Below are 97,826 nucleotides of genomic sequence, written 5' to 3'. Positions count from 1 at the left end.
TAGAAGAAAATATAGAAGAAAATATAGAAGAAAATATAGAAGAAAATATAGAAGAAAATATAGAAGAAAATATAGAAGAAAATATAGAAGAAAATATAGAAGAAAATATAGAAGAAAATATAGAAGAGCAAGATGAATTTGCGAATTTAAGCGAAAGTGATATTATGCTTGCTTTGGGCGAAGAGTTAGCTGTAGCTAGCTTAGCTGCTAAAGAAGAAAAGACAAGCAATGTAGAAAAATCACAAGAGCCACAAGATGATGAAATGGTAAATGAGTTAAGCAAAAGCATAGCGCAAACTATCACTTCAAGTATCACTGATGATACCTTAAAAGCAGCTTTGAAAGGTATGAAGATGAATATAAATATCAATATAAGCTTTGATGAGGATAAACATTGAGCGGGCAGATTTTGATCATTTCAGGGCCAAGTGGAGCGGGTAAAAGTACCTTGCTTCAAAGGCTTTTTAAAGAAAAAGATAATATTTATTTTTCTATTTCAAGCACAACAAGAGCTCCTAGAGAAAACGAAAAACACGGAGTGGATTATTATTTTATCACCCAAGAAGAATTTAAACAGGGTATTGAAAAAGGCGAGTTTTTAGAGTGGGCTTTAGTGCATAAAAACTACTATGGCACCTCATTGATACCTGTAAAACAGGCTTTAAAAGAAGGCAAAAGTGTTGTTTTTGATATCGATGTGCAAGGGTATTGCATTGCTAGAGAAAAAATGGCAGATTGCATCACTTCAGTATTTATTACCACAAAAAATAAAAAAGAGCTTGAAAAAAGATTGCTTAAGCGAAATACTGATAAAATAGAAGATATTAGCAAAAGATTAGAAAATGCTAGTGATGAAATGGCTTATTTAGATCAGTATGATTTTTTAATTATTAATGATGATCTTGAAAAAAGCTACAAGCAACTAGAAGCAATTTTTGAAGCTTCAAAGTTAAAAAGTAAAAAACATGATTTAAAACAAATTCAAATTCAATGGAATAAAGGAGAATAAAATGCATATGCCAAGTGGAACCCAATGGTTGATTATCTTACTGATAGTAGTGTTACTTTTTGGTGCTAAAAAAATTCCAGAACTTGCTAAGGGTTTGGGAAAAGGTATTAAAACCTTTAAAGATGAGATGAATACCGATGATGATAAAAAAATCGTTCAAGATGATGCACAAAAAATTGAAAAAATCAACGAAAAAGATGTGCTTGTAAAAGAAAATAATGAAGAAGTAAAAAAAGCTTAAGGTATAAAATTGAAAACTTTAGTTTATAAGGAAATCAAAGAAAAACTAGGAAGAGATTTTATCCTAGAGAATCCTAAAAATAAAAATTTAGCCCATTTTGCAACACCTTTAGCTTTTTCTTTAGCTAAAGAGTTGAAGCAAAATCCTATGATGATTGCTAATAATATTGTTGCTAAACTAAAAGACTGTGAGTGTTTTGAGAGTGTAGAAGCTTTAAATGGTTATGTTAATTTTAAACTTTCTAAGTCTTTTTTAAATTCTTTAGCAACACAAGCTTTGAGCGATGGAGAAAATTTTGCCAAAGATGAGACAAAAAACGAAAGTTTTTTACTAGAGTATGTTAGCGCTAATCCAACAGGACCTTTGCACATAGGACATGCTAGAGGTGCTATTTTTGGTGATACCTTAACTAGAGTTGCTAGACATTTAGGATATAAATTTGATACAGAGTATTATGTTAATGATGCGGGAAATCAAATTTATCTTTTAGGGCTTTCTATATTGCTTGCGGTGAAAGAGCATTGTTTAAATGAGCAGGTGATATACCCAGAAGAATATTACAAAGGTGAATATATCATAGATACTGCAAAAGAAGCTTTTGCTGAATTTGAAAAAGATTTTTTCACCGAAGACAATATCGCATCACTAGCTCTTTGGGCTAAAGATAAAATGCTAAAAATCATTAAGCAAAATTTAGCAGATGCGAAAATAACAATCGATACTTATGTGAGTGAGACAAGTTATTATAGTGAGTTAGAAAACACTTTAAAAGCTTTAAAAGAAAACGGCGGTACCTATGAGCAAGATGGCAAAATTTGGCTTGCTTCGAGTGCTAAAGGTGATGAAAAAGATCGTGTGATTATTAAAGATGATGGAAAGGGAACTTATTTAGCAGCTGATATAGTTTATCATAAAGATAAAATGAGTCGTTCTTATGATAAATGTATCAATATCTGGGGAGCTGATCATCATGGCTATATAGCTAGAATGAAAGCTGCTATGGAGTTTTTAGGACACGATAGTCAAAAACTCGAGATTGTTTTGGCACAAATGGTTTCATTATTGAAAAATGGCGAGCCTTATAAGATGAGTAAAAGAGCGGGAAATTTCATCTTAATGGGTGATGTTTTAGAAGAGCTAGGAAGTGATGTATTAAGGTATATTTTTATTAGTAAAAAATGCGATACGCATCTAGAATTTGATGTTGATGAGTTTAAAAAAGAAGACAGTTCCAACCCTGTGTATTATATTAATTATGCTCATGCAAGAATTCATCAAGTATTTGCAAAGGCTGGTAAAAGTGTTGATGATGTAATGCATGCTAAATTTGAAAATCTTAACGAAGATGGTATGAATCTTTTGTTTGAAAGTTTAAATTTAAAAGCAGTGCTTAATGATGCATTTGAGTCAAGAGCGTTGCAAAAAATTCCTGATTATTTAAAAAACTTAGCTGCTTTATTTCATAAATTCTACAATGAAAACAAAGTTGTGGGATCAAGCAACGAAGATGAGCTTTTGAAACTTTTTGCTGTGTGTGCTTTAAGCATAAAAACCGCTTTTGCGCTTATGGGTATAGAAGCAAAGAATAAAATGAATCACGACTGATTTTAGTCGTGATTTTTACCTTTTTTTGCATTTCTTGTCATCATAAAGCTTTGCTCAAAAAATAATAATAAAGTCACGCTTACACCTACTGCTAGCGCTAGTGTTACTGATAGAGTTGTTAAAAAATAATCAAAAAATTGAATTAAGAAATTAGTTTTTTCGTTGATATCTTCTGAACGTATAAATGAAATTAGATATAAAATTGCTTTATAAGCATAAATTCCAGGTATCATGGGTATAAGTGCAGGGAAAGCTATGATTTCAGCGGGTGTTTTGAAAATTTTTGCTAAAAATAAGCCAAGACATCCAATGCTAAATGAAGCTATAAAAGTAGCAATAGCTAAAGTTTGAAAACCAAAATAAGCCATCAGGGTAAAACGTAGCCCATGTGCAATAGCAGCTAAAAAAGCTGAAAGTATGAGAGTTTTAAAAGGAGGGTTGCATACAAAAGCAAAACCAAATCCTGTCAAAGCTGCAAAAAACATATCCCAAAAAATAGAACTATAATCAATCATCTTAAAATCCCAAAATCATTAATACTCAAAGTAGTATAAATTCCAATCGCTATACAGCAAACAAGTATAGCCACGCTAATAATGCGACTAAAGCCCATGAGTATGTGGTCTTTTAAAATATCAATAATGGAGTTTATAAAATAAACCCCAGGAATTAAATATAAAATACTAGAGCCCAAGGCAATATTAGCTTCTTGTATGAGCTTTAAGTCAACTCCTAAAAAGACAATAGAAGAGGACAAAAACGAACAAAGAATGTATTGAATTCTTAAATCTATTTTGATTTTTGTGAGTGAAATTCTCAGGCTAAAACCGACTATGGTAGCTAAAAATACAAACAAGCACCCATATAAATCACCACCAAAAAGTTTACAAAATGCAGCATTAGCTATAGAAACAAAAAACAAGTTGGCTAAAAAAGAAGTGTTTTGGTGTTGATTTAATTTTAACAAAGAAAGCTTAGCTTCTTCTAGATTGTATTGATGATCGTGAATTTGCCAGCTTAATGCGCTAAGTTCTAAAATTAGTTTGAAATTAATATGACTGTATTTATTAGGTATGATATAGGTTCTTTGTATGGAGTTATCATCCTTATCGAAAATATTAAGTGTGGTGTGGTGAAAGAAAAAATTCATGTTAATTTCATAACCATAGGCATTAGCTATCCTGCTAACACATTTTGAAACTCTAGCAGTATAAGTTCCCGCACTTAAAAATATACTGATGTATTCAATCAAAAAATTGGTTAGATTTTGAATTGATGGTTTTTCCATAAATAATCTTTATAAAATAATTTTTAAAGATTTTATCAAAATTAAGCCATAAAATTGAATAAATTCTAAAATATTTTAAACTCAATTTTTATAAGTTGATCCACTTGATATTATTTTTAAGATCAATAAACATCTTAAGCTATCACTTAAGATGTACTTAGCTAAATATGGCTTTTCTTTTTTTGAAAGTAGATGTAAATAGCGATGATTGCTGCTATAAATACAATACACGCGATAATAACCAAATGTAAATACTCTTTGATTAAATCTTCATTTTGTCCTAAAACATAGCCTAATATAAGCAAAATTAGACACCAAATTCCAGCCCCCAAACTAGTGTAAAATATAAATTTTTTCAAATTCATTCTTGCTAATCCTGCAGGCAAAGAGATATATTGGCGTAAACCAGGGATTAATCTTCCACTAAAGGTTGATATCTCACCGTGTTTATTAAAAAATGCTTCAAATTGTACAAATTTTGCTTCATTGACCCCAAAATATTTGCATATTTTTAAAGTAAAATTACGTCCTAAAAAATAGCATAAATAATAATTAAGCAAAGCTCCCAAAAGTGCTCCAAAAGTTCCACAAAGTAAGCATAGCCAAAAATTAAGTTCATTTTGATGAGCTAAATATCCAGCAGGTATCATCACTACTTCACTAGGGAAAGGAAAAAATGAGCTTTCGATGAACATAAGAAAGATGATCCCCCAATAACCCCAATCTTTTGCAAGGGTAAGTAAAAAATCAATCATATCACTAAGCATAAGCAACCTTTGTTTTTTAAGCTAATGATATAAATTTAGTTTTAATGTATTAAAAATACACCATTGCTTTTGCGTAAATAACAATAAAAATACACAAAATTAAAGCAATTAGATGTGAATTTAAAGGATCTTTTCTTTTTAAAATTTTGATAACAAATAAAGAATAGCACGTTAAAATCAACATTGTAGCTAGCAATAGAAGCTTAATCAATAAAAATACACCAAAATTGGTTTGAAAAAAATCCCAAAAAGAATTTAGTTCATAAAAACTTAAAAGATAAAATCCACTCAATAAAAGCAAGATAAAAATACTAGCAAAGATAATAATACTTGATTTTGTATAAGCTTTTTTGATTTTATCACAATCTTCTTTGCTTTCATGTTTATAGGCAAAACGATAAACACATATATCAAAAAACACATAAGCGATAAAGCATATAGCACAAATAAGATGAATACAAATAAAAATAAAATGCATTTTTAACCTCCTTAAAATGTATCATAACACATTTTAAGGAGAAAAAGTTTAAAGTTTTTCTAGAATTTGGATTGTTTTGATTTTATCTCCAGCTCTAATGCTATCTAAAACTTCTAGGCTTTCTTTGTCTTCTGGGTTGATTTGTCCAAATATGGTATGCACGCCATCTAAATGAGGTTGTGGGCTGTGGCAGATGAAAAATTGCGATCCGCCTGTATCTCTACCAGCATGAGCCATAGATAAACTACCTCTTAAGTGTTGGTGTTTTTGATCATCACACTCACACTCTATCTCATAGCCAGGACCACCTGAGCCTATGCCATAAGGACAACCACCTTGGATAACAAAATTTGGAATCACACGGTGAAAAACAAGTTCATCATAAAAACCTTCATTAGCTAAATTAGCGAAGTTGCATACTGTTTGTGGTGCTTCATCAGGAAATAATTCTAATTTCATATCACCTTTTTCAGTGCTAATGATGGCAAAGTTGTATTTTTTAGCATCTTTTGTATCGATTTTTTTAAGCATTTTTATTCCTATTCTATGTTAGTGTAAACTGCTTGTACATCATCATCATCTTCTAATTTATCAAGCAATTTTTCAATGTCAAGAAGTTGTTCTTCGTTGAAACTTACAGGATTGTTAGCAAGGTATTCAAGTCCTGCTTTTTTAAGCACCAATCCTTTTTTTTCTATGGCATTACTAAGCTCACCAAAAGCAGTATAATCGCCAATAACCAATAATTCTTCATCATTTTGCTCAAGCTCTTCAAGTCCTGCATCGATTAGCTCAAGCTCGAGTTCTTCAAGATCTCCATCGTATTTTTCAAGATGAAAAACAGCCTTATGTGAAAACATAAAAGTCAAAGAGCCATTTTGTAAAATTTCTCCACCATTTTTGCTAAAAATTGCTTTTACATTTGCTACAGTACGAGTAGGATTATCGCTCATACATTCAACAATGATCAATGCACCATGCGCAGCTTTTCCTTCGTAGTGGATATTTTTAATATCAGCACTATCTTTACCGCTAGCTCTTTTAATAGCCGCATCGATATTATCTTTTGGCATATTATTGGCTTTTGCAGTAGCAATAGCACTACGAAGCTTTGGATTCATGTCAGGATCGGCTCCACCTTCTTTTGCTGCTACTTGTATTGCTTTTGCAAGTTTTGGAAAAAGTTTGCTCATTTTATCCCATCTTGCTTCTTTAGAGGCTCTGCGGTATTCAAACGCTCTTCCCATAAATTCTCTCTTTCTTATATTGTTTTAAAGTTAAAAGTATAAACTAAGAACTCTAAATTTGATTTTAAAAGGAGTAAAAGAGTGGTAAGAAAAGCTAGAAAAACTGATGTGAAAAAATGCATTCAATTGCTTGCTTTGGCGATGGATCATTTTATTTATAAGCTTAGCGGATATGATGAGTATCAAAAAGCCATAGAAGTTTTAGAGGGCTTTTTTATCCAAGAGAATAATCGTTTAAGTTATGAAAATGTATGCGTATATGAGGAAAATGGTGAAATTTTGGGTGCGATTTGTTTTTATGATGGGATTATGGCAGATGAGCTAGATATGCCTTTAAATGATCATTTAAAAAGTTTAGGCATTAACGAAAAGGTGTTAAAAGAATGTGAAGATGAGTTTTATTTAGATAGCATTTGTGTAGATGAGAAAGCTAGGGGAAAGGGCATTGCTAAGAAATTGATTGAATATGCCTTTAATGAAGCTTTGAGGAATGGTAAAAAACTTTCATTGATTGTTGAAGATGAAAATATCAATGCAAAAATACTTTATGAAAAAATGGGTTTTAAATTGATAAAAAATAAAATTTTTCATTCACATTTATATGAATATAGAGAAAAAGGAGAATGAATGATTATTAAGACTAAAAATATCAACTGTCAAAGTTGTGTAAATTTGATCAAAGCTTCTTTGGAAGATGAATTTGGTGCTATGCAAATTAATGTTGAAACAAAAAGTATTGAGATTGATTTAAAAGCAGAGCAGGTTGAAGAATTTAAAAAACAATTGCAAGATTTGGGTTTTGAAATAGATAATGCATGAGATAAAATTAAAAATAGGCAATATGACCTGTGTTAATTGCTCTAATGCCATAGAAAAAGTCTGTGCAAAAATTGATGGGGTGGAAGATGTAAGTGTTTCTTATGTGAATTCTAGTGGAGTGTTTTTGCTTAAAGATTTATCTTTGGAGAAAAAAATAAAAGAAAAAATTAAAGCACTTGGTTTTGAAGTATTGCATGAAGAGCAAAATTTATATGAATTTAAAGTGCAAGAACTTAAAAATATGAAAATAAAGCTTATTACAAGCATAATCTTAAGTGCTATTGTGATGTATTTTGAAATGTTTATTCAAAGCAATACTTCTGCTTTGATTCAAATATTTTTATCTGTGGTAGTGATTTTTGGTTGTGGAAAAGATTTTTTTATCCATGCTTTTAAAGGATTAAAACATAAAAATTTAGACATGAATACCTTGATATCCTTGGGAGCTTTTACTTCTTTTGCATATTCTTTTTTTGTGTATTTTGGGGTATTTAGTAAAGATGGGTATTTGTATTTTAGTGGTGGAGCGATGATTATAAGCTTTGTTTTACTGGGTAAATATCTAGAAGAAAAGGCCAAATTTAAATCCTTAGAATATCAAAACAAATTAAAAAACATAGATATTAAAAAAGCTAATATAATCTTAGAAGATGGAAGCATAAAAAGCATACCTAGTGCTTTTGTGAAAGAAAACGATGTGATCTTGGTAAAAGAGGGAGAAAGTGTTGTTGCTGATGGGGTGATTATCGCAGGCGAGGCTGAAGTTGATGTGAGTTTTTTAACAGGGGAGTTTTTACCGCTTTTGAAAAAGCAAAATGATGAAATTTTAGCAGGAAGTGTGTTAATTAATGGAAGTTTAAAGATTAAAGCTAGTAAAAAGGCGATTGAAAGTTCATTAGAGCAAATCAAGGATCTTGTTTTTAAAGCAGGTAATATCAAAACCCCTTTGGCTAATTTAGCGAATAAAATTTCAGCTTATTTTGTAGCATGTATAATTATTTTTTCATTTTTTGTGTTTGCTTTTTGGTATTTTAAAGAAGGAATAAATGCTGCATTTTTACATGCTTGTGCCACGCTTTTAATTTCTTGTCCTTGTGCTTTAGGTTTAGCAACTCCTATAGCTATAGTCAGTGCTTTAGCAAATGGTGCAAGAAATTTTATCTTAGTGAAAAATCCAGCGGTATTAGAGAGTTTAACTGGCATAAAACTTGCTATTTTTGATAAAACAGGCACATTAAGCCAAGATGATTTAAGTGTTTACAAACATAATCTTACTCAAGAAGATTTTCAAAAACTTACGCAAATTGAAAATTTAAGCTCGCACCCAATCGCAAAAGCTTTTACTAAAAAAATGAATGTAAATTTAAATTCGCAAGGAAAATTAAGTGTTTTAGTGGGTAGTGGTTTGCTTTATCAAGAAAATGAAGATGAATATTTAATAGGCAATGAAAAATTAATGCTTGAAAATGGTGTTGATATGCAAAAAAGCAAACAATTTTTACAAAAATTTGAAGATCAAGCGCCTGTGTGTTTGTACTTTGCAAAAAATAGAAATTGCCTAGGTGGGGTGTGTTTAAAAAATGAATTAAAAAAAGAAGCTAAAAATTTGATAGCCAATTTAAAACAAAAGGGTATAAAAAGTATAATTTTAAGTGGCGATAATAAAAATAGCGTTGCAAAAATAGCAAATGAGCTTAATATCGATACATATTATTTTGATTTAAAACCTAGTCAAAAGCTTGATTTTATAAAAGAAAAAATCAAAGAAGAAAAAGTACTTTTTATAGGCGATGGTATTAATGATGCACCTGCTTTAAATTTAGCTAGCGCAAGTATAAGTTTTTCCAAAGCAAGTGAACTTGCTAAAAAAAGCGGAGATTTGATTTTAATAAAAGATGATTTATCGTTGATAGCTTATTGTTTTGAGCTGTCTCAAAGAACTAAAAATATCATCAAACTTAATCTTTTTTGGGCTTTTATTTACAATGCTTTGTGTATTCCTATTGCGGCAGGATTTGTGCCATTTATAACGCTTAGTCCACATTTAGCAGCCTTGGCAATGTGTTTTAGTTCAGTAACAGTTGTATTGAATTCTTTAAGATTGCGTTAGTATTTTATATTGAAGATAAATAAAAAGAAGCACTAGAATAGATAATTGTTGTTTTTTTGATGGATATAGTGCAAATATTTTAAAACAAGTGCCTTGTTTGTACTAATTTTAGTAGCTAGTGGTGTTGGTTAGATTGTAGAGTTATCTTTTTGTTTTGCTAATTATTTTGAAGTGTTGTTGTGAAAAAATGCTTGAGGCAAACAAGATTGAGATAAAAAGATATCAAAACTTTTCATGAAGTTAAAAATTAGAATTATTGCCTTAGTTTACTGTTTGAATTTTATGCTTTTAGTTTTAATTTATATTAGCATCAAAAACAATGATTGATTTATCAAACTCCTAAAAAGGAGTTTGATTGTTAAAGTTCATTAACAGCACGATAAGCTTGATCGATTGCCGCATGCATGTAAGCATCCCAAGCAGCATCAGAATTGGCAATAGTAATGTTGCCAAAAGGTCTTCTTGCAAGTTCGATGGTTTTTTGCGCTTCATCGCTATCATCATAAAGACTGTTTTCAGTATAAGAGTAACAATGCCCCCAACGATTGACAACAATAGCTTGAATATCTCTTTCATGGTCAAAACCGGCTGATCCAAGCATACCTTGGAGTTGATCGCGAATGATTTTTTCATGCTCTTCAAAACTCATGGTAAATAGTAAATTTCTACCTACTCTTGCTCTATCTCTTGCATCCATTCCTTCAAGATCAATTCCTTGTATATTTGCAAAAACCAAAGGAGAGCAAACCATATGAACACAGATTGGTTTTTTAGGGTCTCTTGGGTGGTGATAGCCTCCCATGTCTACAGGATAATCAAGCTTTGTTCTGGCATAAGGCATTTTAGGAGAGTAAATTTCATGAACCCCAAGTTTGATAAAAGGCTCCCAATTGCTAATAATTACATTAGTATGTAATAGTGATGTTTTAACATTTTTGCTTAAAGCGTCTTTTTGTTCTTGTGGTAAGGTTGGGATGATATAAGGAATCATACTGTTGTAATTTGCCATTACTACTTTTTTTGCTTTAACTCTGTAGTTTTTGCCTTTGTTGACATAAGTCACCAAAGCACCATCTTTAGTGTTTTCTACATTGATAACAGTGCTATTTAGTCTTAATCTCACTTTATTCTTAGCTAAATCAAGTTTGGAATAATCAAAATGTGCAAGAGTTACATCATCCATATCTTTGCCTTTTTTAGAAACATCAGGAATGAGTCTTCTAACCATTAATCTAGCGACTGTTGCATTACCATCAGCACAGTGATGAATGTATGGCTCTTCCATTTCAGCTAAAGCATCACCCTCGATTGGATCTAGTCCTAGTTTATCAAAACCAGGTAAAAAAGAAACTCTAGCATCTTCACAAGAGATAGCATCAATACCTAAAGCTAAAAAGTCATCTGTCATACCTTCGAAGAATTTTATAGCTTGTGGTGATAGCTTAACCTTTTCTTCTAAGAATTTTTTATAACTTGTTTTTGCAACATAAGTGTCTCTTTGTGTTTTATTCATGCCTTTTAAATAATCTTTTTCACTTTTAAACAAAGCAATAAGATCTTTTTTATCTTTTTCATTTAATGGAAAATCACCTATAAAGGCTTCGATGCTTCTACCATTGTGTCTGCCTTCAGGAATATCATCACAAATCACCTTTCTAGGGTTGCCGCTAACGACTTTATCTACACCAAATTCAGCTTTAGAAAAATACACACCACGACTAAGATTTAAATCAGGATAAAAATTCACATCAAAGCGTTTGGCTAATTCATCAATATCCACTCCTAATGAAGCTAGTAAATCTACCACTTCTTTAGAGTACAGTGCTTTTGGGGATTGAAAGGTTTCACTACCACCGTAACTTAAAATAGTGCCATTTTCTAGTTCTATTTCATTTCTTCTAGCATGTCCACCAAAATCATCGTGATTATCAAGAATTAGAATTTTTTTATTTTTTCCAAATTTATTTTGATAAAAACAAGCTGCTGCTAATCCGCTAATTCCAGCTCCAACTACAACCAAATCATACTCTTGTTTTGGCTTGATCGCACTGAAATCAAATTTTTCACCATCTCTTAACATATGCGCAAATTCATAACTTGCATTGTTGCTACCTCTTAGTCCAAGCCACTTTGGAGGGTAGTATTCTTTGGTAAAATCTTCTATTTTGGCTTCTTTTCCATAAAGTACTTGCAAAGGAGTCATTCCTGCGAGTATAGTCAAAGCCATTCCATTTAAAAAGTCTCTTCTTTGCATTAGTGTTCCTTAAAATAAGATAATAAATCTCTTATTTTAAGGGTTGATTTGTATGTTTATACTTAAAAGTAATTTATTTTATGATAGTTTTTTATAGAAAAGTTACTTTTTTTCTCTTTTTGTAATTTTTCCATAACTTAAACAGTAAAAAAACCACCGCAAGAGTGAGGGTTAAAATATGTGGCGCTTGTGGTACTTTGGCAGATAAAAAATAATGCCAAGTGCTTATTAAAAAACAAAGATAGCCTAACTTTCTTACTTTGCTGAATTTTTTAAAAGGCTTAAAAGAGCTTATAAACATTAAGGTAATGATGAAAAAGCCTATAAAGCCACTTAGTTCTAAAATTTTACTAAAAGTATCCTTGATAAAAATAAATACATTTAGATTTTTTCCAAAGACAAAATAATTTAAAAAATGAATTAAAGTCCAAAAAAAAGTATAAAAGCCCAAAAATTTAGGATAATCTTTAGAGTGTTTGTATTTTAAAAGTGAGAAAAATAAACTACAACCAAAAAAGATTAAAGCAAATATTCCACTATAAAAATACACAGATTTAACAATATCAAATTCTTGTGTTATTTGATAACAGCTATAAATTATGCTAAGTATAAAAGCTAAAAATCCGATGCTATTGTAAATTTTTTTATACATCAAAAATGAACCTTTAAATCCATATCTTTATACAAATGTGCTACTTCTTTTTCATAACCATTAAACAATACAGTTGGTTTGGTGAAAAAATCTCCCAAAGGACGCTCATTAGCTTGAGACCATCTTGGATGTGAAACGTTAGGGTTGACATTGGCATAAAAACCATATTCTCTAGGGTTGGCTAGCTCCCATGTTGATTTTGGCTGTTCTTTGGTAAATTCTATTTTGGCAATAGATTTAATACTTTTAAAACCGTATTTCCATGGCACAACAAGACGGATTGGTGCACCATTTTGGCCCAATAAAGGTTTTTTATACATACCTACTGCCATAATCGTTAAGGGGTGCATAGCCTCATCCATTCTTAAGCCTTCTACATAAGGATAGTTTAAAGTTGGAAAAAATGAAGCTTGATCGGCAAATTGGTTTTTATCAAAAAGAGTGGTAAATTTGATAAATTTTGCATCACTTTTAACCTTGCACTTTTCTATCAATGCGCGCAGTTCAAATCCTACCCATGGCACAACCATAGACCAGGTTTCAACACAGCGAAATCTATAAATTCTTTCTTCTAAAGGAAAAGCTAGTAAATCTTCCATAGTTAAACTTAATGGTTCTTCTACTTCCCCGCTTACTTCTATTTTCCAGCCTTGAGTATTGAATTTTTTTGCAAGCTCAACGGCTCTTTTTTTGTCTGTGGAAAATTCATAAAAATTAACATAATTAGTTGCGATTTTTTCATCGCTTAATTTTAGCTTTTCATTGTTTGGATCAGGAAAGAAATTAAGCGCCATTAGCTTGGATTGTATAAGTGTTGAGCTAACTAAAGCACCCGCACCTAGTTTTAAAAAATGGCGTCTTTTGTTATATAACTGTTCGCTTGTGATTTTCATAAAAGTCCTTTATAGGTTTTGTGGTATTAAAACATATAAAGGATAATAAAGAGATAATTTTTATTATTTTATAAAAAATATTTTTAAAAAATTATCTCGTTGTTTTCAGAAAGACTAGGATTGTTTTTTGGAAAAGGAGAGGTGCGAGTGTAATATTCTCTTTGTTTTTCAAAAAATCCCTGATATACTCCTTTTGGTATGCTAAATTTTCTTGCACTATCAGGGTAAAGTTCTAGGTATTTAGTTAGAAATTCTTTAAAAACAGGCGCAGCTGTTCTTGCGCCACCTTCGGTTTGCTTCATAGGTTTGTTATCATCATTTCCATACCAAATGATAGCTTCTATTTCAGGTGTTAAACCACAAAACCACGCATCAACACTTTTGTTTGATGTACCGGTTTTACCTGCTATTTCAATGCCTTCAACTCTTGCATTGCGTCCGGTGCCTTTTTTTACAACATTTTGCATCATATCATTAACCAAAAAGGCTTGTTCGGGTTCGCTGATTTTTCTTTCTCCGGAGTTAAATTCCACAATAACCTTACCATTTTTATCTATCACTCTTTTAATGAGTATTAAATCTTTTTGTACCCCATAATTTCCAAAAACCGTATAAAGCTTAGCATAATCATAAATTGAAATTCCAAAACTACCTAGCACGATAGACAAATCAACAGGAATGTTTTTAAAACCCATAAAGCTAAGTTTTTCATGGATTACATCAAGTCCCAATGCTAATGCAAGATTGATAGTTGCTAAGTTTCTTGAGCCAGTTAATGCTTCCTTTAAGCTTATTAGTCCTAAAAATTTACCGCCGTAGTTTTTAGGCTTCCAGTCTTTTTCATCTTCTTTATTGCTTTCAAAAATTCTTGATATATCAGCAATCTTACTCATAGGGGAGTAGCCCATGTCAATTGCGATTTGATACAAGAAAGGCTTAAAGGAACTACCAGGTTGTCTTAAGCTTTGAGTGGCGCGGTTGAAGTTGCTTTTGGTGTAGTTTACTCCACCAACTAAGGCTAAAATATCGCCATTTTGATGATTAGCTACTATCATGGCGCCATTAAGAGTACTTAAGTTAGCATCTTTATCTCTTTTTACGATCTCATCATAGCCAAATTTTAATGCCTCTTTTGCGATATTTTGCACATCAAGATCAAGAGTAAGTTCTATTTTGTAACCACCGCTTTTTAGATCCTTGATCCCGCTTAGTTGTTTTAAAACTTCTTGAGTAACATAAGGAGCTGCATTTTGCGTGAGAGTGTCATCATACACTTTTGGAATTTCTTCTAAGGCTTTTTTATATTCTTCATTGGAAATCCAACCAAGATTATACATTCTTTGAACTACACTATTTGCTCTAGCCAAAGAAAGGTCTAAGTGTCTAGTAGGATCATAAGTACTTGGTGCTTTTGGCATACCTACTAATATAGCAATTTCTTTTAGAGTGAGTTCATCTAAATTTTTTCTAAAATATCCAAGTGCAGCAGTCTTTACCCCATAATACCCATGGCCAAAGAAAATAAAATTTAAATATCTTTCTAAAATCTGTTCTTTGGTTAAGGTGTTTTCTATTTTATAAGCAAGTAAAGCTTCTTTTAGTTTTCTATTTAGGGTGCGTTCAGGAGTTAGCTCGGTATTTTTGATGAATTGCTGTGTGAGTGTGGAAGCACCTTCCATAGTTTTACCGCCACTTCTTATAATCTTAATAGCTGCTCTAAAGATTGCATCGATATTCACACCATCGTGTTCAAAAAAGCTAGTATCTTCTATAGCTACTAAAGCTTCTATGAGTCTTGGTGGAAGTTCTTCATAGGGAGCATAAAAGCGGTGTTGTTCAAAAACATTTGCAACTAATTTTCCATTTTTATCAAAAATTTGCGTAGTAAGAGGCGGTTTATAGTCTTTAAAGGTGTATTGATTTAAATCAGAATCTGAAAACAAATAAGCAATAAAAATAAAAACGCCTACTATACAAACTACACATAAAGAAAGAAAAATTTTTAGTATTTTTATCATAAAAATGCTTTCAAAAGTTCTATATTAAGTCCTAAAGCTGTGCTTTGATGACCTATGATTTTTTTAATATATTTTTTATGAAAACCTTCGCACATCACCGCTCCAGCTTTTCCTTCGTATGATTTTGAATCAATATATTCTTGCATATCTTGAGGATTAAATTTATCTAAAATCAAATCGCACTTGCTAAGGTTAAAAATTTTTTTATTTTCTAAAATTAAAATCATTGCACTTAAGATACTAATGCTTTTGCCGCTTTGTAAATTAAGCATATTAAAAGCTTCATTGTCATTTTTGGCTTTGGTTAAGATTGTATTTTGAGCACAAACTGTACTATCAGCAAGCAAAACATTTTTTAAATCAGGGTGTTTTGCAAAAAACTGCCTTTCTTTTTCTAAGACAGTTTTTTGTACATAGGAGTTTGGATTATCTTTTATAGCCAAACTCTCATCATAATCAACAATAATTTGTTCAAAGGCTATATTAGCCTCTTTTAACAAAGCTACGCGCGAAGGTGAACTTGAAGCTAAATAAAGCATTAAGAAAGACTTTCTTCGATGATTTTTTTAGCATGATCAAGTGCTTGAGTTATTTTACTTGCATCTTTGCCCCCAGCTGTTGCAAAGTCATCTCTACCACCACCATTTCCGCCTAAAATTTGTGCGATTTCTTTGACTAAAACTCCTGCTTTTAATGGTGCTTCTTTAATGCCTGCTGCGATGATGATTTTACCTTCTTTTTCTTGTAAAAGCAAAATTGCAGCTTTGTTAAATTTGTTTTTAAACGTATCAATCATAGCTTTGATATCACCGCTATCGATTTTTTGCACACAATATTGAACACCATTGATTTCTTTAGAGCTTAATTCTGCTTTGTTGGAATTTTTTAATTCGTTTTTTAAACACGTGATTTCATTTTTTAATTTTGCAACATAGTTTAAAATATCATGGGTTTTTAACTCTTCTTTAATTTGGTTAAGTTCTTTTAAATTTTCATGAATATAATCAAGTGCAGCTTTGCTAACTACAGCTTCTATTCTTCTTACTCCAGCACTCACTCCGCTTTCTTTGATGATATAAAAACTTCCTATTTGAGCACTATTTTTTACGTGGGTACCACCACAAAGTTCTTTGCTAGCACCTAGTGTTAAAACTCTTACTTTGTCTTGATATTTCTCACTAAATAAAGCTATAGCACCACTTTTTTTTGCTTCTTCTAGATCTAAAATTTCGATTTTAGCTTCATCTGCTTGTATGATATAGGCGTTAACTAATGATTCTATTTTATTTAATTCTTCTTTATTTAGAGCTTTTGGATGAGTAAAGTCAAATCTTAGTTTATTATGCTCCACTAAAGAACCTGCTTGACTAATGTGTGAACCAAGAATTTCTCTTAAAGCATGGTGTAGTAAATGTGTTGCGCTGTGGTGTCTTGCGATTTGCTCTCTTTTTTTGGTGTCAATACAAGCTAATACTTCATCATTAGTTTTAAGATCGTTTTTTAGCTTCACTTGGCTTAGATTAATATCAAAGAATTTTTGTGTATCTAACACCTCATTTTCATTAACAAAACCTATATCGGCGCTTTGTCCTCCGCTTGTTGCATAAAATGGTGTTTTTTCAAGCATTAGCCATACGGTGCTTTCTGCTTTAGCTTCAGTTATGATTTTAAAATTTTCATCTAAAATAGCTACGATTTTGGTTTTTTCTTCATAATTTTCATAGCCACTAAAGGTGTTTTTTTCAAATTTTTCTAATAAAATTTTAAAATCCCCACTAATTGCTTTATCTCCGCTTCCTTTCCATGAAGCTTTTGCTCTATCTTTTTGTTCTTGCATTAGAGTATTAAATCGAGCTTCATCTATGCTAATGTTTTTTTCTCTTAGCATATCTTGAGTTAGATCTAGTGGAAAACCATAAGTATCATAAAGTTTAAAAGCTATTTCACCACTAAAGATATCTTTGGTTTTTTTAAGTTCCTCGTTGAAAATTTCAATACCGTTTTCTATGGTACTTAAAAATCTCTCTTCTTCTAGTTTGATTTGCTCTTTAATAAATTCTTTTTTTTCGTTTAAGTAAGTATAATGTTCACCCATCAACGCACAAACTACATCAACAAGTTCAAACATAAAAGGTTTTTTTAGTCCTAGTAAATACCCATGTCTTAAAGCACGACGCATAATTCTTCTTAGAACATAACCCCGACCTTCTTTATCAAAACCCACTCCTTGAGCAAGTAAAAATACGCTTGAGCGAATATGATCAGCGATCACTCTGTAACTTGCGCCGTTTTCATAAGTATAAGTTTTTCCACAAAGTTGCGCGATTTTTTCGATTATTGGCATAAATAAAGAACTATCAAAATTACTAAATTTTCCTTCTTTTATAGCATAAACTCTTTCTAACCCCATGCCTGTATCAATACTAGGTTTTGGTAAAGGGGTTAGCGTACCATCTGCGCTTCTTTCATATTGCATGAAAACTAGATTCCAAATTTCTAAGAATCTGTCTCCATCGCCACCCATATAATCCTCATCAGAATTAAAATGCTCAGCACCTTGATCATAAAAGATCTCACTACAAGGCCCACAAGGTCCAGTATCGCCCATTTGCCAAAAATTATCTTTATCACCAAATTTATAAATTCTTTCTTTTTCAATATGTTTTTGCCAAAGTGCATATGCTTCATCATCATTTTCGTGTACCGTGACGTATAATCTTTCTTTTGGAAGTTTTAAAACTTCAGTTACAAATTCCCAAGCATATGCAATGGCTTGTTCTTTGAAATAATCTCCAAAGCTAAAGTTTCCTAGCATTTCAAAAAAAGTATGATGGCGAGCTGTGTAGCCTACATTATCTAAATCATTGTGTTTTCCACCCGCTCTTATGCATGTTTGGCAGCTTGTTTTGCGTGGAGGGTTTGGGCGTGGTATTTCGCCTGTAAATATACTTTTAAAAGGTACCATACCTGCATTTGTAAAAAGTAAGGTTGCATCATCAGGTACTAAAGGGCTTGAAGGGGTGATTTCATGACCTTTTGATTTAAAAAATTCTAAATATTCTTTTCTTATATCCATGGATTTTCCTAGCTAGTTTTTTACTTAAAATGATACCAAAAATACTTTAAATTAAGTAAAACTATCTTATAATCGTTATTTTAAATTTACAAGGTTATAACAATGAAAATCCCTTTTATTGATTTAAATGCTCAATATAATGCTTATAAAAATGAAATTGATAATGCAATTAATGATGTTTTGCAAAATGCCTCTTTTATCGGGGGTGCAAAATTAGAAGAATTTGAAAGTAATTTAGCTCAATATGTAGGCATTAAACACGCAATAGGTTGCTCAAGTGGTACAAGTGCGCTATTTTTAGCTTTAATGGCTTTGGGTGTAGGTAAGGATGATGAGGTGATTGTACCAAGTTTCACTTTTATAGCTACTGCTGAAATGGTTGCTTTAATTGGCGCAAAACCTGTTTTTGTAGATATTGACTATAAAGATTACAATTTGAGTTTAGAAGAAATACAAAAGGCAATTACATCCAAAACTAAAGCATTAGTTGCAGTGAGTATTTTTGGACTTATGCCTGATATGTTTGCTTTAAAAGAACTTTGTAAAAATCATAATATTGCTTTGATAGAAGATGGTGCACAAAGTTTTGGAGCTAGTCAAAAAGATGTAAAATCATGTGCTATAGCCGACATATCTTGTACGAGCTTTTTTCCATCAAAACCTTTAGGAGCTTATGGAGATGGTGGGGCGATTTTTACCCAAGATGATGAATTAGCACAAAGAATAAAAATTTATTTAAACCATGGACAAGTGCAAAGATATAAACACAAGTACATTGGTATAAACGCAAGGCTTGATACAATTCAAGCGGCTATTTTAAATGTGAAATTAAAATATTTAGATGAAGAGATTAAAAAAAGAGAAGCGATAGCTCAAATTTATGATGATAATTTGAAAAATTGTATTTTGCCACCAAGAAAAGATGGTTTTGTGAATGCTTGGGCGCAATATAGCGTGCGTGTTTCAAATAGAGAAGATTGGATGCAAAAACTACAAGATCAAGGTATACCGACTGCAGTGCATTATCCTTTAGGACTTCATTTGCAAGAGGCCTTTGAATATCTTGCATATAAAAAAGGCGATTTGCCAAAAACAGAACTTTTAAGTAATGAAATTTTGTCTTTACCTATGAGTGCATTTTTAAAAGAAGAACACCAAGCTAGAGTGATCGAGGCTTTTCAATGAAAATAGGTCTAATAGGCCTTGGAAAAATGGGCAAAAACCACTTAAGAGAGCTTGAGCGTAATTTAAGAGTAAAAGAAATTTATCTTTATGATCCTTTTAATGAAGAACAATTTATACACCCTGTGTATAAAAATTTTGACGAATTTTTAGAACAAAAGCTTGATGGGGTTGTGATCGCTACACCTACTCATACACATTTGGATATCGCTATCAAAGTTTTTTCTAGAGTGAAAAATGTTTTAATCGAAAAACCTTTGGCTTTAAATCTTGATGAAATTTTAATTTTACAGCAAAAAGCTAAGGAGCATAAAGTCAAAGTAGGGGTGGGATTTTGTGAAAGATTTAATCCAGCTGTGTTAACTTTAAAAGAAAAGCTTTTAGATGATGAAATTGTGAGTATTAATATCCAGAGATTGTCTTTGTATCCGCATAGGATTAATGATGTTGGGGTTTTAAGTGATCTTGGTGTGCATGATATTGATTTGGTGAGATTTTTATGTCAAGAAACAATTTCAAAGGCAAATATTCACAAAGCTTATCATCATCATGATAAATTAGAAGATGAGGTGATGATTAGCTTGAAGTTGAATGATATTTTAGCTAGTATTCATGATAGCTGGAATGCTAAATATATTACTAGAAAGATTAGTGTCTTAGGAAAAAAACACAGTTATGAGCTAGATTTGAAAAATTTTGAAGTGTTGATTGATATGCAAAAAATTTCTAACTTATATGAAAATTCTCCTTTGCATGCTGAGCATGAAGCTTTTTTTGACCTAGCATTAAATGGAGATGGTAAAAATTTAGCTAGCATTGAAGATGCTTTAAAAGTGCAAGAAATTTTAGAAGGCGTTGTAAAATGAAATATGTATTTTTTTTAAATATGGGTGGAGTGAATCAACTAGATGAATGTGAAATTTTTTTAAAAAATATGTTCAATGATCCTTATATCTTAGGGATTAAAAATGTATTTTTAAGAAAATTTGTAGCTTATATGATAAGAAAATCAAGATTAAAAGCAATGCAACAAAATTATGAAAAAATGGGTGGAAAATCTCCTCTTACTGAAATTACACAAAGTCTGTGTGATAAGTTAAATGCTAAAAACCAAGCATATAAGTTTGATTTTATTAGTTTATATGTGCCACCTTTTGCAAAAGATGTTTTTGCAAAATATGACTTTAAAAGCAATGATGAAATTATTTTATTTCCTTTGTATCCACATCATTCCAAAACAACAGTAACTAGTTCTTTAGAGGTGGTGCAAAGTGAATTAAAATCTGTACAAAATCAAGCTAAAGTCAAGATTATTGATGTTTTTTATAGTGATGAAAAATACAATGCGATGATCATTAAGCATATTTTAGAGAAAAAGAAAGCGTATGATTGTAATGTTTTGATTTTTTCTGCACACTCTTTGCCAGTTTCTGTGATAAAAAAAGGCGACTTGTATGAAAAACACATGCAAGAACATGTGGGTATTTTAAGAGAAAAGCTTAAAAATGAATTTGATGAAGTTATTTTATCATACCAATCAAAACTAGGTCCTGTAAAATGGCTTGAGCCAAATACTAGCGATATTTTAGCAAATTTAGATCAAAAGGCTTTGATTTATCCTATCTCTTTTTGTATTGATTGTTCTGAAACGATTTTTGAGCTTGGTGTGGAGTATAGGCATCTAGCAAAATCTGATTATGAGTTAGTTGCTTGTCCAAACGATAGCGAGGAATTTATAGAGTTTATTATAAATTGCTTATCTTGATATAAATGAAATACAAAGCTAGTTGCTTGAACTAGCTTTGCTTGTTGTTTTATTTTCTATGGGTTTTAAATAACTTTCTTTGATCATAAGATTTACTGTATCTTTAAACATAGGCAATGCACTTTGTGCAGCATAATAACTATAAGCTTTGGTTGGATGTCTAACTAAAACCCCTATGGTGTAATTATGCGTTTCATCATTTGCAAAACCAAAGAATGAAGCATTGTAGCGATTTGAAGTATAACCTTTTCTTTCAGCAATCCTTGCAGTACCTGTTTTACCACCTATAATGATACCTTTGGTTTGCGCTTTTTGACCTGTTCCTTTTTCTATTACGTTGATTAAAATTTGTTGCATTGCTTTAGCTGCTTTACTTGAGAGAATTTTTTCTTTTTTAGCTTCTTCATCAAGTTTAATCCAGCGTCCATCTTGATAAATTTTGTTGGCAATTTGCGGGGTGATATAAACACCGTTGTTATTAAATACATTGTAGGCAGCTAAAAGTTGTATAAAAGTAGTTTTTAGTCCATATCCATAGCTTAAAACAGACTTTTCAACCTCTCTTAGTCTTTTAGGGTTAGGAATTTCTCCTTTTTGTTCATAAGGGAGATCAATACCGCTTTTTTCCCCAAAGCGGAAAATTCTAAGACCTGAAACGATTTCAAAATTACTAAGTCTTTGTGCGATTTTAATCATACCAACGTTTGAAGAGTAGGTGATAACCTCTTCCATGCTCATTTTATTTTTCTTGTGGTCATCGCGTATGGTAAAACGACCAAGTTTGTATTGACCACCCTGTGTGTCAATGATTTCATCGACTTTAATTTTATCTAGCATTAATGCGGTGGTAAATATAAAAGGTTTAATTACAGATCCAGCTTCGTAGCCATACTCTATTGCACTTGCATTAAGTACAGAAAGATCTTTTCCGCGGTTTTGAGGATCATATCTTCTTGAGCTAGCTAGTGCTAGAATTTTTCCGCTATTACTTTCCATGATAGCCACAATGATTTCATTGGCTTTTAGGTCCTCATTTCTCTTATCAATTGCTTTTTCCAAACCTTTTTGTAATTTTAAAGAGATGTTAAGATATAAATCACATCCATCTATTTTGCGTTGTTCATAAGAATGTAAATTTAAGATAATATTGCCACCTATATCTCTTAAACCTTGAATTTTTGCATTTTGCAAAGGACTTAAGCATTCATCGTAAGATTTTTCTAAGCCTTTAATGCCTACATTTTTAAAAATTTCACTTTGTTCATCTATATAAGTTCTTGTATAACCAATAACGGGTGTTAGTGAGTCTTTGGGCATATATACGCGATCTTCTTTGTGTTCGATGATGTCAAGACCTCTAGTTTCAACCCTGCCATTGCTATTGGTAAAGGATTTGAAAAAACCTTGAGTGTAAAGTTTTTTAGAAAGTTCTTTTAAATAACTTGCATCTTTAGAGTTGATATTTTGTAATAATATAAAATTATAACCTCTTTTTTTCTTAGACAGCATTCTTTTTTTTATGTCTTGCATTTGCTCATCGCTTGCACCACTATAAATTTGAAAAAGAGTTAAAAATAATTCTTTTTTGTTGGGATTTAAACTTCTTAGATCAATTTCGGCTCTATAAATTTGTCTACTTGATGTGACAGTGAAATTGTCACTTGTGATGATATTACCTCTAAGAGCGGAAAAGTATTGTTCTTTTTGAGTGTTTGGTATATGACGTTTTGATGTAAGAAAAAAAGTAGAAAGTAAAAACAAGGCCATAAAAAACAGAGCCATACAAAAAGCAAAAGCTACCTTTGAAACTCTATTTCTAATGGTGTTTGAAAGCATATATTATATTTGAGTTCTTGAAATTTCTTTATATGCGTTTATAGCCTTATTTCTAACTTCAAGCATAAATTTCATGCTCGATTCAGCTTTACTAATAGCTATTGCGGCTTGGTGTAGGTCTTTGACTTCACCTGTTGCAATATCTACCATAGCTGCTTCAGCTGTTTCTTGGGTTTTATTAAGGTCGTTGATTGAATTTTTCAATAAGCTTGAAAACTCATCGCCTATATTTGTATTATTATTATTATTATTGGTTTTGTTTCCAATATTGTTAAATTGATTTATACCATTAATAGTGTTCATTCATTAACCTCTTAATAAATCTATCGCACTTTGTGCTATGGTTTTTGTGCTAGTAAAAGCACTTACATTTGCTTGATAGGCTCTTGTTGCTTCTATTAAATCGGCCATTTCAATCACTGGGTTTATATTTGGAAAAGCAACATATCCTTGTTCATTTGCATCTGGGTGAGATGGGTCAAATTTCATACGGAAATCTTTATCATCTCTTACAACTTTATCCACTACTACGCTCATTATAGCAGGTTTTGCATCTTTTGGAGAAGCTGGATCATTTAAAGGATTTTCATATTCTAAAAAATTATTGTCTTTAGCGATTTGCTTGTTTAGTAATTCATTAAAATCAGTTGCTTTAAAAATCACTTCTCTTCTTCTATATGGACCGCCCTCAGCTGTTCTAGTAGTATTGGCATTAGCTATGTTTGAGCTAATCACATTCATTCTAAAACGTTGTGCACTAAGTCCGTATCCGCTAATATCAAAATCACTTAAATAAGCCATTATTTTTCTCCTAGCCTAATTTAGAGCTTGTATCTATGATGGTTGAAAAAATATTACTTTGTCTTCTTAAAACACCATCTAAAGCAGTAATCATCATAGTATTTTTACTCATTTCGGTAGTTTCTACATCAAGATCTACTGTATTTGCATCATTTCTTGCTAAATGTCCATCTCTTAAATAAATAGTTGATTTGTTAGGATCTGGAAATTTCCAAGGTTTTTGATGATTTGCATTTGTACTTGCTAGTTCAAGCTCGTTTTTATCTTTCTTTTTGAAAATTTCATTTGCTCTATTAACCAAAGCAGTTTCAAATTCTATATCTCTTGCTTTATAAAAAGGAGTGTCAACATTTGCAAGGTTAGAACTAATCATTTGACTTCTTAGGTTTCTTCCTGCTAAAGCATCAACAATAAGTTCTTTTGACTTAAAAGGGCTTATCATGTTTTTTCCTTTAAATAAAGCTTTTATAGACTAAAAGCAAAAATCATTCCAAAATATTTAGCTTTTTTGTATATTTATAAGTATATCTTTTTATAGTAAATTTTTAAAATTTTTAAAGCCACTTTCAAGTGAAACTTTGTTTTCTAGTGTTTTTAAAAAATCTTTTTTTATCATTTCTTTTGCACCCATAAATTTTAAATGTTCATTGGGTACCTGGCAGTCTATTAAAAAATCATAAGGTTTTAAAATTTCACAAAGCTTTATTAAAGCTACTTTTGAGGCATCTTTTTTTAAGCTAATCATGCTTTCACCAAAAAACATTTTACCTATGATAAGCCCGTATAAACCACCAATTAAAACACCATCTTCATACACTTCAACACTATGGGCTAAGTTTTGTTCAAAAAGCTGAGTGTAAACTTCTATAAATTCTTGACTTATCCATGTTTTTTTTCTCAAAGCACAGTACTTTATGAGTGAGTTAAAATTAAAATCAAGTTTTATTTCATAACTTTTTAGAGCTTTTTTGATGCTTTTTTGTATACGAACTTCATCAGGGTAAAGCACCATTCTAGGTGAAGGACACCACCAAGTTACAGGGTTGCTAGTCCAAGGAAAAAGCCCTAGGCTATAGGCATAGGGTAGGAAATTGGGCTCTAGTTTTTTGCTAATAAAAACAGGCGCATCATCAGGGCTTTTTAAAAGCTCAGAATACAAAATCGATTTTTTCATTTTTCGTAAGTTTGAGTTTTAAAACACCGCCATTTTTTAATCTTCCAAATAAAATTTCATCACTTAATCTCTCGCCCAATTCTTCCGCGATAATACGTTTTAACAACCTTACTCCAAATTCTTTATTGTTGGTTTTTTTAGCAAGAAATTCTTTGACATTTTTATCAGCTTGTATTGTGATGTTATTTAAATTTTGCGCCATTAAATCAAGTTCTTTTTGGACTATTTGTTCTAAAATTGTTTGGTTTAGATCATTAAAATGAATGATTTTATCTATACGGTTGATAAATTCAGGTGCAAAGAAATCTTTTATAGCTTTATTGCTTTTTTCTTTATCACTACTTAAAAATCCTAATTCATTGTTTTCTTTTAGACCTAAATTAGAAGTCATAATGATAATGGCGTTTTTAAAATCAGCTTTTAAGCCGCTATTATCAGTTAGGCTTGCATTGTCAAAAATTTGCAAAAAGGTGTTAGTTAGATCAGGGTGGGCTTTTTCTATCTCATCAAACAAAACTACACTAAAAGGGTTTTTTCTAATGCTATTGCTAAGCAACCCCCCATCTTCATAACCCACATAACCTGCAGAAGTTCCTATGAGCTTGCTTACATCGTGTTTTTGCGAGTATTCGCTCATATCAAATCTTTCAAGATTAAGATTTAAAATTTGTGCTAAATTTTTAGCTAATTCAGTCTTACCCACTCCGCTTGAACCGGTAAATAAAAATACGCCTTTTGGGGTGTTTTTGCCTTTTAATCCTGCATAGCTTTGTTTTAAAATAGAACATAAAGCTTTAATAGCCTCATCTTGTCCAAGGATATTTTGCTTTAAATTAGATTCTAGATTTTTTAGAATTTTTCCTTGATCACTTTCGTAAATTTTGTGCGAATGCGTCATTCTTGCTAAGGTATTTTCCAAGTCCTTTGTTTTTACTATTTTTTTACTTTTTTTATCTTCTAAAGCAAAACTTGCCCCAAGCTCATCGATTAAATCAATAGCACTATCTGGCAAAAACTTATCGTGTAAAAATTGCTTTGCTAGTTTTATACTTGTTTGTAAAATTTCATCACTGATTTTGATTTTATGAAAATTTTCATATTTAGTTCTTAAACCTTGTAAGATTAGAAAACATTCTGCTTCGCTTGGTTCATCTATGTCAATTTTTGCAAATCTTCGACTTAGAGCTTTGTTTTTGTCAAAGGTGTTTTTGTACTCTATAAAGGTAGTTGCACCGATACATTTGATATTACCATTGCTTAATGCAGGTTTTAGTAAATTTGACATATCAGCATGGCTTTCGTTGCTTGCTCCTGTTCCTACTATGGTGTGAATTTCATCTATAAACAAAATCGCATTAGGGATATTTTCTAATTCTTTTATGATATCTTTTAACCTTTTTTCAAAATCTCCCCTGTATTTTGTTCCTGAAAGCAAACTTGCCATATCAAGACTATAAATTTTTGAATTTTTTAAGTGTTTAGGTACTTTTTCTTCTGCTATGGCTAGTGCTAAACCATCAATAACAGCACTTTTGCCAACCCCTGGTTCACCTACTAAAATAGGATTGTTTTTTTTACGTCGACTTAGAATTTGCATCATTCTTTCTAGCTCAAATTTTCTACCTATAACCGGGTCTATTTTGCCATTTTTTGCAAGTTCAACTAATTCTATGGTGTGGGCTTTTAAATTTTCAAATTCTGCACTTTGTAATAATTCGTGTATTTTTTCTTCCTCGATGAAGTGTTTTTTGAGAATATTATATGAATAAGCTTTTTCTTCTTTGCAAAGCGCAATGATGAAGTCAATTACTGTATTTTGATTTTTTGCGTTAAGTTTGTGTAAGATACTTTCTAAGATTACAGAGAAAGTAGGTTCTATTTCTTTTTTCAAAATTTCATTGTTTTTGGCTAAGTAGTTTTTTAATTCATTTTCAAAGCCTTGTAAATCACCATCTCCAATTTCTTCTAGTAAATTCTTAAAATCATTGCTAAGTTTAACCAAAGCAAAAAGTAAGTGTTCGCAAGTGATAAATTCATGGTGATTGATAAAGCTTAAATGTCTTGCATTGGGTATAAATGAATCAATTAATTCTTTATATTTCATTGTTCTTCTATCCTTGTTTGGAGTGGAAAGTTATTATTCTTTGCTGCTATGTCAACTTGTTGTTTTTTGCTTAATGCGATTTCTTCTGTATATACACCACAAACCCCACTACCTTGATGGTGAATTTCAAGCATAATTGCACTAGCTTTTTCAAAGTCATGATGAAAAACATTCATTAAAATTTCAATCACAAAATCCATGGTTGTTACATCATCATTTAAAAGCAAAACCTTAAACATTTTAGGTTCTGCTAGTTTTTGCTGTTCTAAAATTTCACTTTTTAGACTCATTTAATATCCTAGTGATGTCTTCTTGCATAGTTTGAGTTGAAACCTTGCCAAGATAATATTTTACAAAGTTTTTTGAGTCTTTATTCCAAAAGTCTGTCAAATCCTGATAAACCCCATCTTTTAAAACCACTTTAAAGGGAAGTTGTTCCATGCTTTGGTAATTGATATCTTTTAAGGCTTGCGCAACAATTCTGTTATTTTCTTTTGAGTTGCTTAAAAAATAATAAGCTCCATATTTGATAGCAAAATCTTTTACAGTTTGATCGCTTACATTTTCAAAATGACTTAGCCCTATGATGATAAAATGATCTGTATTTTTTTGCCACAAGCTTGTAAGATGAGGTGCTTCTTCTTGACATGGAGTGCAAAAGGTTCCAAAAAAATCAAACATTAAAATTTTGCGTTCTTCTCCTTTTACTATAAAGCCATTTTGGGTTCTTGCTAAAGTTTTCTCACCGCCATTAACGCTTTTTAAAAGAATTTCATCACCTTTTTTGTATTCGGTGAAAGCAAAATCATTTTCGATTTTTTCTTCGCTTGAGCAAGCGTTTATAAATAATGCAAAGGCGAAGGTCAAAATTAAATAAGTAATTTTTTTCATTTGTGTCCTTTGTTAGTAATGATTTTTCATTGCAGCTCTTGCTTCAAGATCTGCTTGTTTTTTCTTTAGGCTTTCTCTTTTATCGTGTAAATTTTTACCTTTTGCTAGAGCGATTAAGGCTTTTACTTTGTTTTTTTCATTAAAATAAAGCTCTAGGGGTACTATAGTGAAGCCTTGGGTGCTAATTTTCCCAAAAAGTCTATCGATTTGCTTTTTATGCATTAGAAGTTTTCTTACGCCTTTTTCATCATGCTTATAAAAAGAATGAGTGGTGCTAAGATGAGAAATGTGTGCATTGAGTAAAAAAATTTCACCCTTAATAATACGCACAAAAGAATCTTTTAAATTAGCTCTTGAAGCTCTTAAAGCAACAACTTCAGAACCTTTTAGTACCAAGCCTGCTTCAAATTTTTCTAAAATTTCATAATCAAAAAAAGCTTTTTTGTTTTTTACTATAGTTTTTTTCATCATTTAGCCTTAAAAACTCCACTTCCACTTCCACTTAAAAAATAAGCCTCATCAAGAAATCTTTGCATTTTAGGATAAATTTTTACACAAGGAGCAAACAAATCATTTAAATCAGTATTTTTATAGCTTAAAAGTTCGCTTGTTTTTAGTGTTTTAAAATCACGAGCTAATTTTGCATTTAAATTTAAATCATAATGGCCCTCGTCAAAAGCACGATATACTTTTGCACTTGAACACTCAATAGCTGGAAAGGTAAACTCAAGTTGGTTTAAATCATCTTCAAAATACTCTACAATTTCTCCGCACCCACTGACATTCGCACTTTCATAACCACTTAAGAAAAAGACCAAATCAGATCCAAGTTTTTGGCAGATTTGTTCAAGTTGTGATTGGTTGAGTTTTAAATTTAAAGCCTCATTGATCATTAATAAAAAAGCAACTGCATCAGTGCTACTTCCACCAAGACCACCACCTATAGGTATATTTTTGATAAGTTTTAAACTTTTATTTTTGAAAAACTCATTGAGTTCGTTTGAAAAACCCAGATCTGCTAATGCTTTATAAGTTTTGTGAAGGATGGTATCTTGGGTAAAATTTCCAATAATCTCAAAACCTTCTTTGGATTTTTCATCACTAAAGCTTAGCTCATCAAAGATATCTTTTAATAAAACAAAGCGTGACTGTAGCAAATGATAAGATCTTGAATCAAACCCTATGATTTTTAAAAAAATATTTGCTTTAGCGTAAGCTTTCATTTTTTAAGCTTTTTGCTTAGGTCATCAAGCTTTATAGATTCATCGCTGATTGCATGTAAGTTTTCACTCTTTACTTGCTCAATAAGTTCTTTGCGTAGTATCATTAAAGATTTTGGTGCTTCTATGCCTATTTTGGCATAACCTTTACCTGTTTGAACTACTTTGATTTCTATATCATCTCCGATTTTTATACTTTCATTTTCTTTTCTTGATAAAATTAACATTTTAATACCTTATTTAAATAATATTGCACTTGATTATCTTGGATAGAAATGATAGAAAAAAAATCTTTTTCTTCTAAAATATAGCTACCTTCTTCTTGAATTTCTAAATCGTCCAAAAATATTTTTTGTCCATTGTGTAATTTTTGGGGATATTTTATCGTATTTTTTCTAAGATTTAAATAAGCTAAAGGATTTAATTCTTTTTCATTTTCGTAAAAAAATCTTCCTTCGCTTAGACGTTCAAGCGAGCTAAGCGTAGCCTTGATGCCAAGTTTTCTAGCAAATAACTCACAATAAGAGCGTATATAAGAACCCTCGCTAACTGCTATTTCTATAGTTAAAAAAGGGTGGTTGTAATGTAAAATTTTAGTGTAAAAAATTTCCATAACGCATGGTTTTAGATTAACCTCAAAGCCTTTTTTTGCAAGTTCATATGAGCGTACGCCGTTGATTTTTTTTGCACAATATGCAGGTGGGGTATAGCTCACTTTTCCCAATAATTCGTTTTTAATTTGTTCTAAAACCTTCTCATCAAAAGCACTGATAAGGTTGATTTCTTTGATGTTTTGATTATCAAGACTTAGCGAATGTACACCTAGCCAAAGTGTAGCTTTGTAAACTTTTGGATTTTTATCAAAAAAACGAAATAGTTTTGTATATTGATCAAAAGCTATAAGTAAAACACCTTTTGCAAAAGGATCAAGTGTTCCTGAAAAACCTGCTTTTTTGTTTTTATATTTTTTTTTGAGTTTGCTTAAAAAAGCATTAGAGCTCACGCCGCTTGGTTTATATGCTACAAAAAGTTTATTCATATCACTTTTTCCACAAAACTTGACATTATCATTCTTTCTATGCCTCCAAAATTGATTGTAAGTTTTTCTTCGGCTCCTATTTTACTTACTCCTGTAACCCTACCTATGCCAAAAATTTTATGTTTAATTAAATCTCCTTTTTTATAACAATTTTTTTGATGATCTAAGGTTAGTTCTTTTTTGATCACATTGCTTTCGCCAAAAAATCTACTTTTTTCTAATCTTGTACGACTTCCTTTGTAAAATCTAGAATTAGCGTAACTTAAATAAAGTTTTTTCTTAGCTCTAGTGATTGCCACATAGGCTAGCCTTCTTTCTTCTTCTATATTGCTTGATTCGCTAGTAAGCGGGAAAAAACCTTCTTCTAATCCTATGATAAAAACATGATCAAATTCCAACCCCTTGCTTGCATGGATACTCATGATACAAATGCTTTCTTTATCTAATCCATCTTGCTCGTTTAATAAAGAAATTTCATTTAAAATATCATCTAAGCCATTGTAGTTACCATGAGTGATTTTGTCTTTTAAATTTGCATAAAGCTCATCTATATTTAAAAGCTTGTCTTCCCCTTCTGGATTATCTTTATAAAATTCTTTAATCTTAAATTCATCTTCTAAAGCTAAAATCATTCCAAGCATATCATCTTTTTCTTTGATTTTATGTATGCTTAGTATGAACTTTTCTAATTCATTATCGGTTTTTTTACTAAAAAAGCCACTTCCTTGTAAAGCGCATAAGCTTTCAAACAAAGATAAATGATTTTCTTTAGCATAATTTTCTAGTTTTTCTAAGCTTGCATTACCAAAATTTCTTTTTGGGCGATTGATAATGCGCTTAAAAGAATAATCATCATTTAAATTTGAAAGTAATCTTAAATAAGAAATAATGTCTTTAATTTCAGCTCTTTCATAAAAACGAATTCCGCTTAGTAATTTAAAAGGAATTTTTTCTTTACTAAAAGCTTCTTCAAGGGCGCGAGATAATGCATTTACTCTATAAAGTATGGCGATTTCACTTGGATTAACGCCTGAGCTTAAGAGTTTTGAAACTTCTCTTGCGACTTTAAAACTTTCAATCTTTTCATCATCGTTTTGTAAAATTGTAATTTCTTCGCCTTCATCTTTGGTGCAGATTAAAGTTTTTCCTAGTCTTTTTCTATTGTGTTCTATTAGTTCATTTGCGGCTTGTAAAATAGCACTAGTTGAGCGGTAATTTTGTTCTAGTTTGACTAATTTTACATTATTAAACTGTTCTTTAAAATTTAAAATATTTTCTATTTTGGCTCCGCGCCAACCATAAATACTTTGATCATCATCACCTACTACACAGATGTTTTCATGAGATGTGCAAAGTTTTTTTAGAATTTGATATTGTAAAGTGTTGGTATCTTGATACTCATCTACTGTGATGTAGTTGTACTTTTGGCTTTGTTCTTTTGCAAATTGTTCATCTTCTAAAATTTTGTTGGTCAACATGAGTAAATCATCAAAATCCATAAAATTATTTTGGATTAAAAAATTTTCATATTGCTCGTAAAGATAAATGATCTCTTCGTGATTTTTATTTTTTTCATCTTTTAAAAATTCTAATTCCTTGCGAATTTCTTGAGCGCTTTTGCTTTGGTTTTTAAAGTTAGAAATATAAGCCCCAATGCTTGCTAGGGAATTTTTAAGATTTTCATTTGCTAGGTCTTTTAAAATTTTCTTTTTATCATCTGTGTCGATGATGACAAAATTATTTGCTCTAGCAATTCTTTCACTATAAAGCCTTAAAAATAATAAGCCAAATTTATGAAAAGTACACAAAAGAGGATTGTGTAAATTTTGATCTTGTAAAAGTGCCAATGCTCTAGTTTTCATCACATTAGCAGCTTTATTGGTGAAAGTTAGTGTAAGGGTATTTTGTGCAGGAATACCCACATGGTCAATTAAATAAGCAAGTCTAGTGGTTATAGTTTTAGTCTTACCACTACCCGCACCTGCTAAAATAAGCATAGCTCCATCAATGTGCATGATGGCTTCTTTTTGACTATCGTTTAATCCTTCGAAAAAATTCATCTTTTTAATAAGTCTTTATTGTTGGGATTGTTTAAAAAAGCATTCATAGACTTTTCTTTAAGTTTTTGCTCGCTTTGTTTTTTAAAATAATTAGAAAAATTAACAAAGATGATATTATCTTCAACTTGAATTTGGGTAATTGCGCCCAAATCTACTTTTACAAAGGTTGCAAAATCATCTGGTCCAAAGCCTGCATGAAATTCAATATGTTCTTTGTTTAAAACTATGGATTTAAAAGTATAGCCACCAAGCGCAAAAACACAATAAGGATTTTTACTCACTACATCTAAATCTTGTGGTAAAGGAGGCTCTAGAGTGACAAACTTGGTATTGACAATAATGTTAAATTCAATATCTTCTTGAATTAAAATTTGCAGACACTCATAAATGCTTTTTTGCATTAAGTCTATAAAAGTTTTGTTATTTAGTATTTTATCAATCATTGCTCAACCTTAAAAATTCATCTACTAGTTTTCTAACTTGCTCTAGGCCTATATTCCAAAATTCATCACTTTCAATATCAAAACCAAACATAGCCACAAGCTCTTTTGGACTTTTGCTTCCACCGCTACTTAAAAAATCAATATAAATCGAAGTAAAATCGGTGCATTTTTCACTTTTATATAGACCATAAAGCGCTAAAACCAAAAGTTGTGCATATGCATATGCATAGCAGTAAAATGGAGAATGAATAAAATGTGGTATATAAGAATACCAAAGACCATAGTTTTTGGTTAAAATCACGCTATCTTGAAACATTTTTCTTGATTCTTCAAGCCAGATTTGACTTAATTCATCGGCGCTAAGTTCTTCTTTTTTGGCATGAAACCTACGTTCAAAGGTGGTAAAGTTAATTTGCCTATAAAGTGTGGCGAAAATGTCTTCGATTTTTGCTGCATATAAAGATAAAAGTTCTTCTTTGTTTAAATTTTCTTTAATGTGATCAAAAATCAACATCTCAGCAAAAACAGAAGCGGTTTCTGCTGTGGTTAAAGGCGTGTCTTGATTTAAAAAACTTACTTTATAGGAAAGTTTTTGGTGTATGGTGTGGCCAAGCTCGTGAGCCAAAGTAAAAAGATCGCGTCTTTGGTTGGTATAGTTTAAAAGTATAAAAGGGTGGCTTAGAGGAGTGCTTGAGTGAGAAAATGCTCCACTTTGTTTAAATTCTTTAGGATATACATCAATCCAATGATTATCAAAAGCATCTTTAGCGATCTTATAAAAATCACAAGAAAAGTTTTTAAAAGCTTCTAAAACAATGTCTTTTGCTTGATTAAAATCAATTTGCATTTCCTTGCCAATAGGTGCATAACGATCATAGTCTTTTAATTTTTTATAACCTAAGATTTTTTTCTTTGCATTGTAAAATTTAGAGACAATGTCAAAACTATTTTCACTTGCGCAAATAAGCGCATCAACGCTTTTTTTAGAAATTTGATTTCTCATATGTCTTGAGCTTTCTGGACTCTCATAGGACCTTAGCTCGCAAATACTAGCAAGTTCAGTTTTGATCATATTGAAAATATATACTAAAAGCTTGTTTTGTTTTTTTAAGGTTTTACTAAAACACTTTGAAGCTTTTTTTCTAATGCTTCTATCAGGGTGGTAAAGTTTGCTTAAAATTTCTTCTTCGCTTAGTTTTTGTCCTTCAAAGTTAAATTTTAAAGCACTAAAAGTTTCATCAAATAATCTTGCAAAAGCGTTAGATCCCGTGCTTGATAAAGCAAGGATAACTCTTTCTTCTTTTTTAGAAAGATTGTGTTTTTTGTGTAAGATGAGATTGTTTAGATAAAATTCATAACCCTTGCAAAAAGCAATAAAAGCTTGACTTTGTTCATCTTTAAGTTCGCAAAATTCAAGTTCAAAAAATAAAAGATTTTCTTCTATTTTTTTGCTTAGATTTTCGTATTTTGCATAAAAAGCACCTTGGGTAGTATCTTGAGCAAAATTTAAATATACATAAGTTAATATATGAGAAAGCTTTAAAATTAATGTTTCGTAATCTTTTAAAGCTTGTAAAAAAACTTCAACGCTTAGATGGTGTAGTTGGTTTTCATATTGTTTTTTAAAATTATAAGCTTCTTCTTGGGTGTTTTGCAAAAACACATTTAATTCTTGCTCATCTTTAAATAATACACTTAAATTCCAATTTTGCATGATTTTAACTTTCTAAAATGAGTTTTTTTAATACAGCCATTCTAATGGCAACTCCATTTTTAACCTGAGTTAAAACTTTAGATCTTTTATCTGCCATAATTTCATCGCTAATGTCAATATTTCTATGCACAGGCCCTGGGTGTAAAATGATGATGTTTTTGTCCTTGATTAGCTCTTTGTTGATGCAAAAATCATTTGCATAATCTTTAAGTGATGCATAGGTTGGAACATTGTGTCTTTCTGTTTGTGTTCTAAGACTCATGATGATATCTACTTCATCAATAACTTCTTTTATTTTATTTGTTTTTTTAAGAGGATAATTAGGCATAAAATGAGGTGGGGCCACTAGCGTGATATCTATACCAAAACGAGGCAATAATTCCAAATTTGAAGCAGCTACGCGTGAGTTTTTGATATCTCCTACAATGGCTATTTTTTTACCTTTTACATCATAGTTAAAATGCTCCATTATAGTAAAAAGATCAAGTAAGGCTTGAGTAGGATGAGCATGCTTGCCATCGCCACCATTGACAATAGGACAGTGAGTGTAATTTGCTAAGATGTGTGGCACACCTGAATGTTTATGTCTGACTACAATGGCATTAGGAGACATTGCATCTAAGTTAGCTGCTGTGTCAAAAAGTGTTTCGCCTTTGCTAGAACTGCTTTTTGAGACATCTAGTTTTAAAACCTTAGCACCTAATCTTGTTGCTGCTGTTTCAAAACTTGATTGAGTTCGAGTGGAATTTTCAAAAAAAATGGTTGTAACGCTTTTGCCTTTTAGATAAGTGCGTGGTTTTTCATCTAAGAAATCTTTAGCTTCTTTAAAAAGAGCCAGAATTTCTTCATTGCTAAAATCTTTTGTAGTAATTAAATGCCTCATGAGTCCTCCTAAATTTTTAAGTTTAATTCATTCTCTGAACAAATCGCACTAAATAAAACATCTGTAGAGCTATTTAAAGCTGTTTCTACGCTATCTTGTATCACTCCAATAATAAAACCAACCGCCACAACTTGCATAGCTATATCATAATCAATGCTAAATAACGAGCAAGCAAGAGGAATAAGTAAAAGTGATCCTCCTGCAACCCCGCTAGCCCCACAAGCTGCAAAAGCAGCCAAGATGCTTAAAAGCATAGCTTGTAAAAAATTGATTTCAATACCCACTGTATGTGCTGCAGCAAGACTTAATATAGCAATGGTTACTGCAGCTCCTGCCATATTAATCGTAGCACCTAAAGGAATGGAAATACTATAAAGACTATTATTGATGTTTAATTTAGAGCAAAGAGCCATGTTTACAGGAATGTTAGCAGCAGAACTTCTTGTGAAGAATGCAAAAACAGCACTATGTTTTAAGCAAATAAAAATAAGTGGATAGGGATTTTTTTTAGTGTATACAAATACAATTAAAGCATTAATTACAAAAGCGACAAAAAACATAGTTAAAACTAAAACTAATAATAATTTAGCATAGCTTAAAAGACCTTCTGCACCTGTTTGTGCTACTGAATTTGCTACAAGTCCAAAAATCCCAAAAGGTGCAAGTTTGACAATAAATTTAACAATTTTTAAAACCCCTTCGTTAATGTCGGTAAAAAGTTGCTTAGCATCATTTGAGCAGTGTCTTAGCGCAAAACCACCGCCTATAGCCCAAGCTAAAATACTTAAATAATTCCCAGATGATAGCGCATGGATAGGGTTATCTACTACTTGAAATAATAAATTTTTAAAAACCTCACCTATATGCGCAGGAGTGCTTGTAGATGCTTTGTCAATATCGGTTAATACTAACTCTACGGGAAAAACAAAACTAACACTTACTGCACTTAAAGATGCAAGAAAGGTACCAAAGATATATAGAAAAATGATATGTTTAATTTTTTTACTTCCATGATTAAATTCTTTGGTGCAAATTGTGGTTAAGATTAAAATAAAAACTAAAATAGGTGCAATAGCCTTGAGTGCTCCTGTAAATAAAGCGCCAAAAATATTTGCAAAAATAGCCAAATCTTTAGAGAAAATACCAACTAAAATCCCCAAAAAAATTCCAATGCAAATTTGTAAAATAAGATTGCCATTTTTATAGTGCCAAATTACGCATGAAAATACATTCATTCAATGCCTTTATTTTTTAAGATAAATTTTAATTTATTCTAGCAAAGTAAAGCTTAAATAAGCTTTTTGGTTTTTTAAGCTACTATGTGATAGTATTTTGTAAATTTTAATATTTTAGTAATGACATTAAAAAGGAAAAAAATGTATTTATTTACTTCTGAAGTTGTGAGTGCAGGACATCCTGATAAATGTGCAGATATTATCGCAGATTCTATAGTGGATGCTTTTTTAACTCATGATAAAGATTCAAGGGTTGCTAGTGAAGTTTTTGTAGCAGGAAATAAAGTTGTCATTGGTGGCGAGATTAAGTCAAAACATAAGCTTGAAAAAAACGATTATGAAAATATTGTAAAAAAAGCTTTAGCGGATATTGGTTATAATGGACATCCGCATTTTAGCAAAAAGCAATGTTTACATCCTGATGATTTAGATGTAATGGTATTTTTAAATGAGCAAAGTCCTGATATCAACCAAGGTGTTGATCAAGAAGATGGAGAAATTGGCGCGGGTGATCAAGGGATTATGTTTGGTTTTGCAAGTAATGAAGCTAAAGAATATATGCCAGCGGCTATTTCTTATGCTAGAATGCTTTGTGATAAAGTATATGAGTTTGCAAAAAATAATCCTGATAAACTTGGTGTGGATATTAAAACCCAAGTTACTATTGATTATGTTAGCAAAGAAAATTTTGAAAATTGCAAACCGCAAAGTATTCATACTATTGTAGTTTCAGCTCCTTGTGTTGAAAGTATGAAAATAGAAGACTTAAGAGCTTTGGTGATGGAGTTGATTTTGGATTCTAATTTACCAAAAGAACTTTTTTGTCCAGAAAAAACAAGAATTTTAATCAATCCAACAGGAAAATATGTCAACCATAGTTCATTGCATGATAGTGGTTTAACAGGAAGAAAACTTATAGTGGATAGTTTTGGTGGCTATGCTCCAATAGGAGGTGGCGCACAATCTTCTAAAGATTATACCAAAGTTGATAGAAGCGGGCTTTATGCCGCAAGATGGCTTGCTAAAAATATTGTAGCAGCAGGTCTTGCTAAAAAATGTATAGTGCAACTTTCTTATGCGATAGGTGTTGCTAAGCCAACTTCTGTAAGCGTAGACTGTATGGGAACAAATACAAGATTAAATGATGATATTTTAAGCGATTTTGTAATGAAAACTTTTCCATTAACTCCGAATTGGATTAAAAATAAATTTAATCTTGATAAGCCAAGTAAAGATACTTTTATGTACGCTGATGTTGCTGCTCGTGGTCAAGTAGGGCAGGCTGATTACCCTTGGGAGAAATTAGACGCAGTTGAGGAATTTAAAGCATTGTAAAATGAAGCCTTTAGGCTTCGTTTTGCTTTAAAAATCTATCTTTTATCTTTAAAATTAGCATTTCTTTGGGTTGAATTACCGCATTTTCTTTTCCATTAACCGCATGATATATACTTACTTGATAGTTATTAGCATAAAAACGCATTAGGAAATTTTGTAGTTTATATTCACTTGAATGGCTAAACCATGCATTATTTGAAATTGCAATCATGATTTGTGTGTCTTTATAAAGACTTTCTTTGGTAGCCTCAAAACATATTGCATTGGTAATGAGTTGATTGTTGAGGGTATATTGGTTTAACTCTTTACCTCTTGAAAATTCATCTATATTTAAAAGATATTTCTTAAAAAAGTTTTTAAATAGTGGAATTTCTTCTCCAAAAGGTACAAGATAATGTTTGTTAAAAACTTGTATTTGCCCATTATCAAATACATAAGTGCTATTGTATAGATGGTTAGGCGTGGTGCTGATAGCCCCTGTTATAATGATAATATGTTTAGAAAGTTCTTTTAAGGCTTGTAGATAATTAGGTGCTTTGTTTAAGGCAAAAGCAAAAGCTGTTTCAGGAAAGATAATTACTTCTTTACCTTCTTTTATAGCTTGGTTGATTTGAAGAAAAATATCTTTAGAATGTGTTTGTAGGTTTTCTTGTATGAATTTTTGATCTTGTGGGATATTGGTTTGGATTAATTTATAGTCTAATCCAAGAGTTTGTGATGGTTTTTGTTCATATTGTGCGCCGATTAAAACTAAGATAAATATAATCGCTATTTTATAATATCTTGAAATATATTTTTCATAATAAAAATAAGCAATTAAAAACATAGCTATAATACCTTGATAGCTTGCATCGAAAATGCCATATACGCTTAAAACACCCCAATTTAGCCAATCAAAACCAAAAGGGTGGATAAAACTAAGTGCAAAAATCCCGCAAAGTCTTAAAAAATCATATTTGAAAAAATAACAAACCCAAAACAAAAAACCATAAATCAAGCCAATTATCATAAGCTCCAAAGGGATTAAATAGGCTAAATCAAAATAAACAGAAGATAAACTAATCCACCAAAACCATAAAATTCCTATAAAAAATCCCGTATAAAAATACGCTAGTTTATCTCTACTTTTTAATAACAATACCAAACCATAGATACTTAAAAAAGGAGAGATAAATTCAAAAAGTAAATTTTCAAAAAAAGAAAAATAAATAAAATTTGACAATAAAAGTGCAGAAAAAAAGGCTTTTATTATTTTAAAAGTGGTAGAATTAGAATTTATGAATTTAAAAAAAAGGGGAAGAAATGGCAGAAAACGGAAATATTTGGACTTCATTGTTGCCTCTCATTGTGCTTTTTGCGATTTTTTATTTTTTGGTTATTAGACCACAACAAAAACAAGCAAAAGACCACAAATTGATGGTTTCATCTTTAGAAAAAGGAGATAAAATCATCACCAATGGTGGAATAATTTGCGAGGTGGTAAAACCAGAAGAGGATTTTATCAAAGTTAAGCTTAATGATGAAAATGTAGTTGTAAAAATTTCTAGAGATTTTATAGCAAAGAAAATTGATGCGTAGTGGAAAGATTACTTATAGAAGTATTATTTTCTTTGTAGTTTTTCTTATAGGACTTGTATTTTCTATACCTTCTTTTATGCAAACCCAAAGCGGAGCAAAGATCAATTTAGGACTTGACTTGCAAGGTGGTTTGCATATGTTATTAGGCGTGGAAGTGGAAGAGGCAGTTAAATCAAAGGTTAAATCCATAGCCTCTTCTTTGAGTTATTCTATCAATAAAGAAGATATTATTGTTGATAAAATCAAAGTTAATAATGCTAGTATTGAATTTACCTTATTAGATGATAATGATGTGGCCAAGGTGGATTTATTGTTAAAAGACATTAAAGGTTTGGCCATTACAACTGATAATTTACACTACACACTTTCTTTAACCCAAGAAGAAATCAAATTAACTCACGAACAAGCTATTTTGCAAGCTGTTGAAACAATCAGAAACAGACTAGATCAATTTGGTCTTGCAGAACCAAATGTAGCAAGATCGGGTGAGGATAAAATTTTAGTAGAACTTCCAGGTATAAAAACTGCTGCAGATGAAGCTAGAGCTAGAGAGCTTATTGCAAAAGCGGCACATTTGCAATTAATGGAAGTAGATGATGTTAGAATGGATCAAGTAAACAATCTCACACCAAGCCAAGCAGCTGAATATGGAGATTTGATTTTTGAAGATGCGAAAAATCCACAAATTAAATATCTTGTAAAATCTATACCAATTCTTGATGGTTCTATGCTAACAGATGCAAAGGTAGGTTTTGCACAAAGCAATAATCTTCCTGTGATTAATTTTACTTTAAATTCAGAAGGTGCGAAGAAATTTGGAGATTATACTGGAAATAATGTAGGTAAACGCTTAGCTATAGTTTTAGATGATAAGGTTTATTCAGCACCAAGAATTAATGAAAGAATAGGCGGGGGTAGTGGGCAAATTAGTGGTAGTTTTACTGTCGAAGAAGCTCATGATGTGGCGATTGCTTTAAGAAGTGGGGCGCTTTTAGCACCGGTTAAAATGCTTGAAAAAAGAAGTGTTGGACCATCTTTGGGTGCTGATAGTATTAAAATGAGTATGATAGCTTTAGCGGGTGCTTCTATTTTGGTTATTGCTTTTATGGTGATGTATTATGGCATAGCGGGAGTTTTTGCAAATATTGCTTTGGTTGCAAATATTTTGGTTATCATTGCTGTAATGGCGATGTTTGGAGCAACTTTAACCCTACCTGGTATGGCAGGACTTGTTCTTACTGTGGGTATGGCAGTAGACTCTAATGTTATTATTAATGAAAGAATCAGAGAATTACTGCGTGAGGGTGCTAGTATAAGACAAAGTGTGGAAAATGGCTACAAGCATGCTATGAGTGCAATTTTAGACGCTAATATTACCTCGCTTATTACCTCAATAGCGCTTTATGCTTATGGTACAGGTGCTGTGAAAGGTTTCGCAGTAACTTTGAGTATTGGTATTTTGGTTTCTATGATCACTTCTATTATAGGAACTCATGGTATGTTTGAAATGTTTATGAATCGTATGGAAAAAAGCAATAATACGAGATTATGGTTTGGATATAGGAGACCTTGATGCAATTTTTTAGTCAAAAACATGTTTATGATTTTATGAAAATGAGATTTGCAGCAATCTCTTTATCTTTTATTTTATTTTTTGGTTCTATTGTAGTTCTTTTTACTAAGGGCTTAAATTTTGGAATTGATTTTACTGGCGGTACTTTAGTGCAGTTGCAGTATGAGCAAAAAGCGCCACTAGCTGAAATTCGTAATGCTTTAGCTGCTAATGAAAATTTAAAAGGTGCAAGTGTAACTGAGTTTGGTAGTGATAATGAAGTAATCATTCGTTTTTCAGGAAGTAGCGATAGCTTGGGAAGTGATATTGGTGTGAGTATTGCTAACTTATTGCAAGGAACTGGTAGTTTTGAGGTGCGCCGTGTGGATGTGGTAGGTCCAAAAGTAGGTGATGAATTACGCAATAAAGGTCTTATGGCAGTAGGAATTTCACTGATTGCGATTTTGATTTATTTAGCAATAAGATTTGAATGGCGTTTTGCTATGGCTTCTATAGTTTGTGAAATTCATGATATTGTTATTACTTTGGGCGCTATTGCTTTATTTGAAATTGATGTAAATTTAGATATTTTAGCGGCTGTTTTAACAGTGCTTGGCTATTCTTTAAATGATACAATCATTATTTTTGACAGGATTAGAGAAGGTGTTAAAACTAGTAAAAATTCAAAACTTGATCTCATTATCAATGAATCAGTTTCAGCAACTCTATCAAGAACAACTTTGACTACAGGTTTAACTTTAATTACTGTAGTGGTGCTTTATTTCTTTGGTGGATCGATGATAGAGGGCTTTGCTTTAACCATGATAGTGGGGATTGTAGCAGGTACTGCAAGTTCTATCTTTGTGGCAAGTCCAGCGCTTTTATGGTTTAAATTTAGTGTTGCACAATATCGCCAAAAAGAATTAGAAAAAATCAAAAAGAAACAAGAAAAAGAAAAATTAAGATCGATGTATGAAAAAGGAACAGTGTAAAAATGAATTGGGGTAAGGTTATTTATATCTTTTTTGCTTTAATGAGTTTAACTACAACCGCAGGATTTTTATATGATCAAAACGAGGTTGCATTATTTATTGCAGCTTGTGTAAATTTGATTTCTACTTTATTGAAAATTGGAGTTAGAAATTTCTTAGCAGCTGAGTTATTTGCAAGTTCTTTAGTGGCGGATTTGCATTTAATTCCAGCTTTTGCTTTAATTCAAATCAACCCAGAAGCCAATGTGATGGTTTATACTTTGGCGATAGGAGCTTTGATAGCTAATATCTTTTCGATGATTTTAGTTATAGTAGATTCAGTGAAAAATCAAGAAGAAAACTAGGAGTGAAAATGGCATATGAAGCAGGTAAAATAGAAAAAAAATGGCAAAAAATTTGGCAAGAAAAAGAGTATTTTGAACCAAAAGATGATTTTTCTTTGCCTAAAAAATACATTTTATCTATGTTTCCATATCCAAGTGGTAGAATTCATATGGGACATGTGAGAAATTATAGCATTGGTGATGCTATGGCTAGATATTATAGAAAAAAAGGCTTTAATGTCTTACATCCCATTGGTTTTGATAGCTTTGGTATGCCTGCTGAAAATGCTGCGATAAAACATGGCATTCACCCTAAAAAATGGACTTATGAAAATATTGACTACATGCAAAATGAGCTCGCTTCTTTAGGATTTTCTTTTTCTAAAAAAAGAATGCTTGCAACTTCTGATCCTTTGTATACTAAATTTGAGCAAGAATTTTTCATTAAAATGTATGAAAAAGGATTAATTTATACTAAAGAAGCTGAAGTAAATTGGTGTGAAAATGATAAAACAGTGTTAGCTAATGAGCAGGTTGAAGATGGTAAATGTTGGCGCTGTGGGCATGAAGTTGTTCGTAAGAAAATGCCAGGATATTATGTAAAAATCACTGCCTATGCAGATGAGTTGCTGCAGGATTTAAAAAAACTTGAAGGAAAATGGCCCAATCAAGTTTTAACCATGCAAGAAAACTGGATAGGTAAAAGCACAGGACTTAGTTTTGATTTTGATCTAGAAGAAAATGATAAAGTTGATGCGGTAAAAATCAATGTATTTACCACAAGAGCTGAAACAATTTATGGTGTGTCTTATATCGCTTTAGCACCTGATCATGCAATAGTAAATGAATTAATCGAAAAAAAGCTATTAGATCAAGATGTGATTGCTAAAATTCAAAATATACAAAACCAAACCCCACGTCAAAGACAGGCTGCGGTAAAAGAAGGATATTTTTTAAATCTCCATGTTATTCATCCACTAAATAAAGAGAAAATTCCTTTATGGGTAGCTAACTTTGTTTTAAGTGATTATGGTAGTGGAGCGGTTATGAGTGTGCCTGCTCATGATGAGAGAGATTATGAGTTTGCAAAAACTTATAACTTAGCTATAAAAAAAGTTATCTACAAAGACGAAAATGACGCACAATGTTATACTTTAAAAGATGGCATTTTGGTTAATAGTGGAGAATTTGACCATATTGAGTGTAATGAAGCAAGAGAAAAAATTAGTTTGAAAATTGAAGCTTTGGGTATAGGTAAAAAGGTTACTAATTTTAAAATTCGTGATTGGGGGGTTTCTAGACAAAGATACTGGGGCGCTCCTATCCCTATGATTAAGTGTAATAGCTGTGGATTGGTTCCTCAAAAGTTAGAAAATTTACCTATTACCTTACCAGAAGATGTGGTGATTAATGGTGAGGGCAATCCACTAGATAAACATGAGACATGGAAAAAGTGTGCTTGTCCAAAATGTGGTAAAGAGGCACAAAAAGAAAGTGATACCTTGGATACATTTTTTGAAAGTTCTTGGTATTTTGCACGTTTTGCAAGCGATGATAAAACATGGCAAGAAAAAGCAGTTGATGAAAAAAGTGTTGATTATTGGATGAATGTTGATGAATATATTGGCGGGATTGAACACGCAATATTGCATTTGCTTTATGCTAGATTTTTCCAAAAAGCACTTAGAGATCTAGGATATTTAAAAGATGATGAGCCTTTTAATAGATTACTAACTCAAGGTATGGTGACAAAAGATGGCGCCAAAATGAGTAAGTCTAAGGGCAATGTGGTTGATCCAGATTATATTATAGAAAAATATGGTGCAGATAGTGCAAGATTGTTTATATTATTTGCTGCACCACCTGCTAAGGAACTTGAATGGAACGATAGTGCCTTAGAAGGTGCATTTAAATTTATTAATAGACTATATGAAAAAGCTATAAGTTTGGAAGGTGGAAAACTAGGAGAGATTGATCATCAAAGTTTAAGTAAGGATGAAAAATACGCTAGAATGAAAGTGTATGAAGCTTTGAAAAAATCTTTTGAAGTTTATGAGGAAAGCTTTGCTTTTAATACCTTAATAGCTGCTTGTATGGAAGCGCTAAATGCATTAAATGCAATCAATCACAAAGAGATCTTAAAAGAAGCTTTTTATATTATCTTAAATATTTTAGAGCCTATTATCCCACATGTTTGCTTTGAGTTGAGTGAGCATTTGTTTACTTGTGAAAATTTCAAAGTATTAGAGCTTAAAAATGAAGTTTTTGTAAAAGATAGTTTTAATATCGCCATTAGTGTAAATGGTAAAAAAAGAGCGCAGATTGAGATTGCTTCAGAGGCTAATAATGAGCAGGTTTTAATCCAAGCTAAAGAAAGCGTAGCAAAATGGCTAGAAGGTAAAGAGATAATTAAAGAAATTTATATTGATAAAAAATTAGTCAATTTGGTGGTTAAATGAAAAAATACTTTGTATTTTGTTTTGCATTTTTGATCGTAGCTTGTGGATATATTCCATCATCTCAAATGGCAAGTAGGGTTTTAGGTGAAAATGTTTTTTTAAAAATCAATATCAGCAAGCAAGATCCTGGAAATAGCGTATATATCACAGATATTCTAAGAGAAGCGATGCTAAATAAGTTAGGCAGGAAAATTACAGATGAGTATAATGCTGATAGTTCCATCATAGTGACAATGAAAAAACTTGAATTTCACCCTATGGTGTATGATAAAAATGGTTATGTTGTAAACTACAAAGCGGAGCTTTATTTGGAATTTTTAATGCGTTATAAAAATGGAAAAGAAGAACTTGTTAATACCAAAGGAAGTTATAACTTTGATATCAATCCTAATTCTATCATCAGTGATCAAGCTAGATTTGAAGCGATTAAAAATGCCTCAAGTGAAGCCTTTGATGAGTTTGTTTCTATTATAGCTATTAAGGGTTATAATGCCAAGTCATATTAATGAAATTGCAAAAGAAACATTAATTAAATTAAAAGAACGTAAACTACACCCCACTCCTGAAAATTATAGCGAAGTGTTTGAAGAGTGCGCTAGAAAAGCAGGGGTGATAAGTTTTAATAAAGCGAGGATAGAAAAATACACCAATCTCTTAGATGATACATATAAACAAGAGTTAAAAAGAAAAAGCATTCGTACGATTGATGAGTTTTTGATGTTTTTGGTTTCTAGACTTAATAGACAAGTAAGTAGAAAATATGAAGATGTTTATGCTTTGTTAGATTTGATTATTCAACAATTAGGCATTAGTAAAGACAAAAAGATCAAAGAGCTAGCACAAATTACCCAACATAGACTATCTCAAGCGATGGATATAGAAACAATTTATCTTTTAAGGGCAAAATGGAAAGAGCTTGAAAAATCTTATGAAGATGGAGAGCTTTTAAAAAAATTAGAGGAATTTAATATTCGAGCTTTTTTGGATTTTTACTCCTTAGTTGAAAGACTTATTGCTATGCTTAAAGAGCGATCTTATGAAAAACAAGCAGAACTTTTACTGCTTTCTTTGGAGCCTTTGTTTGGAGAAAGCAAAGAGTTAGAGCAATTTAGGCAGAGTTTAAAAGATAATCCTAAATTAATAGCTAGAAAAGAATTTGCACACGAGTATTGCTTGATGTTGCAAAAAAAAGAGGCCATAGATAAATACTATATACAAAAAAATCTTTCTTTTTTTAATCAGCACTTAGAAAGCTTAAATGAGATGGTTTCAAAGCTTTATAACAACAGTCAAGAAGATGTTAAATTCATTAATGCTTTAGCTAAAGATGAAAATGGTAACGTACAGGTTAATTTTGATACTTTGAAAGATAAACTTTTGTATGCTAATGAGCAAATAGCTCAAATTAAAACCCAAATTCAAGCCACTAGCGATGATGAGCAAAGAGAACAATGGAATCTTGCTCAAGAACTTAAAAAACTTGATGAAAACTATAGATTGTACGCAGTTAATTATGCATTGTGTTTTTTCAAGGTTGATAATATTGAACATGTGATTAATACTTATGGTATTGATAGTTTTAAAACTATCAGTGTAAAGTTTAAAAAAACGCTTAAAGATTTATGTAAAAGCATAGGTGAAATTTGGATTTTAGATGAAAGTTCTTATTTGATTATTTTACCAGGGAAAAATTTAGAAGAGGCGCAAATTTTTACAGAAAAAGCCTTGAAAATGATTGATGATTATAAGTTTATATATAAAGAAGAAGTGGTAAAGTTAGTCATTACATCATCTTGTATAGAAAAAAAAGAATTTCCAGATGGCGATATTTTAAAAGAGTTAATCCATAAAGCCTAAAATGAAATTACAACAAGTTCTTTCACAAAAAACAATGCATGTGCAAAAAATTAGTAGATTTTTCATGATGAGTATGTATGAAAAATACAAAGAGCATTTTGTAAAAACTAAAAACATTCAAATCATTGGAACCAATGGTAAAGGTAGCACAGGTAGATTTTTAGCTCTTTTACTTTTAAAACAAGGTTATAAGGTAGGACATTATACTAGTCCACATATTTTTGAATTTAATGAAAGATTTTGGCTCAATGGAGAGGTTGTAAGTGATGAGCTTTTGGACAAAGCTCATGAGAAACTAGAAAGCATTTTTTTAGAAGATGTAAAAAGATTAAGTTATTTTGAATATGCAACTTTTTTGGCTTTTTTTGTTTTTGAAAATTGTGATTATATTATACTAGAGGCCGGAGTAGGTGGGGAGTATGATGCTACTAGTGTGTTTGAAAGGGATTTTAGCATCTATACTAAAATAGGGTTTGATCACCAAGATTTACTAGGTAAAAATTTAGAAGAAATAGCAAGAACAAAACTAAAAGCCATGAGCGCCAATGCTTTGATTTGTTGTAATCAAGAGCCAAAGGTATTAAGTCTAGCTCAAAAAATTTCCAAGCTAAAACAAGCCCATTTATATGTAAGTTCTTGGAATAAAAATGAAATAATCAACCAATATGTGCAAGAATACATAAATAAAAATCAATTAGCGCCTTTTTTAAAAGAGAATTTATTGATGGCTTTGGAAGCTTTAGCTTTAATTTGTGCTTATGATGAGACAAAAATAATCCAAAGCATCATCTCTTTACCAAGGCTTGATTTAAGAGGAAGATGTGAGCAAGTTAGCCAAAATGTATTTGTTGATGTGGGGCATAATGAGATGGCTGCTTTGGCTTTGGTTGAAATTTTCAAGGAAAAAAAAGTTCACTTAGTTTATAATTGTTTCTTAGATAAAGATTCTTATAAAATTTTAAAGGTTTTAAAACCTATTATAAAAATAGTTGAGATTTATGAATATGAGAGTAGAGATAGACCTTTGGCGGGTTCTGTTTTGCTTGAAAATTTGGAAAAATTAAATATTGCTTATCAAAAATTTAAGGCTATAAAAAAAGATGAGTTGTATTTGGTGTTTGGATCTTTTGTATTGGTAGAAAATTTTTTAAGAGGAAATAATGAAAGATAAGTTTACTTTGACTATAACAGATGTCAATGGTTCTAGGCATTTTTTATTAAGTCAAATTATTAAAAAAGTAGTGCTTTATTTTACTTCTTTTGTTTTTATCGTTATTGTGTTGGGTGCCTTGTATATTAATTATCTAGCAGATAAGCGTTCAGAGCTTTTAAAAGAGCAAGAAGCATTATCAGCTACAAACACGAAGTTATTCTCTCAAAATGAAAGTATGCAAAAAAGTTTAGAGGAAAAAACTGCTTTATATGATGAGCTTCAAACCCAGCTTGCAGATATTGAAGATAATTTAGGTTTAAAGCAAGATGAAAGTTTGGATATACCAGAAAGATTAGAAAAGGTTAAGCTTACAAACGATCAAGCTTATTTGTTTTTAACGCAAATTCCAAATGGTCATGTGATAGAGGATAAGGGCGTTACGGGTAATTTTGGTTGGAGACATCATCCTATTTTAAATAAAAAAGAATTTCACCCAGGAATTGATTTAAGAGCCGCGTTAAAAACTCCTATTTATGCTCCTGCAAATGGGGTAGTAGAATATGCTGCTTATAGTAATAATGGCTATGGATATTCAGTGATTTTGATCCATAATTTTGGTTTTAAAACAGTTTTTGCGCATATGACACGCCAAGATGTGGTTAAAGCGGGTCAATTTGTAAAAAAAGGTGATTTGCTAGGTTATACGGGAAATACCGGACTTTCAACAGGTCCGCATTTGCATTATGAGGTTAGATTTATTAATAAACTTTTAGATCCTAAAATTTTTATAGATTTAAACCGAAAGAATTATGAACAAATTTTTGAAAAAGAAAGGAGAGTTCCATGGCAATCTTTAATAAAGGCTCTATTGCTACAGTATCCGAAACTACAGTCATTTCAAACGGAGCAAAAATAGAAGGAAAATTTTACTTTGATTCTATGTTACATTTAGATGGAGAAATCACTGGAGTGGTGAATTCTTCCAATGTTATAGTTATAGGTAAAAGTGGTGTGTTAAAAGGACAAGTAAAAGCGAGTAAAATTGTTATCAATGGTGTTTTTGAAGGGGAAATGCAAGTTGATTCATTAGAAATTTTATCTGGCGGTGTGTTAAATGGTAATATCATAGTCAAGCAACTAAGTATAGAAAATGGTGGTAAATTTAATGGAAGTAGTAAGATTGTAGAAAAAGATGAAGAACTCGCTACCATTGATGTTAGTGTAGAAAATTCAGATAATGCAAGCTAAATTATACGAATACTTATTAAACAACCAGCCTGAGCTTATTGTTTGTGAAGATGATAAAGAAGCAGATGAACTAGCTCAAGTTAGTTTATTTTTGCAATTTAAAACCTTTGTTTTACCTGATTTTAGGGCTGAATTTGGTAGCGATTTACGATCTTTTTCTAAAGAGCTTTTTGAAATTTGTAAGGTTTTAAATGCTTATTATAAAGAAGATGAAAAAAAGATTTTAATTTCTCCTATTAAGACAGTTTTACAAAAATTACCAGGTCAAAAACATTTAAAAAATATCACTTTAAAAAGAAATTCATTGCTTGCTTTGGAAAAGTTTAAAGAGGAAATTTTACATAGTGGTTATGAATTTGTTGATATTGTTCAAGATAAAGGTGAAATTTCTATACGTGGAGATATTATTGATATTTTTGCGATTAACGAAGAGCAACCTTTTAGAATTTTACTTTTTTCTGATGAGGTGGAAAGTATTAGGTATTTTGATATCAATACGCAAAAGTCAATCCCCAACGAGCTTTCTATGATCGAAATTTGCCCTTTTTTAGGTGCTTTTAATCAAGAACAGTATGATAATTTACAAGAAAAAATTCAAAATTTCCAAAGCCAAAGTATTGTGAATGATATAAATTCTTTGGGTTTTTGGTGTATTGATGATTTTTGTGATTATTTAAATTTAAAATTTGTAAGTATTAAAAAATTTGATGTAAGTGATTATGAAGAAGATATTAGTAGGATAAACCAAAATATCTTACCTGAAGCAAGATTATATAAAGACTTAGTTAGTGCGTATAATCAGGATTTTTTTACTTTTCACAAAGACAAACATATTATAGTTTTGGCAAAAAACGAAGCTTTGTTTAAAGCTTTAAATTTACAAGATACTTCTAATGTGGAGTTAAAAATTGCACAAGAAAGGGTTAATCTTATCACTCAAGATAGGTTGATCATTTCTTTGAACAAAAAAGAAAAAAGTAAAAGAATTAGAAAAGCAAGCTTAGTTATAGATGAACTTAGGGTAGGAGACTTTGTTGTTCATGAGGATTATGGTGTAGCTAAATTTCTAGGACTTGAAATCATTGCAATAACAGGAGCTAGAAAAGAATTTGTAGCGCTTGGGTATTTAAATAACGATAAGCTTTTATTGCCTGTGGAAAATTTATACATGATTGACAAATATATCGGCGCAAGTGGTGGTATACCTTTGTTGGATAAGCTTGGCAAGGGGAGCTTTTTAAAGATCAAGGAAAGATTAAAAGAAAAACTTTTTGCTATTGCTTCTAATATTGTATCTTTAGCAGCAGCTAGAGCATTGATAAAAGCAAAAGAATTAAAAATCACTCAAGAATTACAAGATGAGTTTATAAATAAAGCAGGGTTTTTCTATACCAAAGATCAGCTTCAAGTGTGCCAAGAGATTAGTCAAGATCTGAAAAGTATGCAAGTAATGGATAGACTTTTAAGTGGCGATGTGGGCTTTGGAAAAACAGAAATCGCTATGAATGCTATTTTTACATGTGTAAAAAGTGGTTATACAGCTTTGTTTTTTGTACCAACAACCTTGCTTTCAGCGCAGCATTTTAAAACTTTAAAGCGAAGGTTTGATCCTTTTGATATAGAGGTTTTTAAATTAGACCGTTTTACTAGCACAAAAGAAAAAAAACAAGTTTTGGCATTTTTAAAAGAAAATAAACCTTGTGTAGTAGTTGGTACACACTCGCTTTTAGGGGTTGAGTGTGAAAATTTGGGTTTAGTGGTGATAGATGAGGAACATAAATTCGGTGTAAAACAAAAAGAAAAACTTAAAGAGTTAAGTAAAAACTCGCATATCTTATCTATGTCAGCTACGCCTATACCAAGAAGTTTAAATCAAGCACTTAGCTCTTTAAAATCATACAGTGTTTTACAAACTCCTCCTGAAGATCGTTTAGATGTGCGTACCTTTGTCAGAGAAAGCAATGATGCTTTGATTAAAGAAGCTGTTTCTAGAGAATTAAGAAGAGCGGGGCAGATTTTTTATATACATAATCATATAGCCAGTATTGAAAATTGTAAAAGATATCTTTTGGATTTATTTCCAAGTTTAAAAATTCTAATCTTGCATTCTAAAATCGATGCAAAAACAACCGAAGAAGAGATGATTAAATTTGAAAATAAAGAATATGACTTATTGCTTTGTACTTCTATAGTTGAAAGCGGTATCGATTTAGCTAATGCTAACACTATTATCGTAGAAAATTCAGATCGTTTTGGCATGGCTGATTTGCACCAGCTTAGAGGAAGGGTAGGACGTAGCGCTAAGCAGGGATATTGTTACTTTCTCATTGAAGATAAAGAAAAGATCACAAAAGATTCTTTAAAACGACTTACAAGTTTAGAAAGTAATTCTTATCTAGGTTCAGGAAGTGTGCTTGCTTACCATGATTTAGAAATTCGTGGTGGTGGAAATTTGTTAGGTGTGGATCAAAGTGGACATATAGAACAAATTGGTTATAGTTTGTATCTTAAAATGTTAGAAGATGAGATTAATAAGCTAAGTAAAAAAGAAGAACTCAAAGAAAAGAAAATTGACCTAAAATTAAATATCAATGCATTTTTAAATAGTGAATATATCAGCGAAGATCGTTTAAGATTGGAGCTTTATAGAAGGTTAAGTAAATGTATGAATGTGAATGAGGTATATGAAATAGAAAGCGAAATGAATGATCGTTTTGGCAAGCCCGATATTTTCACAAAACAGTTTTTAGATCTAATCATCATAAAAATTTTAGCGAGTAAGCATTATAAGCTAGTAAGTAATTATGAACAAAATATTTGTTTTGTTAAAGATGATGAGAGCAAAGAAGTGATTAAAGCAAAAAGTAAAGATGATGATGATGTGATTGAGGCGGTATTGATGTATCTAAGAAAGAATGAAAACGTATGAGTGGGTATGAAATTTTTAAAGCCTTAATTAATGCAAATATAAAATACAAGGATTTTGAATGGCTTGAAAATAATGGTCTAAGTGAATTTGAAATTTTAGTATCTGTGGTATTAACTCAAAATACAAACTGGAAAAATGTATTAAAAGCTTTGGTAAATTTAAAACAAGCAAACATTACCACGCTAGAGGATTTACATAGATTAAATACGCAAGAAATAGCACTTTTGATCAAACCTAGTGGGTTTTATAATACTAAGGCAAAGTATATAAAAAATTTTATCCAAAAGTTTTTTCAAGATTTTGATTCTTTTGAAGATTTTAAAGTGCAAGTAGACAGAGAGTGGATTTTAAGTATTAAGGGTTTTGGTCAAGAAAGTGCTGATGGCATTTTAAATTATATTTGTAAAAAAGAATTTTTAGTTGTAGATGCATACAGCGCCAAAATCACACAGTATTTAGGGTGTGAGTATCAAAGTTATGAAGATTTGGCGGAATTTTTAAAACAAGATATAGCTAAGCATCAGCAAGAATTAAATACTTTAATAGGAAAAGAATGTAAACTTTATGAGTTGTATCAAATTTTTCATGCTTTAATTGTTTCTTTTTGTAAAACACATTTTCAAGGCAAGAAGCTATCACTAGAAGGTGCAGAAATATTAAATCCTTTAAAATTTTAATTTATTTTTCATTTATAAAAGTTATTTCTTTACAATTATAGTGTTATAATGTATTCGACTTCAAAAAAAGGAGAAGTAATGAATACAAGTATAGTTGGGAAGCAGTTTGAATTAACTGAATCAATCAAAGAGTATGTGGAAAAAAGCTTCGATACTTTAAGTAAGTATGGTTTAGATGTGATTTCTGCACGTTGTGTGATTAGCGCTGATGAAAGACATGGTAAAAAAGGATTTTGGGCTGAATTTAGTATTAATTTAGCCGGTATTAATACGGTAGTGGTTAAGCAAAAAGACAAAGATTTATACGCTGCAATAGATTTAGCAATCGATAGAATTGCTAAAGTTTTAAGAAGATTGCATGATAAAAATATTACCCATAAGCACCAAGATGAGATCAAAGAAAATTTAGTATTACCAAGTATGATCGAAGAAGATGAGATTGTGCCTATGGAGCTTGAGTTATATAAGCCATTGGAAATTGATGAGGCGCTTGAGAAGCTTAAAGCAAGCAAGGATATATTTTTAGTTTTTAATGATATGGATGCAAAAATGAGAGTATTATTTAAGAAAAAAGATGGCAAATTCGGTTTGTTTTAAAAATCTAGCCTTTTAAAGGCTAGATGGATTAAAAGAATTTATTGAATATTTTATCAATGGCTTGATCTACTTTTTTACCTGTATTTTTAGCACCATCAGCAGTGTTTCCACTTATAGTGTTTGCTATGGACTTTATCACGCTACCAGCATCAAGGTCTACTTTTGGATTTTGTGTAGTTCCTTTGATAGTACCTTTAAAATTTGCTCTATCGATATGGATTTTAAAAGGTATGTTTAACTTAGTACTTTTTGTATCGATTTTGCCATTATTGATGTTAATATTGCTACGATCTGCTAACAAATTTAAATTTAAATCTATCAAATTTTTATTGATATTGATCTTAGCTTCGCCGTTGCGGTAAACATCTTGGGTGATGTCTTTTTGCAAAAGTAACATTAAAGCATTTGTGATGAGGTTTTTCTTTAATTGACCATCTGCTAAATTCATTAGCACTACACCACTTTCTTTTATAAGATTATAATCAATATCTAAATTAGATTTTGCTTGATAAAAATCAGGCAAATCCAAACTTTGAGCAAGATTTGATAAATCGGTATTTTGCATTTTAGCTTTAAAGATGTTATTTTTCAAAGTAGCTTCTAGTAAGCCATTAAAAATATTTTTACTGTTAATATTTGCATCAATTAAGGCATTTTTAAAGTTCAATTTTCCATCAAAATCAGCCTTACCTTTAAGCTTTCTATCTACTAAAAATCCAAGTTTAGAAAAATCTTGTAGTGAAATATTATAAGTACTTGTTAGGATCATTTGGTTGAGATCAAACTTTCCTTTAAAAGAATTGATGTTTGCAAAAGAACTTAATGCATTAGCATTAAAGTCAATAATTGATTGAGTAATTTTTCCATCAAGGTTGATTTTTGCTGAAGTATTTTTTGGAAATTTTTTCTCTAAAAGTTTAGATAATTCCACTTCGTTAAATGCAGCATTGATATTTGCATTAAAATTACCATTAATGTTGTTTAAATCTAGCGAATTTAGATCAACATTTGCGTGAACATCGCCATAGGCTAGAATTTTTTGTCCAATTAAAGGAAAAAGTTGTTCTAGTTTTATGTTGTTGATTTTTGCTTGTAAACTTTTACCATTGGACTTAGCATGAATGATGCCTTGCATGATTTTTATATTTGCGTCAAGATTTTGAATTTGATTTGCCTTGAGATCTATTTTAGCATCTAAGTTAAAGGGGCCATTAAGATCTTGCTTTGTGAGAGTTTTTAGTTTGTTTAGGTTGTCTATAAAGGCACTTACTTGAGCTTTAAGATCTTGATTGGTAAGATTGTAAGAGCCTTTAAGTTGAGAAATTTTAACAATATTTGAATCCAATAAAGCTTCATAATCTATAAGAGAATTTTTTGAAACAGCTTTAGCTTGTAAAGTAAAGCTTGCTTTTGGAAAATCTAAATTGCTTAATTTTTTAAATTCCAAAGTATTAATATTTGCCTTATTTAAATGGGTATTTATGGTGAAATTTTTAAAATCAAGCCCTTGAGCTTTTAGATCGAAAATTAATTTTGAATCAACGAAACCAGGTAGGGAGATAGTTTTTAAAATTTCTGCTATTTGTAAATCATTGGTGCTGATATGGAGTGCATTGTTATTTAAATTAGCTTTTAAACTACCGCCAAAGCCAAGCATTTTTGCATCAAGTTTTTGCAATTGGTTATTAGCAAAAAGTAAATTCCCTTGAATATGACTTTTACCTTGTAATTTCATTTTAGCTAGAGTTGAAAATTGATTTAAGTCATCTAATTTGATATCAAAATCACTGTTTAGGCTTTGTTTTTGAATATCATAAATACTTTTTTGTGTGTGAAATTGGAAAAAATTACTCAAAATTTCACTTTTTGCAATTAATTCATTTTCTTGGATTAAAGATCTAATTTCACCTTTGATGTAGCTGTGTTTTGGTAAAGTTAGATTAAAATCTTTTTCAATTAGACTGTGGTTGATAGAGTTGGTATAAAAATAAATCAAAGCATTGCCATTTGGTTTGAGGTCTTTAGCTTGTATATCGCTTATGATGCTGATTTTTCCCTGAGCGTATCTTGGAAGATTAGCAAAATCTAAAATTTGCCCAAGATCAATATCTTTACCTGTAAATTCAAGGTTTAATGGAGAGTAGTTTACGATTTTTGCATCCAAGCTAAGATTAGAATCAAATAAAAATCCATTTCCGTTGATAGTAAAATCGCTACTTTTACCAAGAATATTGCCTTTAAAAGTAAAATCACCATTATTCTTCAAGCCTAGTTTTTGGATGTAGTTTTGTTTTAAACCCAAAAGATAATTTAAATCAAAACCCAAACTTAAAGGAGTGATTTTTCCATCGACATTGGCGAAAAAATGATTGTCGATGTTAGCTTTAATGTTGAGCTGGGAAAAGCCAATGCTGAAAGTTTCAAACTTTACATTCATGCCGCTTTTTTGTGCGATAATCGCTTCTATTTTAGGCTTTAAGAAAGCATTTCCTGTGCTTGTAAAAAGTAGCACATAAGCACTAAGGATTATGATAGATAAGATACCTAAAATAATATAGAGAATTTTTTTCATGATAAACCTTTATTGATAATATATCATATAAGTTTAGTTTAGTTGACTAAACTTATATGATATAAATCACTTAATTTATTGACAATTAACTTTCTTTTTTGTATAATTCTATCACTCAAAAATAAAGAGTGCTAAAAATGGCACATTTTAGAAAGGATACAAAATGAATTTTCAACCTCTAGGAAAGCGTATTTTAGTAAAACGCTTAGAAGAAATGAAAACTACTGCTTCTGGGATTATTATACCAGATAATGCTAAAGAAAAACCATTAAATGGTGAAGTTGTTGCAGTGAGCAAAGAAGTAGAAGATATCAAAGTAAGCGATAAAGTAATGTTTGCAAAATATGGTGGAACAGAGATTAAGCTTGATAATGAAGAGTATTTAGTTCTTAATATTGAAGATGTTTTAGGGATTATTAAATAAAAAAAGGATAGAAAATGGCAAAAGAAATATTTTTTTCAGATGAAGCAAGAAACAAACTTTATGAAGGCGTTAAAAAACTAAATGATGCAGTAAAAGTGACTATGGGGCCACGTGGTCGCAATGTATTGATCCAAAAAAGTTTTGGTGCTCCAACTATCACAAAAGACGGTGTAAGTGTGGCTAAAGAAGTGGAATTAAAAGATTCTTTAGAGAACATGGGTGCTTCTTTGGTTAGAGAAGTAGCTAGTAAAACAGCTGATCAAGCAGGCGATGGAACAACAACAGCAACAGTTTTAGCACATGCGATTTTCAAAGAAGGTTTAAGAAATATCACAGCTGGTGCTAATCCAATCGAAGTTAAAAGAGGTATGGATAAAGCTTGCGAAGCAATTGTTGCGGAGTTAAAAAAACTTTCTCGTGAGGTTAAAGATAAAAAAGAAATCGCTCAAGTTGCAACAATTTCTGCAAATTCAGATGAAAAAATCGGAAATTTAATTGCTGATGCTATGGAAAAAGTGGGAAAAGATGGTGTAATTACCGTTGAAGAAGCAAAATCAATTAATGATGAATTAAATGTAGTAGAAGGTATGCAATTTGATAGAGGTTATTTAAGCCCGTATTTCATCACGAACACTGAAAAAATGACAGTTGAATTACAAAGTCCATTTATTTTATTGTTTGATAAAAAAATTGCTAACTTAAAAGATTTGCTACCAATTTTAGAGCAAATTCAAAAAACAGGAAAACCACTTTTAATTATTGCTGAAGATATTGAAGGTGAAGCTTTAGCAACTTTAGTTGTAAATAAATTAAGAGGTGTTTTAAATATTTCAGCGGTTAAGGCTCCTGGCTTTGGCGATAGAAGAAAAGCTATGCTTGAAGATATTGCTATCTTAACAGGTGGTGAAGTGATTTCTGAAGAGCTTGGAAGAACCTTAGAAAGTGCTAGTATTCAAGATCTAGGTCAAGCTTCAAGCGTGATCATTGATAAAGATAATACAACTATTGTAAATGGTGCAGGTGAGAAAGCAAATATTCATGCAAGAATCAACCAAATCAAAGCACAAATTGCTGAAACAAGTTCAGATTATGATAGAGAAAAATTACAAGAAAGACTAGCTAAATTAAGTGGTGGGGTTGCAGTGATTAAAGTTGGTGCTGCCACTGAAACTGAAATGAAAGAGAAAAAAGATAGAGTTGATGATGCATTAAGTGCTACAAAAGCTGCGGTTGAAGAAGGTATAGTAATAGGCGGTGGTGCTGCATTAATCAAAGCAAAATCAAAAATCAGTTTAAATCTACAAGGTGATGAGGCTATTGGTGCAGCTATCGTAGAAAGAGCTTTAAGAGCACCTTTAAGACAAATTGCTGAAAATGCAGGTTTTGATGCTGGCGTGGTAGTAAACACTGTAGAAAATAGCAAAGAAGAAAACGTAGGCTTTGATGCTGCAAAAGGCGAATATGTAAATATGCTTGAAAGTGGTATTATTGATCCGGTTAAAGTAGAAAGAGTGGCGTTATTGAATGCTGTTTCAGTAGCTAGTATGCTTTTGACAACTGAAGCTACAATCAGTGAAATTAAAGAAGATAAACCTGCTATGCCTGATATGAGTGGTATGGGCGGAATGGGAGGCATGGGCGGTATGATGTAATACCGACCCTATGCTTTAAACTTCTTTTTTGAGTTGCAAATTGCAACTCATCTTCTTTTTCTTCTCATTATCTTTTCGGTTTTGTTATAATACAATGTAAAACAAATAAGGATTTTGCATGAAAAACTTACAAGAAAAGCAATTTGGTAGCTCAAAATACATCAAACCCAAAAGATATACTTATATAGGTAAAGATGATAAACAATATACTTGGGATTTTATAGAGGCAATGGATAGTGTTTCTATTTTTTTATATCATCATCAAAAAGATGCCTTTGTTTTTGTTAAGCAGTTTAGAATTCCTTTGTGGGATTATCAAAAACGCAATCATTTGCAAGTAGACGAAATGGGCTTTAGTATAGAGCTTTGTTCAGGGCTTGTAGATAAGCACTTGAGTATTGAGGATATTGCAAAGGAAGAGTGTATAGAAGAGTTGGGATATGCACCTAAAACACTTGAAAAAATAGGGGAGTTTTACACTGGGTTTGGCTCTGGAGTGAGTAGGCAATTTTTATTTTATGCAAGTATAGATGAAAATGACAAAATAAATAGTGGTGGTGGTATCGATGGAGAAGAAATCCAAGCGGTATGGATTAAAAGAAATGAATTTGAACAATTTTGTGAGAAAAATCCTATAAGAACTCCATTGCTTGAATATGCGTATTTGTGGTTTAAAGGTAAGAAGTAATCTTACCTTTATTTATCTTCCTTGTTTTCGATGTTTGGATCTTTCTCATCAAGCATTTCTTTAAAGATTACAAATAAATCTTCAGAAGCTCTTTCAGCGTTATTACATTTGTCTAAAATTTGATTTTGCACCAAATGATTGCCAGTGTCTTCATCATGTGCTAGTTTGATCGCTTGGTTGATGTTTTCATGCACTTTTTGGTGCGGTAAATTTAGCTTTCCAAAAGCTCTTCCATCTGAAAATCTTTCTTTGCCAACACCCGCAATCCATTTAGCAAGTCTACAACTTAAGTGATCAGAAAGCGTTTTTCCTGATGCATGAATGATTTCATTATAACCGTTTAGTTTAAATGCAACATGGTCTAATTTTGCAAGTGAAACGAAAATTTCTGAAGCAATACGCGTAGCATGAGAGCTAGTTGAGTTTGCATTAGAGATGAGTTGTGTAAATTTGCTTGAAAATTGCACGATGTGTTCATTTGACTCAAGTGAAACTTTTTCTACTTGCTCACTTTGTCCATACATTTCATCAGCATTTTGTTTGAGTAAGTTGATGTTTAGTTCAACTTCAGAAGTTGCTTTTTGAGTTTTTTCTGCAAGTTTTCTAACTTCATCAGCAACTACAGCAAACCCTCTACCATGTTCACCTGCACGTGCAGCTTCAATAGCAGCATTTAATGCTAAAAGATTGGTTTGGTCTGATACATCTTTAATGAGATTGATTACATTGGTAATCTCATCAACGCTACGATGTAAATTTCCGGCAGTATCTCTTGAGCGATTAGCTGATTCGATAATGCTTTGTAGTGAAGATATGATTGATTGAGTGATGGAATTTAACTCTTGCATATCCTCTAAAGAAGAATCTGAATACTGAGAAATCATTTCAGCTTTATTTACATTTTCTTGCATGTCACCTTGAACATTGGCAATGCCTTTTAAAACTCCAGCTAAAAGTATTTCTAAAAGATGAGTTTCGAGTTCAGTTTTTCCGGTGTCTACTTCGATTTTTTTCTCATATTTTTCGATTAATTCTTGTTTTTCTAAAAGGAGTTTTTCATTTTCTTCTTTTAGTTTTTTGATTTCATGTTCTAAAGCTTCAAGATCTTTTTGTGATTGATTTTTTTTCCCAAACATATATTATCCTTAAAAAGTAAAAATTTAACAGAAAGACTATTTTTTGTAATTTGACAAATAAGTATTTAATTCATCTTTCAGTCTTAATTTTTCTTTTTTTAGGTTTGCAACTTCTAAGCTATCTAGGTGAATTCTACCTTCTTCAGCATCTTTGATTTTATGGTCTAATGCATTATGCTCTTCAAAAAGTTTGTCAAAATGCATATCTTTGCCTTTTAATTCAGTAATTAAATCCCTAAATTCGTGTAGCATATAAGCCTCCTTTTTTTAAATTATCAATTCATTATAACTTAAAAAAAGTTAAATATATTTTAACTCATCGGGTTTTTGTTTGTTCTTAATGATCTTCTTAGCTATTTTGATGCTATCTGCTGTACCTACAATAAGCAATGTCGCGCCCGTGCTGATTAGTGTTTCACCTCTTGGCATTGGAGTGAATTTTTTATTTTCTATAATTCCAACAATACTCACATTTGCCATATCTCTTAGGTGAATTTCTTTTAATCTTTTAAATCTTACCCAAGATTCATCAGGTATTTTAATTTCTTCTAGATCAATGGGACTATTTTTTTTATAAAGATAGTTTTCTAATAAATTTTCCATATCCGGTCTTGCTGACATGGCACTAAGTCTTTGTGCGACTAGTTTTGTCGCAGAAACGATGGAATTTGCTCCTAGTTTTTTGAGTTTTTCGGTTTCATCTTCGTTGCTTGAACTAGCTAGTATAAAATAAGGATTAATTCTTTGTAGTTCTTTTTCAAATAATCTTACAGAAGCGATGATGGCAATATTATCTGCTATATTACTACTAAGTGTTATAACGCCTTTTGCGCTAGAGAGATTACTTTTTAAAAAGGCCAAGTTTGTATGAGGCGCACTTTCTATATAGTAAGGATAGTTGTATTTTTCAGCGATTTCGCTAAAATTTTCAACATCATCTACCACAACAAAAGGAATGTGGTTTTCTCTAAATTGCTGAGCTAGTTCTATAGTAAAATCATTATGGTAGCATATTACAAAATGATTTTTTAATCTTGCAACTTTATGAAGCATTCTTCTTTCCTTGATGATTTTAGATAAGACGCCTTTTTTTACTATTTCTATTACCAAACCCATGCAAAAAGTAAAGATTGTAAAGGTAAGTAATACATATATAACGGTAAAAATTCTACCTGCGGTTGGTATGGGATTGACTTCGGTGTAACCAAGAGTGGTGAAAGTCATACCAGCTTGATAAATAGCATCGTTAAGGTTGAAATTACTTGTGAGCATATACCCAAAAGCCCCGATTAAAGTCATCATTACAACAGCAATAAGCGGGATTCTTAAAAATTTAAGTTGCTCGTAAAGCTCGTCGTTGAGATTAATAGAGGGTTTGGGAGAAGGAGACCAATTGAGGAATTTTTGTAGCTTTTTTAAAAAAGACATTAGAATTCCTCGTTTGCATTAAGGATTACTTGCTACTTTGTTTTTTAAGTGTTCTTAAAGTTGAAGCAGCAACTCTAACTTTTCTAGTTGTTCCATCTTCTAAAGTAATGCGAACTGTTCTTAAATTTGGCAAAAAGCGTCTTTTTGTTTTATTGTTAGCATGGCTAACATTATTACCTACCATAGGTCCTTTTCCTGTAATTTGGCAAATTCTTGACATACACTTTCCTTATGAAATAAAAATAATTTTTTGCATTATATCTAAAACAAGCTTAAAAAATTCAAATATTGTTAAAAATACCTAAAGAAAATTTGATATTAAGTATGATAAAATTATTTTTTAATTTTATTGGAGATATTAAAATGTATGTAGCGCCGAGTTTATTGTCTGCAAATTTTTTAAATTTAGAAAAAGATATTAAGGAAGTGTGTGAAGCAGGGGCTGATTTATTACATATTGATGTAATGGATGGCCATTTTGTGCCAAATTTGACTTTTGGACCTTGTGTGGTTGAAAATATATCAAAAATCACTTCTGTTCCTTTAGATGTGCATTTAATGGTGCATAATGTAAGTAGCTTTGTGGACTTGTTTATCCCAATAAAGCCAAAATTTATTAGCTTTCATGCAGAGGCTGAAAATCATCCTATTAGAGTTTGTGAGTTTATAAGAAAAAACGGTATTCATCCTGGAATTGTTTTGAATCCACACACTCCTGTTTCAAGTATAGAGCATATTTTAGAATTTGTTGACATGGTGCTTTTAATGAGTGTTAATCCAGGTTTTGGCGGGCAAAGCTTTTTGCCGTTAGTGTATGATAAAATTCGCCAATTAAGAGAAATGATAGATAGAAAAAATTTAAAAGTTTTTATAGAAGTTGATGGCGGGGTAAATGGTTTAAATGCGCCTGATTTAGATGAAGCAGGAGCGGATATTTTAGTCGCTGGTAGTTATATTTTTTCTTCACAAGATAAAAAAACAGCAATCAACTCTTTAAAGCTTGAATTTTGAGTCAACAACAAATCGATGATTTAATCATCAAGTTAAGCAAAGAAAACAAACCTTTTCCTTGGGTTTTAAAAGAACTTGAGAAAATAGAAGAATTAAAACACTATGATTTTGATTTATATCTTTTTGAGCTTTTAGGATTAGGGGTGGAACTTAATGCGCAAAATTGTCTGTGTTTGAAAACAAAAAATACAAAAATCAAAAATGAAATATTTTGCGTGGTAGATATTGAAAGTACAGGTGGGATAAAAAGCGGTCAAATTTTAGAAATCGGCGCGGTAAAAATTCAAAATTTTAAAGAAATTGATAGATTTGAAAGTTTTATTAAGGTTGATTTTATACCTGAAAACATTACCGAGTTAACCGGGATTAGTTTGGATATGGTTGAAAATGCTCCTAGTTTAAAATCTGTGTTGAATGATTTTAAGTTGTTTTTAAAAGATAGTATTTTTGTTGCACATAATGTACGTTTTGATTATCATTTTATATCTAAGGCTATGTGTGAAAACGACCTTGGTGTGCTTTTAAATAGAAGATTATGTACAATTGATTTAGCTAAAAAATGTATTGAAAGTCCTAAATATGGCCTTGATGCGCTAAAAGAATTATTGTGCATTGAAAGTAAACATCATAGAGCCTTAAGTGATGCTTTGGCCGCGAGTGAAATTTTAAAATACTGTCTTAAAAAAATTCCTTTTTATATTAAAAGCTCTGAAGAATTGTTACATTTTAGCAAGCAAGCAAAAAATCAATGTAAAAAATAAAAATTATTTTGGATTTGTTGTTATACTGCTTTTTGCATAAATGACGGGAGCTTGTGATACAGGCTGAGAGTAAGCTAAAAGCTTAGACCGCACCAGAACTAGGTAATGCTAGCGTTGGGATAATTTATCAACTACTCACATACCCTTCATTTATCCAAATTTTATTTTAAGGATAAATTTCAATGAAAACTCAAATGTCTTATGCAAAAGAAGGAATTTTCACAAAACAAATGCAGATTGTGGCGCAAAAAGAACAAGTAAGTGAAGGTTTTTTGCTTGAAAATATTGCATGCGGAAAGATTATCATTCCTGCCAATATTAATCACAAAGCATTAGATCCAAATGGTATTGGTTTTGGGCTTAAAACTAAAGTAAATGTTAATTTAGGTGTTTCAAATGACTGTGTAGATTATAGTGAAGAAATGAAAAAGGTAGAGTTGGCTCATAAGTTTAATATTGAATCTATTATGGATTTGAGTAATTATGGTAAAACTAGTCGTTTTAGAGATGAGTTGATTGCTACTTCAAAAGCCATGATAGGAACTGTGCCAGTATATGATGCGGTAGGTTTTTTAGAGAAAGATTTAAAAGATATTAAAGCAAAGGATTTTTTAGATGTAGTATATCATCACGCTAAGAGCGGGGTTGATTTTATGACTATTCACGCAGGGATTAACTCTCAAGCAGCTAGGGTGTTTAAAGAATGCCATAGGATTACCAATATAGTTTCAAGAGGAGGTTCAGTTCTTTATGCTTGGATGCAAATGAACAATGCTGAAAATCCATTTTATGAGTATTTTGATGATTTGCTTGCTATTTGTAAAGAATTTGATGTGACGCTTTCTTTAGGTGATGCTTTAAGACCTGGCTGTACACATGATGCAAGTGATGGAGCACAAATTGCTGAATTAATAGAGCTTTCATTGCTTACCAAAAGAGCATGGGAGCAAGATGTCCAAGTGATGATAGAAGGGCCTGGTCATATGGCTATTAATGAAATAGAAGCAAATATGCAATTAGAAAAAAGAATATGCCATGGCGCGCCATTTTATGTTTTAGGGCCTTTAGTAACAGATATAGGCGCTGGGTATGATCACATCAGCGGGGCTATTGGCGGGGCTGTGGCTGCTGCAGCTGGTGCAGATATACTTTGCTATGTTACACCTGCTGAGCATTTAAGACTCCCAAATTTAGAAGATGTAAGAGATGGTATAGTTGCTACTAAAATCGCAGCCCACGCAGGAGATATTGCAAAGCTGCCAAAGGAAAGAAAAATAGATGATGCAATGAGTAAAGCTAGACAAGATATTGATTGGGAGAAAATGTTTAAATTAGCAATCGATGGAGAAAAAGCAAAAAGAATGTTTAATGAAAGAAGGCCTGAAGAGCTTAATTCTTGCTCAATGTGTGGAAAAATGTGTGCGATGAATACTATGAATCAAATTTTAAAAGGCGAAGATGTAAGTTTGGTAAAATCTTAAGCCCTCTAAAAGAGGGCTTAGGTGATTAATCTATTGCTTTATAGTTATAAGGTTTTAGATTTTTATCATCTTCAAGAAGTTTTGCAGGTGGGTTACCATTTACTTCTTGGTGTTTATAGTAGCGATCTCCAGCTTTATTGCCATTTAAGTCTATTTTATAGCGAATTTCACCTGGGTTAAATTTTTGGATATCTTCAAAACCTAAATTTGAAGTTTTGAAATCTTTGATGCCGTTCTTAGCTGCAATTTCTACTAGTTTTACTTGTCCTTGTCTTGACATATCAACTGACTGTAAAAGCATTCTTGAAGCTTCTCTAGGATTATGGAAACCTGTTGAATTTTCTGCACCAACAAAGTCTGCTCTTATTTGAGATTTTCTGTGAAGCTCTAATACTTCTTTTAATTCGGCTGAAATTTTAGCATCATCTGCCTTACCATCGGTTTGGAATTTAGGCATTTTGCCAAGTTCTGTACGAATGACTTCTACATCTTTGATTAAACTTACTAAAGAGTATTCAGCTGTTCTTAAATCGTGTGCTACTGAATTTTGGATATCTTTAACTTGTTTAGCTAAATAACCCTCACTTTGTGTATGGCAAGTTTTACAAGCTGAGTTAATGTCAACTAGTGGCGATGTGATATTGTGATTAGTCACTTTTTTTGCGCCTTTTCTGATATAAGGCATGTGACAATCTGCACAACTTACACCATTTGCAGCATGTACGCCACCGCTATATAGTTCGCTTTCTGGGTGCTGAATTTTTAGCATAGGTGCTTTAGTGATTTTATGAATCCAATCACTTGGGAAATTTTCTCTATTTTTTTCATAATAATCATCAAACATTTCTATTCTAAATGGTTCACCTTTTTTCCACTCACTCCAAGGAAATGCTAGTTCTATTCCATCTACTTCGATTTGAGTTGCTTGGTTTCCATCTCTCCAAGAATCAAACTCATCATAGGTTTTTTGAGTGCCATTCCACCATTTTTTAGAACTATCATTAGCTATACTTTCGCCGATAGTTTTTACTTTAGTACCGGTTGGTTTAAAGTAGTATTCAACGTGACATTGAGAGCATACAAGAGTTCTCATCTCGCTTCTTGAAGCTTTCACACCTTGTTTTTTATCTGCTTCATAACCTCTTGAAATGAGCGCATTGATTAAAGCTGGTCTTGTAAGTCTTAAACTCATATCTGTAGGATTGTGACAGTCTGCGCAAGTAACACCCATTCTTTTCCCGCCATGTGGCCCACTATGTTCAGGTGAATTTTCTTTAGCGCCATTTACCGCAGGAATGGTTTTAATCATAGTCCAATATTTTGCAGAGTTAAATGCAACCCAATCTTCTTTTGCTGTATTTTTTAAAAGCCAGGGAGTCCATCCGCTATGGCAATTCATACATGCTGTTGGCTGACCGCCAAATCCCGCAAAACCGTGTGCGTTTAAGAAATCTTTGTTGTTTCTAGCAGTATCCATTTGATCAACTTGAACCCAAAAATGACCTCTTTCTTCATTTGCGTCAATACTAAATGGATATCCAGCCCAAAGAATAGTAAGTTGTGGATAGCGGATTAATTTTGAGTAAGCTAAGTTTCCACCAAATTCTGTTGCGTTAGGTGTTTGTTTTTCTACTGCTGTATGCATATCTAAATAATCAGGAAAATTCTTTCCCCAATAGTCAAAAGTAGGATTTTCATCACCAAGTTTTACAATCTCTTGAGAGATGATTCCACCTACTGAATCATTTGTTTTAGCTGTGATGTCTTGGTTTAACCACAGCACGCCTGCAATTGCTACTATAGTAGCACTAATAGCACTATATAAAATGCCTTTGTTATTCATTGAATACTCCTTTCATTTAAAATCCTCTTTTGTGTCCAACGCCTTGGTGACAAGATACACAGTTTAAAGCATTGTCTTGCTTGTGTGGATCTAGAGTAGGGTTGATGGTGTTACTCGCAATCTCTTTGTGACACTCTATACAGTTATTTTGCACTATTTCTTTACTTTTTGCATTTGCACTTAAATGTGTTGGTAGAGAATCTAGTTTGAAAGTAAATGCATAAGCATGTCCTAAACCACTTTGAGCTTTAGCAATCCATTTTTCAAAGAAACTATGTGGCAAATGGCAATCATTACAGGTTGCTCTTGGTTTACCATCAACTTCTTTGGAGTGTGAAGCTTTTAAATAGTCATTATAAACTTCGTTCATAATATGACAGTTGTTGCAGCTTTCACTAGCATCACTAAAATAAGAAGTTCCTTTAGCATTATGGAAAGTATACATTCCCACACCCGCTAAAATTACAAGTAAGAAGAGGAAAACAGCAAAAAGTTTTGAGTTTGCTTTTTTCAAAGTCTCTCCTTTGAATGAAGTTTAAGTTACAAGAACTTAAGGGTAATTATATAACACAATAGAGCCAAAAAGGTAAATAAAAATTTATTTTTTATTTGTTTTTCTTTAATTAAGATAAAATAAGTATTATTATTTTGTATATTTTTATTTACTATTTTAGATATCAAATAAATTTAATAAAAGAAATACTAAAATATTAAAGAATATAAAATAAGGTAGGTGTTATGATGCAAATTCAACCATCGATGTATATTAATAGAGAGCTTTCTTGGTTGGCCTTTAACTCTCGTGTTTTAGATCAATGCTCCAAAGATCTTCCTTTACTTGAAAAGTTAAAATTTATTGCTATATACTGTACTAATTTAGATGAATTTTACATGATAAGAATTGCGGGCTTAAAACAGCTTTTTGTTGCAGGTATTAGTACTACAAGCAACGATGAGATGACTCCGCTTGCACAACTTAAGGCGATTAGAAATTATTTGCATGAAGAAAAATACGTAGTAGAGCAGTATTTTACCAAAATCACCCAAGAGCTAGAAAGAGAAAATTTATTTATTCGTTCTTATGAGGAACTTGATGAGGATTTAAAGCAACAATGCAAAGAGCATTTTTTTTCTAATATTTTTCCAGTTATTGTGCCTATTGCAGTTGATGCAACTCATCCTTTTCCGCATTTGAATAATCTTTCTTTTTCTTTGGCGGTGAAGCTTTGTGATCCGATGCATCCTGAACTTTTGAAATTTGGCATGATCCGTATACCTAGGGTCTTGCCAAGATTTTATCAAGTGAGTTCTAATATTTATGTGCCTATAGAAAGTATAGTGCGTCATCACACAGAGCATATTTTTCCCGGTTATAAGCTTTTATCATCTGCTGCTTTTAGGGTTACTAGAAATGCAGATATGGAGATAGAAGAAGAAGAGGCTGATGATTTTATGTTGATTTTGGAGCAGGGGTTGAAGCTTCGTAGAAAAGGTGCTTTTATACGTTTGCAGATAGAAAAAGGTGCAGATGAGCAACTTATAGATTTTTTAAGTTCTCATATGAATATTTTTCATAAGGATATTTATGAATACAGCATACTTTTAAATTTGCCATCACTATGGCAAATCATCTCCAATAAAGAGTTTACTCATTTGTTAAGTCCAGTTTATACGCCAAAAATCTTACCACCTTTTGGAGACAATGTGTCTATTTTTAGTGCGATAGACAAACAAGATATTTTAGCTATACAGCCTTATGAGAGTTTTGAGCCTGTGTATCAGTTTATCAAAGAAGCAAGTAAAGATCCTAAGGTAGTTTCTATAAGAATGACACTTTATAGAGTGGAAAAAAACTCTAGCATTGTTCAAGCTTTGATTGATGCTGCAAGTGAAGGTAAGCAAGTTACTGTGATGGTGGAATTAAAGGCGCGCTTTGATGAAGAAAATAACTTGCACTGGGCAAAATCATTAGAAAATGCTGGTGCGCATGTGATATATGGGATTACAGGTTTTAAAGTTCATGCCAAAGTAGCGCAAGTGATTAGAAAAGAAGGGGATAAGTTAAAAATTTATAACCATCTTAGCACAGGAAATTATAATGCAAGTTCGGCAAAAATTTATACAGATGTGAGTTATTTTACTTCTAAGGAAGAATACTCACAAGATACGACAACTTTTTTTCATATCCTTTCAGGGTATAGCAAAAGTCGCCGTTTAAAAACTTTATCGATGAGTCCAAAGCAAATTAAAGAAAGAATTTTAGATATGATAGCTACAGAAGCAAGCTATGGTAAAAATGGAATGATTATAGCAAAAATGAATGCTTTGGTAGATGGAGAAGTGATTGAAGCTTTATATAATGCCTCTAATAAAGGTGTAAAAATAGAACTAATTGTGCGTGGAATTTGTTGCTTAAGACCTGGAGTTAAAGGTTATAGTGAAAATATAAAAGTTAGAAGTATAGTAGGAAAATACTTAGAGCATGCTAGAATTTTATACTTTAAACACACAGCACCTAATTATTTCATTTCAAGTGCTGATTGGATGCCAAGAAATTTAGAAAGAAGATTGGAGTTGATGACTCCTATTTTTGATGAATATTCTCGTGCAAAATTGGCTCAAATTTTGAAATTACAATTAAGCGATAATGATCTTGCATATGAGTTAGATAGCGAAGGAAGATATCGTAAAATTATTTTAAATGAAGAAAAGGTTAATAATTCACAACAAACACTAGAAGAATATATCGGTAGAATTTTTAATACACTGAAAAAAGATACCGATCACAGTAGGGCAGCGCATTTAGCGACAAAGCTTTTTAGGGATAACTAATCCTTGCTTTTTAGCAAGGATTATTTCCAACCTTCTATATAATTTTTCAGTTTTCTACCAACTTTTGGATGTTTAAGTTTTTTGATCGCTGAGCTTTCTATTTGTCTTACTCTTTCTCTTGTAACATTCAACTCTTTGCCAATTTCTTCTAAGGTTCTATCGCTCTCATCATCCATCAAGCCAAAGCGCATTCTAATAACAGCTTTTTCTCTATCGTTAAGTTGATCTAAAACTTCATCAATTTGTTCTTTTAAATCATCTTTTAAGATATGATCCATAGGAGAAATTGAAGTTCTATCTTCTACAAAATCTCCAAATTTGCCATCATCTTCATTGCTAATAGGTGCTTCAAGTGAAATTGGCTCTTTGGTGATTTTAATCACTTGTTTTACCTTATCCACGCTAAGACCTACTTCTTTAGCGATGATACTTACATCAGGCTCTTTACCTTCTTTTTGTAAATATTCGCGAATGATTTTATTGATTTGGTTGATAGTTTCTATCATATGAATAGGAATTCTAATCGTTCTTGCTTGATCAGCAATGGCTCTTGAAATGGCTTGTCTAATCCACCAAGTTGCATAAGTTGAAAACTTATATCCACGTTTGTATTCAAATTTATCCACCGCTTTCATTAGGCCTATATTGCCTTCTTGGATTAGATCTAAAAACGGTAAACCGCGGTTAGTATATCTTTTGGCAATACTTACAACTAAACGTAAATTTGATTTAGCCATTCTTGTTTTGGCTTCATCTGAGATTTTTTTACCACGTTTGATTTGTTCTAGAATTTCTTTTAGTTGATCTTTTTCCAAATCAAAAGAATTTTGACTAGCTTCTTTGGTTTGGATTAATTTTTTGATTTCCATATAAGTGCTAACCATGGTTGTTTCTAAGGCACGTTCAGCGATTTCTTCTTTGCTAAGCTTAGTAATATCTTTTAAAATATCTTGGTGTCTTTGTTTAAGTTCATCTGAAAACATCGGTAAACGATACTCTAGACGTTTTAATTCTTTGTCAAATTCTTCATCGCTTTTTAATGCAGTTTCCATGGATTTTACGATCTCAGAAATGAGTTTTGAAGTAGGACCTAGATCCATTAATTTTTCTTTTAGTATATTTTTCTTAAAGGCGATGATTAGTTTATCTAGCAACTCATCGTTGTTTTTTTCTGCATTAATGGTAGAAATAGTTTTGAGCCACTCTTTTTTTGCTTTTTCTAGAGCTTTAAAACTTTCTATAACTTTTAAAGTTCTCTCATCTTCTTTTTTGCTAGTTTTTTTGGGTTTTTTTTCGTTTGAATTTTCACCTTCTTCGTGTTCGCCATCATCTTCATGATCTACTTCATCATCGCTTTTATCATCATCGCTTTTATCATCATCTTCAAAACTTTTAAAAAGTTCTTTAACTCTTCTTTCTCTATTGATTAAAGGTTCTTTGTAATCTAAAATAAAATCAATCAAATAAGGCACTGAACAAAACGCATCAATGATAATATCTTCGCCTAGTTCAATTTTTTTAGAAATTTCAATTTCTTCGTCTTTATTTAAAAGAGCAATTTGTCCCATTTCTCTTAAATACATTCTTACAGGAGAGTCTGATCTGCTCCATTCTAACAAATCATTCTCATTGGCTAAATCAAATTCGTTTTCTAAGCTTGTATCTTGTAGTTTTTGTTTTTCTTCTTGTAGTTTTTTTGCTTCTTCTAAATTTCTTTTTTTGGCAATTTCTGCTGAGGAAATTAGTTCTACTTTGTATTTTTCCATTAAATCACGGATTTTTTTAGCACTTGTTGCATTAGGAAGTTTGGCAAAATACTTGACAAGTTTTTCATATGTGATATAATCTTTTGAATTTTCTTTAAAAAGTTCTTCTAAAACATTAGTTTCAGTAGCCATGAGTACTCCTTGTATTTTAGATAATGAGTATAAAACTAAATATTATGCCTAAAAATTAATTAAAAACAAATAAAAACATTTTGGAACACCTTTTGCTTTGTTTTGGTACAAAAATAAAGATTTTAGATAGGAAAAACAATGCAAAATGGTTATTATCAAGCTACTGGTGCTATGGTTACGCAATTTAATCGCTTAGATGTAGTAACTAATAACTTAGCAAATGTTAACACAAGTGGTTATAAAAGAGATAATGTTGTTATTGCAGATTTTAAAAGGATTTTTAAAGAAACTCAAGATGAGTTGCCTATAGAAAATCACACAAGAGATGCTGCAAGGTTTGTTAATACAACTATAGATAGAGTGCCGCAAATTAATCATGTTTACACTAATTTTAGTGTGGGTTCTATGAAAATGACACACAATCCTTTAGATTTGGCTCTTACTCGTGAAGACACTTTTTATTTAATCAAAACCAATAATGGCGAGGTAAGATTAAGCCAAGATGGTAATTTTCAACTAGATGATGAAGGATATTTGGTAAATCGTCAAGGTTATAGAGTCTTAAGTAGCGATTATTTTAATAATCCTGAAAATGATGGTATACGCGTGGGTGATTCTACTTCTTTTATTAATGTAGATAAAAATGGAATGATAAGTGCTTCTAATCAAAACATCGCAAGATTATTTATAGCGCAGGTTGATGATTTAAGAGATTTGCAAAAAGATGGCGATAATATGTATAAAATTGATAATTTAAATAAAATTAGAGATTTGCCTAATTCTAGTGCTGTAAAGCAAGGTTTTACCCAAGGTTCAAATGTTAATCCTGTTACAGAAATGGTAGGATTAATAGAGGCAAATAGAATGGTTGAGATGTATCAAAAAGTTATGACATCACATATGGATGATTTAAACCAAGAAGCTATTAATAAGCTAGCAAGTACTAAATAAAACTAAGGATAGATAAAATGTTAAGATCATTATATACAGCAGCGTCAGGGATGGTATCGCAACAAACACAAATTGATGTTACATCAAACAATATTTCAAATGTTAACACAGTGGGTTATAAAAAATCTCGTGCAGAATTTGCAGATTTGATGTATCAAACAATGAAATACGCAGGTACTTCAACTTCAAGCACCACTAAACACCCAAGTGGTATTGAAGTAGGTCTTGGATCAAGAGTAACGGCGATAAGTAAAATTTTTAGCGAAGGTAGTTTAAAACAAACTTCAACCTCGGGACTTGATATGGCGATTGCGGGTAATAATGGCTTTTTTCAAATTCAAATGCCAGATGGGACAATCGCTTATACAAGAAATGGACAATTTACCAAAGATGCTGAAGGAAATATTGTAAATTCAGATGGTTATAGACTTTTACCAGAAATGACTATACCTGAAGATGCTATCGCAATCAATGTTGCAAGCGATGGGACGGTTTCTGTAATGCAACCAGGTAATACCGCTGAAACTCAAATAGGACAAATTGAACTTGTGAATTTTATCAATCCAGCAGGCTTGCACGCATTAGGAGATAACCTTTTAGTAGAAACTGATGCAAGTGGTGCACCTATAGCGGGGATCGCAGGTGAAAATGGTTTTTCTATGATTAAGCATGGATTTGTTGAACTTAGTAACGTACAGCTTGTAGAGGAAATGACTGATCTTATTACAGGTCAAAGAGCCTATGAAGCAGGTTCTAAAGCAATCACAACAAGTGATGATATGCTTGGTATAGTAAATCAATTAAAACGCTAGGATTAACTAGCGTTTTATAATATGCAAATAATCTTATAAAAATACTAAAAAACTCCTAATTTTAAATAATTATAAAATATTCTATTCCATATTTTAAATTTACCGTAAATATAGTAATATTGTGAAGATGTGTTTAAACACGTCAAATAAACAATAACGAGGGTTACAATGAACAGAAGGGACTTCATTAAAAATACCGCTATAGCTAGTGCTTGTGGTGTTGCGGGTCTTAGTGTTCCAAGTAGTGTACTTGCAAATACTGAGAATAAATGGCGTTGGGATAAAGCCGTTTGTAGATTTTGTGGTACAGGCTGTGGAATTTTAGTTGCAAGTTTAGATGGTAAAATCGTTGCTGTAAAAGGCGATCCAGCAGCTCCGGTAAATCGTGGATTAAATTGTATTAAAGGTTATTTTAATGCAAAAATCATGTATGGAGAAGACCGTTTAGTTACACCTTTACTTCGTGTTAATGCTAAGGGTGAATTCGACAAAAAAGGAAAATTCCAACAAGTTTCTTGGCAAAGGGCCTTTGATGAAATGGAAAAACAATTCAAAAAAGCCTATAAAGAAAAAGGAACTGAGGGTATTGGAATTTTTGCAAGCGGCCAATATACCATACAAGAAGGATATGCTGCAGCTAAACTTGTAAAAGCTGGTTTTAGATCAAATAATATAGACCCAAATGCACGTCACTGCATGGCTAGTGCTGTTGTTGGTTTTATGCAAACTTTTGGAGTAGATGAACCTTCTGGATGTTATGATGATATAGAACTTACTGATACTATCATTACTTGGGGTGCAAATATGGCAGAAATGCATCCGATTTTGTGGTCAAGGGTAAGTGATAGAAAATTAAGCAATTTAGATCAAGTTAAAATTGTAAATTTATCTACTTTCTCTAATAGAACTTCTCATATTGCTGATACAGAGATTATTTTTAAACCAAATACGGATTTGGCTATTTGGAATTATATTGCTAGAGAAATTGTTTATAACCACCCTGAGGCAATGGATAAAGAATTTATCGAAAAACATTGTATTTTTACCACAGGTTATGCTGATATTGGTTATGGAATGAGAAATAATCCAAACCATCCTAAATTTAAAGCAAGTGAAAAAGATACAGTTGCAAAGCAAAACGCAATTGTTTTAGATGAAGAAGAAGCAATTTCTTTGGCTTATTTGGGAGTAAAAGCAGGTGATAAATTTGAAATGAAACACCAAGGTGCTCCTGATGCGCATTGGGAAATTTCTTTTGAAGATTTTAAGAAAGCTTTGGAGCCTTATACGCTTGATTATGTTGCAAAAGTTGCTAAGGGAAATGAAGATGAAAGCATAGAAGATTTCAAGAAAAAACTTCAAGAATTAGCTAATCTTTATATAGAAAAAAATAGAAAAGTTGTAAGTTTTTGGACTATGGGCTTTAACCAACACACAAGAGGTACTTGGGTGAATGAGCAAGCTTATATGGTACATTTTTTACTTGGTAAACAAGCTAAGCCAGGTAATGGAGCATTTTCGCTGACAGGACAGCCAAGTGCTTGTGGAACAGCAAGAGAAGTTGGGACTTTTTCACACCGTTTACCTGCTGATATGGTGGTGGCAAACCCTAAACATAGAGCTATTAGTGAAAAAATTTGGAAAGTACCTGCAAAAACGATCAATCCAAAACCAGGTGCACCGTATTTGAAGATCATGAGAGATTTAGAAGATGGAAATATCAAATTTGCTTGGGTGCAAGTAAACAATCCTTGGCAAAATACAGCTAATGCAAACCACTGGATAGCAGCAGCAAGAGAAATGGATAATTTTATTGTTGTGAGTGATTGTTACCCAGGAATTAGTGCTAAAGTGGCTGATTTGATTTTACCAAGTGCAATGATTTATGAAAAATGGGGAGCTTATGGTAATGCTGAAAGAAGAACCCAGCATTGGAAGCAACAAGTATTACCTGTAGGTGAGGCTATGAGTGATACTTGGCAAATTATGGAATTTGCAAAACGCTTTAAACTAAAAGAAGTTTGGGGTGAAACTAAGGTAAATGATAAGCTTACTTTACCAAGCGTTTTGGAAGAAGCAAAAGCTATGGGTTATAGCGAAGATGATACTTTATTTGATGTGTTATTTGCAAATAAAGAAGCAAAAACTTTCAAAGCTAAGGATAATATCGCTAAAGGTTTTGATAATTCTGAAGTTTTAGGTGATGAGAGAAAAGTCATAGGTAGCGATGGTAAAGAATTTAACGGCTATGGGTTTTTTGTGCAAAAGTATTTATGGGAAGAATATCGCAAATTTGGTTTAGGTCATGGACATGATTTAGCTGATTTTGACACTTATCATAAAGTAAGAGGCTTAAGATGGCCTGTGGTTAATGGCAAAGAAACTCAATGGAGATTTAATACTAAATTTGACTATTACGCTAAAAAAGCTGCTCCAAATTCAGATTTTGCATTTTATGGAGATTTTGCAAAAGAACTACCAAAAGGAGACTTGCTAGCTCCGCAAACTAAAGAAAAATACAGCTTAAAAAATAAAGTAAAAATTTTCTTTAGACCATTCATGAAAGCACCTGAAAGACCAAGCAAAGAGTATCCATTCTGGTTGTCTACTGGTAGGGTTTTAGAGCACTGGCATAGTGGAACAATGACTATGAGAGTTCCTGAGCTTTTCCGTGCAGTTCCTGAAGCGCTTTGTTATATGAATGAAGATGATGCTAAAGCAATGCAGATTAACCAAGGTGATATTGTATGGGTAGAATCTCGCCGTGGCAAAGTAAAAGCAAGAGTAGATTTTCGTGGTAGAAATAAGCCTTCTAAAGGTCTTGTTTATGTACCTTGGTTTGATGAGAATGTGTATATTAATAAAGTTACACTAGATGCAACTTGTCCATTGTCTAATCAAACAGATTTTAAAAAGTGTGCCGTAAAAATTACCAAAGCATAAAATAATGAATAAAAGAAGAGAATTTTTAGCCTTTACATTGAAGCTTTTGTGCATAGGAAGCGGTAGTGCTTTTTTAGCAAGTTTAGCACTGAGTTCCAATCAGGAGTATTTTTTAAGACCACCTGGTGCTGATGATGAAAAAGAATTTTTGTCAAAATGCATACGATGTGGACTTTGCGTGAGGGCTTGTCCTTATGATGTTTTAAAATTAGCTACAGTGCAAGATAGTGCAAAAAACGGAACACCTTTTTTTGTAGCTAGAGAAAATCCTTGCAGGTTGTGTGAAGATATCCCTTGTATAAAAGATTGTCCAACAAATGCTTTAGATCATAAGTATTTAGAGCAAAAAGATGGAATTTATAAAACAAAAATGGGTATAGCTATTATTGATAGTGCAAGCTGCGTGGCGTATTGGGGGATACAATGTGATGCTTGTTATAGAGCTTGTCCTTTGATTGATAAGGCGATTAAGCTTGAAACAAAGCGTAATGAAAGAACCGCAAAGCACGCATTTTTACTACCTGTGGTAGATCATGAAGTGTGTGTGGGTTGTGGAATTTGTGAAAAAGCTTGTATTACTCAAAAGCCAGCCATTAGAGTTTTGCCTAGGGAATTTGTTTTAGGAAAAGCTGGGGATAATTATATTAAAGGTTGGGATGAAAAAGATGAAAAGCGTTTACAAGATGTAAATACTGAAAAAAAATTCAACCAAAATAAGGCTAGAGATTATCTTAATGATGGAGAATTGCTATGAAGTATCTTATTTTAAGGAGAATGGTGCAGTTTTCTATTTTAGTATTGTTTTCTTTTGGTATGTTTGATTTTGTATTAAAAGGAAATTTAAGCTCTTCGGTACTGTTTTCTTCTGTGCCACTAAGTGATCCTTTTGCTTATATTCAACTTGTTTTGGCAAGTTTACAAGTGGATTTGATAGCTTTAAGTGGAGCTTTGATAGTGTTTTTATTTTATGCTATTTTTGCAGGAAGAGCTTTTTGTGCTTGGGTGTGTCCAGTTAATATCATCACAGATTTTGCTTATTATATAAGGGTGAAGTTAAGATTTAATCAAACTAAGATCTTTAATGTTCATAAAAATTTACGTTATTATGTGATGGGTTTTGTTTTGATTTTTTCTTTTCTTTTTTCCTATCCTGTTTTTGAGGAATTTTCTTACATAGGAATCATTCAAAGAGAGTTGATTTTTGGCGGTATTTCTTGGCTTTTTATAGCTTTAATAATCTTTTGTATTGATGCGTTTTTTAGTCCAAGATTTATTTGTTCACATTTTTGCCCTTTAGGGGCTTTTTGGGCTTTAAGTTCGCGTTTTTCACTGTTAAAAATCAAATATAACCTCCAAAAATGCACTCAATGCTACAAATGTCTTGGAGTATGCCCTGAAAAACAAGTACTTTGGATGATAGGTAAAGAAAATCAAAATGTAAAATCAGGAGAATGCATTAGATGTGGAAAATGTGTTGATGTTTGTGAGGATGATGCTTTAGGTTTTAGTATTATAAATTTAAGGAGAGAAAATGAAAAATAAGATCTTTTTATCCTTAGCAGCAGCTGTTTTAATAAGCGCTTGTGGATTTGCTGTTAAAAGTGTGGATTCAAAGGATATAGGTTTAAGAAAAACAAGTTTAGAAAGTGAAAATGTAGAATTGTTAGATGTAAAGTATTCTCAAGCTTTAGCAGGAGAATCTGTTTTGATCGAAAGATCATTTGAAAATGCTCCGCCATTGATTCCGCACACTTTAGAAGATATGCTTCCGATTGTAAAAGATAATAATATTTGTCTAAGCTGCCATGATAAGGCTATTGCTAAAGATGTGGGTGCTACAGCGCTTCCAAGTAGTCATTATTTTGACTTGAGAAAAAATAAGTCAACTAAGGATATGGTTAGTGAGGCAAGATTTAATTGTACTCAGTGTCATGTTCCACAAAGTGATGCAAAACCTTTGGTTGGAAATAATTTTGAGGCGAAATTTAAAAACGAAGAACTTAAAAGAAAGTCAAATTTCTTAGAAGTCTTAAATGAAGGCGTGAAATAACACAATGAAAAAAATATTTTTAATCTTGTTGATAAGTATTTGGGTGTTTGGCTATGAGCTTAAACTCCCTGCTAATGTAAATACTTTAAAACTAGTTGGTGGTGATTTGCTTATAGGGCTTGATAATGCAGAGCTGTATTGGTATTTTACGCAAAATAAAAAATTGCAAAAAATCACCCAACTAGACAAGATTAAAAATTTTTATGAAGAAAATCTCAGCCCTAGAATTTACAGTGTTGATTACTTAAATGGGGCTGTTTTGATTTTAAGTGAAGGAAGTTTTGGGGGTAAAAGACTTTATATTTACAAAGACAAGCAACTTATAAGCTATGATTTACATAGCGATGGGGTTAAAAAGGCTTTGTTTTTAGATGATGATACTATTTTGTTAGCCTTGTTAGGTTCTAAAATAGAGCTTTTTGATCTAAAAACAAAAAAAATAGCAAAGAATTTTGTTTTTTCTAATTCAAGTTTGAGTGATGTGGTTTTAAATGAAACAAAAACACAGCTAGTAGCGGGTTTTGAAAGCGGTGAAATCATTCTTTTTGATGTAAAAAATTGGCAGAAAATAAAAAGCTATAAAAATGCTCACAAGGATAATATCTACCAATTAGATTATAAAAATCAAATTATTACAAGTTGTAGCACTGATAGAAAATTAGCAATCATCAAAAATAATCAAGAAAAAAGCATAGAAAGAGACTTTTTGATTTACACTTGTGCCCTAAGTAAAGATGGTGCTGTCGCAGCTTTTGGTGATAATGAAAAAAACATCATAGAGCTTATAGATGTTCATAATTTAAAAACTATAAAACAATTTCAAAATCAAGATTTTCTGCTAGAATATCTGATATTTTTAAATAAGCATGAATTTATCAGTGCGGGTTATGAAAATAAAATTATTTTTTGGAGTATAGATGAATCTTTCTAGTGTTTTGATTTTAAGCAAAGAAGAAAAAATCAGCAAGTTAAAAGAACAAATTCAAAATACACCTTGTTGTAGTGTGGAATTAATTGAAGAAGAAAAAATCATCGTGGTGATTGAGAGTGAAAATTTAGAAGATGAGTTGAAAGCTTATAAGCAATTAGAGCAGCTTGATGGTGTGGTGAGTATCAATATGGTTTTTTCGTACCAAGATTTAGATGAAGAAAGAGAAAAAATTTTAAAGTCAAATTTTAAATCTGATGCTTTTGATGAGAATTTAAAAAAAGATGATATAGAATACTATGGCAACATTTTTAGAAAGTATTAATTATGGTTTTTTTAATTCCTTTGATTTTTATAATTTCATCTATTTTTGTCGTAGATTATTTGTATTTTTCTGAAGAAAATGAGGCGATAAAAACTCAAAAACAAGTAGAACAAAAAGACACAGAACAAGATAAGCAAAAATATCTTGAAAATATTTTAAAACAAAAATAACAATGCATCATCAAATCATATATAAAAAATTCTTTTGGATTAATATTTTAGTAGTAGTTGCCTTGGCTTTAAATTTTAAGAGCTCCTATAACTTCCATAGGACCTATGATAGGGCATATTCAAGAATATTATCAGATCAATTCTACTTTAGCGGGTATGCTTACTACTTTACCTTTAATAGCTTTTGGTCTTATTTCTTTTTTTGTGGCATATTTTTCACAGATTAAAGCTTTATTTTTTGCCTTGCTTTTGATTGTTTTTGGTGAAGCGCTTAGAAGTTATGGTGCTAATATAGGTTTGTTTTTGGGTGTGTTTTTTATAGGAGGCGGGATAGCGATTGCAAATGTATTGTTACCTTCTTTTGTGAAAGAAAAATTTCCTAAAAATACTTATAAAATAATGGGCCTATATGGTTCAATTATTGGGTTATCTTCTATTGCAGGTGTGGCATTGTCGCTACCCTTACTTAAAATTTTTGATGTGCCACAAGCTATGTTTATTTGGGTGATTTTGGCGTTGATGGCTTTGTTTTTTTATCTTCCGCATTTAAAAAACAAAAGATTATTGCGAGCTAAAAGAAAAAATATAAATCGCTTTAATATCTTTTTAAACAAAACAGCATGGAAAGTAACTGTAGTAATGGGCCTACAAAGCTTTTTATCTTATAGCTTGTTTGCTTGGCTTAGTGTGATGATTAGTGAAAAGGGGTTTGGGATTGATTTTGGTTCGAATGTTTTATTGCTATCGCAAATCATCGGTATGCCTGTGGCTTTTTTGTTGCCGCTTGTTTTGGGTAGACTTAGAAATCGCGCTAAAAGCATTGTGATTGTGACACTGGGTTTTTTATATGTTTTAAGTTTTATGATGATTTTTGTATGCCATACCAAGGCAATGTTGTTTTTAGCAGCAATTTTTTTAGGTTTTGCCTCTAGTGGGGTTTTTTACGATTTCTTTATTGTTTATTGCTATTAAAAGTTCCAATTCTGCTATCGCAGCTAAGCTTTCAGCTATGTCGCAAGGAGTAGGGTATTTAATCGCTGCTCAATCACCTTGGGTGGTTGGGATATTGCATGATCATTTTAAAAATTTTACCTTTGGTTTTTTAATGTTGATAGTTGTAGCGATAATTTTAAATATTTTTGTGTTTTTAGCATATAAGGCCCCTGTGATCAAATAAAGATTAAAAATAAATTAAAGCCTTTTTTGTTAGAATTTTTAAGATTTTATTTTTGTGAGTTTATAATGCGATATACAGTTACAGAGGCTTCTATTTATGAAGCACAAGGCTTAAAAGATGAGGCCTTGGAAATTTATAAAAATATTTTAAAGCAAGATCCGCAAAATAAAAATGCCATAGATGCAATAAGGCGTTTAAGTGGTTTGCGTTCAAATCATGAAGATTTAAATTATGATATGCTTGATTTTTTTGTTAATATGAAAAGTGAAGAAGAAATTAATGAATTTAAAAGGTGGTTGATAAAGCTATGAATATTGAAGATTTAGCAAAAATGGCTATAAGTGAGGTTAATTCAGAACTTGATAATTCGAAAAAACAAAGTAATGAATTTGCTCCTATGGTTGAAGAACTTACGCAAGAAAAAAGTATAAACCCACAAGAAAAAAAGATCAAAGAAGAAATTAGCAAGGTAACACAAGAATTAATTCAAGAATTAGATGATTTAGAAGTAAAAGTTAAAGAAGAAAAGCAAGCTGCGGCGATTAAGATCGAGGTTTTAGAAGAAAAAGAAGAAAGTATTATTAATAATGAAGAATTTTTTTTGAAAAATCTTAGAGAGCGTATTTTGGTTTTGTTTGAAGGTTTAAAAAATACCAAAGATGAGCATGTAGAAAAAAGACTAGATATTACGATTACTTTTTTAGAGTTTTTACTTGCAAAGATTGAAGATAGACTTAAAAAATGATCAAGATTTTTTAAGGATTAAAAATATACTCAAACCTTACACACAAAGAGCTTATTTAGTAGGTGGTTGTGTAAGGAATTCTTTTTTAGATTTATCAAGTGATGATTATGATATAGAAATTTACGACATTCAGCCTGAACTTTTTGATACACTTATGCAAAAACTTGGAGCAAATGGAGTAGGGAAGAGTTTTTTTGTATATAAGTATAAAAAATTTGACCTAGCTTTGGCACGTTATGAAAATAAAATTTCACAAGGACATAAGGGTTTTGAAGTTAAAGTTTGCAATGATGAACAAGAAGGAGCTAAGAGGAGAGATTTTACCATTAACGCTATGATGGTAAATATCTTTAGCTTTGAATTTTTAGATTTCTTTAATGGCTTAAAAGATTTGCAAGCAAAAACAATCAGACATATTCATGATCAAAGTTTTATAGAAGATAGCTTAAGAGTACTTCGTGGAATTGCTTTTGCGTGTAGGTTTGATTTAAAAATTGCAAGTGAAAGTTTGAGTTTAATGCAAACTATGGACATTAACGATCTTTCAAGAGAACGCATTAACAATGAATTGTATAAAATTTTTAAAACCACACGGTTGAATAAAGCCTATGAATATTTTAAAATTCTAAATTTAGAAGAAAAAATCTTTTTTTATCAAAGCTTTGATATGGAATTTCAAAAGCTTTTAGAACAAAGTCAAAAATTGATTCAAGATGAGGCTTTGTATTTGTATTTGTATTTAAATTTTTTTCATATAGATAAAAATGATTTTTTTAAAAAAACCAAGCTAAAAAAAGATCTTTTGAAAAAATGTGAGCAAGATTTTATGCTAGGAAAAATTGATGATTTTGATCTGGCTAAAGTTGCTTTAAAAACACCCCTTTGCAAGTGGCTTGGACTTTGGAGTAAAGAGCGTATCTTGCAAGCTAAAAAATTAAAACTATATGAACAAGCTTTTATAAGCAAGGTAAAGTCAGAAGATTTGTTAATGGAAGGCTTTAGCGGAAAAGAGCTTGGGAGTGAGCTTGAAAAAAGAAGATTGCAAGAGTTAAAAAACTATATCAAGGAGCAAGAATGAATGAATATATTTTAAAAATTTCAAGTAGTGATGAAAAAGGTTTGATTTATAGAATTTCAGATGTTATTTTCAAATACCGAATTAATATCGTAAAAAATGATGAATTTGTTGGGGAAAATCGTTTTTTCTTTAGAGCGCATTTAGAAGGAGAGCTTGATGTAAAAGCATTCAAAGGAACACTTGAAGCGATGCTTCCTGATGATGCACATATAGAAATAACTTTAAAAAGAAAAAAAGATATTGTTGTTTTAGCTACTAAAGAAACGCATTGTCTAGGTGAGTTGTTGATCCGTCAATTTAGTGGTGAATTTAATGCAAATATCAAAGCAGTGATTGCAAATTATGATGTGTTAAAGCCTTTGGTGGATAAATTTAACCTTCCTTTTCATGCGGTTTTAGCACAAGATTTAAGTAGGCAAGAGCATGAAGAGAAGATGTTAGAATGTTTAAGTCAATATGAGTTTGATTATATTGTTTTAGCAAAGTACATGAGGATATTATCTCCATCTTTTGTGGAACGTTTTGAAGGAAGGATTATTAATATACATCATTCTTTTTTACCTGCTTTTATTGGTGCAAATCCTTATAAGCAAGCTTATGAGAGAGGGGTTAAAATCATTGGTGCAACTGCGCATTTTGTTAATAACAACCTTGATGAGGGGCCAATTATTACCCAAGATGTTATACCTGTAACACATGAGTATTCTTGGCAAGCTATGCAACAAGCTGGTCGTAATGTAGAGAAAAATGTATTTTCTAAAGCGTTGGATTTGGTGTTTGATGATAGAATTTTTATTTATGAAAATAAAACCATTGTCTTTTAAATTTTGATGCCATTTGGCATCAAAATTTAGCAAGAATAGCAGGTTTTAAACTCATAAGCAGTTGGTCTAGCTTCTACAGGCCAAACTTGAGTTTCAAATTTCATATGTTGATAATCATCAATAAAAATATCACTCATCACAGGTTTTAAGAAGGCATTTTTTCTAATGAGTGCCTCTAAAGAGCCTCTTAAAGTATGAGGTAGTTGCTCGATCCCTTTTTCTCTAATTTCATCTAAAGTAAGTGCGAATAAATTCTCATCCATTGGGCCCACTGGTATGGTTTTGTTTTTGATACCATCAAGCCCTGCCATCAATAAGCTTGTAAAAGCTAGGTAAGGATTAGAAGTGCTATCAGGAAATCTTATTTCAACCCTTGCACTTTTTTCATTGATGCCATAAGGCACGCGACAACTTGCAGAACGGTTTTGGCAAGAGTAAGTTAATATACAAGGTGCTTCAAAACCCGGAACTATTCTTTTGTAAGAATTTGAACTAGGATTAGTAAAGGCTGCCACGCTTCTAGCATTAGCTAAAATTCCTCCGATGTAGTTAATCGCACATTCGCTTAGTTTTCCATAGCCATCTTTATCGTAAAATAAATTCACTCCATCTTTCCATAAACTCATATGCACGTGCATACCGCTTCCATTATCCCCATAAAGTGGTTTTGGCATGAAGGTTGCTGTTTTTCCGTTTAAATGTGCTACCATTTTTACTACATATTTATAAATTTGTACATTATCAGCTGCTTCAACTAAATTTCCAAATTCTACGCCGATTTCAGCTTGTCCTTGTGCTACTTCATGGTGGTGAACAAAGGTTTTTAAACCCACTCTTTCTAAAACTTGCACCATCTCAGATCTAATATCCACACTTGAGTCAATAGGGCTAACTGGAAAATACCCACCTTTATTTCTTGGGCGGTGTCCACTGTTGTAGCTATCAGTAAAGTCTTTATTGTCGTTCCATTCGCCTTCTTCGGTGTCAACTTCGTATTTTGCACAATGAGAAGAATCGACGATTTTAACATTGTCAAAAATAAAAAATTCATTTTCAGGGCCAAAAAATGCCGCATCAGCGATATTGCTAGAACTTAAATGTTGCATGGCTTTTTTGGCTATACTTCTTGGGCATTTTTCATACATTTGTTCTTTATAGATATCATAAACATCACAAATAACTATAATAGTAGGATCAGCTGTGAAAGGATCTAAAAAAGCGCTTTCAACATCAGGTTTTAAGATCATATCAGATTTTTCTATAGGTTGCCAGCCGTGTAAAGAACTTGCGTCAAAAGGTATTCCGTTTTCAAATGTTTTATCATCAATCGCTTTTATATTATAAGTAATATGATGCCAAGTTCCTATCATATCGGTAAACCTAAAATCAATAAACATTACTTCATGTTCTTGGCAATAACTAAAAAACTCATCGATATTATTTACAAACTTACCCATTTTTTCTCCTTTTTAATAGGTTTTTTGAATTTATTTTTTAAGATTGTAGTATCTTTTTTTTAAATTAAGTTTAAATTAATATATTTTTTTTAGTCAATTGTAAAAAAAATAATAAATTAAACAAAAAAACAGATTTATTCTAAAAATTTAATGTTGATTTATATTTTTTTATAATATAATCCTACATTAGTTTTTATTATTAAAAAGGTGTAGAAATGACTCAAGAAGAATTAGATGCTTTAATGAATAGCGCTGAAGATTTAGATCTTGATTCTGTCGAAGAAAGCGCAGAAGCAAAACCTGAAACAGACTATGAAGATGAAGAAAAAAACAAACAAATAGTTAGTGATATGATTAATGGTGATTATAAAGCAAGAGCGGATATGGCATGGCCACCACCACCACCAAGCAAAGAACATAAAGTTGTACATCAGCTTGATGATGTGACAAGAGATAGCGAAATCAAAGCAACTGAAATGATGGAAAAACTAGAAGCTATCAATGATTTTTTTGCAAATTCAGAAAATCAACTTTGTGTGATTAGTGATGCTTTAAATAAAAATATAGAAATTTTTGAAAAATTAAATACAAAATTTCCTAATGTAGCTAGCTTTAAAGAAGCTATTGACACTAATAATGACGCTAAAAATATTATCGATGAGATAACAGGTTGTTTACAAACTGGACAAGATGAGGTTATGATGGCAATGGATGCAATGCAATATCAAGATATTCATCGTCAAAAAATTGAGCGTGTTATCAATGTAATGAGAGCTTTAAGTAGATATATGAGCAGTCTATTTGAAGGTAAAATTGATGATGAAAAACGTGTTGGTTCTGCTGTTCACATTGAAGGGGATACAACAAGCGATGTTGTAAGTAATGATGATATCGAGGCCTTGATCGCTAGTTTAGGAAAAAAATGATTGTTCCTGAAATAGTTTCTCCAGCAGGTAATTTTACAAAATTAAAAATAGCATTGGCTTATGGAGCTGATGCTGTTTATGCGGGTGTGAGTAATTTTTCACTTCGAGCAAGAACCGCAAGAGATTTTAACTACGAAACTTTCAAAGAAGCCATTGATTATACGCATTCTAAAGGAAAAAAAATCTATGTTACGATTAATGGTTTTCATTTTAGTTCGCAAATTGAAGGTCTAAAAAGACATATATTAAAACTAAAAGAAATGAAACCTGATGCTTTTATAGTAGCTTCAGTAGGTGCGATGCGTTTGGTTAAGGAGCTTGCACCTGAAATCAATCTACATGTGTCAACTCAAGCAAATATTTTGAATTATCTTGATGCGCAAGTTTATAAAGACATGGGTGCAAAGCGTGTTGTTATCGCAAGGGAATTGGGCTTAAAAGATGCAAAAGATCTTAGAAATAATTGCGATATTGAGCTTGAAAGTTTTGTGCATGGTTCGATGTGTTTTGCTTATTCGGGTAGATGTTTAATAAGCTCAGTGCAAAGCGGACGTATGAGTAACCGTGGATCTTGTGCAAATGACTGTCGTTTTAACTATGAATTGTATGCAAAAAATCCAGAAACCAATACGCTTTTTAGATTAGAAGAAGATGAAAATGGTACACATGTGTTTAATTCCAAAGATCTAAATTTAAGTTCATATATTCAAAAAATTATGCAAGAAAACTGTATTCATGCTTTTAAGATTGAAGGAAGGACAAAAAGCGAGTACTATGCTGCTTTAACCACAAGAACTTATAAAATGGCAGTAGAGGATGTATTGCAAAACACTTTCGATGCAAGCAAATATGAAAAAGAAATTCATACTTTAAAACATAGAGGCTTTACAGATGGATATTTGGTTTCAAGAGCTTATGAAAAAACTGATTCAATTAACCATAATACAAGCATAGAAGAAGGTACGCATCAAGTGCATGCTATTAGCGAGGATGGGGAATTTTTCAAGTGCAAAGGTAAAATAGAGCTAGGAAAAGAATACGAAATTTTAGCACCAATCCACTCTCATATAGAATTAGGAGAAAATAAGCTAGGGGTGATTTATGAAAACGAAGGAAAGAAATTTATCGTATTTAAACAATTGCTAGCTAAAAATAATAAAGAATTTGATGTAATTCACAGTGGTAATGAAAATGAAATTGCTTTGCCGTTTAAACTTCCAGAATTTAGTTTTTTAAGAAGGGGTGTTGAATGAAATTTGTTTCTATATTAATGGGAAGTAAAAGCGATTATGATATCGTAAAAGAAGCTTTGGGTGTCTTAGAAAAATTTGGCGTGAAATATGAAGTTTTAATTACTTCTGCTCATAGAAGCCCTCAAAGAACACAAGAATATATCAAAAATGCTGAAGAAAAAGGTGCGAAAGTCTTTATCGCAGCAGCGGGTATGGCGGCGCATTTGGCTGGAGCTGTGGCAGCTCATACAACAAAACCTGTTTTAGGTATACCTATGCCAGGAAGCAACCTAGCAAGCATGGATTCTTTGTTTTCTACAGTTCAAATGCCAAGTGGGATTCCAGTTGCAACTTTAGCTATAGGTAAAGCAGGTGCGATGAATGCAGCTTATTTGGCGGTTCAAATTTTAGCTATTGAAGATGAGAGTTTAGCTCAAAAACTATTAGAAGATAGAAAAAAACAACAAGAAAAACTTATTCAAGATTCAAATGCGATTGAAGTTTTTCTTTAAGGAGAGCGTATGCAAACTTACTTGGAATTAAAAGAATTTTGTCAATTGGTGCATTTATCTGAAGATGTAGTAAAAGGAATGATGGCAAATGGAGCTTTAAATTTCAAAGAAGAAGAGGGCAAAATTTACATTGAAGCAAATCAAGGTACTTTTAGTGTTGTGCCGATGAGTTCAAAGCAACCAGCTATGGTAAATTCTATGACTTTAGCAGGGGAAAGTTTTGTTGAAAAAACCATAGGAACTATTTTAAATCTACATGAAAAAGTACTTGATGCTAAAGATGAAACCTTAGAAGCCTTAAAGGGTGAAAATAAATTTTTAAAAGACGCGCTTTATTCTATGCAAGAACTTTATGATGAAGATAGAAAAACTATAGAAAATCTCAACGAGCAACTTAAGTATGCTCGTAATGAAGTAGAATTTCTAAAAAGAAAATATAAAATGATGTGGAATAAAACAGTAGAGCTATATGCAAACTCATCTGAAAAGCCAGAGGAATTAAAGGAAGAAAAATGACTTTTTCTCAAATGATATTAAATTTACAAGAATTTTGGCAAAAGCAAGGTTGTGCTATTATGCAACCGTATGATTTTCCCGCGGGAGCAGGGACTTTTCACCCTGCAACTTTTTTAAGAAGCTTAGGTAAAAAACCGTGGGCTGCAGCTTATGTTGCGCCAAGTAGAAGACCAACAGATGGAAGATATGGAGAAAACCCTAATCGTTTGGGCGCTTATTATCAATTTCAAGTGTTAATGAAGCCAAGTCCTGATAATATCCAAGAATTATATTTAAAAAGCTTGGAAAATTTAGGTTTTGACTTAAAATCTCACGATATTCGTTTTGTAGAAGATAATTGGGAGAGTCCAAGTTTAGGTGCTTGGGGTTTAGGCTGGGAAGTTTGGCTTGATGGTATGGAAGTGACACAGTTTACATATTTTCAACAAGTTGGGGGTATTAGTGTTGATTTAGTCAGTGCTGAAATTACCTATGGCTTAGAAAGACTTGCAATGTATTTGCAAGATGTGGATAATGTATATGATATCATTTGGAATGAATTTAATGGTGAAAAAATCACCTATAAAGATGTTCATAAGCAAGGTGAGTTCGAGTTTAGTAAATACAATTTTGAAGTAAGTGATGTAAAAACTTTAAACATTCAGTTTGAAAATGCTTACAATGAGTGTAAAAATGCTTTAGAGGCAAAACTTGCTTTACCTGCGTATGATTATTGTATGCTCGCAGCTCACACTTTTAATCTACTTGATGCAAGAGGGGCTATTTCTGTTACTCAAAGACAAGATTTTATGTTAAAAATTAGAGAATTATCTAAAAATTGTGCCTTGATATATAAAGAAAGTTTAGATGAAAATTAAAGAAATTTATGAGTATTTAGATACGATTAGTCCGTTTTCTACGCAAAGCGCATGGGATAATAGTGGCTTATTGCTTGGAGATTTTGAGCAAGAGGTGAGCAAGGTTTATCTCGCGCTTGATGTGGATATTGATTTAGTGGAAAATGCTAGTGAGAATTCTTTATTTATAGTACATCATCCTTTGATTTTTAAGGGTTTAAAGCATTTAAGTGGAGTACTTTATCCACAAAAACTCCTTACAAAAATGATACAAAAAAACATTGCTTTGATCGCAATGCATACAAATTTTGATTTGAGTCATTTAAATGCTTATTTTACAAGTGAAATTTTAGGCTTTAAGATTAAAGAACAAAATGAATTTTTGATTTACTGTGATGTGGATTTTCAGTTTGAAGAATTAATTCAGCATGTTAAAAAATGCTTGAAGTTAGATCATATTAGAGTTGTAAATGCCCATCAAAAACAAATCAAAAGCTTGGCTATTTGTACAGGTAGTGGGGGAGATTTGATCTCTAGTGTTAAAGCTGATTGTTTTTTAAGTGGTGATTTTAAATACCATCAAGCCTTAGAAAGCTATCATAACAAGCTAAGTTTAATCGATATAGGACACTATGAAAGCGAATTGTGTTTTAGTGAAATTTTGGCAAAAGATTTGCAAAAATTTCATTTAGAAGTTATAATATCAGTTTCAAAAAATCCATTTCAATATTTTTAAGGACAATTTCAATGAATAAATATCTAGAACAACTTACAGTTTTATCGCAAATTGATAAAGAACTAGACAGCTTTGTAGATAAAGTAGAAGATGCAACAAAAGAACTTAAGGAAAAGCGTGCTTTACTGGATAAAACAGAAGAAGAAATCGCTACTTACGAAAGAGATATTAAAGATATAGAAGCTCAAAAAGTTCAAAACAATAACCATATTGCTGAATTTGGTGTAAAGATTAAAGAAATAGCAAAAAAAAGCGCTGCGGTTAAAACCGAAAAAGAAGCAAATGCTTTAAAAATCGAAGAAGATATTGCAAAAGAACAATTAGATGCGGCCAATGAAGAAATTGAAAGATTAGATAAAATCTTAGAAAATAAAGAGAAATTTAAAGAAGAATTGCAAGTTAAAAGAACTGAACTTGAAAATGAAGTGGATCAAATTGACGCACAAACTAAAGCTGTTTTAGTGGATATTGAAAAAGAAAGACTAGAAATTTATGATAAAAAAACAAAACTTGTAGGCGAAATCAATCAAAAAGTTTTAACTTTTTATGAAAAAATTAGAAAATGGGCTGGAAATACTGCAGTAGTTCCTGTGAAAAAACATGCATGTTATGGTTGTTTTATGAGAATTTATGATAAAACATACTTAGCAGTATTAAAAGGCGATGAAATTGTTACATGTCCACATTGTGGAAGAATTTTATATAAAGAAAAAGAAGAAAATCAAAATTGATTTTTTTTTATTATATTTTTGCCGCGTTGGTGTATTTACTCGCGGCACCTTTTTTGTTGATTTTAAGTTTTTATAAGGAAAAATACAAAAAGTCTTTAAAGTCAAGATTTTTTCTTTATAAAAACTTAAGACAATCTCAAAGTGATTTATACTTTCATGCATGTTCTTTTGGTGAGATCAAAAGCATTATGCCTTTGGCTCAAAATTTTCAAGACTATAGTATCTCAACGATTACACAAACAGGATTTGAAGAAGCATTAAAACATACCAAAAAGGTTAATTTTTTTCCATTTGAAATTTTTGTACCTTTTTGGATGAGGCCTTGTAAGGTTTTGGTGATTTTTGAAGCAGAACTTTGGCTTATGCTTGTATTTATGGCTAAATTTTATAATGCTAAGGTTATTCTACTCAATGCTAGAATTAGCGATAAATCTTTTCGAAATTACAAACGTTTCGCATTTTTTTATCGTTTGGTTTTTAAGTATATTGATGTGGTTTTTGCACAAAGTCAAAAAGATAAAGAAAGACTAGGGCAATTAGGAGCTAGTAATGTGATAGCTTATAGAAATATTAAAGCAAACATAGCTCAAAAAAAACTAAAAAATTACACTAAAACTAAAACTAGAGTGATTATTTTGGCAAGTACACATGAAAACGAAGAAAGTTTATTGCTTGAAAAGATTAAGCTTGCTGATAATGATCAGTTGATTGTTGCGCCAAGACACCCTGAGCGTTTTGGAGAAGTTGAAAGTATTTTAAAGAGTTTTTGTCAAAAAAATGACTATAATATGCAAAGATTTTCAGATTTAGATTTAAAACAAGGTGATTTTGCGCAAGCTTTTAATGCAAAATGCTTGTTGCTTGATGTTTTAGGAGAACTTGAAAATTTATATCAAGTTAGCGATATAGTTTTTTTATGTGGTTCTTTTGTGGATAATATAGGCGGACATAATCCCATAGAAGCTGCTAGGTGGAATAATGTGATTATTTCAGGAAAATATTATTTTAATCAAGAAAGTTTATACCAAGAAGTAGATGATTTGTATATTTGTGAAGATATAGATCAAATAAATGGTTTTTTACAACAACAACTTAAAATATCATCGCTAAAAAAACAAGGCGATTTAAATGAAGTTATATTAAGTATAAAAGAAGGTCTCGATGCAAGAAAAAGCATATAAATTACTTGCAATGCAAGAAAAAATTTCCAACAACGCTGCGAAGGAGTTAATCGACAAAGGTTGTGTGTTTGCTATGGGTAGAAAAGTAGTTATAGCTAGAGCTTTGATGAGTTCAAGAACAAGATTTGTCGTTCAAAAGATCAAAAAAGCAAAAGTATTGTTTGAAGATGATAAAATCATTGCATTAAATAAACCTTATGGAGAAATTAGCGAAAACTTAGAGAATGTTTTTGGCGCAAAACTTATTAACCGACTTGATAAAGAAACAAGCGGAGTTTTACTTTTGAGTAAAGATGAAGAGTTTAGGCTTAAATGTATTCAAGAGTATAAAAAGCAAAATGTATATAAAAGTTATTTGGCTATTGTTGATGGGGTTATTGCCGAAGAACTTGAAATTTGTGAAAAGATTTCTACGGTTAAAAACAAAGGTGGTGCTTTTAGTAAAGTGGATAAATTTGGCCTAGAAGCACATACGCAAGTCATTCCTTTAATGGTGAATGCTAAAAAAACTCTCATTAAAGCGATGATTAAAACAGGCAGAACACACCAAATTAGAGTGCATCTAAACCATATTAAACATGGTATTATAGGTGATGAAAAATACGCCAAAATTAGCTCTTCAAGAATGTATTTGCATTCTTATGAAACTCATCTTTTTGATTATCAGTTTAAGGCATTATTAGATGAAAGTTTTAATGCTTATGGTTTTGAAATAAAAAATTTAAATTTTTAAAGGCGTTTAAAGCTAAAAAGGTTTATAATTTAGCTTTTTAAAATTTTAATAAAGGGAAAATAAAGTGTTTGAAATAGTAAGTGAGTCATTTAAATCCGCAGTAAATAAACTTCGTTTTGTTGATGATGAAAAAGCTTTAAAAAACGCTCTTGACACTTTAAAAAAAGCCCTTTTAAAAGCTGATGTACACCATAAAGTTACTAAAGAATTACTTACTTTAGTGGAAAATGATGTAAAAACAAATGGTATAGGACAAAAGCAGTTTTTAGATTCGATCAAGAAAAATTTAGAAGAAATCCTTAGCGTAAAAGGTAAAAATCAAGGATTTGTTTTTGCAAGCAAACCACCTACAGTTGTTTTAATGTGTGGTTTGCAAGGTGGTGGTAAAACAACTACTACAGTTAAAATTGCAAATTATTTAAAACTAAGAAATAAAAAAGTATTAATCGCTGCGTGTGATTTACAAAGACTTGCAGCAGTAGAACAGTTAAGACAACTTACTCAAGCTAATGAGCTTGATTTATTTTTTATTGAAAATGAAAACAACCCTCTAAACGTAGCTAAACAAGCATTGGAAAAAGCAAAAAATTCTATGTATGATGTGTTGCTTGTGGATACCGCAGGTCGTTTGGCTATCGATACAGCATTAATGGAAGAGCTTAAAGAAGTTAAAACGATTTTAAATCCTGATGAAGTTTTTTATGTAGCGGATGCTATGAGTGGTCAAGATGGGGTTAAAACAGCTAGCAGTTTCAATGAAGCTTTGGAGATCACAGGGGTTATACTAAGCAAATTTGATGCAGATACTAAAGGTGGAGTTGCTTTAGGTATTGCAAAGCAAATTGGAGTGCCTTTGAGATTTATCGGTGTGGGTGAAAAAGTAGCCGATTTGGAAGTGTTTATCCCTGATAGAATTGTTAATCGTATCATGGGCGAAGGTGATTTAGCGACTTTAGCTGAAAAAACTGCAGCGATTATTGATGAAAAAGAAGCAAAAAAACTCAATAAAAAAATCAAAAAAGGTGAGTTTAACTTTAATGACTTTTTAAATCAAATGGAAAGCGTTAAAAAACTTGGTAGTATGAAATCAATCATTGGTATGATCCCTGGTTTGTCTTCTATGGCAGCAAATATCAAAGATATTGATTTGGATAATTCTAAAGAAATCATTCATATTAAAGCAATGATCTCTTCTATGACGCCAAAAGAAAGAGAAAATCCTTCTTTGTTGAATAATGCAAGAAAACGCCGTATAGCAGAGGGTGCAGGGTTATCACAGATGGAGGTAAATCGCTTTTTAAAACAATTTAGCAATGCAGCTAAACTTGCCAAGAAATTTTCAAATAAAAAAGGTATGGAAAATTTTATGAATATGTTACAACAAGCTAAAAGACCACAATAATTAAAGCTTTTTTATGGATATATAAGTTAAAATATCTATAACAAAATTTTAATTTATTTAGGAGTACTAAAATGACAGTAATCAGACTTACAAAAATGGGACGTAAAAAAAGACCATTTTATCGTATAGTTGTAACTGATAGCAGAAAAAGACGTGATGGTAGCTGGATAGAAAGCATCGGATATTATAATCCTATGGTAGAACCTGAAGTAGTAAAATTTGATGCTGAGCGTTTAGCTTACTGGAAAAGTGTAGGTGCTAAATTAAGCGATAGAGTAGCAGCTATTACAAGCAAATAAAATGGTTGAAAATTTTTTAAGAGAATACGCAAAGTTAATTGTTGATTTTCCTGAAAAAGTTGTTATAAAAAGACAAAATTTAGAAAATAATTTTGCCGAAATTATCATTTATGTAGATCCGGTTGATACTGGTAAGTTGATCGGAAAAAATGGAAAATTAATCAACGCTATAAAAACAGTCATCATGGCTTATAAAGTTAAAGATGCAACTTCATATCGTATAACGGTAAAAGCTATTGAAGAATGATCTAGTCCAAGTTGCTAAACTTGGAAAAAGTGTTGGTTTGAAAGGTTATGTAAAATTACATAATTTAAGTGATTTTTATGAGCAGTTTAAAGCAGGTGCTAAATTTTTTGATATTCATCAAAAAATTTACACCATAAAAGCCTTTGATAAAACAAGATCTTTGGTTTTATTTGATGGTTTTGAAAGTGTTGAAGCTGCTAAAACTTTAACTAATGTTGTGCTTTATCAAAGCATAGAAACTACTAAAGAAACTTGCAAATTAAAAAAAGATGAGTATTTTTATTTTGACATTATAGGTTGTGAAATTTTTGAAAATGATCAAAAACTAGGTGTAGTTGAAGATATTTTGGAAAATGGTGCAGGGTTTTTATTTTGCATTAAATGTGATGAAAATTTAAAAACTAATGTCAAAAATTTTTATATTCCTTATGTGGATAAATACATTCAAAAAGTTGATATAGAAAATAAACAAATTATCACACAATTTGCCATGGATATTTTAGAAAATTCATGAAATATACTTTTGTAAGTTTATTCCCAAAGTTAATAGAACCTTATTTTCAAACTTCGATTTTAGCAAGAGCAAAAGAAAAGGGTATTTTAAAGTTAGCTTTTGTTAATCCTAGAGAATTTACTACTAATAAGCATTTGAAAGTTGATGATTATAAAATAGGCGGTGGTGCGGGATTGTTGCTGCAAGCTCAACCTTTATATGATTGTTTAACGCATATAAAAAAACAAGATCAAAACGTGCATTTTGTCTTTCTCTTACCTTGCGCTAAAACTTTTAAACAAAATGATGCCAAAAGATTAAGTAAAAAAGAGCATATTTGCTTTGTAAGTAGTCGTTATGAAGGTTTAGATGAGCGTATTGTTGAAACATTTGCAAATGAGGTGTTTTCTATAGGTGATTTTATCCTTACAGGAGGAGAATTAGCTTCTTTAGTGATGAGTGATGCTATTAGTAGAAATATTAAAGGTGTGCTGGGGAATAGTGAGAGTTTGAGTGAGGAAAGTTTTGAAAATGATTTATTAGAGGCACCATCTTTTTCTAAGCCTTTTGTTTTTGAAAAAGAAAATAAAAAATTTTGCGTGCCTTCAGAGTTTTTAAAGGGAAATCACGCTAAAATCACAGCTTTAAAAACTACTTTGGCGTCTTGCAAAACGAAATATTTTCGTCCTGATTTGTATCAAAAGCATGAACGCAAATTTTAAGGAATATCGTTATGAAAAATAAATACATTGAGCAATTTGAGCAAAAACAAATTGAAGGTAAAAATGTTCCAGAATTTCGTGCTGGAGATACTTTAAGACTTGCTATTCGCATTAAAGAAGGCGATAAAACAAGAATTCAAAATTTTGAAGGTATTTGTATAGCACGTAGAGGAAATGGCGTAGATGAAACTTTCATCGTTCGCAAAATAGGTGCTAATAATGTAGGCGTTGAAAGAATTTTCCCTATTTATAGTGAAAGTTTAGAAAGTATTACAGTACTAAGAAGAGGTCGTGTACGTCGTGCTAGATTATTCTACTTAAGAGATAGAAGAGGTAAAGCAGCGCGTATTAAAGAACTTAAAAAATAATTGTGAAATTTAGAACACAAAAATACGAAGTTATTTCTTGGGAACAAGAAATACAAAATGGCATAAATATATCTAAGAAAATAGAGAATGATTATGCTAAAGAAATCTGCATTAATATGTCAAAAGACAGCTTTATGAAAGATCATAAAGCACCTTTTGATATCACTATACATGTTTTAAAAGGCTCTATTGACTTTGGAGTTTTAAATCAGCAAATCTTACTAAAAACGTTAGACAGTATAAGTTTAAAGGCTAATGAAGTTCATAATCTTTTGGCATTGGAAGATTCTATCATTCGTTTAACTTTATATAAACAAGATAGTCTAAAACGTGTCGAAGCGGTTTTAAAATCTTAATTTAAGACTTGTTTTGTATAATTTAAGCTTACTAAATTTAGGGTTAAGTTATGAAATGGACAAAAAATTCTTGGAGAAATTTCCAAATTCAACAACAACCACATTATCCTGATCAAAATCAACTACAAGAAGTTATCGCAAAGTTAGAAAAACTACCTCCATTGGTTTTTGCAGGTGAAGTGGATAAACTTAAAAAATCTCTTGCAAAGGTTGTAAATTCTCAAGCATTTTTGCTTCAAGGGGGAGATTGTGCTGAAAGTTTTGTGAATTTTGGTGCTGATAATATACGAGATATGTTTAAAATCATGCTACAAATGGCTATAGTGCTTACTTTCGCAGGTTCATGTCCTATCGTAAAAGTAGGGCGTGTTGCGGGGCAGTTTGCAAAACCAAGAAGCAGTGACTTTGAAGAGCTTGATGGGGTTAAGCTTCCAAGTTATCGCGGTGATATTATCAATGGTTTTGAATTTAATGAAATATCAAGAATGGCAGATCCTAAAAGAATGCTAGAGGCGTATTATCAAAGTGCTACGACTTTAAATTTGCTTAGAGCTTTTTCAAAAGGTGGTTTGGCAGATTTAAGGGTGGTGCATAAGTGGAATTTAGGTTTTTTAAAAAAAGCAGAGCTTGGACAAAAATACGATGAGCTTAGTGAGAAAATCACTCAAGCTTTGGCGTTTATGCAAGCATGTGGTATCACTGATACGCCAAATCTTTCTCAAACCGCCTTTTACACCTCTCATGAAGCCTTGCTTTTACCTTATGAGGAAGCTTTGACTAGAGTAGATAGCTTAAGCGGGGAAATTTATGATTGTTCGGCACATATGCTTTGGATAGGTGAACGCACAAGAAAGGTTGATGAAGCGCATGTGCATTTTTTAAGTGGAGTGAAAAATCCACTTGGTGTTAAACTTAGTGCTAATTATGATTTAGATGAGATCAAAAAGCTAGCAAATGTTTTAAATCCAAACAATGAAGCGGGTAGGTTAAATTTCATCATTCGTATGGGTTGTGAAAAGATAGAAAATGCCTTGCCAAGATTATTTAAAGAGTTGAAAAAAGAAGGATTTAACATCCTTTATAGTGTTGATCCTATGCATGCTAATACAGTCAAATCAGGGAATTTTAAAACAAGAGAATTTGACAAAATTATTCAAGAAGTACGTGCGTTTTTTGAAATCGCTATAAGCGAAGGGGTTTATCCTGGAGGGGTGCACCTAGAGATGACAGGGCAAAATGTAACCGAATGTGTAGGTGGTTCTTTGAATGTCACCCAAGAAGAACTTTCTAAACGCTATGAAACACAATGTGACCCAAGGTTAAATGCTGATCAAGCTTTAGAATTAGCGTTTATTATCGCAGATTTAGTTAAAAAGGCAAGAAAATGTTAAAATTTTATGGTATTAAAAATTGTAGTAGTGTTAAAAAAGCTATGGATTATTTAAATTCCAAGCAAATTGAATTAGAGTTTTTGGATATTAAAAAGCTAGATGAGGAAACTTTGGAATTTTGGCTTAGCAAAAGAAGTGTTTTAGAGCTTGTCAACACAGCAGGTACGAGTGCTAGAAAAATAGGGCTAAACAAAGAAAAACTTCAAAGCCTAAGTCAAGATGAGATTAAAGCGATGATTTTGCAAAGTCCTACACTTATAAAACGTCCATTGATTGTGAAAGATGGTGAGGTTTTCATCGCTAAAGAGTATGAGAGCTTCTAAACCCCACCCAACTCCCCAGAGTTTGCTAATAAGCATTAAGCTTTTTAGCTTAATGTTATTAGAGAGTTTGCCTAATAAGGAGTTTGGTATTTATATACCATTACACACTTGTATTCTTGATTAACGTGCTTT

100 protein-coding genes, 2 pseudogenes and 1 riboswitch are annotated in these 97,826 nt (G+C 31.6%); of the genes and pseudogenes, 63 read left to right on the top strand and 39 right to left on the bottom strand.

Annotated elements, in window-relative coordinates; all coding sequences use genetic code 11:
- From CKA54_RS07675 to argS, 4 genes and pseudogenes are all read left to right on the top strand, one after another.
- Positions 1-398: pseudogene (locus tag CKA54_RS07675) on the top strand (hypothetical protein); the annotation flags it as partial.
- On the top strand, positions 395-1,009 hold the full coding sequence (gene gmk / locus CKA54_RS05105; RefSeq protein ID WP_120760502.1) for a guanylate kinase: 615 nt from the start codon (positions 395-397) through the stop codon (positions 1,007-1,009). The pseudogene CKA54_RS07675 and the gene gmk, both read left to right, overlap by 4 nt.
- 1 nt (position 1,010) lies before the next feature.
- Positions 1,011-1,250, top strand: coding sequence for a twin-arginine translocase TatA/TatE family subunit (locus CKA54_RS05100; RefSeq protein WP_120760500.1), 240 nt, complete (start codon positions 1,011-1,013; stop codon positions 1,248-1,250).
- Between the two features lie 9 nt (positions 1,251-1,259).
- The gene (gene argS, locus CKA54_RS05095; protein WP_120760498.1) at positions 1,260-2,855 is read left to right on the top strand and encodes an arginine--tRNA ligase; all 1,596 of its coding nucleotides are present in this window, start codon (positions 1,260-1,262) and stop codon (positions 2,853-2,855) included.
- A gap of 2 nt (positions 2,856-2,857) precedes the next feature.
- On the opposite strand, the gene CKA54_RS05090 is transcribed toward argS, so the two are convergent.
- The 6 genes from CKA54_RS05090 to CKA54_RS05065 all read right to left on the bottom strand — a co-directional run bounded on the left by CKA54_RS05090 (position 2,858) and on the right by CKA54_RS05065 (position 6,635).
- Positions 2,858-3,370 (bottom strand): threonine/serine exporter family protein, encoded by a 513-nt coding sequence (locus CKA54_RS05090; RefSeq protein ID WP_120760496.1) that lies wholly within the window; start codon positions 3,368-3,370, stop codon positions 2,858-2,860.
- Positions 3,367-4,143 carry a threonine/serine exporter family protein gene (locus CKA54_RS05085; RefSeq protein WP_120760494.1) on the bottom strand — a complete coding sequence of 259 codons (777 nt, stop codon included), beginning with the start codon at positions 4,141-4,143 and terminating at the stop codon, positions 3,367-3,369. Before CKA54_RS05085 ends, CKA54_RS05090 begins: the two co-directional genes overlap by 4 nt.
- Positions 4,144-4,304: 161 nt before the next feature.
- A complete protein-coding gene (locus CKA54_RS05080; protein WP_120760493.1) occupies positions 4,305-4,910 on the bottom strand; it encodes a DedA family protein in 606 nt (201 codons plus the stop codon).
- A gap of 49 nt (positions 4,911-4,959) precedes the next feature.
- Complete coding sequence (locus CKA54_RS05075; RefSeq protein ID WP_120760491.1) at positions 4,960-5,388, bottom strand: trehalose-6-phosphate synthase; 429 nt, start codon at positions 5,386-5,388, stop codon at positions 4,960-4,962.
- A gap of 48 nt (positions 5,389-5,436) precedes the next feature.
- Positions 5,437-5,919, bottom strand: coding sequence for a peptidylprolyl isomerase (locus CKA54_RS05070; protein WP_120760489.1), 483 nt, complete (start codon positions 5,917-5,919; stop codon positions 5,437-5,439).
- An 8-nt stretch (positions 5,920-5,927) separates the two neighbouring features.
- Positions 5,928-6,635: a YebC/PmpR family DNA-binding transcriptional regulator gene (locus CKA54_RS05065; RefSeq protein ID WP_043020010.1), complete on the bottom strand. Its 708-nt coding sequence runs from the start codon at positions 6,633-6,635 to the stop codon at positions 5,928-5,930.
- A gap of 81 nt (positions 6,636-6,716) precedes the next feature.
- On the opposite strand from CKA54_RS05065, the gene CKA54_RS05060 reads away from it, so the two are divergent.
- The 3 genes from CKA54_RS05060 to CKA54_RS05050 are packed head-to-tail and all read left to right on the top strand — an operon-like array spanning position 6,717 to position 9,564.
- Positions 6,717-7,262: a GNAT family N-acetyltransferase gene (locus tag CKA54_RS05060; protein ID WP_120760487.1), complete on the top strand. Its 546-nt coding sequence runs from the start codon at positions 6,717-6,719 to the stop codon at positions 7,260-7,262.
- Positions 7,263-7,454: a heavy-metal-associated domain-containing protein gene (locus CKA54_RS05055; RefSeq protein ID WP_039664268.1), complete on the top strand. Its 192-nt coding sequence runs from the start codon at positions 7,263-7,265 to the stop codon at positions 7,452-7,454.
- Positions 7,447-9,564 carry a cation-translocating P-type ATPase gene (locus CKA54_RS05050; RefSeq protein WP_120760485.1) on the top strand — a complete coding sequence of 706 codons (2,118 nt, stop codon included), beginning with the start codon at positions 7,447-7,449 and terminating at the stop codon, positions 9,562-9,564. Before CKA54_RS05055 ends, CKA54_RS05050 begins: the two co-directional genes overlap by 8 nt.
- 358 nt (positions 9,565-9,922) lie before the next feature.
- Here CKA54_RS05050 and CKA54_RS05045 read toward each other — a convergent pair whose 3' ends face one another.
- The 6 genes from CKA54_RS05045 to alaS form a co-directional block, all read right to left on the bottom strand.
- Positions 9,923-11,818 (bottom strand): NAD(P)/FAD-dependent oxidoreductase, encoded by a 1,896-nt coding sequence (locus tag CKA54_RS05045; RefSeq protein WP_120760484.1) that lies wholly within the window; start codon positions 11,816-11,818, stop codon positions 9,923-9,925.
- A gap of 91 nt (positions 11,819-11,909) precedes the next feature.
- Positions 11,910-12,470 carry a sulfite oxidase heme-binding subunit YedZ gene (locus CKA54_RS05040; protein WP_120760482.1) on the bottom strand — a complete coding sequence of 187 codons (561 nt, stop codon included), beginning with the start codon at positions 12,468-12,470 and terminating at the stop codon, positions 11,910-11,912.
- Complete coding sequence (gene msrP, locus CKA54_RS05035) at positions 12,470-13,363, bottom strand: protein-methionine-sulfoxide reductase catalytic subunit MsrP (protein WP_120760480.1); 894 nt, start codon at positions 13,361-13,363, stop codon at positions 12,470-12,472. Before msrP ends, CKA54_RS05040 begins: the two co-directional genes overlap by 1 nt.
- An 83-nt stretch (positions 13,364-13,446) precedes the next feature.
- Positions 13,447-15,381, bottom strand: coding sequence for a penicillin-binding protein 1A (locus CKA54_RS05030; protein ID WP_120760478.1), 1,935 nt, complete (start codon positions 15,379-15,381; stop codon positions 13,447-13,449).
- Positions 15,378-15,920, bottom strand: a complete 543-nt coding sequence (maf, locus tag CKA54_RS05025) for a septum formation inhibitor Maf (RefSeq protein ID WP_120760476.1) — start codon at positions 15,918-15,920, stop codon at positions 15,378-15,380. Before maf ends, CKA54_RS05030 begins: the two co-directional genes overlap by 4 nt.
- Positions 15,920-18,457, bottom strand: a complete 2,538-nt coding sequence (gene alaS, locus CKA54_RS05020; RefSeq protein WP_120760474.1) for an alanine--tRNA ligase — start codon at positions 18,455-18,457, stop codon at positions 15,920-15,922. Before alaS ends, maf begins: the two co-directional genes overlap by 1 nt.
- Before the next feature lie 108 nt (positions 18,458-18,565).
- Between alaS and CKA54_RS05015 the strand changes: the two genes are divergently transcribed.
- Genes CKA54_RS05015 through hemH form a run of 3 tightly spaced genes read left to right on the top strand, consistent with a single transcriptional unit; the run spans position 18,566 to position 21,404 of the window.
- Positions 18,566-19,642, top strand: a complete 1,077-nt coding sequence (locus CKA54_RS05015) for a DegT/DnrJ/EryC1/StrS aminotransferase family protein (protein WP_253254858.1) — start codon at positions 18,566-18,568, stop codon at positions 19,640-19,642.
- Positions 19,639-20,505: a Gfo/Idh/MocA family protein gene (locus tag CKA54_RS05010; RefSeq protein ID WP_120760471.1), complete on the top strand. Its 867-nt coding sequence runs from the start codon at positions 19,639-19,641 to the stop codon at positions 20,503-20,505. Before CKA54_RS05015 ends, CKA54_RS05010 begins: the two co-directional genes overlap by 4 nt.
- Positions 20,502-21,404: a ferrochelatase gene (gene hemH / locus CKA54_RS05005; protein ID WP_120760469.1), complete on the top strand. Its 903-nt coding sequence runs from the start codon at positions 20,502-20,504 to the stop codon at positions 21,402-21,404. The genes CKA54_RS05010 and hemH overlap by 4 nt, the downstream gene beginning before the upstream one ends.
- Positions 21,405-21,422: 18 nt before the next feature.
- On the opposite strand, the gene CKA54_RS05000 is transcribed toward hemH, so the two are convergent.
- From CKA54_RS05000 to sstT, 17 genes are all read right to left on the bottom strand, one after another.
- The gene (locus CKA54_RS05000; protein WP_120760467.1) at positions 21,423-23,240 is read right to left on the bottom strand and encodes a penicillin-binding protein 2; all 1,818 of its coding nucleotides are present in this window, start codon (positions 23,238-23,240) and stop codon (positions 21,423-21,425) included.
- 3 nt (positions 23,241-23,243) lie between these two features.
- A complete protein-coding gene (gene fliE, locus CKA54_RS04995; protein WP_120760465.1) occupies positions 23,244-23,543 on the bottom strand; it encodes a flagellar hook-basal body complex protein FliE in 300 nt (99 codons plus the stop codon).
- 3 nt (positions 23,544-23,546) lie between these two features.
- On the bottom strand, positions 23,547-24,041 hold the full coding sequence (flgC, locus tag CKA54_RS04990; protein ID WP_043020000.1) for a flagellar basal body rod protein FlgC: 495 nt from the start codon (positions 24,039-24,041) through the stop codon (positions 23,547-23,549).
- Positions 24,042-24,051: 10 nt separating this feature from the next.
- Complete coding sequence (flgB, locus tag CKA54_RS04985) at positions 24,052-24,483, bottom strand: flagellar basal body rod protein FlgB (RefSeq protein ID WP_039664255.1); 432 nt, start codon at positions 24,481-24,483, stop codon at positions 24,052-24,054.
- A 90-nt stretch (positions 24,484-24,573) separates the two neighbouring features.
- Positions 24,574-25,215, bottom strand: coding sequence for a leucyl/phenylalanyl-tRNA--protein transferase (gene aat, locus CKA54_RS04980; protein ID WP_120760464.1), 642 nt, complete (start codon positions 25,213-25,215; stop codon positions 24,574-24,576).
- Positions 25,190-27,319: an AAA family ATPase gene (locus CKA54_RS04975; protein WP_120760462.1), complete on the bottom strand. Its 2,130-nt coding sequence runs from the start codon at positions 27,317-27,319 to the stop codon at positions 25,190-25,192. Before CKA54_RS04975 ends, aat begins: the two co-directional genes overlap by 26 nt.
- Entirely contained in the window at positions 27,316-27,609 is a 294-nt protein-coding gene (locus CKA54_RS04970; protein ID WP_039664252.1) for an ATP-dependent Clp protease adaptor ClpS, read from the bottom strand. The genes CKA54_RS04975 and CKA54_RS04970 overlap by 4 nt, the downstream gene beginning before the upstream one ends.
- The gene (locus tag CKA54_RS04965) at positions 27,593-28,210 is read right to left on the bottom strand and encodes a thioredoxin domain-containing protein (RefSeq protein ID WP_120760460.1); all 618 of its coding nucleotides are present in this window, start codon (positions 28,208-28,210) and stop codon (positions 27,593-27,595) included. The genes CKA54_RS04970 and CKA54_RS04965 overlap by 17 nt, the downstream gene beginning before the upstream one ends.
- 12 nt (positions 28,211-28,222) lie before the next feature.
- Positions 28,223-28,678 (bottom strand): SsrA-binding protein SmpB, encoded by a 456-nt coding sequence (gene smpB / locus CKA54_RS04960; protein WP_120760458.1) that lies wholly within the window; start codon positions 28,676-28,678, stop codon positions 28,223-28,225.
- Positions 28,678-29,433, bottom strand: coding sequence for a 4-(cytidine 5'-diphospho)-2-C-methyl-D-erythritol kinase (locus tag CKA54_RS04955; RefSeq protein ID WP_120760457.1), 756 nt, complete (start codon positions 29,431-29,433; stop codon positions 28,678-28,680). The genes smpB and CKA54_RS04955 overlap by 1 nt, the downstream gene beginning before the upstream one ends.
- The gene (csrA, locus tag CKA54_RS04950) at positions 29,430-29,657 is read right to left on the bottom strand and encodes a carbon storage regulator CsrA (protein ID WP_120760455.1); all 228 of its coding nucleotides are present in this window, start codon (positions 29,655-29,657) and stop codon (positions 29,430-29,432) included. Before csrA ends, CKA54_RS04955 begins: the two co-directional genes overlap by 4 nt.
- Entirely contained in the window at positions 29,651-30,469 is an 819-nt protein-coding gene (truB, locus tag CKA54_RS04945; RefSeq protein ID WP_120760453.1) for a tRNA pseudouridine(55) synthase TruB, read from the bottom strand. Before truB ends, csrA begins: the two co-directional genes overlap by 7 nt.
- Positions 30,466-32,529 (bottom strand): ATP-dependent helicase, encoded by a 2,064-nt coding sequence (locus CKA54_RS04940; RefSeq protein WP_120760451.1) that lies wholly within the window; start codon positions 32,527-32,529, stop codon positions 30,466-30,468. Before CKA54_RS04940 ends, truB begins: the two co-directional genes overlap by 4 nt.
- Complete coding sequence (locus CKA54_RS04935) at positions 32,526-32,972, bottom strand: hypothetical protein (protein ID WP_120760449.1); 447 nt, start codon at positions 32,970-32,972, stop codon at positions 32,526-32,528. Before CKA54_RS04935 ends, CKA54_RS04940 begins: the two co-directional genes overlap by 4 nt.
- Complete coding sequence (locus CKA54_RS04930; RefSeq protein ID WP_120760447.1) at positions 32,965-34,686, bottom strand: M3 family oligoendopeptidase; 1,722 nt, start codon at positions 34,684-34,686, stop codon at positions 32,965-32,967. The genes CKA54_RS04935 and CKA54_RS04930 overlap by 8 nt, the downstream gene beginning before the upstream one ends.
- 4 nt (positions 34,687-34,690) lie before the next feature.
- Positions 34,691-35,569, bottom strand: a complete 879-nt coding sequence (locus CKA54_RS04925) for an aspartate carbamoyltransferase catalytic subunit (RefSeq protein ID WP_120760445.1) — start codon at positions 35,567-35,569, stop codon at positions 34,691-34,693.
- An 8-nt stretch (positions 35,570-35,577) separates the two neighbouring features.
- Positions 35,578-36,804 (bottom strand): serine/threonine transporter SstT, encoded by a 1,227-nt coding sequence (gene sstT, locus CKA54_RS04920; RefSeq protein WP_120760443.1) that lies wholly within the window; start codon positions 36,802-36,804, stop codon positions 35,578-35,580.
- A 141-nt stretch (positions 36,805-36,945) separates the two neighbouring features.
- Between sstT and metK the strand changes: the two genes are divergently transcribed.
- Positions 36,946-38,139: a methionine adenosyltransferase gene (metK, locus tag CKA54_RS04915; RefSeq protein WP_120760442.1), complete on the top strand. Its 1,194-nt coding sequence runs from the start codon at positions 36,946-36,948 to the stop codon at positions 38,137-38,139.
- A 10-nt stretch (positions 38,140-38,149) separates the two neighbouring features.
- Here metK and CKA54_RS04910 read toward each other — a convergent pair whose 3' ends face one another.
- Positions 38,150-39,472: an apolipoprotein N-acyltransferase gene (locus CKA54_RS04910; protein ID WP_120760440.1), complete on the bottom strand. Its 1,323-nt coding sequence runs from the start codon at positions 39,470-39,472 to the stop codon at positions 38,150-38,152.
- Between CKA54_RS04910 and yajC the strand changes: the two genes are divergently transcribed.
- The 13 genes from yajC to raiA all read left to right on the top strand — a co-directional run bounded on the left by yajC (position 39,442) and on the right by raiA (position 53,504).
- Positions 39,442-39,717 (top strand): preprotein translocase subunit YajC, encoded by a 276-nt coding sequence (gene yajC / locus CKA54_RS04905; RefSeq protein WP_039618686.1) that lies wholly within the window; start codon positions 39,442-39,444, stop codon positions 39,715-39,717. The two genes, CKA54_RS04910 and yajC, sit on opposite strands and share 31 nt — an antisense overlap.
- A complete protein-coding gene (gene secD, locus CKA54_RS04900) occupies positions 39,710-41,290 on the top strand; it encodes a protein translocase subunit SecD (protein ID WP_120760438.1) in 1,581 nt (526 codons plus the stop codon). The genes yajC and secD overlap by 8 nt, the downstream gene beginning before the upstream one ends.
- Entirely contained in the window at positions 41,290-42,261 is a 972-nt protein-coding gene (secF, locus tag CKA54_RS04895) for a protein translocase subunit SecF (protein WP_120760436.1), read from the top strand. Before secD ends, secF begins: the two co-directional genes overlap by 1 nt.
- A 2-nt stretch (positions 42,262-42,263) precedes the next feature.
- Positions 42,264-42,605 carry a DUF6394 family protein gene (locus CKA54_RS04890; RefSeq protein WP_039618681.1) on the top strand — a complete coding sequence of 114 codons (342 nt, stop codon included), beginning with the start codon at positions 42,264-42,266 and terminating at the stop codon, positions 42,603-42,605.
- Between the two features lie 8 nt (positions 42,606-42,613).
- Positions 42,614-45,043 carry a leucine--tRNA ligase gene (leuS, locus tag CKA54_RS04885; RefSeq protein WP_120760434.1) on the top strand — a complete coding sequence of 810 codons (2,430 nt, stop codon included), beginning with the start codon at positions 42,614-42,616 and terminating at the stop codon, positions 45,041-45,043.
- Positions 45,040-45,549 carry an LPS assembly lipoprotein LptE gene (lptE, locus tag CKA54_RS04880; protein ID WP_120760432.1) on the top strand — a complete coding sequence of 170 codons (510 nt, stop codon included), beginning with the start codon at positions 45,040-45,042 and terminating at the stop codon, positions 45,547-45,549. The genes leuS and lptE overlap by 4 nt, the downstream gene beginning before the upstream one ends.
- Positions 45,533-46,900, top strand: a complete 1,368-nt coding sequence (locus CKA54_RS04875; RefSeq protein ID WP_120760430.1) for a hypothetical protein — start codon at positions 45,533-45,535, stop codon at positions 46,898-46,900. The genes lptE and CKA54_RS04875 overlap by 17 nt, the downstream gene beginning before the upstream one ends.
- Before the next feature lies 1 nt (position 46,901).
- Positions 46,902-48,071: a Mur ligase family protein gene (locus CKA54_RS04870; RefSeq protein ID WP_120760429.1), complete on the top strand. Its 1,170-nt coding sequence runs from the start codon at positions 46,902-46,904 to the stop codon at positions 48,069-48,071.
- Complete coding sequence (locus CKA54_RS04865; protein WP_232087586.1) at positions 48,058-48,969, top strand: M23 family metallopeptidase; 912 nt, start codon at positions 48,058-48,060, stop codon at positions 48,967-48,969. The genes CKA54_RS04870 and CKA54_RS04865 overlap by 14 nt, the downstream gene beginning before the upstream one ends.
- Entirely contained in the window at positions 48,897-49,301 is a 405-nt protein-coding gene (locus CKA54_RS04860; protein ID WP_120760425.1) for a polymer-forming cytoskeletal protein, read from the top strand. The genes CKA54_RS04865 and CKA54_RS04860 overlap by 73 nt, the downstream gene beginning before the upstream one ends.
- A complete protein-coding gene (locus CKA54_RS04855) occupies positions 49,291-52,230 on the top strand; it encodes a DEAD/DEAH box helicase (RefSeq protein ID WP_120760423.1) in 2,940 nt (979 codons plus the stop codon). Before CKA54_RS04860 ends, CKA54_RS04855 begins: the two co-directional genes overlap by 11 nt.
- The gene (locus CKA54_RS04850; protein WP_120760421.1) at positions 52,227-52,907 is read left to right on the top strand and encodes an endonuclease III domain-containing protein; all 681 of its coding nucleotides are present in this window, start codon (positions 52,227-52,229) and stop codon (positions 52,905-52,907) included. The genes CKA54_RS04855 and CKA54_RS04850 overlap by 4 nt, the downstream gene beginning before the upstream one ends.
- Positions 52,908-52,985: 78 nt before the next feature.
- A complete protein-coding gene (raiA, locus tag CKA54_RS04845) occupies positions 52,986-53,504 on the top strand; it encodes a ribosome-associated translation inhibitor RaiA (RefSeq protein WP_120760419.1) in 519 nt (172 codons plus the stop codon).
- A gap of 28 nt (positions 53,505-53,532) precedes the next feature.
- On the opposite strand, the gene CKA54_RS04840 is transcribed toward raiA, so the two are convergent.
- Complete coding sequence (locus CKA54_RS04840; protein ID WP_120760418.1) at positions 53,533-56,076, bottom strand: hypothetical protein; 2,544 nt, start codon at positions 56,074-56,076, stop codon at positions 53,533-53,535.
- 163 nt (positions 56,077-56,239) lie between these two features.
- Between CKA54_RS04840 and groES the strand changes: the two genes are divergently transcribed.
- From groES to CKA54_RS04825, 3 genes are all read left to right on the top strand, one after another.
- Complete coding sequence (groES, locus tag CKA54_RS04835; protein WP_120760416.1) at positions 56,240-56,500, top strand: co-chaperone GroES; 261 nt, start codon at positions 56,240-56,242, stop codon at positions 56,498-56,500.
- Positions 56,501-56,514: 14 nt separating this feature from the next.
- Positions 56,515-58,152 carry a chaperonin GroEL gene (gene groL, locus CKA54_RS04830; RefSeq protein ID WP_120760414.1) on the top strand — a complete coding sequence of 546 codons (1,638 nt, stop codon included), beginning with the start codon at positions 56,515-56,517 and terminating at the stop codon, positions 58,150-58,152.
- Between the two features lie 118 nt (positions 58,153-58,270).
- The gene (locus CKA54_RS04825; protein ID WP_120760413.1) at positions 58,271-58,840 is read left to right on the top strand and encodes an NUDIX domain-containing protein; all 570 of its coding nucleotides are present in this window, start codon (positions 58,271-58,273) and stop codon (positions 58,838-58,840) included.
- Between the two features lie 8 nt (positions 58,841-58,848).
- Here CKA54_RS04825 and CKA54_RS04820 read toward each other — a convergent pair whose 3' ends face one another.
- The 4 genes from CKA54_RS04820 to rpmB are packed head-to-tail and all read right to left on the bottom strand — an operon-like array spanning position 58,849 to position 61,624.
- Positions 58,849-59,976 carry a methyl-accepting chemotaxis protein gene (locus CKA54_RS04820; RefSeq protein WP_120760411.1) on the bottom strand — a complete coding sequence of 376 codons (1,128 nt, stop codon included), beginning with the start codon at positions 59,974-59,976 and terminating at the stop codon, positions 58,849-58,851.
- Positions 59,977-60,012: 36 nt separating this feature from the next.
- Positions 60,013-60,228 (bottom strand): YdcH family protein, encoded by a 216-nt coding sequence (locus tag CKA54_RS04815; protein WP_120760410.1) that lies wholly within the window; start codon positions 60,226-60,228, stop codon positions 60,013-60,015.
- Between the two features lie 48 nt (positions 60,229-60,276).
- A complete protein-coding gene (locus CKA54_RS04810; RefSeq protein WP_120760408.1) occupies positions 60,277-61,404 on the bottom strand; it encodes a TrkA family potassium uptake protein in 1,128 nt (375 codons plus the stop codon).
- A 25-nt stretch (positions 61,405-61,429) separates the two neighbouring features.
- Positions 61,430-61,624 (bottom strand): 50S ribosomal protein L28, encoded by a 195-nt coding sequence (gene rpmB / locus CKA54_RS04805; RefSeq protein ID WP_012661734.1) that lies wholly within the window; start codon positions 61,622-61,624, stop codon positions 61,430-61,432.
- Between the two features lie 143 nt (positions 61,625-61,767).
- On the opposite strand from rpmB, the gene rpe reads away from it, so the two are divergent.
- The 3 genes from rpe (at position 61,768) to thiC (ending at position 64,657) form a co-directional block, all read left to right on the top strand.
- Complete coding sequence (gene rpe, locus CKA54_RS04800; protein ID WP_120760507.1) at positions 61,768-62,415, top strand: ribulose-phosphate 3-epimerase; 648 nt, start codon at positions 61,768-61,770, stop codon at positions 62,413-62,415.
- Positions 62,412-63,176: a 3'-5' exonuclease gene (locus tag CKA54_RS04795; protein WP_120760406.1), complete on the top strand. Its 765-nt coding sequence runs from the start codon at positions 62,412-62,414 to the stop codon at positions 63,174-63,176. The genes rpe and CKA54_RS04795 overlap by 4 nt, the downstream gene beginning before the upstream one ends.
- A 33-nt stretch (positions 63,177-63,209) precedes the next feature.
- Positions 63,210-63,314: riboswitch (TPP riboswitch) on the top strand.
- Positions 63,315-63,358: 44 nt separating this feature from the next.
- Positions 63,359-64,657 (top strand): phosphomethylpyrimidine synthase ThiC, encoded by a 1,299-nt coding sequence (gene thiC, locus CKA54_RS04790; protein WP_120760404.1) that lies wholly within the window; start codon positions 63,359-63,361, stop codon positions 64,655-64,657.
- A gap of 25 nt (positions 64,658-64,682) precedes the next feature.
- Here thiC and CKA54_RS04785 read toward each other — a convergent pair whose 3' ends face one another.
- Entirely contained in the window at positions 64,683-66,500 is a 1,818-nt protein-coding gene (locus tag CKA54_RS04785) for an ammonia-forming cytochrome c nitrite reductase subunit c552 (protein WP_120760402.1), read from the bottom strand.
- Positions 66,501-66,516: 16 nt separating this feature from the next.
- Complete coding sequence (nrfH, locus tag CKA54_RS04780; RefSeq protein ID WP_120760400.1) at positions 66,517-67,014, bottom strand: cytochrome c nitrite reductase small subunit; 498 nt, start codon at positions 67,012-67,014, stop codon at positions 66,517-66,519.
- 227 nt (positions 67,015-67,241) lie between these two features.
- Between nrfH and CKA54_RS04775 the strand changes: the two genes are divergently transcribed.
- The gene (locus CKA54_RS04775) at positions 67,242-69,332 is read left to right on the top strand and encodes an RNA degradosome polyphosphate kinase (protein ID WP_120760505.1); all 2,091 of its coding nucleotides are present in this window, start codon (positions 67,242-67,244) and stop codon (positions 69,330-69,332) included.
- 20 nt (positions 69,333-69,352) lie between these two features.
- Here the strand turns inward: CKA54_RS04775 and rpoD are convergent, their stop codons facing one another.
- Positions 69,353-71,230, bottom strand: a complete 1,878-nt coding sequence (gene rpoD, locus CKA54_RS04770) for an RNA polymerase sigma factor RpoD (protein ID WP_120760398.1) — start codon at positions 71,228-71,230, stop codon at positions 69,353-69,355.
- Between the two features lie 138 nt (positions 71,231-71,368).
- On the opposite strand from rpoD, the gene CKA54_RS04765 reads away from it, so the two are divergent.
- The 14 genes and pseudogenes from CKA54_RS04765 (at position 71,369) to purU (ending at position 83,233) form a co-directional block, all read left to right on the top strand.
- Entirely contained in the window at positions 71,369-72,181 is an 813-nt protein-coding gene (locus CKA54_RS04765) for a flagellar hook-basal body protein (RefSeq protein ID WP_039664213.1), read from the top strand.
- 17 nt (positions 72,182-72,198) lie between these two features.
- The gene (gene flgG / locus CKA54_RS04760) at positions 72,199-72,993 is read left to right on the top strand and encodes a flagellar basal-body rod protein FlgG (RefSeq protein WP_120760397.1); all 795 of its coding nucleotides are present in this window, start codon (positions 72,199-72,201) and stop codon (positions 72,991-72,993) included.
- A 168-nt stretch (positions 72,994-73,161) separates the two neighbouring features.
- Entirely contained in the window at positions 73,162-75,936 is a 2,775-nt protein-coding gene (gene napA, locus CKA54_RS04755) for a periplasmic nitrate reductase subunit alpha (RefSeq protein ID WP_120760395.1), read from the top strand.
- Between the two features lie 4 nt (positions 75,937-75,940).
- The gene (napG, locus tag CKA54_RS04750; RefSeq protein ID WP_120760393.1) at positions 75,941-76,690 is read left to right on the top strand and encodes a ferredoxin-type protein NapG; all 750 of its coding nucleotides are present in this window, start codon (positions 75,941-75,943) and stop codon (positions 76,688-76,690) included.
- Positions 76,687-77,478: a quinol dehydrogenase ferredoxin subunit NapH gene (napH, locus tag CKA54_RS04745; RefSeq protein WP_120760392.1), complete on the top strand. Its 792-nt coding sequence runs from the start codon at positions 76,687-76,689 to the stop codon at positions 77,476-77,478. The genes napG and napH overlap by 4 nt, the downstream gene beginning before the upstream one ends.
- Positions 77,468-77,986: a periplasmic nitrate reductase, small subunit, cytochrome c550 protein gene (locus CKA54_RS04740; RefSeq protein ID WP_039664208.1), complete on the top strand. Its 519-nt coding sequence runs from the start codon at positions 77,468-77,470 to the stop codon at positions 77,984-77,986. The genes napH and CKA54_RS04740 overlap by 11 nt, the downstream gene beginning before the upstream one ends.
- 4 nt (positions 77,987-77,990) lie before the next feature.
- Positions 77,991-78,917 (top strand): WD40 repeat domain-containing protein, encoded by a 927-nt coding sequence (locus CKA54_RS04735; RefSeq protein WP_120760390.1) that lies wholly within the window; start codon positions 77,991-77,993, stop codon positions 78,915-78,917.
- Positions 78,904-79,239 (top strand): chaperone NapD, encoded by a 336-nt coding sequence (locus CKA54_RS04730; RefSeq protein WP_039664206.1) that lies wholly within the window; start codon positions 78,904-78,906, stop codon positions 79,237-79,239. Before CKA54_RS04735 ends, CKA54_RS04730 begins: the two co-directional genes overlap by 14 nt.
- 2 nt (positions 79,240-79,241) lie before the next feature.
- A complete protein-coding gene (locus CKA54_RS07670; protein ID WP_172586670.1) occupies positions 79,242-79,409 on the top strand; it encodes a hypothetical protein in 168 nt (55 codons plus the stop codon).
- A gap of 2 nt (positions 79,410-79,411) precedes the next feature.
- Positions 79,412-80,586 (top strand): annotated as a pseudogene (locus tag CKA54_RS04725) (MFS transporter).
- A gap of 62 nt (positions 80,587-80,648) precedes the next feature.
- Entirely contained in the window at positions 80,649-80,897 is a 249-nt protein-coding gene (locus CKA54_RS04720) for a hypothetical protein (RefSeq protein ID WP_087691144.1), read from the top strand.
- On the top strand, positions 80,894-81,331 hold the full coding sequence (locus CKA54_RS04715) for an invasion antigen D (RefSeq protein WP_043019966.1): 438 nt from the start codon (positions 80,894-80,896) through the stop codon (positions 81,329-81,331). The genes CKA54_RS04720 and CKA54_RS04715 overlap by 4 nt, the downstream gene beginning before the upstream one ends.
- Positions 81,300-82,409: a CCA tRNA nucleotidyltransferase gene (locus CKA54_RS04710; protein WP_120760388.1), complete on the top strand. Its 1,110-nt coding sequence runs from the start codon at positions 81,300-81,302 to the stop codon at positions 82,407-82,409. Before CKA54_RS04715 ends, CKA54_RS04710 begins: the two co-directional genes overlap by 32 nt.
- On the top strand, positions 82,406-83,233 hold the full coding sequence (gene purU / locus CKA54_RS04705; RefSeq protein ID WP_120760386.1) for a formyltetrahydrofolate deformylase: 828 nt from the start codon (positions 82,406-82,408) through the stop codon (positions 83,231-83,233). The genes CKA54_RS04710 and purU overlap by 4 nt, the downstream gene beginning before the upstream one ends.
- A 26-nt stretch (positions 83,234-83,259) precedes the next feature.
- Here purU and glnA read toward each other — a convergent pair whose 3' ends face one another.
- Positions 83,260-84,690 carry a type I glutamate--ammonia ligase gene (gene glnA, locus CKA54_RS04700; protein WP_120760384.1) on the bottom strand — a complete coding sequence of 477 codons (1,431 nt, stop codon included), beginning with the start codon at positions 84,688-84,690 and terminating at the stop codon, positions 83,260-83,262.
- 215 nt (positions 84,691-84,905) lie between these two features.
- Between glnA and CKA54_RS04695 the strand changes: the two genes are divergently transcribed.
- From CKA54_RS04695 to CKA54_RS04610, 18 genes are all read left to right on the top strand, one after another.
- The gene (locus tag CKA54_RS04695; protein WP_120760383.1) at positions 84,906-85,616 is read left to right on the top strand and encodes a chemotaxis protein; all 711 of its coding nucleotides are present in this window, start codon (positions 84,906-84,908) and stop codon (positions 85,614-85,616) included.
- The gene (locus CKA54_RS04690; RefSeq protein ID WP_120760381.1) at positions 85,613-86,869 is read left to right on the top strand and encodes a peptidase U32 family protein; all 1,257 of its coding nucleotides are present in this window, start codon (positions 85,613-85,615) and stop codon (positions 86,867-86,869) included. The genes CKA54_RS04695 and CKA54_RS04690 overlap by 4 nt, the downstream gene beginning before the upstream one ends.
- A complete protein-coding gene (gene purE / locus CKA54_RS04685) occupies positions 86,866-87,360 on the top strand; it encodes a 5-(carboxyamino)imidazole ribonucleotide mutase (RefSeq protein ID WP_120760379.1) in 495 nt (164 codons plus the stop codon). Before CKA54_RS04690 ends, purE begins: the two co-directional genes overlap by 4 nt.
- Before the next feature lie 9 nt (positions 87,361-87,369).
- Positions 87,370-87,876 (top strand): DUF3972 domain-containing protein, encoded by a 507-nt coding sequence (locus CKA54_RS04680; protein WP_120760378.1) that lies wholly within the window; start codon positions 87,370-87,372, stop codon positions 87,874-87,876.
- Positions 87,873-88,733: a glycine--tRNA ligase subunit alpha gene (gene glyQ, locus CKA54_RS04675; protein WP_120760376.1), complete on the top strand. Its 861-nt coding sequence runs from the start codon at positions 87,873-87,875 to the stop codon at positions 88,731-88,733. The genes CKA54_RS04680 and glyQ overlap by 4 nt, the downstream gene beginning before the upstream one ends.
- Positions 88,723-89,448, top strand: a complete 726-nt coding sequence (locus tag CKA54_RS04670) for a Nif3-like dinuclear metal center hexameric protein (RefSeq protein WP_120760374.1) — start codon at positions 88,723-88,725, stop codon at positions 89,446-89,448. The genes glyQ and CKA54_RS04670 overlap by 11 nt, the downstream gene beginning before the upstream one ends.
- 11 nt (positions 89,449-89,459) lie before the next feature.
- Entirely contained in the window at positions 89,460-90,179 is a 720-nt protein-coding gene (locus CKA54_RS04665; RefSeq protein ID WP_120760372.1) for a zinc ribbon domain-containing protein, read from the top strand.
- The gene (waaA, locus tag CKA54_RS04660) at positions 90,176-91,360 is read left to right on the top strand and encodes a lipid IV(A) 3-deoxy-D-manno-octulosonic acid transferase (protein ID WP_120760371.1); all 1,185 of its coding nucleotides are present in this window, start codon (positions 90,176-90,178) and stop codon (positions 91,358-91,360) included. The genes CKA54_RS04665 and waaA overlap by 4 nt, the downstream gene beginning before the upstream one ends.
- Positions 91,341-92,093: an RNA pseudouridine synthase gene (locus CKA54_RS04655; protein ID WP_120760369.1), complete on the top strand. Its 753-nt coding sequence runs from the start codon at positions 91,341-91,343 to the stop codon at positions 92,091-92,093. The genes waaA and CKA54_RS04655 overlap by 20 nt, the downstream gene beginning before the upstream one ends.
- A 64-nt stretch (positions 92,094-92,157) precedes the next feature.
- A complete protein-coding gene (gene ffh, locus CKA54_RS04650; protein WP_120760367.1) occupies positions 92,158-93,495 on the top strand; it encodes a signal recognition particle protein in 1,338 nt (445 codons plus the stop codon).
- A 71-nt stretch (positions 93,496-93,566) separates the two neighbouring features.
- On the top strand, positions 93,567-93,794 hold the full coding sequence (rpsP, locus tag CKA54_RS04645; protein WP_012661702.1) for a 30S ribosomal protein S16: 228 nt from the start codon (positions 93,567-93,569) through the stop codon (positions 93,792-93,794).
- 1 nt (position 93,795) lies between these two features.
- Positions 93,796-94,041: a KH domain-containing protein gene (locus CKA54_RS04640; protein ID WP_120760365.1), complete on the top strand. Its 246-nt coding sequence runs from the start codon at positions 93,796-93,798 to the stop codon at positions 94,039-94,041.
- On the top strand, positions 94,031-94,555 hold the full coding sequence (gene rimM, locus CKA54_RS04635; RefSeq protein WP_120760364.1) for a ribosome maturation factor RimM: 525 nt from the start codon (positions 94,031-94,033) through the stop codon (positions 94,553-94,555). The genes CKA54_RS04640 and rimM overlap by 11 nt, the downstream gene beginning before the upstream one ends.
- A complete protein-coding gene (gene trmD, locus CKA54_RS04630; protein ID WP_120760362.1) occupies positions 94,552-95,256 on the top strand; it encodes a tRNA (guanosine(37)-N1)-methyltransferase TrmD in 705 nt (234 codons plus the stop codon). The genes rimM and trmD overlap by 4 nt, the downstream gene beginning before the upstream one ends.
- An 11-nt stretch (positions 95,257-95,267) precedes the next feature.
- Positions 95,268-95,624 (top strand): 50S ribosomal protein L19, encoded by a 357-nt coding sequence (gene rplS, locus CKA54_RS04625; protein ID WP_012661698.1) that lies wholly within the window; start codon positions 95,268-95,270, stop codon positions 95,622-95,624.
- Positions 95,625-95,626: 2 nt separating this feature from the next.
- Positions 95,627-95,980, top strand: a complete 354-nt coding sequence (locus CKA54_RS04620) for a cupin domain-containing protein (protein ID WP_253254855.1) — start codon at positions 95,627-95,629, stop codon at positions 95,978-95,980.
- Between the two features lie 50 nt (positions 95,981-96,030).
- Positions 96,031-97,371: a class II 3-deoxy-7-phosphoheptulonate synthase gene (locus CKA54_RS04615; protein WP_120760360.1), complete on the top strand. Its 1,341-nt coding sequence runs from the start codon at positions 96,031-96,033 to the stop codon at positions 97,369-97,371.
- Positions 97,365-97,694: a Spx/MgsR family RNA polymerase-binding regulatory protein gene (locus CKA54_RS04610; protein ID WP_120760358.1), complete on the top strand. Its 330-nt coding sequence runs from the start codon at positions 97,365-97,367 to the stop codon at positions 97,692-97,694. The genes CKA54_RS04615 and CKA54_RS04610 overlap by 7 nt, the downstream gene beginning before the upstream one ends.
- Positions 97,695-97,826: the final 132 nt, after the last annotated feature.

The sequence above is a fragment of the Campylobacter sp. P255 genome (assembly GCF_003627915.1).
Lineage (GTDB): Bacteria > Campylobacterota > Campylobacteria > Campylobacterales > Campylobacteraceae > Campylobacter_D.
This window is presented reverse-complemented; position numbering and strand designations above follow the sequence as displayed.

Bases quoted from the DNA above. Each gene is read 5' to 3' on its own strand.
- CKA54_RS05090 (WP_120760496.1), bottom strand. From the start codon at position 3,370: ATGATTGATTATAGTTCTATTTTTTGGGATATGTTTTTTGCAGCTTTG.
- raiA (WP_120760419.1), top strand. From the start codon at position 52,986: ATGAATACAAGTATAGTTGGGAAGCAGTTTGAATTAACTGAATCAATC.
- CKA54_RS04935 (WP_120760449.1), bottom strand. From the start codon at position 32,972: ATGATTGATAAAATACTAAATAACAAAACTTTTATAGACTTAATGCAA.
- CKA54_RS05085 (WP_120760494.1), bottom strand. From the start codon at position 4,143: ATGGAAAAACCATCAATTCAAAATCTAACCAATTTTTTGATTGAATAC.
- CKA54_RS04810 (WP_120760408.1), bottom strand. From the start codon at position 61,404: ATGTCTTTTTTAAAAAAGCTACAAAAATTCCTCAATTGGTCTCCTTCT.
- CKA54_RS04840 (WP_120760418.1), bottom strand. From the start codon at position 56,076: ATGAAAAAAATTCTCTATATTATTTTAGGTATCTTATCTATCATAATC.
- trmD (WP_120760362.1), top strand. From the start codon at position 94,552: ATGAAATATACTTTTGTAAGTTTATTCCCAAAGTTAATAGAACCTTAT.
- aat (WP_120760464.1), bottom strand. From the start codon at position 25,215: ATGAAAAAATCGATTTTGTATTCTGAGCTTTTAAAAAGCCCTGATGAT.
- CKA54_RS04910 (WP_120760440.1), bottom strand. From the start codon at position 39,472: ATGAAGTCCAAATATTTCCGTTTTCTGCCATTTCTTCCCCTTTTTTTT.
- CKA54_RS04690 (WP_120760381.1), top strand. From the start codon at position 85,613: ATGATTGTTCCTGAAATAGTTTCTCCAGCAGGTAATTTTACAAAATTA.
- rpsP (WP_012661702.1), top strand. From the start codon at position 93,567: ATGACAGTAATCAGACTTACAAAAATGGGACGTAAAAAAAGACCATTT.
- rplS (WP_012661698.1), top strand. From the start codon at position 95,268: ATGAAAAATAAATACATTGAGCAATTTGAGCAAAAACAAATTGAAGGT.
- CKA54_RS04655 (WP_120760369.1), top strand. From the start codon at position 91,341: ATGCAAGAAAAAGCATATAAATTACTTGCAATGCAAGAAAAAATTTCC.
- purU (WP_120760386.1), top strand. From the start codon at position 82,406: ATGAATGAATATATTTTAAAAATTTCAAGTAGTGATGAAAAAGGTTTG.
- CKA54_RS04715 (WP_043019966.1), top strand. From the start codon at position 80,894: ATGAATATTGAAGATTTAGCAAAAATGGCTATAAGTGAGGTTAATTCA.
- CKA54_RS04870 (WP_120760429.1), top strand. From the start codon at position 46,902: ATGAAATTACAACAAGTTCTTTCACAAAAAACAATGCATGTGCAAAAA.
- hemH (WP_120760469.1), top strand. From the start codon at position 20,502: ATGAAATATGTATTTTTTTTAAATATGGGTGGAGTGAATCAACTAGAT.
- CKA54_RS05055 (WP_039664268.1), top strand. From the start codon at position 7,263: ATGATTATTAAGACTAAAAATATCAACTGTCAAAGTTGTGTAAATTTG.
- CKA54_RS04890 (WP_039618681.1), top strand. From the start codon at position 42,264: ATGAATTGGGGTAAGGTTATTTATATCTTTTTTGCTTTAATGAGTTTA.
- CKA54_RS05100 (WP_120760500.1), top strand. From the start codon at position 1,011: ATGCATATGCCAAGTGGAACCCAATGGTTGATTATCTTACTGATAGTA.
- CKA54_RS05065 (WP_043020010.1), bottom strand. From the start codon at position 6,635: ATGGGAAGAGCGTTTGAATACCGCAGAGCCTCTAAAGAAGCAAGATGG.
- alaS (WP_120760474.1), bottom strand. From the start codon at position 18,457: ATGGATATAAGAAAAGAATATTTAGAATTTTTTAAATCAAAAGGTCAT.
- CKA54_RS04825 (WP_120760413.1), top strand. From the start codon at position 58,271: ATGAAAAACTTACAAGAAAAGCAATTTGGTAGCTCAAAATACATCAAA.
- CKA54_RS05030 (WP_120760478.1), bottom strand. From the start codon at position 15,381: ATGATAAAAATACTAAAAATTTTTCTTTCTTTATGTGTAGTTTGTATA.
- fliE (WP_120760465.1), bottom strand. From the start codon at position 23,543: ATGAACACTATTAATGGTATAAATCAATTTAACAATATTGGAAACAAA.
- CKA54_RS04855 (WP_120760423.1), top strand. From the start codon at position 49,291: ATGCAAGCTAAATTATACGAATACTTATTAAACAACCAGCCTGAGCTT.
- napA (WP_120760395.1), top strand. From the start codon at position 73,162: ATGAACAGAAGGGACTTCATTAAAAATACCGCTATAGCTAGTGCTTGT.
- CKA54_RS04875 (WP_120760430.1), top strand. From the start codon at position 45,533: ATGCCAAGTCATATTAATGAAATTGCAAAAGAAACATTAATTAAATTA.
- truB (WP_120760453.1), bottom strand. From the start codon at position 30,469: ATGAATAAACTTTTTGTAGCATATAAACCAAGCGGCGTGAGCTCTAAT.
- leuS (WP_120760434.1), top strand. From the start codon at position 42,614: ATGGCATATGAAGCAGGTAAAATAGAAAAAAAATGGCAAAAAATTTGG.
- CKA54_RS05070 (WP_120760489.1), bottom strand. From the start codon at position 5,919: ATGCTTAAAAAAATCGATACAAAAGATGCTAAAAAATACAACTTTGCC.
- CKA54_RS04975 (WP_120760462.1), bottom strand. From the start codon at position 27,319: ATGAAATATAAAGAATTAATTGATTCATTTATACCCAATGCAAGACAT.
- CKA54_RS04850 (WP_120760421.1), top strand. From the start codon at position 52,227: ATGAGTGGGTATGAAATTTTTAAAGCCTTAATTAATGCAAATATAAAA.
- CKA54_RS04640 (WP_120760365.1), top strand. From the start codon at position 93,796: ATGGTTGAAAATTTTTTAAGAGAATACGCAAAGTTAATTGTTGATTTT.
- CKA54_RS04955 (WP_120760457.1), bottom strand. From the start codon at position 29,433: ATGAAAGCTTACGCTAAAGCAAATATTTTTTTAAAAATCATAGGGTTT.
- CKA54_RS05045 (WP_120760484.1), bottom strand. From the start codon at position 11,818: ATGCAAAGAAGAGACTTTTTAAATGGAATGGCTTTGACTATACTCGCA.
- flgC (WP_043020000.1), bottom strand. From the start codon at position 24,041: ATGGCTTATTTAAGTGATTTTGATATTAGCGGATACGGACTTAGTGCA.
- napG (WP_120760393.1), top strand. From the start codon at position 75,941: ATGAATAAAAGAAGAGAATTTTTAGCCTTTACATTGAAGCTTTTGTGC.
- thiC (WP_120760404.1), top strand. From the start codon at position 63,359: ATGAAAACTCAAATGTCTTATGCAAAAGAAGGAATTTTCACAAAACAA.
- rpe (WP_120760507.1), top strand. From the start codon at position 61,768: ATGTATGTAGCGCCGAGTTTATTGTCTGCAAATTTTTTAAATTTAGAA.
- metK (WP_120760442.1), top strand. From the start codon at position 36,946: ATGTATTTATTTACTTCTGAAGTTGTGAGTGCAGGACATCCTGATAAA.
- CKA54_RS04940 (WP_120760451.1), bottom strand. From the start codon at position 32,529: ATGAATTTTTTCGAAGGATTAAACGATAGTCAAAAAGAAGCCATCATG.
- flgB (WP_039664255.1), bottom strand. From the start codon at position 24,483: ATGATAAGCCCTTTTAAGTCAAAAGAACTTATTGTTGATGCTTTAGCA.
- rpmB (WP_012661734.1), bottom strand. From the start codon at position 61,624: ATGTCAAGAATTTGCCAAATTACAGGAAAAGGACCTATGGTAGGTAAT.
- CKA54_RS04785 (WP_120760402.1), bottom strand. From the start codon at position 66,500: ATGAATAACAAAGGCATTTTATATAGTGCTATTAGTGCTACTATAGTA.
- yajC (WP_039618686.1), top strand. From the start codon at position 39,442: ATGGCAGAAAACGGAAATATTTGGACTTCATTGTTGCCTCTCATTGTG.
- CKA54_RS05010 (WP_120760471.1), top strand. From the start codon at position 19,639: ATGAAAATAGGTCTAATAGGCCTTGGAAAAATGGGCAAAAACCACTTA.
- secF (WP_120760436.1), top strand. From the start codon at position 41,290: ATGCAATTTTTTAGTCAAAAACATGTTTATGATTTTATGAAAATGAGA.
- csrA (WP_120760455.1), bottom strand. From the start codon at position 29,657: ATGTTAATTTTATCAAGAAAAGAAAATGAAAGTATAAAAATCGGAGAT.
- CKA54_RS04735 (WP_120760390.1), top strand. From the start codon at position 77,991: ATGAAAAAAATATTTTTAATCTTGTTGATAAGTATTTGGGTGTTTGGC.
- CKA54_RS05080 (WP_120760493.1), bottom strand. From the start codon at position 4,910: ATGCTTAGTGATATGATTGATTTTTTACTTACCCTTGCAAAAGATTGG.
- rpoD (WP_120760398.1), bottom strand. From the start codon at position 71,230: ATGGCTACTGAAACTAATGTTTTAGAAGAACTTTTTAAAGAAAATTCA.
- CKA54_RS04665 (WP_120760372.1), top strand. From the start codon at position 89,460: ATGAATAAATATCTAGAACAACTTACAGTTTTATCGCAAATTGATAAA.
- CKA54_RS07670 (WP_172586670.1), top strand. From the start codon at position 79,242: ATGGTTTTTTTAATTCCTTTGATTTTTATAATTTCATCTATTTTTGTC.
- CKA54_RS04970 (WP_039664252.1), bottom strand. From the start codon at position 27,609: ATGAGTCTAAAAAGTGAAATTTTAGAACAGCAAAAACTAGCAGAACCT.
- CKA54_RS04965 (WP_120760460.1), bottom strand. From the start codon at position 28,210: ATGAAAAAAATTACTTATTTAATTTTGACCTTCGCCTTTGCATTATTT.
- CKA54_RS05075 (WP_120760491.1), bottom strand. From the start codon at position 5,388: ATGCATTTTATTTTTATTTGTATTCATCTTATTTGTGCTATATGCTTT.
- maf (WP_120760476.1), bottom strand. From the start codon at position 15,920: ATGCTTTATTTAGCTTCAAGTTCACCTTCGCGCGTAGCTTTGTTAAAA.
- CKA54_RS04775 (WP_120760505.1), top strand. From the start codon at position 67,242: ATGCAAATTCAACCATCGATGTATATTAATAGAGAGCTTTCTTGGTTG.
- CKA54_RS04670 (WP_120760374.1), top strand. From the start codon at position 88,723: ATGAAAATTAAAGAAATTTATGAGTATTTAGATACGATTAGTCCGTTT.
- CKA54_RS04680 (WP_120760378.1), top strand. From the start codon at position 87,370: ATGCAAACTTACTTGGAATTAAAAGAATTTTGTCAATTGGTGCATTTA.
- CKA54_RS04765 (WP_039664213.1), top strand. From the start codon at position 71,369: ATGCAAAATGGTTATTATCAAGCTACTGGTGCTATGGTTACGCAATTT.
- CKA54_RS05000 (WP_120760467.1), bottom strand. From the start codon at position 23,240: ATGCTTTCAAACACCATTAGAAATAGAGTTTCAAAGGTAGCTTTTGCT.
- napH (WP_120760392.1), top strand. From the start codon at position 76,687: ATGAAGTATCTTATTTTAAGGAGAATGGTGCAGTTTTCTATTTTAGTA.
- secD (WP_120760438.1), top strand. From the start codon at position 39,710: ATGCGTAGTGGAAAGATTACTTATAGAAGTATTATTTTCTTTGTAGTT.
- CKA54_RS05040 (WP_120760482.1), bottom strand. From the start codon at position 12,470: ATGTATAAAAAAATTTACAATAGCATCGGATTTTTAGCTTTTATACTT.
- CKA54_RS04925 (WP_120760445.1), bottom strand. From the start codon at position 35,569: ATGAGGCATTTAATTACTACAAAAGATTTTAGCAATGAAGAAATTCTG.
- CKA54_RS04695 (WP_120760383.1), top strand. From the start codon at position 84,906: ATGACTCAAGAAGAATTAGATGCTTTAATGAATAGCGCTGAAGATTTA.
- CKA54_RS04740 (WP_039664208.1), top strand. From the start codon at position 77,468: ATGAAAAATAAGATCTTTTTATCCTTAGCAGCAGCTGTTTTAATAAGC.
- CKA54_RS05050 (WP_120760485.1), top strand. From the start codon at position 7,447: ATGCATGAGATAAAATTAAAAATAGGCAATATGACCTGTGTTAATTGC.
- glnA (WP_120760384.1), bottom strand. From the start codon at position 84,690: ATGGGTAAGTTTGTAAATAATATCGATGAGTTTTTTAGTTATTGCCAA.
- CKA54_RS04820 (WP_120760411.1), bottom strand. From the start codon at position 59,976: ATGTTTGGGAAAAAAAATCAATCACAAAAAGATCTTGAAGCTTTAGAA.
- CKA54_RS04615 (WP_120760360.1), top strand. From the start codon at position 96,031: ATGAAATGGACAAAAAATTCTTGGAGAAATTTCCAAATTCAACAACAA.
- CKA54_RS04610 (WP_120760358.1), top strand. From the start codon at position 97,365: ATGTTAAAATTTTATGGTATTAAAAATTGTAGTAGTGTTAAAAAAGCT.
- flgG (WP_120760397.1), top strand. From the start codon at position 72,199: ATGTTAAGATCATTATATACAGCAGCGTCAGGGATGGTATCGCAACAA.
- groL (WP_120760414.1), top strand. From the start codon at position 56,515: ATGGCAAAAGAAATATTTTTTTCAGATGAAGCAAGAAACAAACTTTAT.
- glyQ (WP_120760376.1), top strand. From the start codon at position 87,873: ATGACTTTTTCTCAAATGATATTAAATTTACAAGAATTTTGGCAAAAG.
- smpB (WP_120760458.1), bottom strand. From the start codon at position 28,678: ATGAAAAAAACTATAGTAAAAAACAAAAAAGCTTTTTTTGATTATGAA.
- CKA54_RS04930 (WP_120760447.1), bottom strand. From the start codon at position 34,686: ATGCAAAATTGGAATTTAAGTGTATTATTTAAAGATGAGCAAGAATTA.
- purE (WP_120760379.1), top strand. From the start codon at position 86,866: ATGAAATTTGTTTCTATATTAATGGGAAGTAAAAGCGATTATGATATC.
- CKA54_RS04860 (WP_120760425.1), top strand. From the start codon at position 48,897: ATGGCAATCTTTAATAAAGGCTCTATTGCTACAGTATCCGAAACTACA.
- sstT (WP_120760443.1), bottom strand. From the start codon at position 36,804: ATGAATGTATTTTCATGCGTAATTTGGCACTATAAAAATGGCAATCTT.
- msrP (WP_120760480.1), bottom strand. From the start codon at position 13,363: ATGAAAATCACAAGCGAACAGTTATATAACAAAAGACGCCATTTTTTA.
- CKA54_RS04815 (WP_120760410.1), bottom strand. From the start codon at position 60,228: ATGCTACACGAATTTAGGGATTTAATTACTGAATTAAAAGGCAAAGAT.
- CKA54_RS04730 (WP_039664206.1), top strand. From the start codon at position 78,904: ATGAATCTTTCTAGTGTTTTGATTTTAAGCAAAGAAGAAAAAATCAGC.
- groES (WP_120760416.1), top strand. From the start codon at position 56,240: ATGAATTTTCAACCTCTAGGAAAGCGTATTTTAGTAAAACGCTTAGAA.
- lptE (WP_120760432.1), top strand. From the start codon at position 45,040: ATGAAAAAATACTTTGTATTTTGTTTTGCATTTTTGATCGTAGCTTGT.